Below are 111,734 nucleotides of genomic sequence, written 5' to 3' on the forward strand. Positions count from 1 at the left end.
GCGGCGCGCCAACGGACATCTCGCCGGCATCATCAAGATGGTCGAAGAGGGCGGCGACGGCCTTAAGATCGCGCAGCAGATGCAGGCGGTTGTCTCCGCGCTCGACAAGGCAAAGACCCTCATAGTGACCGATCACATCGAGCACCATCTCGAGGAGCTGATCGGCCCGCTGCCCGGGCCTGTCCGCGCCGATCTCGCGAAGCTCAGCGAGTTCGCCAAGTATCTTTGATCCGGCACCTGCTGGAACGGGCTGGAGGCCCGGGAAAGACCCGATGAAGTCGCCCTGTATCGACATATGCGCCTTTGATCGGCGCACAGGCTGGTGTCGCGGTTGCGGCCGCACCGTGCCAGAGATCCGTGCTTGGAAGAAGGCTCAACCTCATCAACTGCGCAAAATCTCGGCTGACCTCCCGCGCCGCCTTTCCAAGCTCGAAAAATCGAACGCAAGCCACGAGCAGAATGAAGCACGGGATTAGAACGACAGCTATGGAAGGCACCGCTTGATGCTTCGGATGACAGGGTCCTGTCGTGAAGCACCCGCCCATCACGCGTGATGATGAATCGTCCGAGGTGCGAAATCGGATGAACGCATTCCGCCGACAAATAGCGGGGGCATGCTGATAGCTGATCCTGCGGAGGCGCTCATGGCCAGATTTCAATACGATCCATGAACCTACGATATAAGATCAACCCGATTATGCACCCTAATCTGACATAGATCCTGTTGCTATCTCCCGGCCTGCGTTCACGAGAACAAGGACCGTAACATGGAAAAGCGATTGCTAGGACAGAGTGGCCTCGAGGTATCCGCCCTCGGCTTCGGCTGCATGGGCCTCAACTTCAGCTACGGCCACGCCCTTGCCGATGCCGACAGCGTGACGCTGATCCGCGAGGCGGTCGATCGTGGCGTCACGTTCTTCGACACGGCCGAGGTATACGGCCCGTACACCAACGAGAAGATCGTGGGTGAAGCGCTGGCCCCGGTGCGCGACAAGGTGGTGATCGCCACCAAGTTCGGCTTCAACATCGAGGATGGCAAGATGGCTGGCCTTAACAGCCGCCCCGAGCAGATCCGCAAGGTCTGCGAAGCGTCGCTCAAGAGCCTGAAGACCGACGTCATCGACCTGTTCTACCAGCATCGCGTCGACACCAACGTGCCGATCGAGGATGTCGCCGGCACGGTCCGCGACCTCATCTCCGAGGGCAAGGTCAAACATTTCGGCCTTTCCGAGCCGGGCGCCACGACTGTCCGCAAGGCGCACGCCGTGCAGCCGGTAGCCGCGCTCCAGAACGAATATTCGCTGTGGAGCCGGGGCGTCGAGACGAACGGCATTCTCGCAGCCTGCGAGGAACTGGGCATCGGACTGGTGCCGTACAGCCCGCTCGGCAAGGGATTCCTGACCGGAGCGATGGGCAAGGACAGCAAGCTCGAGGAGACTGACTTCCGCAAGCTGCTGCCGCGCTTCACGCCCGAGGCGATGGAGAAGAATCAGGCGCTGCTCGATCGGATCAAGGAGATCGCGGACGGCAAGGGCGCAACCATGGCACAGATCGCGCTCGCCTGGCTGCTCGCACAGCGCCCTTGGATCGTGCCGATCCCCGGTACCACGAAGCTGCATCGCCTCGAGGAAAATCTCGGCGCGGTCAATGTGGCCCTGACCGCCGACGATCTCGCCAGCATCGCCAAGGCGCTTGGCGAGATCGACGTCGAGGGCAATCGCTATCCGGCGCATCTCGAAGCCACCACTGGCAACTGAGATCCCGGTGCCCCGCGCATCCGCCGCCCCCTCCCCGAGGTGGATGCGCGGGGCAATTTTCACGCACCCATGAACGCCGCTCGGCTGCCGCCGGCGCAAGGGGCTCGATCATGTCCGAACAAGCCCTGATCGAGGTCGGCGCAGAAGAAATGATCACGACGAAGTCCACGGACCTCCAAGACGCGCGTCGTCACGGCTGGCGCACGCTCGCCATTCTTTCCGCCCTGATGGGCTTCGCCTCGATCTCCACCGATCTTTACCTGCCGGCGATGCCCGCTATGGCCCGCACGCTCGGCGCCGATACGGGGCAGGTCGAGTGGACGGTCTCGGGCTACCTCATCGGCTTCAGTCTGGGCCAGTTGCTCTGGGGGCCGATCGGTGATCGGTTCGGGCGTCGTCTTCCCGTTGCCATTGGCCTGGTGCTCTTCGTCATCGGCTCGACCGGGTGCGCGGCCTCGGGCGGCATCGGTGCAATGATCGCCTGGCGTATCGTCCAAGCGACCGGGGCGTGCGCCAGCGTCGTGCTGGCGCGCGCGATGGTCCGCGATCTCTATTCCGGCGATCAGGCCGCCCGGATGCTGTCCACGCTCATCATGGTGATGGCCGTCGCGCCCCTGCTCGGGCCGGTGGTGGGCGGCGAGATCCTCGCGGTCGCCGGGTGGCGGGCGATCTTCTGGGCGCTGGTCGGGTTTGGCATTCTCACGCTCGGCGCCCTGATGACCTTGCCGGAAACGCTGCCGCCCGCCGCCCGCAACCGGCAGCCAATGGGGCAGGCTTTTCAGGTCTATGGTCGTCTCCTGCGCGACAGCCGGCTGCTCGCCTTCGCCGGTGCCAGTGCGTTCCTCTATGGCGGCATGTACGCCTATGTCGCCGGCACGCCTTTCGCCTACATCAGCTATCATCATGTTCCGGCTCGCCTTTACGGCCTTCTGTTCGCGATCGGGGTTGTCGGGCTCGTCGGCGCCAACATGGTCAATGTCCGCCTCGTGGGCCGGGTCGGCGGCACGCGGCTGCTGATGGGTGGTTGTACCGCGAGCGCCGTGGCCGGCCTTGCGACCCTGCTCGCCGCCTGGAACGACTGGGGGGGTGTCTGGGGTCTGGTCGTGCCGCTATTCGTGGTCTGGGCGACGGCTGGCTTCATCGTGGCGAACTCGATTTCGGGCGCGATGGCCGATCATCCCAAAACGGCAGGAGCTGTCTCGGCGCTCGTAGGCGCCATGCAATATGGTACCGGCATCGTCGGATCGGGCCTGGTCGGCGCGCTTGCCGACGGAACGCCAAGGCCCATGGCGGCGGTGATTGCCATCTGCGGCATCGGCTGTCTGATCAGCGCTCGGCTGATCAGGCGCTGAGCGCCCTCTCAGCGCGGCGGCAGCACCCGGTAAATCAAGCGAACGACTCCCTTGTCCAGGGTCTCGGCCGACAGGAAGCTGAGCTCGACCTTTCCGGCGAGGCCGCCGTCCGTCGTCGCCACGCCCCGCGCCCCTTTGCCACCGTCCAGCGCTGGCGCGATCAGCACACTCAGAAGGTCCACGACCCCGGCGGCGAGCAGCCGTCCGTTGATTTCGCCGCCACCTTCCAGAAGCAGGCGCTGGATGCCGAAATGCTCCGACAGGGCCTCCAGCAGCGGGGCAATCGCCATGTCTTCATCCTGAGCGACGAGGTAGGAGATGCCGTCCGCCACCAACTCGGCCAGATGGGCATCGGAAACTTCGCTCCCGAGCAGAACGATCACGTGATCGCCGCCGATATTATCCGCCGAGAAATGCAGCTTGCCTGAACGGTCGAGGGCGACAGCATAGCTGTCCGCCGTGCGGGCGATATGGACGGGGCGCTCGGCGGCCCGAGACTGTGCCGGCGGATGCGGCTCCGCCTTGCTCATCTCCGACATCGTGACGCGCCCGACCAGCCACGCGTCGCCGGCGAGCTCGGCATGGATGTGCTCGTACAGCGCCGACCAGTCCTTGCGCTCGCCATCGGGGCTGCTCGTGTATCGGCTGGGATGCAGCCCGCCATCGATCGAGCCCATCATGTGACAGATGACTTCCGGCTTCATGCTCATGTCCTTCAAACGCCAAGACGACCTCTGCGCCTCCAAAGGGAGGCGCAGAGGCCGCATTTCTTCACACGGAGACGATCAGGGTTTCACCATGACCTTGATGGCTTCGCGTGCATCCATCGCCCGGTAGCCGTCCGGCACCGCGTCGAGCCCGATCGTGCGATCGAAAACTCGGCCCGGTTCGATCCGGCCCTCCATGATGTCGGGCAGGAGCTCGTCGATATAGGCACGCACCGGGGCCGGACCGCCGGCGATGCCGACATTATGATAGAAGAACGGACCCGCGACCTCGACCGGCCCATAATGGGGTACGCCGACCCGGCCGATCCTGCCGCCCGGACGAACGATGCCGAGGCTGGTCGTGATCGACCCCTCATTGCCGACGCATTCGAGCACCGACTGGACGCCGAAGCCGCCGGTCAGCGCCTTGACGCGCTCGATCGCCTCGTCGCCGCGTTCGGCGACGACATCCGTGGCACCGAACGCCCTGGCGAGATCGGTACGGACCGCATGACGGCCCATGATGATGATCTGCTCGGCACCGAGACGCTTGGCGGCAATCACGCCGCACAGGCCGACCGCACCGTCACCGAGCACGGCAACCGTGTGACCCTGCTTCACGCCTGCCGTCACGGCGGCATGATGACCGGTGCCCATCACGTCCGAGAGCGTGAGGAGCGACGGCATCAGCGCGTCGTCCTCACCGACTTCGAGCGGATAGAGCGTGCCGTCCGCCTGCGGCACCCGCAACGCCTCGGCCTGCGCGCCGCCGGCATCGCCACCGACCCCGAAGAACCCGCCATGGACGCACGAGGTGTTGAGCCCCTCGTCGCAGAACAGGCAGCTCCCGTCGGAGAAGGCGAAAGGCATGATGACGACCTGGCCTGGCTTGATCTTGCGGACCTCGCTGCCGACCGCGACGACGACGCCGATCGCTTCGTGACCCATCTTCCGGCCACCAGGTACGGCGTCGGGCTCCATGTCATTATAGGGCCACAGGTCGCTGCCGCAGATGCACGCGCGCGTGACGCGGATCAGCGCATCGGTTGGCTTTTGGATGGTGGCATCGGGGATATTCTCGACCCGCACGTCGCGGGCCTTGTGCATGATTGTCGCAAGCATCGGGTGTGTCCTGATGATGGGAGGAAGGGTTCAGGCGTCCGTGCCGAACCAGAATGTCGCGGTCGTACCGCCGTCCATGAGGAAGTCGCTCCCGGTGATGAAGGCGCCATCGCGTCCCATCAGGAGGGCGCCAACCGTGCCGATCTCGTCCGGTGTTCCGGCGCGCTTGGCGACGGAGCTTTCGATCATGCGCCGATAGCCTTCGCCACGCGGGCCGTTCAGCTCGTCATTGGCAAGCGGTGTGATGATGATACCGGGGCTGATCGAATTGATCCGGCCGCCGCGCTTGCCCCAGCGTACCGCTTCGGCGGCGACGCGCAGCACATTGCCGCGCTTGGAGAGCTGGTAAGCGTGGAGCGTATCCTTCACCTCACCCGGTTGCAGGAAGGGCAGATTCAGCAGTTCGTCGACCGGGGTGACGGCCAGCGCCTTATTCTGCTCGACCGAAAGCGGGGGAAGCCGATACCCGGACTGCGAGGAGATGACGACGCCCGACCCGCCCGGCGCAATCACCGCGCCGAAGGTCTCAAGCAGAAGCGCCGTGCCGTAGAGATCGACCTTGAGGATCGTTTCGATCGGCGCCTGGGACGGTGACACGCCTGCGGCTTGGATCAGCCCCGTGACCGGCCCCAGCCCGGCGGCTGTCGCGACCAGCGACTCGACCGAGGTGCGTTGCGAGACATCGACGCTGGCGGTTTCCACATCGAACCCGGCATCGCTAAGTGTCTTGGCGGCAGCCTGGGCATTATCTTCCCGCAGGTCGGCAAGAAGGATCTTCTTGCCGGCACTCACCCGGCGGGCAATCGCTTGCCCAATCGAGCCGGAACCCACGATCACGATCACGTCACTCATGGTCTGTCCTTTCAATTTTGGTTAGGCGTCCGCATCGACGAATGCTTTGCGCAGCACGGGAATGGCCGTGTTGGCGGTGGGCCAGCCGCTGTAGAAGGCAAGGTGCGTGACCAGTTCGACCAGTTCCTCGCGCGTCACGCCATTGGCAAGTGCACGGGCGACATGGCCGGGAAGCTCATTGTGACGATAGCCCGAGACAAGGGCTGCCACGGTGACGAGGCTACGGTCTCGCGGGCTGAGACCCGGACGCTCCCACACCTCGCCGAACAGCACGCGATCCGAAAGATCGGCAAGGCCGGGCGCGATGTCGCCATAGGCCTTCTGTGCAGGGCTCTGCGCGTCGGCCATCAGGCGGCGCTCCCCTGATATTGGTCGTCCGACACCTTCTCCATCCAGTCGACGGCCTTGCCGTCGAGCATCTCGCAGATGGCGACGTGCGTCATCGAGCGGTCGGGCGAGGCACCGTGCCAGTGCTTCTCGCCGGGCTCGATCCAGACCTTGTCGCCGGTGCGGATCTCCTGGACCTCACCGCCCCAGCGGCCGACACGCCCGATCCCATCGGTGACGAGCAGGGTCTGCCCGAGCGGATGGGTATGCCATGCGGTTCGCGCGCCCGGCTGGAAGGTCACGGTGGCGCCGCTTAGATTGCCACTGCCGCAGAAGGGGCATTCGATCTGTACGTCGCCGGTGAAATAGTCGGCAGGACCGGCTGCGGGCGCCTGGCTGCCATTGCGGGTGATGTCCATCTGAGGCTCCTTTGATAGGAACCATGTAATCCAGCGATCTATGCCGGATTAGTAGCATATGGCGGCTTGTTACTATATCGGTGGTTCATAGATGAAACGGGAACATTTGACCGAGCTCGCTGCGTTCGCAGTCCTCGCAGAGGAGTGCAATTTCACGCGCGCCGCCGCAAAACTCGGCACCTCTCAATCGGCGCTGAGCCATACGATAAAGCGTTTGGAAGAACGACTGGGCGTCCGCCTATTAACCCGTACGACGCGGAAGGTTGCGCCCACCGATGCCGGCGAAAGGCTGCTGGGCACTTTGCGCCCGGCCCTCGACAGTATCGAGGTGCAACTCGCCGATCTGAGCGAGTTTCGCGAAAAGCCTGCAGGAACCGTCCGAATCACTACATCTCGGCATGCGGCCAATCTCGTGCTTTGGCCGGCGATCCAACGTCTTATCCCCGAATATCCCGACGTCCATGTCGAGCTGAGCATCGATTCTGCGCTTGCCGACATCGTGGGAGACCGTTTCGACGCGGGCGTCAGACTGGGCGAAGCGATCGCCAAGGACATGATCGCGCTGCGAATCGGTCCCGACCTGCGCATGTTGATCGTGGGCTCGCCCGATTATCTAGCCGCGCACGGAATTCCCAAAACGCCACAAGATCTTGCAGCACACCAATGCATCAACCTGCGGCTCAACACGGCCGGCGGCCTCTACGCCTGGGAGCTCGAGCGGAAGGGACGGGAGGTCAAGGTTCGGGTCGAGGGCCAACTGGCGTTCAACGACACCGACATGATCATGAAGGCGGCGGAGGCCGGAATGGGCCTCGGCTTTCTGATGGAGGACCAAGTGCGTTGCGCCGTCGCTGCGGGGCGGCTCGTGGCGGTCATGGAAGATTGGTGTCCGAGCTTCCCTGGCTATCATCTCTATTATCCGAGCCGTCGCCAGGCATCACCAGCCTTTCGGATCTTCGTCGATGCCCTCCGTAGTTCGTCTGGACCCCGACATCACGATCGCTCGTGAGCAATGTCGGGTTCGAGGTGATCTGGTACGGCTCTAGGAGTCTGGCCTCCCAAAAGACTTTTAGTCCGCTTTCAGGCTCTCCAAGAATGCTGACGAACGACCAGGACTGGTCGGAAGCCGCCGCGAACGCGACGACCCAGATTCGCGATTCAAAGCGCTCCCCGCCGCCCCCTACTTCAGCCATCCATTCATCTTTGGCGCGACGAGAGAAAGAGGTCACCACTACCAAAATGCCGGACGGCACAAGATCCGTCCCTTCCGAATATTCGCTTGAGGTATACAAGCTATCGAAAGCCGACATTCGCGCCCGCCTACTTGCGCTACACGGACGAAGCAGTGAAGTTGCAGATCGTGGTAAGTCTCTACGTCGCCATCACCGATCGCAGCTGGTTCGAGCTGCTCAGCCGGGAACGGCCCGACGAGGTCAATTTCTGGCAACCGAGCGGCAAGCGCAATTTCGGAGCAATCTCGGTTGGCGAAATGTTCCTTTTCAAGCTTCACGCACCAGACGACCACATCGTCGGCGGGGGCGTCTTCAGTCACGCCTCTAACGTTCCCCTGTCGCTTGCCTGGGAAGCCTTCGGCATCAAGAACGGCGTTACCTCGCTCCCTGACATGCGCCGGCGTATCGCCCGCTACCGTCGCGATGACTCATTGCTCGATCCTCGCACAGATCCGCCAGTCGGCTGCCGCATCCTGACCCAACCGTTCTTCTGGCCGCGCGAACAATGGCTGCCGGTGCCTCAGAGCTTCGCGCGCAACATCGTCACCGGCAAACGCTATGCGACCGGGGAGGTCGAAGGCCGCTATCTCTGGGATGCGGTCGCCGATCGGGCCGGGCTGCCGGTCATCGACCGTCAATCAACCGAGCGCTACGGCACACCACAGATAATGCGGCCGCGGTTGGGTCAAGGGGCGTTCCGCCTTGCCGTCACCGATGCCTATGAACGACGCTGCGCCGTCTCGGGCGAAAAGACGCTCCCTATTCTCGATGCGGCGCACATCCGCAGCTATGGTGAAGGCGGCGACCATGATCCCGCCAACGGCCTCTTGCTGCGCACCGACATCCACCGCCTGTTCGATCTCGGCTATGTCACCGTCTCAGGCGATCATCGCTTCGAGGTGAGCCACCGGCTCAAAGCCGACTTCGATAATGGTCGGCATTACTACGACCTGCATGGGGCCGAAGTACGCGGTCCGCAACGCGGCTATGCGCCGCCCGCCGCCGACATGCTCGCCTGGCACCGCGAGCATCGCTATCTCGGATGAGCATGGCCGACCCCATCGACGCCGCGATGCGACAGGCCGCGATCGCCGAGCTCGAGCGGCGCGCAGCCGGGCGACCGCTCGACTCCGACGACCTAGCCGCGGGCTTCCGATTCCAGGGCGAGCGCATCCCGTTCGTCAATCCGCAGCGCGGCATCTTCAAGCCAAGGGTGATGCGCTACCTGCTGAGTGTCCGCACTGTGTTTCCGCGCACCGGCGCGCGGGTCTGGTACGACGATCAGCGCCGCGTCCATGAGCAGATCCATGCTGGCGAGGAGCTGGTCGACTATGCCTTCATGGGCAGCAATCCCGACGCCGCCGACAATCGCTGGCTGAAAGAGGCGATGGAAGCGCAGGTGCCGATTATCTATTTTCTCGGTATCGCGCCTGGCCGCTATGCTGCCATTCATCCCAGCTTCATCGCCGATTGGTCGGCCTCTGGGTTAGTCGCCCGGATCGGGTTCGGCATGCCGCTGACATCTTCTAGCAAGGATGCCATCCCGTCCGCGCCCGAGCGCCGTTACGCGCTGCGCCTCGTCAGCCAGCGCCTGCATCAGGCCACCTTCCGTGAAGCCGTGCTCGCCGCTTATGACGGCCGCTGCGCGATCTCGCGCCTGCCCGAACGGCGGTTGCTCGACGCCGCCCATATCATCGCCGATGGCGACGAACTTCTCGGTCAGCCTCTGGTTGCCAATGGTCTGCCTCTGTCCAAGGTCCATCACGCCGCGTTCGACGCCAACCTCATTGGCATCGACCCCGACTATCGCATCCATGTCTCCGACGAGCTTTTCGCGATGAATGACGGACCCATGCTTGAACAGGGCATCAAGGCGATGCGCGGCAAGACGCTGTTGATGCCAGATCGCCTGATCGACCGGCCCGATCGCGACCGGCTGGCGGCACGGTTCGAGCTTTATCGGGCGGCGAACTGAGGCGGGATGGCGATCGCGCCGATCTTCGTGTCGTCCTGCGATCTTGCCGAACGCCTGCCGGTGATGATCGCGGAATTTCTCGACATCGAGCAGAAGCTCAAGCGCCGCTTTCGCGAAGACAGCGTCACCGACATTCTCGTTGCTTCGCTGCTGTCGCTGCCCGGCAATAACGTCGTTGTTCTGACCCCGCCGGAATCGAAGACAGGCGGAGATTTCGATCTGGTGGTGGTCGACCCGCTATTAGGTGATGCGGTCCAGTTTCGCATCCAGGCCAAGCGGCTCACACCACACAAGCACGACTGGGAGATCGGCTGCTATGCCGAACTTGCCCATCCGCATAACAGTGGTGCGCAATCGCAGACCCTGTTGCGCGGTCTGGGCAAGGAAGCGATCACCACCTTTCCACTCTACGCCTTCTACAATCCGGCGCATGTCTGCACCGCGTCGGGCGGCACGGTATCTGGTATCGAGCTCGCTAGTGGCTGGGAAATCCGCGAGCGGATCAAGGCGATCGTCAAGGTGAAACCCAAGCGCCTCCCGTACAAGCGCATCGGCTCGCTCCAGCCCCTGTTCTTTCCGCTCTCGACTATACTGTGCGCGCCTGCCACTACGCCGCGTGCCTCCGATATTCCGACCCCGGCCGACGCCCGCCAAGCGGTGGTGGACGCGATCGAAGCGCGATCGGGCCTTGCCGTCTTCGGACAGACGTTGGCGCTCCCCGAAATGACGGTGGAAGCGTTTCCACGCCCGGTCGCTACGACAGACTCGGTGGGGCCGCACAGACGGCAGCCGGCGTTACGCAGTAAACACCGGCACGATGGACTGCCGACCATCATACGCAACGCCGTCGAACGGCGCGGCGAACGCATCATCACCGTACGGGTCAAACGGCCGAAGGTGGTGCTGATTGCCGACTGATCGCGCGTCAGCTTAAGGTTTGGGCGGCCGAATGCCGTGAGGGAGGCTGCTGACCTATTCCCAGCCACGCCGTCGCGTTTCAGAGCTCCCGGAAACCGGACGCTCGTCAATCGCCTCACTCCAACGTTGCCAACGTTTTCGATGCGCGTTTGGCCTCCCACTTCTCGAACATCTCGGTCTGATGGGGTTTCAGGCCCAGATGGATCGCTTGCGTCGCATCGGCGAAGGCCCTCAGGTTGTCGCGATGGCGGTAATCTTCAAATTTGGCATACTCTCCGCCGAGCTGCTTCCAGGTCATGCCGATATCGAAGTGGCAGAAGGTTTCATGTCCGGTGAGCAAAATCACGGGATTGCGCATCCCGCCGCGCTTGTCGGGCTGCCGACACCATTTCACGAACGGGCCGAGCAGCTTAAGTTCCTCCGGGTGAAAGCGATCGCGCAGTACCGAAATCACGATCACCGCGCCTTCGATCTTCTTGGCGATCGCGCGCAGTTTGGCGAGATCCTTCGCCGCGATGAGCTGTCCCGTACCGAAAGACTTCGCTTCGCAGATGATGAGTTCCGGATCGCTTTGTGATCCGTGGCGCTCTGGCGATCGAAGCGCAACGAAATCCGCCTCGGCGTCGATCCCGTCGAAGCTCAGCGAGAGCGCGGTCGAATAGGACATCGAGTCGTGTCCCATATCCATAGTGCTAATTGCCCTGAGCGCCAGAAGAGCACCGTAGGACCCGCGTGCGTAGTCGGGCACGGCGAACGGGCCGATCACACGGAATGACCAATTGCCGTTATTCTTCTGCAATCCCGCCTGGGGAAAAGGGTATGAGCGCTGGCAACGCTCGCAGATGACGTCATAGTCAACGGCAGTGAGCGTATGCCAATTTAGGTTGGCGCAGGTCGGGCATCGTGACTGCAGGCCGAGCCGGATGACGCCGGATCCTGTGAAATCCTCGAGTCCTGAAATGCCGAACCCTTGCGCTTTGCGGCGTTCGACGAGCGAATGCCAATCCCGGACCGGCTTAGACCGGCGATCGAACAACTCCTCGGTTTCTGTCTCCCCACTGCCCTTGCGACGGATTCCGCCGGCCATCGTGTTGAGCATGTCGAGGGTTTCGGGGTCCGCCAGTAGTTGGACGCCGCGCAGTCCCTTCAGGTGACCGAGGATCTGCTTGGCGATATGGCCGGGTTCGGAGAGGCGCGCTTCGATCCCGTGGCGCTTCAGCGCCGAGATAACCGCGGCTTCGGGCGTCGGGATCGTCAATCGCGCGGACAGATCCTTGTATCGCTGGCCGAGCGTCCAGCCTTCACGGCCGATCAGAACCGGATCGCCAAAACCTTGGATCATCGTGAAATAGGGATCGAACGTGTTGAACGGCAACGTCGTGCCGACGTAGTCGCCGTAGAAGTTCAACGGCTGGATCGTATTGACCCAGCGCAGGTCGTTCGACCCGTACTTATCCGCGAATTCGGGCGACAGAGTTTCGAACGAGGCGGCGAGCGACGCTTTGTCGAGCGACAGGTTGATCCGTTTCTCGGCAGCCTTGAACACCTGCGGACTATTATCCCTCGGACGTTGGTCATGATCGCCGACCCGCCAGACCGGTCTCGGCCAGTGCCGCACCGACATCGACCCTTTGTCGAGATCGCCGGCCATCTCGCTGGCCATGGCGGTCGCACGATCAGGATCGATCGACCGCGCGAACTCGAGGGTTCCGCGGTGCATCGACCCGAACGGATTTCCTTTGATCGGGCGATGTTCGCGCCGAAGGGCATTGCGCAACTCGGACAAGATTGGCGACCACCAGTCGAGCGGTACTGGCAGCACAGATCCAGGCTGAGACCGCATGTTCCAGAGATCGATGCAGTCGAGCGGGCTGGATGGATCGAAGACGAAGAGCGTGAGGGTGTCGCGCCATCCGAGCTCCGGTTCGATCTTGTAGCGCGTGAACCGCAAAGGCGTCAGATCGCCCTTCTGGAAGACAGCAAGCCAAGCGTCGGGGGTCGCGACCAGCTGCTCGGCCTCGAAGGCCGAGCAGTAATTCTTCCGAAAATAGTCGACCAGCTTGCCGCCGGGGTAACAGCCGAACATCACCTCGGTCAGCAAAGAGCCGCTTTGAGGCTTCACGATGATGGCCTTGCGAGCCTGCTTCATCTCGAAGCGGAGCTCGCGTGAATGGATGTCGCGCATGGCGTCGAGGACGCTGAGTCCGAAGGAGGGTTCGGCCCAGTCTTGATTGTCACGTTTGGCCATCAGTCTGCCGAGCGACAGCACCCGCGGATGGATGGCATGTTGTCGGCGAAAGGCCGCGAGCCCCGCGGCCTCCAGCAGTCCTTCTTCGGCTTCGACATAGGCGTCCGGCTCGAAATAGCGGATATAGCCGCGGGTCATGTTGCGTGCGTTGAGCCTAAGACCGTGGCGATCGCGCCATGTGGCCGGCACGCTGTTCATGACCGGGATGATGGGGTTGTAGGCGCCGCCCCACAGGCAGGCTGAAATGCGCATGAACTTGCGGATCGCGCTCATGTCGTTCGGACGCGTGAGCAGCGCGATCCGCGCCGGTCGCAGCTTCAGCGTAGCGGAGAGTTCATACATCAAGCGAGATTGCCGTCAGAGACGTCCGCGCTCAAGCTCGACGACAGATAACATGGGAAGTGGAACGCGGACGTACGGTCGCTCTATACCGGCCACCGGTTGCAATGCCTGCTCAGTCGTCGGCTTCGAATCCCCCGTCCTTGGGCGGCTCGAGCCTAAAGCGACCGAAGGTCAGCACGTCGGCCCAGCCCGGGGACGCTCGGGCAGTCCGACGCGCGTGGGCGAGTTGGTGCTGCACTATCTCGACGGCGTTGCGCAGAGCCTGCAAGTGCGGGGCGTCACCTTCGATGCGAAACGATTGGAGCGCGGCGAAATCCTGCGACCAATGGTCGTTGCGCGCGTAGCGCAGAATGGTGCCGGGATAGACCGAGCCGTCGAGCAGCTGATCGAAAGCAGGGCTGTCGAGATGCATGCCGATGGTCAGAATATGCGGCTCTTCGCCGAAGGCCGATTCGAGACGGCGAATGAGGCGGCACAGGTCGAACAGCTGGCGCGCGCCGCCGCTCCCGACTTGATCGCACGCGGCGAGCGTAGCCGGGAGAATGCGCCATCGGATTGGATCCTTCTTGATCGCGATCAGCGCGTCATGATGACCGTGGCCGCCCTCGCGCTGCCGTACGAACAGGATACGCTCGGGCCGCAGCGACAGGATCGTCGCGTGGATCTCTTCGACGTCGAGGCTATAGCCGTCTTGATCCGGCGCGAACGGGGTCGACTTGCCTTGGAACAGCCAATCAAAGCAGATCCCGACATCCTCGGCCAGCGTGCGTAGTTCGGCGAGGTCGATCGGAGCGGAGCCATCCGCGATCTGCTCAAGTCGCTGCCAGCTGGCATGGCCGGCATTCTGCGCGAGCTCCTGCAGAGTGAAGCGGTCTTCATCCTCGCGGCCGACGTTCATCAGCCGCAGGGCCTCCAAAAGCCGCTCGCCGATCGCGACGGCGATCGGCGACTTGACCGGCGACGATGCCGCGATGACGGCGGTCAGATTGTAGCCGACCGCCAAGTCGATATGCTGGTCGAGATAGGTTTCCACCCAATCCCAGGCCAGCACGTCGATCGAGAAGAGGCCGTCCGCGCGATGTGCATCGCTCAGGACGCGGGCGACACGCTTGAGATGTGCATCGTTTGGTCCAGTCGTCAGCAAGATGAAACGATCGAGCGGGGGAACGAACGTCCTGGCCTTGGCCACTTCGGTCAGCAGTTCGGGTTCGGACAGAGCCGCCTGTTGGGCAAAGTCCGGATCGCTTCGACCCTTGCACTGGATGCCGACGCGCTGACCCGTGCGCCAATCGACACCGACCACATCGATCCCCGCCTGCTTCTGGCCTGAACGACCATTGAGATCGGCGCCGACATCTCCGAGCAGGCGGGAGAACAGGTCACGCGTCAGGCGCTCGAAGGCCTGCCAGTCTCGAGGCCGATTGAAAGTCCCACCGCGACCGGCCTTCATCCATATCGGTTCTGGCTGCGTCATCTTGCGACTATGGCGGATGGTGGACGCGAAGGGAAAGTGCCTGAAACGGGCTCCGTCAGACCAAGTTGCCCCGGCTCGCGGAGGCCTGCCAGCGGCGTGTGATGCGCACTACCGACGGATAACCTGACAGCCGTTATGAGCGCTTACCGGGGCTAGTCGGCGTCGAGCGACGCAAGAAGAGATAGAATCGCTGCCAGCATGTCGAGACCGTGCGCGCGATCGGAGCGACCTTCATAAGGAATTAGGCAGGGCTGGCCGCCATTCGATCAGCGACGCTGTTCCAGCACCTTGCGCACATAGTCTGGACCGATCTCCCAGCCACCGAACAATCGGGTGATCGGGCCGACGAGCGATGCGGTAACCTGGGCGAGGTCCGCCGTGAGGGAGGCAATGCCGACCTCGATCGCGACGCGCCGGGTGTTTTCACGACTGGACCGGCTCACGCTGAAGTAAGAGCCGGGCGCGACTTCGTCGATCTGTCGATCAGACAATCCGAGATAGTCGATGATCAACTCGCACCGTGTCGCCGATGGGAAACGTTGGGCGAGCGCACCAACGAACGCGAGGCGCTCTGCGGTCATATCGATCTCGAACGAGGGAGCGAGACGACCACCGGCCGGCCACTCGCGGGATCTGCGCCGCTGCAGCCATTCGCTGATCGACGGATTGTCCTCCGCGAACCCCGCGATCTCGATCCCGATACCGTCGTCGCGGACAAGCCAAGACACCGGCAGAGTACCTGCCGAACCCTCCGCCGGCTCTCGTGCCGCGTAGGCTTCCCGCCCGTCAACAAGCAGGATACCCGGCCGGGCTTCTCCCACATTCGCCCGCGCGAAAGCGCTCGTGCCTCTGTTCAGTAACTGCTCGGATGCCCAGGCGGCCTCTCTTATCGCGCGATCCAACGCCCCGAGGTCCAAGGGCGCCGGCGGATTGCCATCGTCATCTGTGAGGCGGAACGCGAAGACGACACGATTGCCGACCAGATCAACCGGCCAGTCTCGCTCTGCCGAGGCCGTGCCATTCCAGCGTTCTATCGCCCAGTCAGTCAGTCGTGGGAGTGGACTTCCTTCTGGCGCTGCAACCTGCGGCCCGTCGAACAATTGGCCGATGGAAGCCAGCAACGAAGTTCGCTCGCTGAGGACGCATCGGCGCAACACGTCACGCCACAGCTCCGGCGTGTTGATCGGGACCGACTTGGGGCCTGGCGCGCGCACATAATGCACGCCGCGGACTATCCCCTGCGGACGCCCCTTCTCCTGCGGGCCATCCGCTTTCGCACAAACGGGTACGGAGCCGTGGGCCGGCACGCGAATCACCGGGTAGACCAGCCCGGACGAGGCGGTGACCAGGTGCACCTCGCAATGGGGTTGGGGCTCGAGATACTTTTCGCCGATCCCGTTGATCTGGTCCTGATCGTAGGCCGCAAGATCGCCGGGCCGGGGCATTGATACTCCACCGTCATCGTCGAAGCCGAACACCAGCCAGCCGCCACCGCCATTGGCAAGCGCACAGATATGACGCGCGATCTTGGCGCGCTCGACCGCTTCGGTCAGCGGCATCCAGTTCTTATACTCGACGTCAGGCGCCTCGAGACGCCGCTCGACGAGGTCGGCAAGCAGGTTGCGATCCAGAGGCGCACGGGAGGCCATGTCCTGGTCGTTAGCCGAGCCTGGATCGCTTGGGGAGAGTGGCATGGCCGGTCCAACCGCCCCCAACGGGACAGTGATCCGCCAACAAAGAACATAACTTGAACGTGGACCGGCTCACGTTACCATAGGAGCGTGCACGCACTTCCCGTCCGCAGCTCCCAGATCCCCGACTTCCATGCTCTTGGTTGGCAGGACTTCGAGCGGATGACGGTTGAGCTGTTCCATCACGAACAAGGCATCGACTCCGCCCATCAGCATGGAACCCCTGGCCCGACTTCAGATCGGGGCGCGGATGTCATTGGATATCGCCAGGATGACGACGGTATCGAGCTCGGATCATGCAAATGTTATCCCAGCACGACGCCCGCGCAGATCGCAGCATGGTCGAACGAGTTCCTCACGCACTGGAGTGAGTACTGGCAGGGTCGCCGGGTCCGCAAATTCACGCTGGTAACTGCTGCATCCAACACGGCCTCGATGGCGATCCTCGAGCAGATCGAGACGGAGAAGGCGCGCTTCCGCGCGCATGGAATCACCTATTCGCTGTGGGGTCCGGCCCAGATTACGTCTCGGTTACGCGGTCAGCGCGCGATCGTTGCGACCTATCTTCTCCCGCACTGGATCGAACCGCTCTGCGGCCCGGCACAGACGGTCGCCCCGACCTCCCCGCCGCGCCTTGCGCTCGATGCCGCGATCGTGGGGCAAATTGCCGACCTTCAGGTGCTCCTGTCGGATCAGTCGGCAAGGGAAGTCGACACCGCCGTCGATGATCTCCGCGCAGGTCGGACCGAGCGGGTCCGCACGCTTCTCCAGAAGTTCTACAACCCTGAATTTTGGTCTCAGATCACCGCTCCCACCCGCGCCCAGATCCTGCGCCTTGAGGGCTCGCTCGTCCTTCACCTGGGCGATCTTGATCGGGCAGACGAACTGGATCGACAGGCTGAAGCAGAGGCGCCCGGCAACGAGCCAAGGCTGCGCGCGCGCATTGCTGCAGAGCGGAGCGGATCGACACCCGGCCTCCAAATCCTCGGTCAACCGATCTCGATCGCAGGACGACAACTGCAATTGTCACTCCTGCTGGCGTCTGGAGACATCGCCGCCGCGCGCGCCTGCCTCGATCGTCTCGACGCCGAAGCCGCGGAGGACCCGGAAACGATACGGCTCGGCGCCCTGCTCAGCGTAGCGGAGAACGATAGGCCTCGGGCGCTCAATCGGATCAATGTGGCGGAGCGGGCCGCTGGCCACTGGACCGCTGTCCAGCGATCGGGCGTCGTCATCCGTTACGCGCTGGCCGCCTCCCCGCACCTGCGCAGTTCGTTCCTGCTCGCGCCGAATCCATACAGCGAAAGCCTCGTCTGCGTAGACGATGAGGCGCAGGCGTATCTACGCGACGCACTTGCCATGCTGGATCGTCTGACCGAGGTGGAGCCTGGCGATTTCGAGGACCAGCTCTGGCGCCTCGCTATCCTCTGCAATCTGCTCGACGGCCATGGCCAGGCCAGCACTCTGGCGGGCGCCATTCTGGACCAGGCGCCGGCGGAGCCGACCGTGGTGGCTTGGTGCGTCCAGCGCAATCTCGACGTCGATCTGGCTCCATCCATTGCGGCGTTACGCTCGCTCTATGAAGCCGGGACCGACCTTCCCCACGTCCGTGCACTCGGTCTGGCCATGCTGTCGACGGACGATCGTGCTGGAGCGGCGAACTTTCTCGAAGCCCATCTAGGACTGCAGGACGGCGCGCTGCACGAGGAACTGCAGGAGTGGATCGACCGATATCGTGAGATATCCGGGGATCCCGACACGATCGCCTTCGAAACTGCACGCAGGCAGGACGACTGGGGGCCTTTCGCAGAGAGACTGGATGCGCGGCTTGGCGCACATCCACCCGAGCCCTTCGGTCTCGTCATGGCGGAGCAGGCGGCCAGCTTCGGACGCTGGACCATCCTCGCGCCGTGGGCAGAGGCATTGCTTAGCTATCGCACCGCCACGGCGGCGCGGATCGCGATCATCGCCTTGTACAATATTGGCAGGATCGACGACGCTCTCGGTGCACTGGAGAGATCCCGCGCCTTGTTCGGAAGCGACCTTCCATCCGAACTGCGACGTCTGCGCATCGAGGCTCTGACCCGGTCAGGCGGCGCCCGCGAAGCGCTGCGCGAGGCGAGTGTGCTGACCGAACGATCCTCCGACCCATTCGACCAGTTGGTCTTTGCCGAGGTGAGCGCCTTTACCGGCAACCTGAGAGCCGCCACTCCTACCCTGCGCAAGGCGCTCCTGACCGATACCTTGCGGCCCGAAAACGCGCTGCGCTGGTCACGCCGGATGGCGACGGTCGACCGCCCCTTGTCCGAGGACCTCCTGCGTCATGCGATTGCCCGCGGGATCGATCCGAGCCAGCTTGCCGCAGCCGCCGATCAGGCGGCCCGCCTCGGGCTCTCCGCAGAATATTCGAAACTCCTGCCCCTTCTGGAAGCGCGCGCCGGGGAGCCAGGCAGCGATCTGACGATCATCTCAGACGAACAGCGGGCACAGATGGAGGCTGCCGACCGCGAGGATGTCGAGGCGCGCTGGCGGCATTACCTGGTGGGTGCGATACCGATCCACCTGCTCTTTGATGACGATCCAGCCAGCCTGCTGCGGCTGCTCTCGACCAACCTAGAGCCTCCAGCCGATAGCGAGCTGCTGATGCCGCGCCTTATCCGGCATGGCGGCCGCCCCGCCCGAATGGGCGGTCTTCCGCCATGGCCCGACATGCGGATCCACCTTGATGTGACGGGCCTGTTCGAGGTCGAACGTCTGGGGCTTCTCGACCGGTTGGAAGGCCACCCCCACCCGATCATCGTCTCGGCGCGGCTGCCGGATCTCCTCCATGCGATGGCCACCGCCGCAGCACCGGCGGGACATCAGCCCGGCCTGGTCCGCGACGTCATCGCGTTGATCGACGCGAGGCGGTTACGCATCACCGATCCTGGAGAGCGGGTCGACGCGTCGTGGCCCCCCTGGACCGGAATGGAGATTGACGTCGACTGCGCGGCTGCCCGGCTCGCTGCTACGGCCCGCGCCGCAGGACTGCTGGGCGAGCCTGTGCCGAGCGATTTTCCGCTTGAGGACAGGTTGCCCGAAACCTCGCTCGATCTCTCGCAAGACCTGCTGGTCCCGGCGTCGATCCTGCTGCGCTTGGCGCTGTCGGGAGACCTAGCTGCGCTCGCCCGGTCATGCAGGCTGGTCATTCCCGAAGAGGATGCCGGCATCCTCCGCCGGGCGTCCGCGCTGGTCGGCACCAACGAGAACATGACAGCTCGCGCGATCAGGCTCGCCGAGCGGATCGCTGCCGGCGTTGCCGCCGGGACTTACCGCTTCCTGCCGAGAGCCACCGATCCGGAGGAGCAAGGCGGAAAGGCTTCGGCCTTGCTGGGCGAGATGCTTTCTATCGCCCCGGTCGACGGCGGCGTGGCGTGGTTCGATGATCGCAACCTGTCGGGCTATGTTCATGCCGAGACGTTGCCGATCGTCGGGACGCCGGAGATGATCGGTGTGATGCAGGATGCCGGTCTGCTGACAGCGGCCGAGATCGCGGACCTTCAATTTCGACTCGTGGCAAGCGCGGCGACCTTCCTTCCCGCCGACGCGAGCCTCATCGCGACCGCGCTCGATGCAGCACCAATCCATGATGGACGAGTGATCGAGACCGAGGATCTGGCACGCCTGCGTCGGGCATTTGCGGCAACGACAAGTCAGGCGCGTCATCTCAAGCTTGGGCCCGCCGGCGGTCTGCTGGCGGATCGTCCGGATGAGGATGTCGCCATCCGTTCGAGCATGGGCCTGCTTGGCGACATGATGGATCATATCTGGATCGGAAGTGTGGCCTCCATCGAGCAATGCATCGCACGGTCTGACTGGGCATGGAGCGCGTTGCGCATATTGCGGGCGCCACCCAATCTGCCAGCCGCCGACAGGAAGGCGCGCGGCCGGTTTCTTGCGATGCAGATTGCCCGCTGCCTCGACAAGGCAGTCGAGGTCGGCGGCTACGCAAACGAGCGTGAGAATTTGCGCGACAACTATATCGGCTGGTGGTGGCAGCGCGCGATCCAGCCCCGTCTGGCTGTCGAGCCGGACCTGACTGACCGCATTGGCGACTGTCTGGTCGAGCTCTATCGCGCCCTCCTGAACGATCGCGACCTGTCACCCGAAGCCAGGCCACGCGAACGCGAGTATGTTTTCCTCAGGCGTGCCCAATGCCTCCCACCGCCCATTGCCGAGCGGATCAAGCAGAGCGGCCTCTTCGCGCGGTTCGTGACGACGGTCCGCAACGTCACGATCGGCGAAGTACATTTCACCCCGGCGATGTTCTGGACCGGGATGCGCAAGGCGCTTCGCTCGGGATCAGCGCAGATAGTCTCAACGCGCGGTCGCAAGCTGACCCTGCGCCGATCGGGCGCCATGGTCGTCGCCAGCGGGGTGGCGGACTCGCAGATCCAGGACGACCTTAACGAGATCCTGGTCGCTCGACCGCGAGAGCGGTCCGCAGCCCTTCGCCTCTTCATTGCGCGGTATCGCCTGGACCAGCCCGGCGAGGCACCGTTCGATGAAGCCGTTTTGCGGTCGGTGCCTGACGAGAAATTGATGGAGATCCTGTCCGATGCGCGGTCCGCCTCCACCGAGGGCCGTTACCGTAATGCCGAGAGATCGTTGCAGACCCAGCGTGGCGCGCCCACCGACTCGCTTCGACCGACAGGCCTCACGGCATTCGCCAGCTATTTCGGCGTAGCGCTTGACGAGCAGGATCCGGACAATCTGGCCGATCGGCAGTTCGCAACGTTGCAAGAGCGGCATGGAACCGCGGAGGCTCTGCGGAGGATCTCTCGGCTACCCTTGGTGCCCAGACCTGCGTGGTCGGCCCAACTCACCGATGATGAGGCCACGCGCCTCTGGACGGGGGCTCGCACACCCACCGCGATGATCGCCGCTATTGGCATGGCAGCGCAACGCGCTGTGGGCGCCGACGCGGATCGCGAAATCCTCGATCGGCTGATCGAGACAAGCCGCCTGTGGAGTGCAGCAATTTCCACGGTCCTCCGATGGACGCAAGCCTGCCTGATCGCCGATCCCGAATGGACGTGTGCATCACCGGCGGCCCGGCTCAATCTGATCTGGATGCATGCCGGCTGGTTGCTGGAGCAGTTCATCGGTGGTGGCTTCGAACCCCACATCCTGGTCGACGGGCTGAAGGAAGGTCTTGAGCAAGGTGCCGCGATCGATCGCATCGCGACCGGCTGGCTCGGTCCGATCGACCAGGCAAACCCGGTCGGCATCAGTGGTCGCGTCCTGCTCTATCACGGGCTCGCCGCGATTTGCGACGAGAAGCCCGTTTCGACGGTCCTGCCTGGGCCGATCGTCGAAGCGGCGCGGAGCTGGCTCAACTTGCCTGACAGCCAGGTCGGCATGCCCCATGTCGTTCTTCTGACTCGCAGGCCTGATGGCGCATGTAGCCTTCCGGGCTATCTCCGGATGCACCCGACAGGTTTGTATGACGAGACAGCACCTGCGATCCGCGACCTGCTCATCGACAACGCGCTCCAGGAGCTGGAAGCCGATCCGATGCAGGTGGCAAGTTGGACAGCCTTCGCCGCACTCGCCCACCGCGGGATCAGTCAGGCACAAGTCGGACGGCTGGAGGAATTGTTGTCGCGGGTGGCACTGTTCGACATCGCCTTCTTGCCGGATCCGGCCGCGCCCAATTTCCATCTTTGGCGTGGTGTTCTCGCCGCGTTGCTCGCGTCTCGGCAGGGCGACATTGCGAACGAGATCCTCGAGCTTGCCCGGCGATGCCAGCATCATTTCCGCGGTCGGCTCACCGAAGGGTCTTCCGGCAGTGACGCGCTGTGCGAACTTGCGGAAATTTCGGTAACCACCGGGATGATCGGTGCCGACACATTCGCGGACGCACGCTTTGCGAGCAATATGGTCGGCATCGCCAATCACTGGACCGATGCGATCCCGGCACTTCGCCAGATTGTCGACAACCTGCTCGCGACGGCATCTCCCGACCGCTACCCGGCGCTTTGGGAACTGGACTTCGACCTGCGCAGACGTGGCTGAGAGGATCTCGGCATGAGCGCCGCGGCCCGCGCCAGCGCGAAATTGCTCCCTTTCCCGTCCGATCTCTGCCCGATGTCGCGGCAGATATCGGAATGATCACGACAGGATCAGGCGCCAGCCCTAGTAGCGCAGAACGAAAATCGCGGGGGACAAGCGCGATCAGACCCAGCTGCCATTGCCGGACGGCCAGCACATCATAGCCGATGACGCTTCCAAGGCTGTCTCCAACGACGATCACGCGGTCGTAGCGCCCTGACGACACGACCCGATCGAAGAGTTCGAGGCCCGACGCGCGGATCTTCTGAGCCGCTCCAACAAATATCGAGCCTGATCGCCACTGATGGGGGCTGGAAAGGCCATATTCCTTTGGCGCGAGCAGCACAGACAAGCATGAACGGATGACCGGTTATTTCGTTTAGCGCTCCAAAGCCGCCAGTCCGTTTTCCACCCGAATTGCCTTCAAAGCAGTCGACGCGACGGCTTGCGGTCGGGACAACCAGGGCATGTTAAAGGTGGGCGGCTCACCAGTCACAGCCTTGATGCCGCTATCGGTGAGGCTCCTCATAGAAGATCGGGTTCTGCATCCACGCGTCGATGGCGGATTCGCGCCAGCCGACACAGCGGATGCTGATCCGGACGCTGGGTGGGAACGCGCCGCTCTGCATCTTGCGATACAAGCTTGAGCGGCTGAGCCCGGTCCGCTTGAGGACGGTCCTGATCCGGAAGATACAGTCTGGACGATCGGTCATGGCATGATCCTGTTCGTGTTGATCTGATCTGGCGCGCCCAGCTTTGCTGTGGTGGCGGTGGGCGCAAGGGCGACTAATACGTTGCCGGCCGCTTGCGGCTTTTCAGCGCCCATTGGCCTCCCCCAGGCTGGGTGGTTACGAGCAAGAACAAGCGAGCAGGGGCGTCTCCCGCCTGCGGCAGGACCGCGCTCTACGCCGCTTTCGCTCTGCCGAGTCGCTCTGCTGGCGTCTCGGTCCCTCCGGATTACGATCGCTGACGCGGGGCCGGGCATGGCTCCGGCCCTGCGGTCATCGCGCGGGCGCGATGGCGCTTGAGCCTCCAGCATCGATCTGGCGGGTGGGCGTCGCTGCCCTGTAGTCCCGCCGCGGCAGGCCACAACCGGGCTACGCCCGTGTCTTCCACTCCGTTCCAGCCCTTGATCCACCCCGTCACGCGCGCGTGACGGGGACCCCGGAGGGTGCAGCCTGCCTTCGTCGTCGGGACTGTCGGTCCGCTCCTGCCGCCCACCCGCCATTCCGGCGCCGGTTGCGGTGTTTGGAGTGAAGGACATGGGAAAGACCGACCAGACGAACCGCCAGAGCCTCTATGCAGACGTTACCGACACGATCATCGCCGAGCTGGAGGAGGGCAGGGTGCCCTGGGTGCAGCCATGGGACAGCGCCCCTTGTGCCTGCGCGATGCCACACAATGCGGGAACCGGACGTCGCTATTCAGGCATCAATATCCTGATCCTGTGGGCCGCGGCTATCGAAAGAGGCTTCAGCTCCCAGCGTTGGCTGACCTACGCGCAGGCGCAAGCCGTGGGCGGGAATGTCCGGCGCGGGGAACAGGGCACGACCGTCTGCTATGCGGACCGCTTCACTCCGAAGGACGAGCGCTTGCGCGCCCGCGAGGAGGAGCGGGACGCCCGGCAGATTGCCTTCCTGAAGCGCTTCACCCTCTTCCATATCGATCAATGCGACGGCCTGCCCGAGGCGATGACGGCCGCGCCCGAGCCTCTTTCCGAAGGTGACATCATTCCAAGCGTAGGGACGCTGATCGCGCAAAGCGGGGCAGCTGTTCGGATCGGGGGCCCGGAAGCCTTCTATTCCCCGGGAGCGGACATCGTCGCGGTGCCGCCGATGTCGGCCTTTCATGAGCCGATCAACTGGTATCGGACCGTCCTGCACGAGCTGGGGCACTGGACCGGGCATCGCAGCCGCCTGGACCGTGATCAGCGCGATACGTTCGGCAAAGCCGATTATGCCCGCGAGGAATTGGTAGCCGAGATGGCGAGCGCTTTCACATGCGCGTCGCTTTCGACCCGGCCGACGGTTCGCCACGCGGATTATATCGGCAGTTGGCTGACCGTCCTGCGCGAAGACGAGAAGGCGATCTTCCGCGCCGCGAGCGCTGCAAGCAAGGCTGCCGACTATCTGCTGGCCTTCGTGCCGAAGGCTGTGTCGTGAGCGCGCCTCAGAGTTCGACGGCTGATCGCCTGGAAGAGGCGCTGGCCCGGATGACGCCGCGACAGCGGGCGACCTTCCTCGCCATCCGCATCGATGGTCTGACCTATCCGGAGATCGCGGCCCGAACGGGGCTGAGCATCCGGCGAGTCGAGCGGGAGTTCACCGCGGGCCTGCTGATCCTGTTTCGAACGATGGACGAGCTGGCCTCTGCACACTGCAAACCGCCTCTTCGGCGACGGATGGTCGCGTGGCTTCGACGATGACGACAGCAGCCTCGTCGGATCTTCGGCGAGGCTGTTGCACGGCCTTTCCTCCGGTTAGGGTGCGGAACGATGCGGAGCGACCTCGACCATCTTCCCGAGCGGCAACAGACCGAGCTCGATCATATCCGCGCGATTCTGCTGGAGGAGTTCGACAAAGCGATCGCGACGGCAACCCAGCCGCACAAACGCGGCGGCCGGATCTACAAGATCATACTGTTCGGATCCTATGCCCGCACCGACTGGGTCGACGAGCCCGACAATGGCTACCAGTCTGATTTCGATCTGCTCGTGGTCGTCAGCCATGAGGATCTGACCGACATCGCAGATTACTGGTATCTCGCGGAAGACCGCATCGCGCGCGATGCGGCGGTCGGACGGCCGGTCAATTTGATCGTCCACTCGCTGGACGAGGTGAATGCGGCGCTCCGGCGTGGCGAATATTTCTGGGCCGATATCGCTCGCGACGGGATCGCACTCTACGAATTACCCTGTCATCCGCTGGCGACGCCCATGCTCCTTACCCAGGCCGATGCCTATCAAATGGCGAAGGGGTATTTCGATCAATGGCTACACGCTTTGGATGTGTGGATCGAGAAGGCGCAAATCTCGATCGAGAGATCAGCTGACGTTGAGTGGCGTAAAGCCGCCGCCTTTGACCTCCACCAATCCGCCGAGCGCGGCTACATCTGCTACCTTCTTGTTCACACGCTCTATTTTCCACGCTCTCACAATATCAAGTTCCTGCGTTCGCTTGCCGAGGATAAGGAGTCGCGTCTGGTTAAAGCCTGGCCGCGCGCGGAACGGCGGGACCGTGCTCGCTTCGAACGGCTGAAGCGCGCTTATGTGGAGGCTCGCTATTCGGCAAATTACGAGATCACCGCCGACGATCTCGACGCGCTAGCCGCATCGATCGCAACCTTGCGCGATATCGTGGCGGCGCTGTGCGCCGAGCGTCTCGAGCAGCTTCAAGGTGCGAGCCACCGAGCTTGATTCGTCGAAAGCGTTTCTTTTTTCTATTATTTGCAACGTCATCCCCTCTCACATCGTTTGATGGGCAGGGGTGCAACTTCGGTACTTCGAGCGTTTCACTCGACAGAGATCGCGGGCGCCATAGATCGATTGGTTGAAACGGAGATCATTTTGGCAGACGACGCGCTTCTGACGCTGACCGCTGATATCGTGGCTGCTCACGTAGCAAACAATCAGGTGACGACCCATGCCGTGCCCGAGCTGATCGCGGCGGTGCACGGCGCGCTGAGCAGCCTGGGCAAACCTGCCGAAGAATCCGCCGCGCTGACACCGGCTGTTTCCATCCGGTCCTCGGTGAAGCCGGACTATATTGTCTGCCTCGAGGACGGTGCGAAGGTGAAGGTGCTGAAGCGCTATCTGAAGACGCACTTCGATATGACGCCCGAGCAATATCGCGTGAAATGGGGCCTGCCGGGCGACTATCCGATGGTAGCACCCAGCTATACTCAGAAACGCAGCGCGCTGGCCAAATCCTTCGGCCTTGGCGGCAAATCGAAGCAGGTTGTCGAAGACGATGCAGCGCCCGTTGCGAAGGTAGCGAAAAGCGCGAGCAAGACACTTGGCATGGTTGCCGCAAAAGCAGCGGCCGCCGCTCATCTGGGCACCTCGACCGAAGTAGATACCGAGACGGGATCCGCGCCGGAAGCGAACGAGGCTGAAGCTTGATTTAGAGCGGCGGCGCCTCTGCATCTGCCGGATTTCATCGCCGCTTCGGACGTTACGGTAACGTCATCGATGCTAGCGTGCCCATCGCACGCTTGCGACCGCGCCGTCTGCGCTCCCGCAGATTCTCCTCGCGTTACAGCCGCAGCACAGCCTCTTGTGGTTCATGACCGGCCCCTCGCGTGCCGGCATGATCCCCAGCCGCCGGTAGCCGAAGCGCCGACGTTCAAGCGCGATCTCGCGGAGACGCGACCGCAGGTCGCCATTGTCACTACCCCGACGCACATAGCGCATCGACGTCCGATGGGAACGAGTAGGGGAGGAAGGCTACTTATGGTCTCACAGCACAAGTAGTCCGGATAACAAACGCTGCGGCGTCACGAGCTGCACGAGCATCCCACGCCCGGCTGAGAGATGCGAGGGTGAGCGTGAGGCTGGTTCAGCCAGCATCCCCCACACTATAGAACTTTGGGTTTCGCATCCATTCTTCGACGGCGGATTCTCGCCACCCCACGCAGCGTTCGCTCAGCGCGATCTGCTTGGGAAACGCGCCTGCCTCGACCTTTCGGTAAAGCGTCGACCGAGATAGCCCGGTGCGCTCGAGAACGCGCCCAATTCTCAGGAACCGATCGGAATGGTCTGACATGCAGGTCTCCACGACTTGAGATCTCGATCGGGCTGCACCCGATCCAGCCAATGCTCCCACCGACATCCCGCCAACACCATTACGGCGGTCCACCGCGTTTTACGGCTCTGTATGGTGGTGCACGCACATCATTGGTGCGATCTGATTATGTGCAAGGCCGTCGGGCTCGAGAGACCCCAGACAGTTATCTCAAGACCCTAGAAAGACCCCATTTTTACGATTGGGCGCGCGCTGCCTCCGTTACAGCAAAGCGCAGCACCAGGCCGGGTGGCTTGCCTCACGCCTACGCGAGGCATATCCTTTGTGTGCGCTGCAAAAAGGGCGGCGCCGGGACTGGTAATCCCGCTCGCAACGACACTTCGGTGAGAGAGCTTCTCGCCGGGGTGCCTGTGCATATGTCCAGGTCGCTTGCGGCTAAAAGCGCAGGCGCATGTGCGAGCATGTTACCAGCCCCGGCTCCCGCGCTTCAGCGCGCGGGAGCGTTGGGATAGTGCCGCATCCTCCATCGCCACCCCGCTCACCGCTGGATGCGAACCGGAGGCGATCATGGCCCATGCAAGCCGTTCATTCTCGCACCCTTCCGATACCGACGATGCCTGGACGAAAGCGCTCGCTCATCTGCACGCGGCAGAAGCGCGCTTCGATCCAATCCAGAAGGCGCTCAATAAAGCAGAGCAAGTTTGGTTTGCGATCCGAAAAGACGAAGAGCGCGCATCGACATTCGCTGAGACTGAGGCGAAAGCGATTGTCGACAAAGCCTATGAGGATGAACGCATTTTCGGCGGCCAGCTCGCCGATGCCGCGACGGCTTTCTACCATACGCCGGCACCAAATGTTGCTGCTGTTATTCAGAAGCTCGAGCTCATTACGCGGATCGGCTATGAGGGCGTGGTGGAGCAATTGATCCTTGCCGATCTGCGAAGGCTACAGCAACACATCTAGGCGATCATTGGTCTCGATCTGCTGTGCAGGTCTTGATGACTGGCGGGCCATACGCTGTGCTCTCGCGCGACTGCTCGACAGCACCTTGCTGCGCGCTAAGGTGGGTTCATCCGAAATGGAGGAAGATTTGGCAGACGACGCGCTTCTTACGCTGACCGCCGACATCGTGGCTGCTCATGTCGCGAACAATCATGTGGCGACCACCGCCGTGCCAGAGCTCATCGCCGCCGTGCACGACGCGCTCAGTAATCTGGGGAAGCCCATCGACGAACCCGCTGCTGCCAAGGCGCCGGCCGTGTCGATCCGGTCCTCGGTGAAGCCTAATTATATCGTCTGCCTCGAGGATGGCGCGAAGCTGAAGACGATGAAGCGTTATTTGCGGACCAAGTTCGATATGACACCCGAGCAGTATCGCGAGAAGTGGGGCCTGCCGCGCGACTATCCGATGGTCGCACCGAGCTATACCGAGCAGCGCAGCGCGCTGGCCAAATCCTTTGGCCTTGGCCGCAAGCCGAAGGAAATCGTCGAGGAGGTTGCCGCGCCCGTCGTGAAGGCGGTGAAGACCGCTCGCAAGACGATCGGGATTGCCGCCGCAAAAGCTGCTGCCGTTGCGCACCTCAGCACGACCCCTAAGGAAACTGCCAAGCCTGCACGCAAGCCGCGCGCGCAGAAGGCCAAGACCTGATCAGGGCGGCGGATCCTTTGGATCCGCCGCATCTCGTGCCTCGAACGCGCGCTTCCCGCGCCGGCGCCAGAGCAGGATCTGTTGCTGGCTTTCTTCGGTCCGCAACTTTGCTGCGGCCTCGACCAGCAGACCGAGCAATACCGCGCGATCGTCGTCGGCTAGTTCGACCAAGCCGGCCTTGGTGACGAGGCCGCCCAGTTCGATCAGCAGGCGGGTGCGCTCGCGCCGCTTCACGATCCACGCGCGACGATCATCACGCGCCCGGCTCGCTTCCAGACGATAGCGCATCGCGATTGTCCGGCGCAGGCTTCGGGTGACTTGAACGATCGCCGCCCGCATCTCTGCGCGCGCCTTGAAAGAAGGCCTCGCCCTTCGCGTGCCAGCCCTCCTTTACGCCCGCATCCTTGGCCGCGGCGGCGCCGATCAGCGCGCCGGCCAGAACCTCGACCGGGAGCGCATCGGCGCCGGTCGCGATCACCAGTTCGCCCAGCTGCTGCACCTTGCGGGCGTGCAGCTTGCGCGCTTTGTCCGCGAGCGCTTTTAGGTCGTCGTCATAGTTGCGGGGTTTTCGCATGATCTGTCCTTCCGTGCAGGTGAAGGACAGATCAGTTATCGTCGCTGTCGATCAGCGGCAATGGTGTGAAATAGAGTGGGACGATATCGTCCCGAAGAAGATGAAATCTTTTGAGGGCGCGCTTATACGTCGTGCCGACGTGCTGCTTGAAGTGTAGATGGACGATCGCGATGGCGATCTACCATTTCTCGGCGAAGATGATCTCGAGGGGCTCTGGCTCGTCTGCGCTGGCGGCGGCTGCCTATCGCTCGGCATCGCGATTGCACAACCAGCGCCTCGACCGCCATCACGATTTCTCGAATAAGGCCGGCGTGATCCACTCCGAGGTGATGCTCCCGGACGGGGCGCCGGAGGAATGGCACGACCGCGAAAAGCTCTGGAATGCCGCCGAAGCTGCGGAGTTACGGAAGGACGCGCAGCTCGCCCGCGAGGTAGAGTTCGCGATCCCGCGCGAGATGGATCAGTCAGAAGGCATCCGGCTTGCCCGCGACTATGTCGAGCGGGAGTTTGTGGCGCGCGGGATGGTCGCCGATCTCAACGTGCATTGGGATGTAGGCGCTGATGGTGAAGCCCGGCCGCATGCGCATGTGATGGTGGCCACCCGCAGCGTTAGCGAGGACGGGTTCGGCGCCAAGGTTCGCGATTGGAACCGCACCGATCTGCTCGAGCATTGGCGGGAGGCTTGGGCCGATCATGTGAACGCCCGGCTCGCTGAACTCGATATCGAGGCGCGCATCGATCATCGTAGCCTGGAAGCTCAGGGGATCGATCTCGAGCCACAGCACAAGATCGGGCCGGCCGCGTCACGGATGGCAGGGCAGGGGCTCGCCTCTGAACGGCTCGACGAGCATGCCGCGATCGCGCGCGCCAATGGCGAGAAGATCCTCGCCAGCCCGAGCCTGGCGATCGACGCGATCACGCACGGGCAAGCCACGTTCACGACGCGGGATTTGGCTCGGATCGTCCATCGTCATAGCGAAGGAAGAGAGCAGTTCGACAAGGTGATGGCGGCGGTAAAGGCGTCGCCGCAGATCGTGAGGATTGGTCGCGACGGGCGCGGGGAGGATCGGTTCACCAGTCGGGATATGCTGCAGACCGAGCAGCGGCTCGAGGCCGCGACGGTCCGGCTGGATGCGCGTCGCCATTACGGTGTGGAGGAGCGTCATCGTGAGGCGGCCCTTGCGCGTGCTGCGACAAGAGGTTTGGTGCTTTCGTCGGAACAGAGCGCGGCATTCGAGCGCATGACGGATGCACGCGGGCTTAGCGTTGTCGTCGGCTATGCCGGTACCGGCAAGTCGGCGATGCTCGGCGTTGCCCGTGAGGCCTGGGAGGCATCCGGCTATCGCGTACAGGGAGCGGCTTTGTCTGGCATCGCTGCGGAAAATCTCGAGAGCGGATCGGGCATTTCCTCGCGCACGATCGCGAGCCTCGAGCGCCAGTGGGAGCAGGGATGGGAGTTGCTCGGCTCGCGCGATGTCCTTGTGCTCGACGAGGCCGGGATGATCGGCACCCGCCAGATGGAGCGGGTGATCGCTGAGGTTGAAAGGCGCGGTGCCAAGGTTGTGCTGGTTGGCGACCCCGAGCAGCTCCAGGCGATCGAAGCGGGGGCTGCGTTTCGGTCGATCCATGAGCGGCATGGTGGTGTCGAGATCATGGAGGTTCGGCGTCAGCGCGAGGACTGGCAGCGGCAGGCCACGCGCCAGCTGGCGACGGGGCGGACAGCGGAGGCGATCCAGGCTTACGACACAGCTGGCCACGTCCACGCAGCAGAAACCCGCGAGGCAACGCGCGTCGATCTGATCGACCGCTGGGATCGTGATCGGCGCGCGGCTCCGGGCGAAAGCCACATGATCCTGACCCACACCAATGACGAAGTCCGGACGCTTAACCTGGCAGCCCGGGATCGGCTGAGGAAGGCCGGGGAGCTTGGCAAGGAGGTGGTCGTCCGTACCGAGCGGGGCGAGCGGTCATTTGCGCCTGCGGACCGGATCATGTTTCTGCGCAACGAGCGAAGTCTCGGCGTGAAGAATGGATCGCTTGGGACCGTCGAGAGCGTGAGCCAGCTACGGATGGCGGTTCTGCTCGACGATGGGCGTTCCGTGGCCTTCGATATGAAGGATTATGCCGATCTTGATCATGGCTATGCCGCCACGATCCATAAGTCGCAGGGCGTCACGGTTGACCGCGTGCATGTGTTGGCGACGCCCGGGCTCGATCGTCATGCTGCCTATGTCGCGCTGTCGCGACATCGTGATGTCGTCGAGCTTCATTATGGTCGCGATGACTTCTCAGATCGGAGTGAGCTTGCCCGTACGCTGGGGCGGGAGCGGGCCAAGGACATGGCGTCGGATTACACCCGCGACTTTGCCGACCATCGGCAGATACGCCTTCCAGCTTCGGAGCAAGCGAAGCCCGCGCTCGTGCGTGACCCGTTTGCCGGCCTTGATTTGCGGCCGGTTTCGTCCGCGCCCACACGCGGCATGTTCGACGACGTGCTGCTCCCAGCGCTTGGGCCGGTGTCGCTCTCGCAGCCGGTCGGTCTGGAAAGCGCGGTCCAGCGCTTCGCGCGTGCCACCGAGGATATCGTTCGGATGCGGAAGGGAGGCCACGCAGAGCTGGCCCATCAGCGCATTGCTTTCGAGAAAGCGCGTGATGCGCTGAATGCGGTGCGCCCCCATGGGGCGCATGATCTTCGCGAAGCTTTCGTGCGAGATGGCGAGCTGATCGGCGAAGCGGCGCGGGGCCGGACGACCGCAGCCTTGCGCGCGATGGTGCTGGAGGCGGAAATGCGCGTCAGCCCGGAGCGTCGAGCCGACCGCTTTGTGGGTGACTGGCAAAAGCTGGCGAAGGCTTACAATAGGATCCGCAACGCCGGTGATGAAGCCGGCATTCGGGCGATCGGCCAACAGATGAACGCGCTGGGCAAGAGTCTGGAGCGGGATGCCCAGGCCGAGTCGTTGGTCAAAAAGCGGCTTCCGAGCCTCGGAATCCACGCCCGCGAGGGGGCCTCGTTATCCCACTCGATCCAAGATTGGATCACCCTCTCGCGTGATCGCGGGATTGGGCGGTAGCTATCGAAATATGGACCAGGACAGCACGCCCAGACCCGATGCCAGCCTCGCCGAGCATGCGTTCGGTGAGCTGCGTGGAGAGATCAGTCTGCTGCGTCGCGCGATCGAGCGATTGACGGACGAGCGCATTTCGCAGTCTGATTACACGCCCAGCCTCGAGGAGCTGTCCAAGCGATTGGATGTCCTGACGGACTGGGCACGATCGATAGCCAAGCAGCCCGCGCTGCAATTGACGCCAGAGAAGGTCGGTCGTGGCATCGCGGACGCGGGGATGACCCATCGGGAAGCGGATCGACAGCTGCTTCAGCGCGCAGTCAACGGCATGGATGCCAGCGTCAGCCATATCGATGGGCTGATCGCGCGGGCTCGAAACGCCGACGCGCAGGATCGCGAACTGCGGCGCAACCGGATCGCATTCGGCGTCTCCGGCATGCTACTGTTTTCGATCCTGCCGGGTGCGATCGCGCGGTCGCTTCCGGTCAGTTGGGCAATACCCGAACGGATCGCGGCCCGCATGCTCGGCACCGATATGTGGCACGCGGGTCAGGACATGATGGTGAAAGCGGACCCGGACAGCTGGCGAAGGATAGTGGGCCGCGATCTCAACCGTCCCGGGCACAGCGCAAAATAGCGGCTGCTGAGTGTTCTCCGGAGCTTCGAGGCGATCGAATATGCCACACTCGGATGGGTCGAATGGTTCAGGCATCGCCGCCTGCTGGAACCCATCGGCAACATCTCGCCTGTCAAAGCCGAAGAGCAATATTCTGCTGCCGCAGAAACCTTGATACGGCAGCGTAACTCACATCCCACAAACTCCGAAAAACCCGGGGCTATTCAGATTGTTAAGATGTTTTCGCTACGCAGCGGGAATGCTTACTTCGCTCGCCACTGTTTCAAGATGCATATTCACTATGCACGATCTACGGCTGATGGCCCTCGCGGCTGCTATCTGCGCGATCGGCGTCTATGCCTCTTTCGCTATTTCCCATCATGCGGCGAGGGCGAAAGGTGGCAACCGGACGCTTTGGAGCTTGGTGAGCATCATCTCGAGCGGCTGCACGGCATGGGCGACCCATTTCATCATATTGCTCGCCTTCAATCCAGGAATGCCATCGGCATTCGAGCCTGTCTTAACAGCGGCTTCGCTGGCATCCGCTATCGTCGGCATCGGTGCGGGGGTATTGATGTCGATCAATGCACGCCAGATTTGGGCCCATTTTCTAGCTGGCTTGGTACTAGGTCTTGGCATCACCACTCTGCACTATGTGGGGCAAGCCGCCTACCTCGTCGAAGGATATGTTAGCTGGAATCTTCGACTGGTAATCCCGTCGATCATAATCAGTTTGCCACTGTCGGGCCTCGGGATGGTGGCTGCAGCAAGCAGATCTCAGGCCTTGAGGCGCTGCGCTGCGCCGCTGTTGCTGGCTTCGATCGCCATACTGCATTTTTGTGGGATGGCGGCCATGAGCCTGCATTTCGACCCATCCAGGTCTTTTCCGTCAACAGCTGTTTCGCCGGCGGCTATAACACCAGTAGTGGCGGGTATATCGCTTGCTCTTATCGCGCTGGCTTTGCTCGGATGGCGGTTCGATTTAGCAGCGATCGCTCGTCTCCGCCAAGATCGGCGTCGGCTCCGCGAACTGGCTGACGTCGCGCTGGAGGGTTTGCTTATCTGCCAGTCGGACGTGATTGTCGCCGCCAACAGCAGTATCGAGCAACTGGCCGGCTACGACCCGGGAATGCTCGCTGGCGTCGCCTTAAACGCACTTTTCCCCACTATGGATTTTTCGAAGCTCCCCGAACGCGAAGAACGCGAAATCGACTTGGTGATGCGAACGTCGCGGCCCGTACCGGTCCGTGTCCTGCGCTGCGAGCTTGCACTTGGGCATAAAATGCAGACGGTGATCGCGGTCCGAGATCAGCGGGAACGACTGCGGACGGAAGCAAAAATTCGCCAGCTTGCGTTCAATGACTCACTCACTGGGTTATCCAACCGCAGTAGCTATGTCGATCGCTTGCGCCAGCTCAGTTGCGAGCAAATTCCCTTCGCTCTGCTGAGTATCGACCTGGATCGCTTCAAAGCCGTCAACGACCAGTTCGGGCATCTTGTAGGCGATCAGGTTCTAGCGCAGGTGGGAGACCGACTTCGGTCGTTAGTCGGGCCCAAGGATCTCGTAGCTCGAGTGGGAGGTGACGAGTTTGCGATTATATTGATCGGGGATGCTTCTGCAACGCGGTCGTGCGAGGTCGGGCGGCAAATCAATCGGAAGCTCGCCGAGCCTTTCACGGCCGGTTCGGTTATCGCCTATTGTGGCGCCAGCGTTGGGATCGTTTTGCCATCCGTTGAGGCCGCGACGGTCGGCGAATTGCGGCAACGTGCCGACCTTGCATTGTACCGAGCCAAGATCGAGGGGCGGGGAACAATATGCTTGTTCGATCCCGAGATGGACACAGCGTCGCGCGATCGCCGCGCTCTCGAAGGGGATCTTCGAAAGGCGATCTTTGACGGGCAAATCACCCTCGCGTACCAACCGGTAGTATCGGCGGTCACTGGCGCGATCACAAGTGTTGAAGCGCTGGCGCGGTGGACGCATCCTGTAAAAGGCCCGATACCTCCCGACATATTCATTTCTCTGGCAGAAGAATGCGGGTTGATCGAGACGCTCGGTACTGGGCTGTTGCGCGTGGCTTGCCGCGATGCCACCCGCTGGCCGGAAAATCTGCGCGTGGCTGTCAACTTGTCGCCGTTGCAATTTCAAGCCGGCAATCTTTCCGAAACTGTAGAACGAGTGCTAACGGAAACTGGTTTGGTACCCAACCGGCTTCAGCTCGAAGTCACAGAAGGTCTCGTGATTCGCGACGTCGACCGGACATTCGCAGAACTCGAGCGCTTGCGGGCGTTGGGAATTCAGATACTGATGGATGACTTTGGGGTCGGCTATTCATCACTAAGCTACTTCGAGCGTTTCCCCTTTGATAAGGTGAAGATCGACAAATCCTTCGTCGATAAAATTGTGACGTCTCGCGCTTCCCGAGCGATCGTCCAGGCCGTTGTCGGCCTGGGAGGAAGTCTCGGCATGGGTGTCGTCGCGGAAGGCGTAGAGACAGAAGAGCAGATGCGCGCGTTGGTCGGAGCTGGATGCACCTATCTTCAGGGTTTCCTTTTTAGCAAGCCGGTGAACGCGAATGATATCGATAGCATTGTCTCGCTTGGTCAAAAATATTGCGATAGCAACGTTGATCGAGCTGCTTAGCAAAACGCTGTCAGAACAAGGTCGCGAGCAGATCTTGGGCTGATCATTTTGGGACGTGAGAGGGGTTCGTCCTAACCTTCAAGCGCGACGACGTCCGCGCGAACCTTAGGCCTGATGCCAAGACCGTCATCGCGCAGCTGCCAGCGTGGCTCGCCCACTATGACAAGGTGCATCCATACCGCGCCCTCGGCTACAGATCACCTCGCGAGTTCATCGCGACAACCCGCGAGGCCCTGTCAGCTATTTAGGGGGGAAACAACAGCGGCTGGCACCGCGCCCTTATGCCGAAAATTCCTACATTGCGTGGGCAGCGCGCAGAGGAGCCCACATTCGCGACGCTCTATGGGGCTAGACCGGCGCGATGATCGTCATAAGATATTGAAGATGCCTGATTCGCCGCTCGCCGAGCCCACCACCGTCGTGATCGGTTCGACGCGGCCGGTCAGCGCGTCTTTAAGCAGAAGCTGTTGGCTGTTAGCGACGGTATCGACTAAATGATCATCCGCCCGATACCTGCCGATGACATTCTGCGGCGCCTTCCAGCAATCATGGAGGCCAAGCAGCGGCTGCGGATCGACGTTCATGTCCACTGCCACGACATCATGGTTCACGCGCTCGGGCGCCTTCGTGCGCTCTGCATGGCGGTTGACCCCCACGATGTCTCACCTTCGATGGCCGCCATGATCTTTGCGGACGCATGGTCGATTGTGGACCAGGTAGATCTGGTCCGTCACGCAATGGCCGCGATGCCAGGGCCGGATAGTCCGGCTACGGCGGCGTTCCTGGAACTTGCGACGCAGGCTCGGCTGATGCGCACTGCGATGGATCACATCAGCCAGCGTATACCTGCCATCGCCAATCGCAGCGGGGCATCCGAGGCTTTGTTTGGCTCGCTGATGTTCGTTCGCTGTGACGAAGATCAGTTTACAACGATCGAGCCAGGTGACGATCTCGAATGCGAGCTAGTGATTCTGGCGCGAGGGACCGTCCCCGGCTTCGAGGTAGCGCCCCCGGCTGTCGATGAGCAGGCGATCGACAGTGCCATCTCAAACCTGTGGCTCGGTGTTGCCGGCTCGTCCGTCCCGCTGGATCTCGCGTGCGCGCAATTTTCCCAGATTCTGAAAGCGCTGTCTAAGAACGTACGAGCGTCCATCGATGCTGAGGTCGCTGAGGCCGTGACGAAGAGCGGCGCTTCAGAGGAAGAGTTGCGTGCACCTGCGCCGGTAATTGTTGCCGCCGGCGCTCCGTTCAAAGTCGTTTTTGGATGAGCGAGAGAGGCGGACGCCAACAAGGGCCGTAGGTCGTGCTATCGCAACCATAATCGCAAACGGGCGACTTCGCGCGTCGCTTTTGGGAGTGCCCATCGCATTTTCCTCATTGCCCTGATGGCAACCTGATCGGCTCCGACTGGAGAAAAGAGCAGAAGCCTGCCGCTTCGCCCCTCAAGGCCGCGACTCGCGCTTCGTTCACGTGGATGACGCGGAGATTTGATGGGGACGTGTTTACAAACCGACCGGCCTATGTGGCCCGACCGGACGGCGAAGCGCTGACGATGGACAGCCTGCCTGATCCTGCAACGCCCCGCTGGACGCCACGCCGAAAGGCGCAAGTGATCGCAGCGGTGCACATCAGGCAGCTTGCTGTCGGCCGACGAGGCGTGCGCTCGCTACGACATCAGTGTGGACGAGTGATTATGCTGGCAGATGGCGGTCGATCGATCTGGATTGCTCGGTCTGCGTGTTACCCGCGGTCATGATTATCGTGCCCGTTATGCTCGTGAGCGGCGCTTTGCGTGACCGGTTAAGGCTTCAATAAACACGGTTAGTAAGTCGCTAATCGAAGGTTCTCGTTAACCATTGCGGCTTAGAGCAGCACTGTCCTTCTCTGCTCGGAGGTATGGCCGTGTTCGTAAATATGTTCGCGGGGGGCGAGGCCCCATATGCTGCTGCGTCGCTTTATTATGATCGTGGTCTAGCCTGTTCTGTAGGCGAAACGGCCGATCTGATCGAGGCTCATAAGTGGTTCAATCTCGCTGTTCTCGGCGGCGACAGATCCGCTGTGGCAGCGCGGTCCGATGTGGCGGACCTGCTCACGTCATCGGAGATCCTCGAAGCACAACGCCGCGCTCGCCGCTATTATCGCGCGTAAGCGTCCTAGCTATGGCAGGTAGCGCCGATGTCGGGAAAGGGGGCTGAAGTGGACCGAGAGCAAGATCTAATGCAGGTTCGCGCCACTTTCCAGGCAGGCCGGCAAACCGCGCTCGAAAACAAATCTGCCGAATGTAAGCTCGATTTAGCAGAGCCAACTTTACGATCTGCTTGGATGGACGGATATATGATAGGTCAGATCGAAGGGTGTGTCGCCGAGCGCGGCGGCTACCGTCACTTCGGCTAAACCTCGGTGCGCTAGAACACCCATAAAACTTGATCGCTGCACCGCACAAATGTGATTGCGTATCTTTGACGTATACGTCATCCATAGTGTGCCTTTCAGGCATCCTCTCCTAGACTTCCGAGCTGGCTTTCGAGCTGGCTCTTTTTTTTGGCCCGCGCCGGGGCTATCGGCGCCGCAAGACCGGGTTGGGAGGGGATGCCGTCCGGTCCCAGGCGTCTCGCAGCAGCCAAGCGCGCTGCGGGGCGCCGCCTTTGAATGCCATACGGTTCGCTTCGGCGTTCAGCTTGGCAATACGAAGAAGCTACGCCATGCCCGTCGGGCGGCGCGACTCCGGAAGGCCTATTAGAGCCGCAGGCCCCTGTATAATGCATGCCGGAGCCGATCGGCGGGCAGCAGGCTTATTCAAGAGCAGAAGCGTCACTATGACCGCATCCTCGGTGTTTCAAAGCTGCGTGTCGCGCTGGCGCGCAAGTTAGCGATCCGGCTTTTCCACATGTGGTCCGATGGGACGACCTATCGTCCGGAAGGCTCGCCGCGCCATCGACGTGAACCTGCAATGTTCGCTGGCTAGCTCGGTCAGGCGGCGAGACCCCCGGTGGGCTATATTGGACGCTCCGGCAATCTAAGATCAGATCGCCGCACCAGCCGCACCGCCAGCGTACGAAACTTCCCGCCGAGCCAACTTAATTTCACCCCCACCAGCAACATCGAATTATCAAGCCGCACCATCATCCTTTTCCGGCTCAGCCGCTGGACGCGATGGCGCTTTCTGATCTTCGTGCAGCCGGCTGTCATCGCCACCGCGATTGGTGCTGCTTTCGTCCTCGCCGCCCTGCCCGTCCGCGGGCTTCTGAGTTTGGTCGGCGTCTAGCCCGTTGTTTGGATACTCGCCGCACCTTCCCTTTCGTGAAATCGTCGTCGCCGGTGGTGATGCTTCTCACTCCTTTGCGCGATTGTAGGAGACCTTTCCTGCACATCGTAAAAGGCCTCAGCTCCGTCCTGATCGGTGGGGCCGCCATCGGTTCCGACGCTCTCGTCAAGTTGACTATCGTTGCGATCACCATTCGACTTTGCATTCGGATAAGGACCGCAGGCATAAAACATTCCTTATCACAGGATGTTAGAACACCCGACCGAGGCGCATGGGACCTGATCGCTTATCGAGGTGAGTGGGGCCGCGAGCGGTCAAGAGAGTCCTTTTCCGCAGGGACGCGTTCGATGCTTTCTAGATAGGAGTGCTCAATGGCCGATAATCTGAAAAACCGAGGTGCCCAGGATCGTAGCCGGATCGCCATGGGCGAGGAGCATGAGGTTGCCTATTGGACGAAGAAATTCCGAGTTAGCCGTGAGCGATTGGCTGAGGCAGTCGATGCGGCCGGGAGCAGTGCTCAGGCGGTCGCCGATTTTCTCAATAAACGGATCTAACTTGCGGGTTCGCGGGGCCATTGCTTCGGCGGTCACACCGCGGAAATCCATTGCTGAGAATTGCCCCAAATTATTGTTGCCGATCAGGGCCTTGGTGCCGCGTTCGTTCGTTTGGATAGTCCCCAGGAAAGGAACTGCCATGATTCCCAATTCCGAACTCGAAGAGCAGGCGGCTGATGGCATCGCGGTTGAGGGCGCCAACGACGGCGGTCAGCCGTCGACCAATCCAGAAAGCGCCGACGACGCGGACGACGACAATGCTGACCCCGCAGGTAACAACGAATCCGCCGAGATGGAGGAAGTTCAGGAGGAAGCCGCCGAGGAGCGCAAGGGCGGCGGATACCAATAACCAGCCAATGCCCGCTCGTAGTGGCAGGCACCAGCGGATCGCCCATCAAGGCGGTTCAGACGATAAGAGAGGAAGTCACCATGCCAGATGACGCATTTGCTAACCGCGCCTCCGAAGCGGGCGCTGCCGCCGGAGGTCCCAGTGAGAACGGAGTTAATGACGCGACGCTGACGGAGGAGCAGAGGGTCGAGCTTCGCCGTCGTCAGGCAATGGCGAGCGCTGTCGACGATGCTGACGCTAGCCATCAAGGCGGAATGGGAGCGCAAGGCGGGGCTGCCGATTTTGGCAAACCCAAAAACTTCGGATTGCCTGAGTAACCGAGTTGGGTCGGGCGTTTCCATCGCTCGACCCGCCTCAATCTACCTGTGTGAAGTGGTCGCTTTCGAATCCGTTGTCGGCTTCGATCCGACAAGCCTCATGAAACGCTTGGCGAGCTGGAACCATTTTTTTCGTAAAACGAGTAAAGAGTTCTTAGCTATGTGGCGACTGCCGGTCAGTACGCCAAATATTTCGCGCAGCTGAAAGTCGACGAATAGGCAGCGTTAAAGCGCAGGCTTTACTTTTTGCATCAAAATAGCGGTCGCGAGGCGCTGGTACTTAAGTCATGCCTCCGGAACAAATTATTATCTCGTTTCCATATGAAATAGCTAATGAATTAAATAGCGACATTCTATAAATTAAATTTTATGCATGAATGTTGCATGGGTATCTGTTGAGCGAATCAGGCAGAAATTTGGGGGTGCTGTATAGTTTATATCGAGCGCGGTGCCTTAGTCGCTTGTTCATCAGCCGCTCCGTGCTCACCATGATCTTCTTCCGTCGTGCCTTGGCGGTTAGCCTCATCGTCGGTTGACGGAGCAGTTTTCTTGGGTTTGAGCGCCGTGTCGTTTTCGTCCGCCATCGCATTGGAATAAGCGCCGGTATCTGTCGAAGGCGGGGTGGATTGGTGTCCCGTCGTCATCGCTGCTTCCTGTCAATTTCTGAACCTGATACCAACGCAGCTGTTGGCCTTGCGGGTCCGACGGCCGATGATGAGAGCATCTGAAGGCCGAATGCTTCCGACATATGCGACGCGGGAGCTGCGTTAGCGTGGCAGCAAAATGGAGATCGTGTAGGCGCGTATCGACCGTCAAAAAGAAAGAAGGCGTATCATTGATTTGGACATGGTCGCCGTTTCGACTGGGAAAAGTTACTATTTGTCGCAACGACCCAATTGGAGGCCTCTTTTAGGGGTACGCTGGCCTCTTGATTGATAATCCGGCATCATATCAGATGCTAGGTTACCCTCTTCACCGCTTAAGGCTCCTGTGCCCGTCAATGGCGGTCACTCGAATGCTTTTGCTTCCGATCAAGGCCCAGCAGCGGCAGCTAGGAGCGGTCTTTTCAAGGCGCGAGAAGCTGAGAAAAATGCATTTTGTACTCATAAGGCGATGACATCAATATACCCTGGCGCCGCGCCATGCTTGGAACCCACGAGGCCCAGCGACGCGCCGCCTCTCGGGGGGCGGTTCGTCGTGACCGTCAATCTTCTCCACGCCTGGGTCCGCGATAATGTCGTTGCGCTCCATCAGCCTGTCAGCCGGCCTTCGGCCCGGCGTATTGATCGCATGGCGCCAGATGAGCCCCTTTTTCAAGCCGATCGTTCTTGCAACACCCCTGACCGACTTTCCGGTTTCGGCGACCGGTTAGAAGTATTCATGACGACAAGGTTGCTGAGACTCGACTACGAACAGCTTGCAGCTCGGGAACTCGAGCGAGCAGCAGGCTGCCGAACGAATGATCGCCGCTCCCGTCATCTGAATCGCGCCGCAGCCTATGCTAGCCTAGGTGAGAAAGCCGGCCCCGGGTCTGCACGGTCGGAGGAGGTGCTATCCCTCATCGGCGACCTGTCGGTGACGCTCGACAATGCCGACGCGCTGGGCGAGATGAAGGCGGCGCTCTACATTGATCAGGCCATCATCGATCTGGGCGGGATTAGTACACCTCCGCCGGAATGGTCCGCGGGCCACGATGAGCCTATCTCAACCCCGAACAGATCAACACGACAGCCGTAACAGGCGGGCCAGTTTACCTGGTATTTGACCTCCTGTCAGAATGACTCGTCGTCGGTACATTCATGGTTGGAACCGTCACAGCCGCCGTGCTGAATCTTCAAGCCCCGGGCATCATCGCCCGCTACGTCACTGCCTACTCCAAAACCGAGACTGTCAAGACGCCTGCTGCCGATAGGCTCCCGCGTCTCGAAGACTTCTGGGCCGGCTTGGTAAAGCCAATCGCGTTCGTCCGGATCGCGCGCTCTCGTGCGAGGCCGATGGTGCGATCGCTCAATGCAATGGGGTCGAAGGTAGCCGGACCTCCTATGCGGAAGCCGTCTATATGCCGGCCCTCCACATGACCGGACGGACGCCGAAGTTTCTCGCGGCCATCCACACGAGGCCTTGCGTTGCACTTTCGGGTGACGATCGGTCTCGAACGTAGCGGTGAACCGGGAGGCGGTAAGCCGATCCGTAACTCTCGGCGCCAATCGGGAGTGTCGGCATGTTTTAAGCGTTGGCTTTAGCCGAAGGTTCGCGCTCATGAGCACCGCCGTCTCTCGGCTCGCCCTCGCCGGCGCCATCTCTTGCAAGGTTGCCGGAACGGCTCTGTAGGCCATTCCGGAACACATCACTCGGCTCGTGCCGCGCTCCCTGCCTGCCGTTTTCTACGCGAAAATCTTTTCACTTGCTGGCTCAGAATCTCGGCATGGTTCCGTTTGGTGTGGCCTGCGCGATTTGAGGGGAATTCGGCATCATCACTTGGAAAGCCGTTTAAATCCGACCGGTGGCTGCTCCAATCGGCAAACCAGCCGAACGCGAGGCAGGTGACAAGATGGACCGACAAGGCTTTATCGAATGACTGGGAAAAGCTGTTTTCGTATAAGAAACATATGCCAATCGGCTTCCTCGCAGTCCGGTTAACTCAATCTACACCAAGCCGCGATAGCGCCGAGGGATGCCGGTTTATCACAACCCACTTCTTGAAGAACTGAAGTCGCATCATTGCCGTCTACTCGAATGCTTGACTGAGATGGCCGAAGTCACAAGCAAGCCTTGTCCTGATATGACAATCTTGGCGATGGCTCGCCTACGAATCAGCAAAGCTAGCTCGGAACGATCACGGTTCATTACTGAAAAGGTGTATCCACACCTCAAAATGACAGCCGATCAAGATCTGCTGGAGAAAATCAATCTGCTATCAAGAGAAATGCTGGCAAAGCGGGAAACTTCAAGCGAACATGTGGTAGTTTGGAATTCTACTTCTATCGTCGCCGACTGGCAGGGCTATCAAGCGGCCTCCCTGCGCATCCGACGAATGATGCACCGTAGGATCGAGCAGGAGGCCGACAGCCTCTATGGCCCTCTTGCTTCATTCCCAACCGGATATGGTTAACGGAAACCGTGATTGCTTGCGGAAATCAACATCTCCAAAATGCCATGAGGCTATTTTTGGAATAAACGATGCGTCGATGGCCTATGACCAAAGCGCCCAAAGATGGAAGGGTCATTACCGTGTGCACCCGGGTCGAGGGTGTAGAGCATCTTGTGAGGTGGACACCAACAGCTGGCGGAGCTTGGGTTGATGAGACAACCGGCGCGCACTTACCCACGGACATATTCGTGGAATGGCGTCGGCACAACGAGTCCTAGCAGTTTACCGTCGAGCCCTGCAGCGATACGATCGGCTTCCCGCTCGGCACGCTCAGCCTCCCCTAAGACGATGCCCGCGTCCCGACGCGACGAAAGCGTAATCGCCATAGTCCGATGGCGGGCTGCACGCTCTCTCAGCCGATCGACAAGAAACTTCCCGTCAGGTGCGCCTTGACGTGCCATGAGCGTCGTTTCCTCCGTTAACGGAAGCCGTCATTTTGTTCACCATGGTTAAGACTTTCCTAACGGACGCGATCGATCTGTGAGCAAGTCGGCATCTTGAGACGGAACGAATCTGACGCGCGATCAATGGAGCCCGGGCGAGTGATTTTTTCAGAATACGGGCACCAGCGATTGACGTTAATGATTGGCCAGCGCGGCCCAAATGTCGAAAAGTAGCATCAGCATCGGACGCCGGTGCGGCGTTCGATCGGGGCGAATCGCATGATTTCAGAGATGCCGAATTCGGAGCTCGGAGCCGAGATTTTTAAGGACTCGAATCTGAGGAAAGGTGGACCACTTGGGGACCACATCGAAATCGACGGAAATTATCCATTTATATCCAGTAGCTTAGATAGGTGCTTCGAGTCCTCTTCTGGGCACCATTTTTTCCCGGCTTTGTCCGGGAAAAATTCCTTCCCCGATCGAGAGTGAAACATCCCTTCGGGGAGCCGCGCGGCTGTGGGCCGATCGGGCGCGTCCCGAGCCCGCCGATTGACACCGTCCGTCCCCGGAGCTTGTGAGGGTTTGCAGGTTTCGGGCGGAGGAATGCGTGGCGCAGGCATATGATGTGGTGATCGTGGGCGCCGGCCATGGCGGCGCGCAGGCGGCGATCGCGCTGCGCCAGACCAAGTTCGAGGGCACGATCGCGATGATCGGCGACGAGCCCGAACTGCCTTACGAACGGCCGCCGCTCTCCAAGGATTATCTCGCCGGCGACAAGGCGTTCGAGCGCATCCTGATCCGCCAGCCCGCTTTCTGGGAGGAGCGCGGGATCGCGATGCTGCTGGGGCAGCGCGTGACGGCGGTGGACCCGGCCGCGCACACGGTGACGACCGAGGAGGGCGCCGTGATCGGCTATGGCACGCTGATCTGGGCGACCGGCGGCGCGCCGCGCACGCTGAGCTGCGGCGGGCATGATCTGGCCGGCGTCCACACCGTCCGCACGCGCGCCGACGCGGATCGGATGATGGAGGAACTGGACGGCGTGACGCGCGCCGTGGTGATCGGTGGCGGCTATATCGGGCTGGAGGCGGCGGCCGTGCTCGCCAAGTTCGGCAAGCAGGTGATTCTGCTGGAGGCGCTGGACCGCGTGCTGGCGCGCGTGGCGGGCGAGGAACTCTCGCGCTTCTACGAGGCCGAGCATCGCGCGCACGGCGTGGACGTGCGGCTGGGCGCGAAGGTCGATTGCCTCGAAGGTGCGGACGACAAGGTGACGGGCGTGCGGCTGCACGACGGCACGGTTCTGCCGTGCGAGATGGTGATCGTCGGCATCGGCATCATCCCGGCGGTCGCACCGTTGCTGGCGGTGGGGGCCGAGGGCGGCAATGGCGTGAAGGTGGATGCGCAGTGCCGCACCAGCCTGCCGGATGTCTTCGCGATCGGCGATTGCTCGCTCCATGGCAACGGCTTCGCCGACGGGGCGATGATCCGCGTGGAATCGGTGCAGAATGCGAACGATCAGGCCAATGTCGTCGCCAAGACGATCATGGGCGCCGACGTGGCCTATGATGCGGTGCCGTGGTTCTGGTCCAACCAATATGATCTGCGGCTGCAGACGGTGGGCCTGTCGATGGGCTATGATCAGGTCATCGAGCGCGGCGATCCGGCGAGCCGCAGCTTCAGCCTGATCTATCTGAAGGACGGCAAGGTGATCGCGCTCGACTGCGTGAACGCCACCAAGGATTATGTGCAGGGCCGCGCTCTGGTGGTGAGCGGCGCGGTACTCGATCCGGCGAAGCTGGCGGATGCCTCCGTGCCGCTCAAGGAGATTGCGGCGGGATTTTAGTTCGCAGCGTGCCGGTGCCGCCATCCGCGTGAGCGGATCCGTCTCTAATGCAGCCCGCCGAAGCTGCGCACCAATGAACCCGCCACCAGCGACCAGCCATCCACCAGCACGAAGAAGATGATCTTCATCGGCATGGAGATGGTGACGGGGGGCAGCATCATCATGCCCATCGCCATCAGCACCGCCGCCACCGCCAGATCGATGATCAGAAAGGGCAGAAGCAGCAGGAAGCCGATCTCGAACGCGCGGCGCAGTTCGGAGATCATGAAGGCGGGCATCAGGGTGGTGAGTGGTACGTCTACGTTCTGGGGGGGCGCGCGCGGGGTGGCGGGCTTGCCTGACAGCTTCACGAACAAGGCGACGTCGGCCGGGCGGACATTCTTGCGCATGAATTGCTTGAAGGGTCTGGACGTCTCCTCCATCGCCTGCGCCTCGGTGATCTTGCCCTCATTATAGGGCACCACGCCCTGCTTCCACGCGGTGTCGAACGTGGCCGACATCACGAAGAAGGACAGGAATAGCGCGAGGCTGATCAGCACCGGATTGGGTGGCACGCCGGGCGCCCCGATGCCGGTCCGCAGCAGCGACAGGGCGACGACGATCCGGGTGAAGGACGTGACCGTCATCAAGATGCCGGGCGCGAGGCTGAGGACGGTGAGCGCCAGCACGAGCTGGATCGCGCGGCCGGAGACGGATCCGGCCGCGGCGGCGGCGGCGCCTGCCGCCGCGTTCTGCGCGAAAGCGGGTTCGGCGAAAAGGAAGAGGGCCAGCGCCACGCCGAGTAAGCGGGAGAGGCGCGCGATGTGAACTATCGACATTCAGCGGGCTCCCCCACAACCGTTCGTGCTGAGCCTGTCGAAGCACCGTCCTGCCTTTGGCTCCGCGCGAAGGAGAAGAAGAACGGCACCCTTCGACTGCCTGCCAAGGCAGGCGCTCAGGACAGGCTTCGACAGGCTCAGCACGAGCGGGGAGATATGTTGATCGTCCTCAGGCATCGGGCGTCTCCCCCGTGTCCGGCAGGAAAGCGGGCGCGGCATTGCTCTCCAGCAGCAGCGCGTGATCCGCGCTCAGCAGCACCAGATGTTCGGTGCTGTCGCGGCGGATCAGCAGGATCGAGCGACGCGCATCGATGGCGAGGCGATCGACCAGTTGCAGGCGCCGCGCGGGGCCGCCGCCCGTTCGTCCCGGCAGGCGCAGATCGTAGCGGCGTACCGCCCACAAGGCGCCCCACAGCGCCCCCAGAAGGAGCGCGAGCGTCCCCAGCATGCGCAGCAGCGGCAGGATCTCCATCGATCAGGACAGCCGCGTCACGACCCGCGTGATCTCCAGCGCCATCTGCTCGCCGTTGATCAGCAGGCGCCCTTCGGCGACCAGATCGTTGCCGACATAGAGCTGGGAGGGATCGTTATGCCCGCAATCCAGCGGGATCATCGCGCCCCGGCTCATCTTGAGCAGCTGGCGGATGGGGATGTCGGTGGATCCGACAACCACTGACAGTTCGACGGGAATACCCTCGATCATGGCCATGAATGTTCCTTCCACGTCGATTATAGGATAATTGTCGTCACTTCGGCGTGGGGCGGAAAAAAATTCCTATAATGAAGCCATGTCAGCCTAGCCGGGGCGGGGGAAATGGATCTCAAATCGTCTGTCGACGTGTCCGCATCGGGGCTGCGCGCCCAATCGCTGCGGATGCGCGTGATCGCGGAAAATCTGGCTAACAGCGATTCCATCGCCACCACGGCGGGCGGCGCGCCCTATCGGCGGCGCGTGGCGACGTTCAAGTCGCAGGTGGATCGCGCGACGGGCGCCACCAACGTGAAGGTGGATGCGATCGTGGGCGACAAGGCCGCCTTCACCCGCACCTATGAGCCGGGCAATCCGGCGGCCGACACGTCCGGCTACGTCCAGCGCTCGAACGTGAACGGGCTCGTCGAGGCGGCCGACATGAAGGCCGCGCAGCGCTCCTACGAAGCCAATCTCAACGCGATCGAAGCGGCGCGCGGCATGACGATGCGCACGATCGATCTGCTCCGCTAAACCAAGGGGGTTTTCCATGACGATCAAGGCTCTGGATGCGGCCGCCGCTTATGGCCGGGCGATCAAGGCCAGCGATGCGGCCTCGTCGCTCGGCGCGGCCGAGGCGCCTGCCGGTGCGGATTTCGGCGGCATGGTGCAGACGATGGTGAGCGATACCGCCACCGCGCTGCGCGGCGCGGAAAACGCATCGGCCAAGCAGGTGGCGGGCAAGGGTGACATGATCGATGTCGTCACCGCCATCGGCGCGGCGGAGAGCGCGCTGCACACGGTGGTCGCGGTGCGCGATCGCGTGATCGGCGCCTATAACGATATCATGCGCATGCAGATCTGACGCGCGATGGACGCCTTCCAGGCGATGGAGATCGCGCGGGCGGCGCTGCTGCTGCTCGTGACGTTGATCGGTCCGCTGCTGCTGGTGTCGCTGGTGATCGGCGTCGCCATCGGCCTGCTGCAGGCGCTGACGCAGGTGCAGGAAATGACGCTCACCTTCGTGCCCAAGATCGTGGGGATGGGAATCGTGCTGCTCCTGTCGCTGCCGATGATCGGGCAGGCGCTGTCGGGCTTCATGGCGCGGATCGCCGACATGATCATCTCGGGGTAAGGCGCCCATGTCCGGGTCCGCTTTCGCACTGATCGGTCTTTTGCCGGTGGATGCGGCCACGTTCCTGATTCTGTTCGCGCGGATCGGGGCGGTGGCGATGCTGCTGCCGGCTTTCTCCGAAGAGGCGATCCCACCGCAGATCAGGCTGCTGCTCGGGCTGGGCTTCGCGCTCGGCCTCTATGGGCTGCTGCACGGCAAGGTGGCGGGCGTGGTCGCGCCCCATGCCGGTGCCGGCCTTATCGCGATCACGGTGGCGGAGATCATGACCGGGCTCGCCATCGGCATGCTCGTGCGCATCTTCTTTCAGGCGGCGGCGATGGCGGGATCGATCGCGTCGATGCAGATCGGCCTGTCTTCCGCGCTCGTGTTCGATCCGGCGATGGGCGGCCAATTGCCGCTGCTGGCGCGCTTCACGAACGTGGCGGCGGCGGTCGTCTGCCTCTCGCTCGGCCTGCATCATCTGTGGATCGCGGCGATCGTCCATTCCTATGCGAGCTTTCCGGTGGGAGGCCTGCCGCCCGCCGCCGATTTCGCGCAGCTGGCGGTGATGACGACGGGACGGGCGATGGCGCTCGCCGTCAGCATGGCGGCACCGCTTCTGCTCTACGGCATCGTCTTCAACGTCGCGCTGGGCCTCGCCGCGCGCATCGCGCCCGCGATCCAGATCTTCTTCATCACCCAGCCGCTCAACATCCTGCTGGGCCTGTCGCTGTTCGCGGCCGTGATCGGCACGGCGCTGTATGGTTTCGCGACCGCGATGGGCGCCTTCCTTCAGTCGAGCGGGCTCGTCTGATCCGTGGCGGACGACAATCAGGATCAGAAGACCGAAGAGCCGACCGCCCGCCGCCTGAAACAGGCGCGCGACCGGGGCGAGACGCCGAATGTGCCCGAGGTGCGCCATGCGCTGATGTTCGTGGCGATGACGGTGGCGGTCGGCGGGGTGGGCGCGTGGAGCCTCGCGCGCCTGTCCCGGTTCTTCACGATCGTGTGGGGGAGCGCGGACGATTATGCGCTGACGCAGGACGGCTTTCAGGCCTTCATGACCGGGGTGATGTTTCGCAGCGGCATGGCGCTGCTGCCGCTGATCGGCCTGTTCTTCGGCGCGGCGTTCCTGATCGTGTTCCTGCAGGGTTCGCCCAGCCTCTCCTGGTCCCGCGTGGCGCCCAAATGGTCGAAAGTGTCGCCGATGAGCGGGCTGGGCCGCATCTATGGGCGGCGTGCCTTCGTGGAATTCGCGAAGACGCTCGTGAAGTTCGCCGTCGTCGTCTCGATCGGGCTGCTGATCGCGTGGCCCCATGCGGTGGCATTCGATCAGCTGATCGGCGCCTCGCCCGATCGGCTGGTGACGGCGGCGGGCACAATCGTGTTCGGGATGGTGAAGGCGGTGGCGATCCTCGTCGTCGCGCTCGCCGCGTTCGATTATGTCTATCAGCACCGCGCCTTCCTGAAGCGGATGCGGATGACGCTTCAGGAATTGCGCGACGAGATCAAGGAGAGCGACGGCGATCCCAAGATCAAGGCGCGCATCCGCGCGATCGGCCTGCAGCGCGCCAAGCGGCGCATGATGGCGGCGGTGCCGGAGGCGAGCGTCGTCATCACCAACCCGACCCATTATGCGGTCGCGCTCCAATATACGCATGGCGAGATGGCGGCGCCGGTGGTGGTGGCCAAGGGTGTGGACGAGGTGGCGCTGAAGATCCGCGAGGTGGCGACGGCCGCCAGGGTGCCGATCGTGGAAAGCCCGCCGCTGGCGCGCGCTCTGTTCGCGGGCGCGGACATCGATCGGCCGATCCCGGTGGAGCATTATGCCGCCGTGGCGGAGATCATCGGGTACGTGCTGCGGCTCGCCCGGCAGCGCGACTGATTGTTTTTTTGGATGCGCGTTCGGCGCATGGCCGTGCCAGCCGCTCCCCCAATCCGGCCTCCCCATCGGATTCTCGGTGTGATCGTTGCGTAATGGGTCAGAACCGGAATTCCGTTCGTGCTGAGCTTGTCGAAGCACCGTCCTTCTTCCTGAAAAGGCGAGAGAAAGGAGAGCGGCACTTCGACAAGCTCAGTGCAAACGGAGGTGGGAACGAATTGCTCACCGATCCCATATGGGTGCTCGGGTGGTAAAGGAGTCGGCGCCCCCGAAATGCGCTCTTCCTCGCATCCCGCAAACCGGCACGGACATGGAGATATTTGCCGTCCGTGACGCGATGTGCCGCCGCGCTCATCCTATAAGAAAAGCAATGTCCCGGCACCTCACCATCCTGCGCCTCACCGCCGCGATGATCGCGGCCGCGGCGCCCCTCGGCGGCGCGCCCGCTTTCGCCTCGTCGCGCATCAAGGACATCGTGGATGTCGAGAATGTGCGCGCGAACCAGCTGGTCGGCTACGGTCTGGTCGTCGGCCTCGCCGGCACCGGCGATCGCATCCGCAACACGCCCTTCACCGAAGAGACGATGCAGGCGATGCTGGAGCGGATGGGCGTGAACATTCGCGGCGCGCAGATGCGCACGCAGAATGTCGCCGCCGTCTCCGTCACGGCTTCCATGCCGGCCTTCGCGCGGATGGGATCGAAGATCGACGTGCAGGTGTCGTCGCTGGGCGATGCCACCAGCCTGCAGGGCGGCGTGCTGATCGTCACCTCGATGCGCGCGCTGGATGGCGAGATCTATGCGGTGGCGCAGGGGCCGGTCGCGGTTTCCGGCTTCAAGGCGCAGGGGCAGGCGGCGAGCATCACGCGCGGCGTGGCGACCTCGGCCCGGATATCGGGCGGCGCCACGGTGGAGCGCGAGGTGCCGTTCGCGCTGAAATCCGCCGACGGGCTGAAGCTGGCGCTGAAGAACCCCGATTTCACCACCGCCTATCGGATCGCCGAGACGATCAACAAGGGCAATCCCGGCGCGGCCGAGGTGCTGGATCCGGCGACGGTGCAGATCCATCCGCCAGGCGGCCCGGGTGCCGCGATGGCGATGGTCGCGCGGATCGAGAATCTGCCGGTCGAGGTGGATCAGCCGGCGCGCATCGTGATCAACGAAGCCTCGGGCACGGTCGTGATGGGCGCGGATACGCGGATCAGCCCTGTCGCCATCGCACAGGGCGGGCTCACCATCGGCGTCACCGAGGCGCCGATCGCCTCGCAGCCCGACGCTTTCTCGAATGGGCAGACGACGGTCCTGCCGCGCACGCGGATCGACGTCGACGACGGCAGCGGCGCGTCGCTCGCCATGGTCGAGGGCGCCTCGCTCAAGACCCTGGTGACGGGGCTCAACGCCTTGGGCGTGAGTCCGCGCGATCTCATCACGATCCTCCAGGCCTTGCGGGGGGCGGGGGCCCTCCAGGCCGAGATCGAGGTCCAGTGATGGATCCGGTCGCGCGCGCCGCTGCCGCTCTCCCACCCTCTCCCGCCTCGCCGCCCCGCCTCGCACCGTCGATGCGCGGCGTGCCCGTCGATGTCGCCCGCACGGCGCGCGATTTCGAATCGGTCTTCATCGGGCAGGTGACGAAGATCATGATGGAAAGCGCCACGGGCGGCGGCGATCTGCCGGGCGGGCACGGCGAGGAGATGTTCCGCGACATCATGGCCGAGGAGATGGGCAAATCGATCGCGCAGCGCGGCGGGCTGGGGCTCGCGCCGTCGGTCGCCGCGCAGATCATCCGCATGCAGGGAGGCTCGGCCGATGGCCGCTGACATCATCGATCTGATCCTTTCGCTGACCATGATCATGACGGAAGAGACGGCGCGGCTGCAGGCGAGCCACCGCGACGGTGCGCTGGGCGAACTGGTGACGGTGAAGCTGCGGCTGACCGGGCTGCTGGAACAGGAGATGGTGACGCTCAATCGCCGCCAGCCGGACTGGGCCGATACGCTGGACGAGGAGCAGCGCACGCGTCTGTCCGACGCGCTGGTCGGGCTCGGCAAGGCGGCGGCGGACAATGCGGCTCTGCTGGAGCGCCAGCTGGAATTGTCGTCCGAGATGATGGAGGCTTTCGCCCGCGAGGCCCGCCGCCTCGCCGGCAAGCGCGCCTCCACCTATCGCGCAGCGGGCGATCTGACCCCGATGGATCTGGCCACGCCGATCTCGATCAACTCGCATTATTGAGGTGCGGCGCCGGCCCGCTCCCCCACCCGGCCTCCCATCCAGGATATTCTGTGGGAGACCGGGTGGGGGAGCGGGCCGGCGTCGCCTCGAAATGCGCTCTTCCGCGCATTTCGGAGACAAGCCGCCTACAGGATCGCGGCGATCACCATCGCGATGCGGCCGGGCGCGATCGTGTCGATCGCCACTTCGTGATTGGGGCTTTCGCTATAGCCCATCATCCGGCCATGCCGATCGAAGGTGATGGCGAGCAGGCGTAGGCCCGTTTCTTCTTCCACCACCGCGATGCCCCCGCCGGACGGGAAGCGCGCGGGATCGACGATCACCGTGGCGCTGGCGGGCAGGCCCAGGCCGAGCGTCGGGCGGCAGACGCGCAGGCCATAGGCATCCGGGCCGGCGCTGCGCGGCGCCTCGACAGTGCCGCCGACCGACGTGCGCGCGATCAATCCGTCCGCCAGAGGCAGGCCGTAAACGGGAAGCAGGCGCACGATCGCCTGATCGGGCGCGAGCGCGGTGGCGGAGGGCGCGGTCGCTACCGGAGCCGAGCCTGGCTGTGCGACCGTCGCTGCCGGCGCCGGATCGCTTCGGAGCGTCCGGGCGACGCGCGCGGGCCTGCCCCGACGCTGCGGTGCGGCGGGTGCGGCCGGATTGGCCAGCGCGGTGCGCAATTCGGCGATGCGCTTGCGCGATTTCGCGATCCGGGCCTCGGGGTCCGCGAGAAGACGGACATAGGCGTCCAGCGCACCTTCGCGCGCCATCTCCAGCACCGTTTTGCGGAGCGCGGCTGCATCGCGCACGCCGAACAGCTGGCAGAGTGCGGCCACCGTCTGCCCGTTCCACCGCTCGAACGGCTTGAAGGCATTCTCGATGCGGGACAGGATCACCGGCGCGATCCGGTACGTCTGCTCGATCGCGGCGATCGTCAGGCCATCATCCTGCGCGCGGCGGGCGCGGACGGCGGCACCCAGCATCAAGGCGAAACGGTCCTGCTCGGGATCGACGGGCTCCCAATCCCCGAGATCGGTCGCCCAGCGGCCGATCTCGAAATCAGGGGTGTCGATGTCGATCAGCAGGCTTTCGGGTGGGACGCCGAGGACCCCGGCGACCGCGATCATCTCGTCGGGCTTGGCGAAGACCTCGCCGCGCTCGATCTTCGAGAGGCGGACATAGGGGATGTCGGGGAGGCGGCCGGACAATGCGAGCAGGCGGGGTAGGCCATGCTCCTTGCGCGCGCGGCGCACCTCGTTCGGAAACACCAGGGAGCGATAGGGATCGATCGTTACGGTGTCGCAGGCCATCCGGGCTTGGGTGCGCTTATTGGCCGGCATCACGTCCTCGTCTTGCAGCCGCTATCCTGCAGCCAGAGCTTTCTGCGAGGAGCGTGTATCCGAATAATTTCAACGACCTCTTACCAAGCTCCTATACTCGATAACTTCCTATAAGCCGGGCTCATCCAGCCGGTCGAGGCGGAAAACATTCATTTCCGTGGGATTTTCTCGCCGGATGCACCGCCGGCGCGGAGACGAAAAATGTCCGATATGGGCCAATCCAACCCGCCGAAACGGCGCGCCCGCCGCCGGTTCTGCATGCCGGCGGCGGGTGGGCGTCTTTTTCCGATCGGTGAGTCGCGTGTGTCCGGTGGATCGCCGGACGTTTCGGATCAGTGGATCGATCGGCCGGGCATGATGGAGCGGGCCGGCATGTCCCGCATGATCCCGCGCTCGTGCAGCGGATAATTTTGCGGGCCGACCGGGCGCCGCTGCGCCGTCGGCCGGCTCGGCGGCAGGATGATGATCGGGCAGGGCTGATCGGCCTGCCGCTCGGCCTTGGCCGGTTTGGCGGCCCTGGCGCGCGGGGTGAGCGCCGGGCTGCGCGACGCCTCCGCCATGATCAGGAATTTCGGCTCGCTGCCGGTGATCTCGGCGATGGTCTTGGCCGCGCGCTTGGTGATCTGGCGCATGCGCTCCTTCGTGATGTCCTGATCGTCGGGCGTGATCGCATCGGCGATCTCGAACAGGCGCTGCTCCACCAGCGCGCGGTTGCGCGTCAGGCGCTGCTCCAGCTTCTCCAGCTCTTCGGGATCGATCGCGTGGATCTTGAGGCGCGGGCGGTTCTCGCCGTCGCGCGGGGCTTCCCCGGCCTTGCGCGGGCGGGTGCGGCGGCTGAGCTGGCTCAGGCCGATCTTGCGGAGATGATCGACATAGGAGTCCGTCATCGATCGCATCGCCGAGCCGGCGAGATAGTCGGAGGCGCCCGCCTCGGTCAGCGACAGCGCATTCTCGTCCTCGATCAGCACTTCGGCGCCGCCATCCTCGCCATCCTCGCCGACGCTGAGCGCCTGGAGCGAGACGGTCGTCGCCTCCACCTTGCGGGCGGAGGGGCGCTGGTCGGTCATCAGGCGGAAGCGCAGGCTTTGCAGCTCGCCCCGGATCAGCCAGTTCACGAAGGTGGTGAACTGCGCCTTCTCCTGATCATAGGTCTGGATCGCGCGGTGCACGGCGATGGCGCAGCATTGTTCGGCATCGTCCCAATGCGCACTCAGCCCATATTGGCGGATGAAGTGGCGCACGCGCGGCGCGATCAAGCGCATGATCTGCGTGAACGCCTTGTCGATGGCGGCGCGCTGGCGCGCGGTCGGTGCGCCCCCGTCTCCGGCCGGAACCTGCGCGAGTATCATCTGAACCGCTGCTTCGATCGCCGTGGTAGTTTTCGACATGGCTCTCATCCCGTTCAAGGATATGGGAAGATATGTCCCCAGATCTCCTTTGCCCGAGGACAAATTTGGCCGCGAAACCTTACTAACCGGTAAATCCCATAATGGGATTAGGAAAATAGTCCCTCGTTTCTGCAATTTTTGCCGATATAGGATAACCGTCCGGCGCTCCAAAAAAGTGGGCGGGCGGCCCGCAGGGCATCGCTATCCGCAGCCAATCGCGAAGGATTCCAAGGAGAAGGCGCCTGGGAACGCGCGGTCGCGCGCTCAGGCGTGGAAGGCGGCGGCGAAACGGCCGGGTCGGAATTGCCGCGTGGTATAATCGATCAGCCAGGAACGATGCGCCTGCGCGGCATCCCCGCATTGGGCGATTCGCGCGCTGGCCGCGGCCGATCCGATCTGGGCGGCGAGCAGAGTTTCGGCGCGTGCCGGATCCAGCCCACGCTTCACGAATCGAATCGCGTCGCTCACGCCCAGATGATGGGCAAGATAGGCCGCCTGGCCGACGCTCTCCGCAGACGCGCCGATGGCGAGTCCCGCCGCGCGCATCGTCGCGACATTGTCGTGCGCATAATCGGCGATCGTCTCGATCGAGGCGCGCGCATCGTAGCGCAGCGCCAGCAGGTCGGACTTCGCCTCGCCTCGCACATGGCCGCGCGGATCGAGCCAGCCTTGCGCTTCGGCAAAGGCGTTGAGCCAGGAGCCGCGCCGCTCGGCCATGCCCTTCCAGGTGCCGCTCAGGAACTGGCCGAGCCCGGCGGCACTGGAGCGGGTGTTGCGTGAATGGCTGATCCAGCTGCCGTCGGCATTCTGCGCCGCCTCGGCGTTGATGATCGCCGCCAGCGCCTCGGCCGGAAAGCCGGTGCGCGCTGCGGCCGCAGAGAGCGTGTCGCGATAGCCCGCATTGGGGCCCAGCCCGGCCACGGGCGCGGAGGGGCGCGGTTGCCGCTGCGGCGGCGGATCGTCGGACCGCTCGGGCCATGCGGCGGGAGGCTGGGGCATAAGCAGGGCCCGCGCATCGGGGGCGGGGACTCGCGCCGCATCGGCCGCCGCCTGCGGCTGGGTCAGGATCGCCAGCATCGTGTTCAGATCCATGTCGCGCGCGCGCGGGACGGGGGCGGCAGCGGCCTTGCCGTCGCCGGAGGGCCCGCCGCCGATCGTGGCGGACCACAGGCTCTGCGCCATGTCGTCGCGCGCCTGCCGGTAGAGCAGGTCCGCGCGCTGCGCCGGCGGCAGGGAGCGGAAGGCGGCGGTATAGACCATCAGCGTCGCCGCTGCGGCCTGCGGCTGCCCCGTCCGCCGACGAGATCGTCGATGAAGGCCTGGTCGGCCTGCGCGGCGCTTCTTTCCACGTCCGAACGATAGTCGTCCGCCGCCGAATGGATCGCGCGCAGCGCGCCATAGGCCTCCACGGCATTGTCGCGCAGCTGGGAGAGGCGCGCGCCCGCCATCTTGCGATTGTTCGTCACCGCATCGCGCTCGGCGCGCAGGCGCGCCATATAGGATTGGGTATTGAGCAGCACCTCGCTCGCCGTCACGTCCTGCGCCTGCGCGAGCGCGGCATTGATCACGGTATGGCGATTCTCGATCGAGACGAGCTGATCGATCTGGACGCTGATAGCGATGCGCAGATCGTCCACCTCGCGCTGGCGCAGGCGCATCAGCGCATCATAGGGCGTCGGCATCGTTCGCCCCCGCATGCTCGCCCGCCACGATCTGTGCGAGCAGCGCGAACGCCTCCGCCGCCGTGCCGCGATCCTCCTTGCCCTGGCTCAGCATCGCCTCGATGCGGGGCGCGATCGATACGGCGCGATCGACGGCGTCGTTGGCGCCAGTCTTGTAGGCGCCGAGCCGGATCATCTCCTCCATTTCGCTGTAGATGGAGAGTTCGCGCCGCGCTGCGATCCGCAGGTCATTCTCCTCGATCGAATGGGCATGCGGCAGCGTGCGCGAGAGCGACTTGAGCAGGTCGATCGCCGGATAGCGCCCGCGCTCGGCGATGCGGCGGCTGATCACGATATGGCCGTCGAGAATGCCGCGCACGGCATCGGCGACGGGCTCGTTATGATCGTCGCCGTCCACCAGCACGGTGAAGACGCCCGTGATCGATCCCGATCCGCGCACGCCGGGTCCCGCGCGCTCCAGCAGACGCGGCAGTTCGGCGAAGACGGTGGGGGTATAGCCCTTGGTGGCGGGCGGCTCGCCCCCGGCCAGCCCGATCTCGCGCTGCGCCATCGCGAAGCGCGTGACCGAATCCATCAGGCACAGCACGCGCAGGCCCTGGTCGCGGAAATGCTCGGCCACGGCGAGCGTGGTCCACGCCGCCTGCCGCCGCATGAGCGCGGGCTCGTCCGACGTCGCGACCACGACGACGCTGCGTTCCAGCGCGCCGTCGCCCAGATCGTCCTCCACGAATTCCTGCACTTCGCGGCCGCGCTCGCCGATCAGGCCGATCACGGCGACATCGCAGTCCGTCCAGCGCGCGAGCATCGAGAGCAGAGTGGATTTGCCGACGCCCGATCCGGCGAACAGGCCGAGCCGCTGGCCCAGGCAAAGCGGCGCGAAGATATCGAGCGCACGCACGCCGGTCTCGATCTTGTGGCCCACGCGCGCGCGGGTGGAGGCGTGGGGCGGCATGCCCCGGATCAGGCGTGCCTCGGACCCGGCCATCATCGGGCCCTTGCGATCGACCGGGCGACCCAGCCCGTCGATCACGCGGCCGAGCCAGGCCGACGAGGGGCGCAGCGTGAACTGGCCCGCCGCCAGCTCCACGCGCGTGCCGGAGGCGATGCCCTGCGGATCGTTGAACGGCAGGCAATGCGCGATGCCGTGATCCAGCCCGGTCACTTCGGCCTCGATCGGGCCGCCGAGAGCGGCGATGGTGACGCGCGATCCGATCGAGGCCGCGCCGATCAGCCCTTCCACTTCGATCAGCGCGCCGCGCACCGCGACCACGCGGCCATAGCGGCGATCGGGCGAGAGGCCGCGCAACGCGGCGGTCACGGACGAGAGGCTCTGCACGGCAGATTATGCCGCCGTCGAAGCCGGACGCGCCATCGCCTCGGCCTCATAGAGGATCAGCACGCGGCATTCGACCAGCGCCTTGTAGAAATCCCCGCCGCTGCAATGATCGACGATCTTCAGGCAGAGCGCGCGGGCGCGCGGCAACGCGAGAACGGCGGCCAGCTCGCCCGCCAGCTCGGCCACGCTGTGGCGGTGGCGATCCACGTCGGCCGGATCGATATAGGCGAGCATGCAGGCGAAATAGAGACGTTTGGCGGGCGTATTGGCCTCTTCGGGCCGCATCACGTCGCGTCCGCGCAGGATGGCGCTGTCATTCTCCACGCAGATCATCGAGCGGCCGACCGACTGCACCACCGATCCGTTGATGATGATCCGCTCGCCATTCCGCAGGGAAATCTTCAGCATGTCCGTCCTTCCGCATGACCGTGCGAGCCTCATTATAGAGGGGGCGGCAGCCTCTTCGGGCGGCTAGGCAAGTTATTCCTATATTTGGTGCCTCATCCTTCGATCCTATAATGATCCCGAAGGCGGAAGGTCGCGGTGGCGGCTTCGCCCGGATCCTTCGTGGGAGATTAAGATGAGCCTCTACTCCGCCCTTTATGCCGGCGTTTCGGGCCTCAGCGCCCAGGCCGCCGCGATGGCGACCGTTGCGGACAACATCACCAACGTGAACACGGTGGGCTACAAGGGCGTGGCCGCCGAATTCAGCACGCTCGTCACCGATGGCCGGCTGAAGTCCAGCTATTCGGCGGGTGGCGTGAATGCCGCGCCGCAGGCGCTGATCTCAAAGCAGGGGCTGCTGCAGGCCGCCGCGCAGAGCACGGACATCGGCATCGAGGGCGCGGGCTTCTTCGTCGTCCGCACCTCCGCCGATGACGATCAGGTCGCCTATACGCGCGCCGGCTCGTTCCGGCCGGATGCGAACGGCTATCTGAAGAATGCGGCGGGCTATTATCTGCAGGGTTGGCCGGTCGATGCGAACGGCAATTATGTGAACAATGGCGATATCGGCTCGCTCCAGTCGATCAAGACGAACGCGCTGACCGGCACCGCCGCGCCGACCACCGCCGTCACGCTGCGCGCCAATCTGCAGTCGACGCAGGATCCGATCGCGGGTCCCTATGTGGCGGGCAACATGGCCAGCGGCACCGTCACGCCGCAATTCTCGCGCCCGATCACCGTCTATGATGCGCAGGGCGGCGCGCACCAGCTGACCTTCGGTTTCGTGAAGACCGCCGCCAACACCTGGCAGGCCGAAATCTACGCCCAGCCCGCCAGCGACGTGACGGCGGCGGGCGGCCTGCTCGCCAGCGGCACCGTGGCGTTCAATCCGGATGGATCGCTGGATCTGGCCGGATCCAGCCCCGCGCTCTTCGCCAATCTCACCCCCGGCTGGACCAACGGTGCGGGATCGAGCCCCATTTCGCTCGCGATGGGCTCGCAGGACGGGCTCGACGGCCTCACCCAGTCCGGCCAGCCCTCGGCGCTGTTGAACTCGTCGGTCAATGGCGGCCTGCTCGGCACGGTCGCCTCGGTGGAGATTTCGGACAGCGGCCGTGTGACCGCCGTGTTCGAGGATGGCACGACGCGCGACATCTATCAGCTGCCGCTCGCTACCTTCCAGAATCCGGACGGCCTTACCCGCCTGAGCGGCAATGCCTATGTCGGCTCGGGCCTGTCCGGCACGGTCGCGATCAACGAGCCGGGCACGCTTGGCTCGGGCTCGATCTCCAGCAATGCGCTGGAAGCGTCGAACGTCGATCTGGCGCAGGAATTCAGCAACATGATCCGCTTCCAGCGCGCCTACAGCGCCTCGTCCAAGATCATCACCACGGTGGACGAGATGCTGCAGGAAGTCAGCAATCTGAAGCGCTGATCCCGGCCTTCCTCGCGAACGCAGCCCCGGCCAACGAAGGACCACGCCCGTGTCTTTGAACGAGATCCTCAGCACGGCCCTCACCGGCCTGTCCGCCTCGCAGGCCGGGCTGCGTTCGGTTTCGAACAACATCGCCAATGTGAACACGCCCGGTTACGCCCGCGAGATCGCCACGCAGAGTACGGCGGTCACGGCCGGGCGGATCGGCGGCGTCGCGGTGGGGGAGCCCACGCGCGTCGCGGATCGCTTCCTCGAAGGCACCGTCTATTCCCGCGCCGGGGAGGCGGGGCGGAGCGACGTGTCGCTGTCTTATTATGATCAGCTGCAGGCCTTGCTCGGCAAGCCGGGCGACACGTTCGGCCTGCCGGCGCGGCTGAATGCGATCATGGCCTCTGCCGCCGAGATGACGGGCTCCGCCGATGCCACCTCGGCCACGGCGACGTTCCTCGGCAATGCCCAGGATGCGATCACCTCGCTCCACCAGACCGCCGATTCCATCGCCGCGATGCGCGCCGATATCGACACGGGCATCAGCAACACTGTCGGCCGCATCAACGATCTGCTCAAGCAGATCGACGGGCTGAACGACGATGTCGCGCGCCTTTCCGCCTTCGGCAAGAGCACGAGCGGCGTCGACGATCAGCGGCTGACCGCGCTGCAGGAGCTGAGCGGCCTGATGAGCGTCACCGTCCGCCAGCAGACGGATGGGCGCGTCACGATCGAGACGACCTCGGGCCAGGTGCTGCTCGACCAGCGCCTGCGCCAGCTGGACTATCCGAAGGGCAATGGCAGCGCGACCACGCTTTACTCGGACATCACGATCCGTTTCGCCAATGCGGATGGCACGCCGGGGGCGGCGACCGGCGACACGATCGCGTCGTCGGCGGTGGGCGGCAAGCTCGGCGGGCTGATCGACATGCGCGACAAGGTTCTGCCGCAGGCGACCAGCGATCTGAACGCGCTGTTCACAGGGCTGGCGCAGACGCTCAACGCGGTGTCGAATGCGGGCGCGCAACTGCCGGCGCCGGCCAGCCTGCAGGGGCGCAACACCGGCCTCGTCGCGACCGACCGGCTGGGCTTCACCGGCAAGGCCACGTTCGCGGTGGTGAAGGCGGACGGCACGCTGGTGGCCAAGGCCAATGTCGATTTCGACACGCTCGGGCCGACGGCGACCGTGCAGGATGCGGTCGATGCGATCAACGCCGGGCTGGGGGGCGCGGGCACCGCGAGCTTCGCGAACGGCGCGCTCACGATCATCGCCACCGACGCCACCAACGGCATCGCCACCGGCCAGGATCCCACCACGCCCAGCAGCCGCAGCGGTATCGGTTTCGCCCAGTATTTCGGGCTGAACGATGTCGTGAAGAGCGGCTCGGGCTCGCTCGTCCCCTCGGGCTTCACCGCCGCCGATCCACACGGCTTCGGCACGGGCGAGACGGCGAACATCCTGCTGCGCGATGCCAATGGCAAGGTGCTGGGCAGCTATGCCGTCACCGGCAGCGTCGGCCCGACGGTGGGCGACATCATCACCGAGCTGAATGCCAGCCCGCTCTCCGCCCATGGCAGCTTCTCGCTCGACGGGCTCGGCCGCATCCGCTTCCAGCCGAACACGGCCTCGCAGGGCGCCACGCTCTCCGTCTCCTCGGATTCCACCAACAGGCTGGGTACGGGGCTGACCTTTTCGGAATGGTCCGGTCTTTCGCTCACCAGCAGCGGGCTGGATACGGCGGCGGTCTCGTCCGCCTTGCTCGCCAAGCCCGAGGGTTTTCCGCTCGCCTTGCTGGATACGAATGCGGCGCCGGGCGCGAAGGCGATCGGCCCCGGCGACAAGCGCGGCGCGACCGCCCTGGTCAACGCGCTCAGCAGTCCGATCGATCTGGGCAGGGACGGCGTCACCACGCTCGATGCCTTCTCCAACGCCCTGTTCGGCCGCATCGGCACGGAGTCCGCGCGCGCCAAGACCGCACAGGCGGGGGCCGAGGCGCGGATGACGGATGCCGTGGCCCGCCGCGACAATTTCTCGGGCGTGAACGTGGAGGAGGAACTCTCCCAGATGGTCGTGCTGCAGAACAGCTATTCGGCCGCCGCCCGCGTCGTGACCACCGCGTCCGACATGTACGATACCCTGATCAAGATGATCGGCTGAGGGAGACTGTCATGACCAGAATCGCCACCGTGCCCATGCAGACTCTGATGCAGAGTGCGATGCTGCGGACGCAGCGGAGCCTGGCCGACGCGCAGGAGCAGCTCAGCACCACCAAGAAGGTGCAGAGCTATGCCGATCTCGGGACGGATTCGGGGCGCGTCCTGTCGGCGCGATCGATGCTCGCGCAATATGACGCGCAATCGCGCGTCGCCAGCCGCGTGGATACGACCCTGTCTTTCTATCAGTCGCGGCTGGGGCAGGTCGACACGACGGTGAGCGCGCTGCGCAAGACGCTGCTCGACGTGATCGGCACGGGCAACGCCTCCGATCTGGTGGGCGAGGCGAGCGCGGCCTTCGATCAGTTCAAGGCGGCGATGAACGCGGCCGATGGCGGCAAGTATCTGTTCGCCGGCGGCCAGACCGGCGCGGCCCCGCTCGTGCCGCAGACGCTGGCCGATACGGTCGGCCTCGATCGCGACGCGGCCTTCACGAACGACCAGACCCGCCTCTCCGCGCGGATCGCGCCGGGGGAGGATATGAGCTTCGGCATCGTCGCCTCCGATTTCGGCAAGAATTTCGTCGCCGCCTTCCGCACGCTGGCGGAGATGGGGCCGGTCGGCGAGCGGCCCACCCAGGCGCAGATCGACGCGATGACGCAGGCGGTCAGCCAGATGGACGCGGGCCTTGCCGATCTGCGCGTCGCGGACGCGGGCAATGGCCGCGCCCAGAATCGCGTGGACGATATGGTCAAGCGTGCCGACGATCGCACGCTGCTGCTGACGAGCGCGGTGGGCGATGTCGAGGATGCCGACATGGGGCAGGTCGCGATCGACATCTCGCTCCGGAAGACGCTGCTGGAATCCTCCTATTCGGCCTTCGCGCAGATCAACGGCCTGTCGCTGGCCAATTATCTGCGCTGATGGCGGGGCCGATCCGGCGGCCGGCGCGCCGGATCGGTATTTGTAGGACAAGATGGTAAGAATTTCTTAACTCATTGCCTCATAGCGGACAGTCTGTTTTCAGGATTATCCATCCTATGTGGTGCGCTCATCCATGAATGTAACGAGCCCGAGGCGCTTCGCGCTGCTGCTGGGGTTCCTGGCGCTGTGCATCCTGAGCCTCGGGCTGTTCGGAATGACGGCGTTCGAGCGCCATGCCCATAACGACATAGAGGCGGCGCTGCGGACGCAGCAGACGCTGGCGGCGCTGCTCGCGCGGCAGCGTTCGGCCGAGGCGGGGCGGCGCGGCTATCTGCTGACCGAGGAGCCGGCGCTGCTCGCCACGATGTTCGACGCTCGGGACGGCGTGGGCCAGGATCTCGCCGTCCTGGAGCAGGATTTTGCCGACGATCCCGTCAGCCTCGCCGCGATCCGGCGCGTGCGCTCTTTGTCCGTCGCGCACGATGCCTTGCTCGCGCGGATTCTGGAGCGGCGGCGCGCCGGCCAGCCTGTGCCGGCCTCGGCCATGGACCACCCGAAGCGGCTGACCGACGAGATGCGCGCCATCATTGTCGCGCGGACGGCGGCGCAGGAAAGGCAACTGGCAGCGCAGGCCGGAAAGCTCGAGCGGCGGTCGCGCGGTCTCTCTGTCGCGCTGTTCCTCGTCAATCTCTGGATCGTCGGCCTGTTCATCTTCGTCTTCCGCGACATGCAGCAGCGGCTGGCGGAGGCGATCGGCATGCAGAACGCCCTGAAATCGGCCAATGAAGGAATACGGACCGAGGCGAATCGTCGGCAGGAGCTGGAGGCGCGGCTGCATCATCTCCAGAAGATGGAGGCGATCGGACATCTCAGCGACGTGATCGCGCACGATTTCAAGAATATGATCGGGGCGGTCGTGATGTCGCTCGAAAATGCCAGGGCGCGGCTGAGCCCCGGCGAGATCGGTGTGCAGGACGATCTCGATCTCGCGCTGACCGGCACGTCGCGCGCGACCGATCTCGCCAACCGCCTGATGACGCTGAGCCGCAAGCAGGCGCTCCGGTCCGAACCCACCAGCATCAACGCCGCGATCATCGGGATTTCGGATCTGCTTTATCGCACGATCGGCCGGGATCGGCCGGTCGATGTCGTGCTGGGTGAGGATCTGCCGCTGGTGATGGTCGATCGCGAGCAGCTGGAAACCGCGATCATCAATCTGTGCCTGAATGCGCGCGATGCCATGCCCAGGAGCGGTCACATCACCATCGCCACGCGCCGCGTGACGCTGCACGACGCCTGGACGCCGCGCTATCCCGAGGCGACGCCCGGCGATTATGTCGCGCTGCTCGTCAGCGATACGGGCGGCGGGATGAGCCCCGATGTCGTCGCGCGCGCCTTCGATCCCTTCTATTCCACCAAGAGCGATGCGGACGGGCTCGGCCTCAGCCAGGTCCACGGCTTCGTCAGCCAGTCGGGCGGCCATATCGCGATCTTCAGCGCCGAAGGGCGCGGCACGACGATGAAGATCATCCTGCCCGCGCTGCCGGAGAGCGCGGGATAGTGCGCGCTCATCCTCCCCCGCCAGGGGGAGGTGTCAGGCTTTAGCCTGACGGAAGGACCGGAAGCGGGATGCTCGCCGACCTCTCCCTCCGTCGCCTTCGGCGCCACCTCCCCTTGGCGGGGGAGGATAAGAGAAGGGGGCACGCCTGCGTGGGCGGGTCGGAAACCACCCATCCTATAAAAATCCGCCCGATCATTTGGGCGGCCTCGCATTCCTTCCCAGAATGAGGGGCGGACCATCCGATCCGCCGCGGGCCAGCGCTTCTGGCCCATGGTCGAAGAAATCGGCCGTTCCATCCAAGAAGGATTCATCATGGCACTTTCGATCAATACCAATGTCGGCGCGATGGCCGCTCTGCAGAACCTGACGGCGACGAACAACGCCCTCAACGTCAGCCAGAGCCACATCAACACAGGCCTCAAGGTCGGTTCGACCAAGGACGACTCGGCGGCCTACGGCATCGCGCAGAAGCTGCGCGGCGACCTTGGCGGCCTGACGGCCGTCGGCAATTCGCTGAGCCGCGCCAAGAGCGTTCTGGACGTCGCCGTGACCGGCGCCGAGCAGATCTCCGACATCGTCAACATCATGTCGTCGAAGGCCAAGGAAGCCGCCGACGCCATCGACCAGACGAGCCGCGACGCGATCAACCGCGACTTCACCGCTTATCGTGACCAGATCGGCACGATCGTGAAGTCCTCGGACTTCAACGGCACGAACCTGCTGAAGAATGCCGGCGGCTCGCTCACCGCGCTGCTGACCATCCAGGACGGTGACACGGCCTCGACGACCTGGGATCCGGATTCGCTGACCGTCGACAACCAGGACTTCAGCTATGGTGGCGCGGTCATCACCGTGGCCGAAACCGGCGTGATCGACACGCAGGCGGCGGCGCAGGCGATGGTCGACACGCTCGACGCGACGAAGACGGCGCTGGCCACCAGCGTCAGCACGCTCGGCTCGGCCTCGCGCCGCATCGACGCGCAGATCACGTTCAACAGCAAGCTGACCGACGTGATCACGTCCGGCATCGGCAACCTGGTCGACGCCGACATGGCCAAGGAATCCGCGCAGCTGCAGGCCCTCCAGGTCAAGCAGCAGCTCGGCGTCCAGGCGCTGTCGATCGCCAACCAGTCGCCGCAGACGATCCTGTCGCTCTTCCGTTAAGGTCGATCGGCATCGCCGTCCTCTCCTTGGGAACGGCGTCGGGAGGGCCGGGGCGAGCGATCGCCCCGGCCCTTTCGGTATGGGATCCGCCCACGGCGAACGGGCACGGCGCGGGCCGGAGTGTCCCTCCGGTAAGGGGAAGCCCTTAGTTGGAGACTCGGGGGGAAGCCGCCACAGTGCCATCGGGGTGGGAATGGAGGGGAGGGGTGCGGCACGTCATCGGCCGCGTCATCCATTCGTGAAGTCCTGATCGCGGAGCCGGCGGCACGTTCGCCGGTCGTTCGCGTGAAGGGCTTCGTTCGCGTCCCGCGTAAATCGCAAGAACCTGTGCCTGCCATAGCCAGCAAGACGAGGTTTCGATGAGTTTCATGATCGCGCCTAATCGGGATATGGGTATCGAGATCGGCGACATCGCCGGGCTGCACGATATTCGCATCACGCTGACCGTCCAGAACCACGAAGCCTTGTGGGATGCGGCCTCGGCCAAGCTGAACAGCGTGGGTCTCACGGATGAGGACATTGCCGATTGTATCGGCACGCGCGCCGATATCTCGCTCGGCGATTGCCTGACGACGTTGGTCATGCCGCTGGCATTGCCGGGCTGCGCGTTGACGGACGTTTCGGTCCGCGCGCTGGTGCCCGATCTGGATCGCCTGCTGATGGCCGCGACCGAGGCCTTCCGCCTCTCCGAGGAGGCGAGTCTTCCGGCGTGCGCGGATATGCCGATCGATCGCGCATCCGCCATCGCCCCGGTGTCGCGCCATATCATGTGATAAATCGGCCGCGTTGTAACGTTATGGTTACGAAATCGCGGGAAGATCGGCCCGTTCCGGACCGTGTGGACTGTCCTGTCCGGGACGAGTGGGCCCCGTATGATATCGAACCAGCTCGACCGTGACACCATCGCGTCCGGCATGATCTATCTCGTCGACGACGAGGCCGCGATGATGCGCGGGCTGGAGATCAGCCTGTCGCGGGTGACGGCCGCCGGCATCCGCACCTTCCCTTCGGGCGATGCCTTTCTGGATGCGCTGCCGGATCTGGCGGGGGGCTGCGTGCTGCTGGATCTCGATATGCCGGGCGCATCGGGGCTGGATGTGCTGCGCGCGAGCCAGGATCGCCTGCAGGATCTGGCCTTCGTCATTCTCAGCGGACAGGGGCTGATCGCGTCCGCGGTGGAGGCATTGAAGCTCGGCGCGATCGACTATCTCGAAAAGCCGTGCCCGCTCGATCGGCTCGACACGGTCGTGACGCGCGCGCTGGCGCATATCGAGGTGGAGGCCGGCCGTGGCCGCGCGCGGGAGGAAGCGCGCGCGCTGGTGGCCAGCCTGTCCCCGCGCGAGCATGATGTGTTGCAGGGCCTGATCGAGGGCAAGCCGCACAAGGTCATCGCGCACGATCTGCAGCTCAGCTTCCGCACGATCGAAATCTATCGGCACAAATTGATGAAGAAGCTCGGCGTCCGCAGCCTGTCCGACGCGCTCGGCATCGCCTTCAAGGCCGGCCTGCGCGATCAGGGTAACTGGGGTGGCGAACTGGCGCGGTCCTGATGGCGGGCCGCTGAAGCGCGTCAGCCGCTTCGCCCCAGCGCGCTTTCGATCAGGCCCATCTGCTTGCGATAGAGATTGGTGAGCGCCGAGAAATCGGTCTGGATCTGGCCCATCTTCAACAGCTGATCCTCCAGCCCGACATTGTTGCCGTCGGGCTTGGTCTCGCTCGTGTCCTTGTCGTCGATCACGCGCGGATCGCGCGGGCGGGAGGCGCCCAGCGCCACCATCGCATCGCTGATCGCGACGAGCGGCCGATGGACATGCGCGGCCCGGCCGCGCGCCTGCTGCTGGCTGGCGAGCAGGGCCGAGAAATCCGCCGGCGCCACGTCGCGCGCCTTGTAATGCGGCGTCTCGCTGTTCGCGATATTCTCGGCGACCACGCGCTGGCGCTGGTCGAGCTGGTGCATCGATCGCGCGATCGCGTCCAGCAGCGGCGGGGTGGGGGAGAGGGCCATGGCGCGGCTCAGGCCGTGAGCCGCAGCAGGGCGGCCTGATAATTGGCGATCTGCGCCTGCATGTAGGCGTTGGGCGTGGCCGAGGAGAAACCCGTCGAGCCGTTGACCAGATTTTCCTTGGTCGTATCCCAATACAGCGATCGATAGGCGGTCTGCACGATCGACACCGCATTCTTGATCGCGGTGAGCGCGAGGCCCGCACCCGCCTTCGTCCCCAGCGTCAGCGTGTCCGAAAGCCCGAGGCCGAAGCTGCCGCCGGGGCTCACGATTGGCGCGTTGGTCGCGCGGATCGGTGCGGCATAGAGGCGCATCGGATCGAGCCCGAGCTTGGACAGCGCATCCTTGCCGTCCGGGCCGGCCAGCATGTTCAGCGAATGGCCGCTCTGCAGGCTGATCTTCAGCGTGGTCTTGCCGTCCACGGTCGGCGTGGTGACGGTGGCCGTCTTGCCGAGCAATTTCTGGATGCGCGAGGAGAGCGTCGCCATCGTGTCGGTCGCGCCGATCGTGACGGTCACGGGCTTGGCCCCGTCCAGCTCGATCTGGAAGCTGTCGCCCACGTTGAGACCCGTCTGCGAGACGAGCAACGTGGAGTCGACGGCGGCCAGGCTCCCGCGATGGAGGCCCAGCGCGCCCAGCACGTCGCCGCCGCCGCTCGCCGCCGCGATCTGCACCGCTTCGGCGCGTTGGGAGGCGCGGCCGAATTGCGAGACGCTTTCCACCGTGCCGGTGCCCGCGCCGATCCGCGCGACGAACCCGTCGACACTGCCGCGCAGCGGCGCGCCCAGAGCGCCGGCCGTGCGCCCGCCCACGTAAAGCGCGCCATTCAGATAGGCGACGCTGTCCGCCTGATCCTCCGCGCCCGTGCCGAGATAGGTGGTGGTGGCGGAGCTGAGCCCGCTGTCGATCTGGGTGACGAAGCCGTCGCGGCCGCCGCTGATCGCATTGGCCTGCGTGCCGCTGACGGCGCTGGTGGTGGCGCCGACGACGGCGATCGCGCCCGTATCGGACACGGCGATCGCGCGCGCCTCGACCGTGCCGAGCGAGAGGCTGCCGAGATCGGTGGAGAGCGCGCCGCCATCGAGGCGGCGCAGCGTGGAGACGCCGCTCTCCTGCGTCAGCGCCAGCAATGCGCCGCTGCCGTCGATCGCGAGTGCCGTCACCGTGCCGCTGCCCGGCGCCGCGATCGAGCGCCGCTCCTGCAGCCTGCCGCTCGCATCCAGCCGCGCGACGAAGGCGTCGCCGCCATTGGTGGCGGATTGGCCGCCGACATAGATCGCGCCGGCCGCATCGATCGTGACCGCCGTGGCCTTGTCGTCGCCCAGCGCCGGAATGGCGGTGAGGAAGTTCTGGTCGCCGGCGGCGGTGAAGCGCGCGACGAGCATGTCGCTGTCCACGCCCGGCGAATTGTCATGCGGGCCCTTGATCGTGCCCGCGACGACGACATTGCCGGACTCATCGATGCTGATCGCGGCGCCCTGCGCCTCGCCCGCCACGCCCAGCGTGCGCTGCCAGACGATATTGCCCGCGCTGTCGAACTTGGAGAGGAACAGATCGTCCCCGCCATCGGACAGGTTCGATCCCAGATCGCCGGCGGTGGTGCCGACCACGTAGGTATAGCCCTGCGTGTCGGTGGCGATGGCGCGCACGTCCATCGCCGCATTCACGGTCGGGTCGATCGTGGGGAGTGTGACGCCGGCGGGGACGGGCGGCTTGGGGGCGGCCGCCGCTGCGGCCTGGGCCTGCGCGGTCGCGGTGCGATCGATCGCGCCGACCGTGTTGAGCGACGTGGGCTGGGAAAGGCCCGTCGCCGGATCCACGATGCGCCCGACCCCCATCAGCGTGGAGGCGTTGAGCGTGGTCTGCCCGCCCACCACCATCAGCGCGTCGGGCGCGGCGACCTGATCGATCACGACCTGCTCGGATCCGGAAACCTCGTAAGACAGGCCCCATTGGTCGCCGGTCTTGGTCACCGTGAACTTGGTCTGCCAGCGCGGGATCACATTGCCATTGGAATCCAGGATCGGATCGCCGTTCGCGTCGACCGACGGGATCGAGGTCAACGCGGCGTTGAACGCGGCCGCCATGCCATCCAGCGTGGGCGGCTGGGGAATGGTCGAGAGATCGACCGTGAGCGTATCGGACAGGTTGAACTTGTTGAGCTTGAGCGTGAATACCTCGCTGCCCGTCAGCCCCGGAATCGTGGCGTCGCGCGCGGAGACGACGGGCTTGGCGGCGACCGGCCCGGTGGTGGTCGTGGGTTTCACGCCGATCGTCTGCGCGCTGCGCGTCGCTTCGCCAAAGGCGAGGTTCAGCGCATCGACCTGCGCCGTCGAGAGATAGGATTGGATGTCGGCCAGACCCTTCTGGAAGCTCTTTTCCAGCGTGGCCCGCTCGGTGGCGGTTATGGTGCTCTTGCCGGCGGCGTCCGCCAGCACCTGCAGGCGATCCAGCGCCTTGTAGATCACGAACGCGTTCTGCACGTCGACAGCCTTGCCGGTGTCGGTGATGCCCTTCGGATCGATGATCGAGGCCATCTTCTTGATCGCCGCGAGCTGCGAGGAGTCCGCCGCGACCGCGCCTTTCTCCTGCCAGGGCGCGGTGATGACGGGCGTGTCGAAGGCGGCTTTCGCCGCGCGCACGGCCGCGGTCTCGATCGTCGTCCCGTCCGCGCCCACCGATCCGCCCGCATAAAGCTGGCTGAGATAATCGGTGGTGCCGGTCAGGATGCTGAGCCCGATCATCTGGCCGTACAAATTTGTCATCGCCATGGTCTCCGACAGCCGCCGCGCAGCTTCTTTTCCTATAAGATAGAAGGAAGCGCCCGCGTGCAGGCGGGCCTGATCCGAATAATTTGGGGAATGTGCATGGGCATGATGGCACCGATCGCAGAGCCTGCTGAATTGAAACGATATTCCGGCCTGCAGCGCGCCGCCACCCTGATGCTCGCTCTGGGCCAGGAGCATGGCGCGCCGATCTGGGAATTGCTGTCCATGGAGGAAATAAAGGAATTATCCTCCTGTATTTCTTACCTCGGCCGTGTGCCCGCCGCCGTGGTCGAGCATCTTCTCCTGCTCTTCTCGTCCGAAGTCTCCAGCATGGCGACGCTGCATGGCTCGTTCGACAGCGCGGAACGGCTGCTGGTCGGCGTGCTGCCGCCCGATCGCGTGCGCGAGATCATGGAGGATATTCGCGGCCCGTCCGGCCGGACGATGTGGGACAAGCTCTCCAACGTCAGCGAGACCGTCCTCGCCGGCTATCTGAAGAACGAATATCCGCAGACGATCGCCGTGATCCTGCAGAAGCTGCGCGCCGATCATGCCGCGCGCGTGCTTTCGGAGCTGCCCGGCGATCTCGGCACCGACGTGATCATGCGCATGCTGCGGATGGATACCGTGCAGAAGGACGTGATCCAGGAGGTGGAGCAGACGCTGAAGAGCGAGTTCATGGGCAATCTCGCCCGCTCGCAGCGGCGCGATCCGCACGAGGCGATCGCGGAAGTGTTCAACGCGCTGGACCGCACCACCGAGGAGCAGATGCTGGCCGCGCTCGACGATCGCGCGCCGGAATCGGCCGATCGCATCCGCGCCCTGATGTTCACCTTCGAGGATCTCGGCAAGCTGCTGCCCGCCGCCGTCCAGGTCGTGGTGCGCAATTCGAACAAGCGCGAGCTGGCCTTGGCGCTCAAGGGCGCGCCGGACGACATCAAGCAATTGTTCCTGGGCGCGATGAGCCAGCGCGCGGGCAAGCTGATGCAGGACGATATGGCCGCGATGGGCCCGGTGCGCGCGCGCGATTGCGAGGAAGCGCAGGCCAATCTGGTGCGCCTCACCAAGAATCTCGGCGATCGCGGCGAGATCCTGCTCGTCGATTCCAAGAGCGACGATGCGATGATCTATTGATCAGTCGCCATCGCAGAACAGGAAAAGACAGATGGAAATCAAGCCTTTCGGGTTCAGTCGTTCGTTCGAGATCCCGGGTTCGCAGGTCGCGGCCGAGCTGGGCGAAGATCTGCTGGCGGAGATGACGACGCTGCGTGCCACGATCGTGCAGATGCGCGCGCGCCACGGCGAGGCGCTGCTGGAGGCGCGGCGCGAAGGCTTCGAAGTCGGCCGCACCCATGCCAGCGGCGAACAGTCGGGAGCGTTGCTCGCCGCGACCGACGCGCTGCACGCCGCGCTGGACAATGTGGACCTGCGCCTGTCCGATCAGATCCGCGCCATCCATCGCGACGCTGTGGATCTCGCGCTGGCGGCCGCCGCGACCCTCGCCGGCCATGCGATCGATTTCGCGCCCGGCCGCGCGGTGGACGAGGCGCTGGATCGCGCGCTGGAGCAGGTGGAGCGGGGCACCGGCCTCGTCATCCGGGTCCATCCGAAGCTGACGGAGGTGATGGAGGAAAGGCTCGCCACGCGCATCGCGCGCGAACGGCGCAAGCTCAACCTCACCCTGATGGCGGATGAGACGATCCAGCCGGGCGACGGGCAGATCAGCTGGAAGGAAGGCGCGCTCGGCGTGGACGCGGCGGCGCGGCGCGCGGCGCTGGTGGCCGAGCTGGCACCGCTGCTGGATCCCGCCGCACCCGGCACAAAAGAATCGGACACGGCAAATATTGCCGATCAAATCATCCTATAATGGGATGAATGAAGGCAGCGGCCTTCGATGCAATCCAAGGGGCCGGCCTTGAAGGAATTACGCACTCTCGCGGCGCAGCTCGGGCCTCGCCGGCTGATGATCATGGGCGGCGTCGTGCTGGCCCTGCTCATCGGCATCGCGGCGCTGGCGATGCGCGGATCCTCCTCCGAAATGGGGTATCTCTATACGGATCTCGATCCGTCGGCCGCCCAGGCGATCACGGAGAAGCTGAAGACGCAGGGCGTCCCCTTCCAGCTGTCGGCGGACGGCACGGCGGTGATGGCGCCGGTCGATCGGATGCCGGAACTCCGCATGAGTCTGGCGTCCGAACGGCTGGGCGGCAAGATCGGCTATGAGGTGCTGGATAGCGAGGAGGCGTTCGGCGTCTCCTCGTCCCGCGCCAAGATCAACGAGACGCGCGCGATCGAGGGCGAACTCTCCAAATCGATCGAGAGCCTCGACCGGATCAGCAAGGCCCGCGTCCATATCGTGATGCCGGAGCGGGAAATCTTTGCCGCCGAGCCCCGCAAGGCCAGCGCCGCCGTTACGGTGAAGACCAACGGTCGCCTGCCCAAGGAGGCGGTGCAGTCGATCCGCTACCTCGTCGCCTCCTCCGTGCCCGAGCTGTCGCCCGCCGCCGTCTCGGTGGTCGATCAGACGGGCGCGCTGCTGGCGCGGGCCGGCGAGGAGGGAAGCGGGGCGAGCGGCGATCTCGACGATCAGCAGACCGCGATCGAGGGGCGCCTGCGCAGCCAGCTGGAATCGATGATCGAGCCGATCGTGGGCGCGGGCAAGGTGCGCGCCGAAATCGCCGTCTCGCTGGATCGGGATCAGACACGCGAGGAAGCCGATGTGTTCGATCCCGATACGCAGGTGATCGCGCATCAGGTGACGGTCGACTCCAACGATCAGAACCAGGCCAACAATGCCGGCTCCGAAGGCGTCACCGTCGGCGCGCAGCTGCCCGATGCGAACGGCCCGATCACCGGCACCGGCGGCGAAAGCCAGCGCTCGGCGCGCAACGAATCCTCGGAGGAAACCAGCTTCCAGAACAGCCACAAGCAGACGGTCAGCGTCCGTGCGCCGGGCAAGATCAATCGCCTGTCGGTGGCGGTGATGGTCGATGGCGGGCCGCAGGGCCTGCCCCCGGCACAGGTGCAGCGCCTGACCCGGCTAGTGGAAAATGCGGTCGGCTTCGATGCGGAGCGTGGCGACAGCGTGGTGGTCGAGAGCATGGCCTTCTCCGCGCCGCCGGCGGACGGCTTCGGTGGCAATCTGCCCTTCGGCCTGACGGGCGGCCAACTGCTCGATTTCCTGAAGTGGGTGGTGCTGGCCGGTGGCCTGATCGGTGGCGCGGTGGTGTTGCGCCGCCGCCTGAAGCCCGACGCTGCCGCCGCGCCGGTCGCGCTCACGGCCGACGCGGAGGCGCTGCTCGCGCTGCCCGACGGCAGCGCGCCGGCGGACGCCGCCGCCGCCCAACTGGAGGATCAGACCGATCACGCGACCACGATGGAACTGCTCGATCAGGAGATCGCGCTGGCCCAGGTCGATGGCCGCATCCGTCTCTCCGCGCTGCGTCGCATCGGTGACGCGATTTCGAAGAGCCCGGCCGAATCGGCCTCGGTCATTCGCCAATGGATGAACGCTTGAAGGACGCCCTGATCATGGACACGCATTCCACGCCTCATCCCCTTCCGCTTCCTTCGGCCGAACTGCGCGACGATGCCGGCATGGCCGCCGCGCCGGAGCCTGCGGCCTCCACCACGGCACCGGGCGATCTGCAGCCGGTGATGGACATTCCCGTCCGGATGCGGGCCATCCTCGGCCGCGCGCGGATGGATCTGAACCAGCTGCTCCGCCTGAAGGCGGGCGAGGTGGTGGAGCTGGATCGCCGCGCGGGCGAGCCGGTCGATATCTTCGTCAACAATCGCTTCATCGCGCGCGGCGAAGTGGTGCTGATCGACAATGATCTGGGCGTCACGCTGACGGAAATCGTCCGGCAGGATCGTTGATGCGCGAGCCGCCTTATCCTTTCGCCGTGTCGGAGGACGACGCGGCCGAGCGCCTGCTGCTGATCGGCTATCGCCATCATGTGCTGGAGGTCGCCTTCGATGTGGCGCGCAAGAATGCCGCCACCCTTTCGGTGCGCGCTTTCAGTCGCGAGATGCTCGCTGCTCTGGCGGAGGGTGAAGGCGATCTGCTGGGGATCGAAATGCATTTCGGCCGCGTCGCCGAAAGCCTGCCGCAGGCCGCGCCTCCGCCCACGGACGGCCTGATGCCCGCCGTCGACACGCTCGTCGGCCGCAACCTCGCCGATGTGGAGCAGGCGTTGATCCTCACCACGCTCACGCATTGCAACGGCAACCGCACGTCGGCCGCCGCCATGCTCGGCATCTCGGTGCGGACGATGCGCAACAAGCTGCGCGCCTTCCTGGATGACGGCGTTGCCGTCACCCCCGCCGGGCCATGTGCCGGCGGCCCCTTCTTTTCCGGACCGCACTGATGCCCCCGATCCTCGACATGCTGGTGCGGCGCGTGGGATCGGGCCGCGATCTCGCGCTCGCCACGGGCATCATCGCCATCATCGCGATGCTCATCCTGCCGATGCCCGGTTGGCTGCTGGATTTCGGTCTGGCCTTGTCGATCACGGTCTCGGTGCTGATCCTGATGACGGCGCTCTTCATCGAAAAGCCGCTCCAGCTTTCCAGTTTCCCCACGATCCTGCTGATCGTCACGATGCTGCGGCTGGGCCTGAACCTCGCCTCCACGCGCCTGATCCTGGGGCATGGGCATGAGGGGCATCAGTCGGCGGGCGGGGTGATCGGCGCGTTCGGCGAATTCCTGATGGGCGGCGAGACGATCATCGGCCTCACGATGTTCCTGATTCTCGTGGTCATCAATTTCGTCGTGATCACGAAGGGCGCGAGCCGCATCGCGGAGGTGGGCGCGCGCTTCAGCCTGGATTCGATGCCCGGCAAGCAGATGGCGATCGATGCCGATCTGTCGTCGGGCATGATCTCGGAAGCGGACGCGCGCCTGCGCCGGGATGAGCTGGAGGCGGAGAGCGGCTTCTACGGCGCGATGGATGGTGCCTCCAAATTCGTGAAGGGCGATGCGATCGCCAGCCTCGTCATCACGGGCATCAACATCCTCGTCGGCCTCACGATCGGCGTGCTGATCCACGGCCTGCCCTTCGGCGATGCCTTCCGCAGCTATACCGTGCTCACGGCGGGCGAAGGGCTCGTCAGCCAGATCCCGGCGCTGATCGTCTCGATCGCGGCGGGCCTGCTCGTCTCCAAGGGCAGCGTGAAGGGCAAGACCGGCGCGGCCCTGGTCGATCAGCTCGGCCGCTATCCCAAGGCGTTCGGCATGGTCGCGGCGCTGATGGCCGGCCTCGCGCTCATGCCGGGCTTGCCGCTTTTGCCCTTCGCCTGCTTCGCCGGCCTCGCCGGCTGGGCCGCCTGGCACATGATGCGCAAGGAGGAGGGGCGCGTCGCCGAGGAGTGCGTGCAGGCGATGCTGCAGGAGCGCGAGGCGAACAATGTGGAGGAGCCGATCGCGCGCACGCTCGCGATCGACGCGGTCCGCATCGAGCTGGGCTATGCGCTGCTGCCGCTCATCAACGACAGCAATGCCGAGCCCCGTCTGGACGATCAGGTGCGCGCGCTGCGCCGCCAGATGGCGACCGATTACGGCTTCGTGCTGCCCTCGGTCCGTATCCTCGACAATATGGCGCTGGGACCGAACGACTATATCATCTTCATCAAGGAGACGGAGGCGGCGCGCGGCCAGATCCGCATCGACAAATTGCTCGTCATCAATCCCGACGGCGCGGACATCGGCCTGCCGGGCGAACCGACGCACGAGCCCGTCTTCAACCTGCCCGCCATCTGGATCGATCGCGGCATGCGCGACGAGGCGGGGCTGCGCGGCCTCACCACTGTCAACAGCGGCACCGTCATCACCACGCACCTGACCGAGATCGTGAAGAGCAACCTGCCGGATCTGCTCTCCTATGCGGAGACGCAGAAACTGCTGATGGACGTCCACAAGGACTCCGAGCGGCTGGTGGCGGATATCGTGCCCGCCAAGATCTCGATTTCGGGCGTGCAGCGTCTGCTGCAGAACCTCCTGTCGGAAGAGGTCTCGATCCGCGACATTCCCTCGATCCTCGAAGGGATTGCGGAGGCGGTGGCCTTCACCAACAATATCGGGCTGATGACGGAGCATGTGCGCGGCCGCCTCGCACGCCAGATTTCCGCGCAGCATATGCGCGACGGCGCGATCCCGATCCTCACGCTCGGGCCTTTGTGGGACGAGCGTTTCCATGCCGACATCATCGGCGAGGGTGATGATCGCCACCTCGCCATGGCGCCCACCTATCTCCAGGAATTCATCACGGCGCTGCGCGACAGCCACGATCGGCTGGCCGCGCAGGGCGAGATGCCCTGTTTGCTGACGAGCCCCGCCATCCGCCCCTTCGTCCGCTCGGTGGTGGAGCGCGTGCGGCCCAGCACGGTCGTCCTCTCGCAGAACGAGATCCACGCGCGTGCCCGCATCCGCACGCTGGGCACCCTGGGCGGCGTGCTGGCCCCGGAAATGGACGCGATCGCCGCGTAAGGGCGATCGACAGGGTGCGATCCGCCTCGACCAGTACATTCGTCATTGCGAGCGCAGCGAAGCAATCCAGTCCCGAACGCGACGGGCCGGATTGCTTCGCTGCGCTCGCAACGACGATGCCGGAAGATCGCGGCGGGCAGGGGGCATCAAAACACGCCGCGCGGATTTTCATCCTATAATGGAATGTAAGTTCTCAGCAGAAGGGGTCGGGCTTTTGCCGCTTGCCACGATCAGCGCACCGTCTTCCTCGCGCGCCGCCGCCGCGCTCGCGGCCGGGGGCCATGCTCCCGCGGGCACTGCCCAGCCCGGAGCCTCCGCCCCGGCACAGGGCTTTGCCGATCTGGTCGATGTCGTCGTGGCCGAGCCGGTGGTGACGGCCGGCGGGCCGGCCGGCGGGGCGGTCGTGCCCGATCTGGCGACCGCACCGATTCCCGCACCCGCCAGCAATGAGCCGCGCGCCAGCCTGCCCGTCCCTTTGCCTGTCACCCCGCAGGCCCTGCCCTCCGGCGCCGTGCTGGCCGATGCCATGACATCGGAGGCGGCGATCGCGCCGCCCGAACTGCCGCCACAGCCGGCCGCCGCGTCCAAGCCGACCCCGGAGACGCCCGCGCCCGCAGAACCCGTCCGACCCATCGAGGTCCGCACGGTCGCGGATGCGCAGAGTCCGGCCATCCCGGTCTTGGTGGTCGACGCCGCGGCGACGCCGCTCACTCCCAAGCTCAAGGCCTCCGCCGATCCCATCGCCAAGGACGGCGACGAAGCGGGCGGCAAGGATACGGGCTCGGCGCTCGCGCTCGCCACGCCGCTTGCGGATCCGGCCCCGCTCGTGCCACCCGCTGCTGCCGCCACGCCCCAGCCGCAGGTCGCGCCCGTAGCGGTGCAGGTCGCGGCGGCCATCCCGTCGCAGCCGGCCGAGGAATTCGCAGCCTCCGCGCCGCAGGTCGATCCGTCCCAGCCGCTCGCCGGCGATACCGCGCCGGCCGCGTCCCACGCGGGGCTCCGCACCACCGCGCTGGCGGAGATTCCGACCCCGGTTTCCGCCGACGCCGACGGCCTCACCGCGCCATTGTTCAGCCAGGCGCTCGGCCAGCAGGTGCAGCCCGGCCCGATTCTCGCGGGCATGGCCTACGCGCCCGGCAAGGCCGCTCCCGCCTCCGCCATGGTCCGCGCGCGCGCCGGCCAGATGGGGCGCGACATGGGCGCGGTCATCTCGCGTCACGTGGTCGAGGGGCGCGATCAGGTGACGGTGCGCCTCACGCCGCCCGAAATGGGCCGCGTCGATGTCCGCCTGTCGTTCGATCATGCGAAGGGCCTGCGCGCGATCGTCGCCACCGAAAGCCCGGCGGCGATGGACCTGCTCCGCCGCGACATGGGCGATCTGAACCGCGCGCTGGCCGATGCCGGCATCCGCACCGATGCGGATTCGTTCCGCTTTGACAGCCGTTCGTCGGGCGGCGGTTTCGCCCAGCCCGATCATTCGCGCCAGAACCCGCAGGGCCAGTCCTCCGCGCCGTTCCGCACCGCGCGCGGAGACCTTTCCGCCGATCCCTCCGCCGAGCGCGCCTGGCGCCCGCTCCGCGCGAGCGGCGGCATCGACATGATCGCTTGAGGAGCCTTCCATGACCGACGTCAGCAGCACCAGCGGCACGCAGAATAACGCCGCCACCCAGTCGACTACGAACCAGAGCCTGATCAATCCGGATTTCAACATGTTCCTGTCGCTGCTCACCACGCAGCTGCAGAATCAGGATCCGCTCGATCCGATGGATACGGCGCAATATACGCAGCAGCTCGTCCAGTTCTCGCAGGTCGAGCAGTCGATCCAGCAGTCGGGCACGCTGAAGGACATCCTCGCCAAGCTCTCGACGCAGGATATGACGCAGGCGGCCTCGTTCATCGGCCGCGAGGTGCGCTTCGACACGCCCGTCGCGGGGCTCGGGGAGGGGCCGGCCACCTGGTCCTACACGCTGGAATCCAAGCCCGCCTCGCTCACCGCCACGGTGAAGGATGCGTCCGGCAAGATCGTGCACACCGAAACGCTGACGCCCACCGAAGCCGCGCGCTTCAGCTGGGACGGCAAGCTTGCGGACGGGAGCAAGGCGGCCGAGGGCGTCTATACGCTGTCGCTCGATGCGAAGGACGCGTCGGGCACGGCCGTCGCCTCGGTGATCAACTCGATCGGCACGGTGAAGGATGTGGTGTCGACCGACGGCACGAACGTGATGCTCGGCGTCAACGGCGCCCGCTTCCCGCTGGCCAGCCTGGTGGCGATCTCGTCCGTCGACAGCGCGGAATGATCGGCGGCCCGTATCGCTGATCGGCGAAGGCCGGGGCGGGGAAGGCCCCGGCCTCCGCCGTGCCTTAGCCCTCTCCCGCTTTCGCGGGAGAGGGCTAAGAAAACGTCCGCTATGGGTGGAAAGCGGTCATGAGGCCATCGAAGAAGCGCGGTGAGTAGCAGAGGCCGGAGTTGCTGAAGCTCTACTAGTGCCATTTCCTGATCAGCCGCGAATCAGGCCGAGCAAAAGTAAGATGGCCCCGATCACTGCGGCGGCGGTCCATCCGCGAATATAAAGGCGAAACGCCTTCGGATGCTCTTCCCGGCTCTTCGGCTCAAACGGCCAATTCGCGGGTATGGCGTCTGTCGCTATTCCTGTGATGAGGGAGAAAGCAGCAGCGGCAAGAACCAGACCTCCTAGCAACATCATCGCAACTTTCCCGTCCCGACCTCATCTGGCCTTACAACGAGACGCGAGGGGCAGCCATCAAGATCGGATTGGCGCAACCAGAACGTCCGCTTATGGGGCGAAAGCCGCTGTTGGTTATCCCGTCATCCCGGACTTGATCCGGGATCCCGCTCTTCTTCTATCCGGCGCTCAAGGAAGCGGGACCCCGGACCAAGTCCGGGGTGACGAGGTTTGGAGCGAAAGCCGACGTTGGTGGGCTACCCCCGTCCGCTGCTCTTGTAGAACCGTCTTCCCTCTGCACCATACCTCGCCGATCAGGCCGTGCCTCGCGCGCTGGCGCGTAGAGGTGCGACTTTCGTGTGACTTTCGGGCGGACCCGGCCCTGCCGCCCACGCCCGCCCCATGAAAAAGCCGGCCACCTCTCCCGAGGCGACCGGCCCTTTCCTCACCCCATGCCCCAACCGATCAGAACGGCATCACCGCCTCGTAGACCTGCTGGCCCCAGCGCGGCTGCTGCATGTCGGTGATCTGGCCGCGGCCGCCATAGCTGATGCGCGCGTCGGCGATCTGGCTGTTGCGGATGCTGTTGTCGCGGGCGATGTCCTGCGGGCGGACGATGCCGGAGATCAGCATCTCGCGCAGTTCGTAATTCACGCGCACCTCCTGCCGCCCCCGGATCACGAGATTGCCGTTGGGCAGCACGTCGACGACGATCGCGGCGACGGTGGTGTTGATCTGTTCGCTGCGCGACGTGTTGCCCGCGCCCGTCGAATTGGAGTTGGAATTGGCGTCCACCAGCTTGGCCGGATCGGGCGTGCCGGGCAGGATCTTGGGGATCTTGCTCTCCAGGCCGAACAGGCCGGGTATGCCCATCTTCTCCGCCCCGCTGCGCGAACGGGTCGAGCTGTTGTCGAGCACGGCATTGTCGGCGATGTTGATCCGCACGGTCAGGATATCGCCCACGCTGGCGGCGCGCTGATCGTGGAGGAAGGCGCCGGCGCCGATCCGGAACAGCGAGGTGCCGCCGGGCGTGACGGGCGGGGCCGCACCCATCGCATAGCGCCCGGCCGAGGATTTCTCGCCCAGCGACGGCTGCACCATCGGCGAGGTTGCGGGCTCGCTCGCCGTCATCTTCGGCGCCTTGCCCACGGCGGACAGGCGCCCCACCGCGCCGCAGCCGCCGAGCGTGGCGGACAGAGCGGTGATCGCGAGCAAGGCAGGCAGGGTCCTGGCGGTCATGCGAAGCTCCTATTCGGTCAGGATTTTGACGCGGGCCGGGCCCTCGACCACGGCCTGCAGCGTGCGGCGGGTGGCGTCGTTGGTGACGCGCACCCGATCGCCCATGGCTCCGTCCGACAGCGCCTTGCCGTGCGCGGTGATCAGCAGCGCGCCGGAGCGCACCGCGATCACGATCGCGTCGCCGCGCTTCACCAGCGGCGTCGGCCGCTCGGTGGCGCGGGTGGCCGCCGAGATGACGGGCGGCGGTGCGGTCGGCGCGGGGACGATGCCTCCCGCCGGGGCCGCCTGCAGCAGGCCGGTGAGGAGGATCGAGAGGCGGTTCATTTCAGCTGCGTGCTGGTGGCCAGCATCTCGTCCGACGCCTTCACGACGCGGCTGTTCATCTCATAGGCGCGCTGGGCGCTGATGAGCGAGGTGATCTCGGACACCGGATTGACGTTCGAGGCCTCGAGGAAATTCTGGTTGAGCGATCCGAAGCCGGGCTGGCCGGGCGCCGCCACGGTGGGCGTGCCGGAGGCGGGCGTTTCCATCAGCAGGTTCGATCCGATCGCCTCCAGCCCCGCTTCGTTGACGAAGGTGGCCAGCTCGATCTGGCCGACATCCTGCAGATCGGTCTGGTCGGCCATCTTCACCTGCACCTGGCCGGTCTTGGATACGATCACATCCACGGCGCCCTGCGGGATCGTGATGTTCGGCTGCACCAGATAGCCGTCGTTGGTCACCAGCTCTCCCTGGTCGGAGAGCTGGAAGGATCCGGCGCGCGTATAAGCGGTGTCGCCGTTCGGCAGCGTGATCTGGAAATAGCCCTCGCCGTTGATCGCCATGTCATAGCGATTGCCGGTGTTGGTGAGCGCGCCCTGTTCGGCGATGCGATAGATGCCGGCGGTCTTCACGCCGGCACCCAGCTGGATGCCCGAGGGCACGCGCGTGCCGTCCAGGCTGGTGGAGGCGCCGGGGCGCGACACCTGCTGGTAGAGCAGGTCCTGGAATTCCGCACGCTGCCGCTTGAAGGCGGTCGTGTTCATGTTGGCGATGTTGTTCGAGATGACGTCGACATTGGTCTGCTGGGCCAGCATGCCCGTGGCCGCGATGGAGAGAGAGCGCATGATCGTGCCTTTCACCGAGAAGAAGAGGAGGGCTTGGAAGGTCGCGCCGCCGATCAGTTGTTGATCTTGCTGAGGCGGCTGATGGCGGAGGAGCGCATCGCATTGATGCTGGAGGACATTTCCATGCTGCTCTGGTAGGAGCGCAGGATCTCCACCATCGATGTCGTCTCCACGATCGGCTCGACGTTGGAGGCTTCGACGCCCCCCGTCTTCAGCCGCGTCGCGGTGGCCGGGAGCAGGGTGCCGCCAGCGCCCGTCATCACGCCGTCGCCGCGCGCCGAGACGCGCAGCTCGTCGAACTGGAACACGCCGATGCGGCCGATCGGGCCGGTGCGGGTGGAGACGGTGCCGTCCGATGCGATGGCGAGGCTCGCCAACTCCTCGCGCGGCACGTTGATCTTGCGACCGTCCTCGCCCAGCAGCAATTGCCCGCCGGAGACGGCGAGATCGCCCGTATCCAGCACCTTCACGAACCCTGCGCGCGTATAGCCGGTCGTGCCGTCCGCGCCCTGGATCGAGAGATAGCCGGGCCCGTCGATCATGATGTCGAGCGGATTGCCGGTCGGCTGGAAGCTGCCGGGGCGGCTGTCGTGCACGGCGCCATAATCCAGCACGAAGCTGGTGCGCTTCGCATCGTCGATCGGGGCCGCATTCGTCTTCTCCACATATTCGTGGAACAGCGCCTGCTCGCGCTTGAAGCCCACCGTGTTGGTGTTCGCCATATTGTTGGCGGCCACGTCGAGCTGGCGCCGCAGCGCCTGCTCGTGGCTGAGCAGCACAAAGGATGACACATCCATTCCCATCCGCGCCTCCCGGGCTCCTGCAGCAATTAAGTGGGCGTCGTGCCGCACGCGGCCGTTCCATCCTATAATAGGATAGAATTCAGGGTGGCGGCTGCGGGCACCGGCTTTTCGAGCGGCCTCGTCATCCGGCGATTTCATCCCGCGATCGAACGGCCCGGTGGCCGGCGATCGCGCCACATCAGCAAGGGGGCAGACAGGTGCCGGAGATTGCGCTCGACGGTTCGATGGACGAGGATCCGATGGCGATGCCGGCGCCTGAAAGGGCGGGGCGTGCGCCGCCCAGGGCCGTGCTGATCGCGATCGTGGCGGTGCTGCTGCTGGCGGTGGCGGGGGGGGCCTTCTTCTGGCTGCGCGGCGGCGCGGCAGGCGAGGACGCCCCGGCCGCGACCGTCACGGATTCGACCGCTTATGTCGATGCGCCCGCGATGGTGGTGAACATGCGCAGCGCCGATGGCCGCACGCATTTCCTGAAGCTGCGCTTCGTGATCGTGGCGACCAGCGCCTCGCAGACGGATCGCATCACGCAGCGCATGCCCGCGATCGTCGATGGGCTGCAATCCTTCCTGCGCGAGCTTCGTCCCGAGGATCTCAGCGGCTCCGCCGCCGTCTTCCGCGTGAAGGAGGAGATGATGATCCGCACCCGCGCCGTGCTGGGCGCGGGCAGCGTCAGCGACATCCTCATCCAGGATCTGGTGGAACAATGATCGACGATATGGACGCCTCCGGCCCCGATCTGCCGGGCTTCTCGCTCGGCTCCGGCGATACGTTCGATCAGGCGGGCATCGATGCGATCTTCGGTTTCTCCAGCCAGGAGAGCCCGCAGGTGCGCAAGGGGCTGCGCGCGCTGCTCGATGCGAACGTGATCAGCCATGAGCGGCTGCCGATGCTGGAAGTGGTGTGCGAACGGATGGTGCGCACCTTCGCCACCAGCATGCGCAACCTCACCTCGGACGCGATCGACGTGCATATGGAGGAGGTCACCTCCACCCGCTTCGGCGATTTCATGAACCGTCTGCCGCTGCCGGCGATGATCGGGGTGTTCCACGTCAAGGAGTGGGACAATTATGGCGTCGTCACGGTCAATTCCAGCCTGATCTACGCCGTCGTCGATGCGCTGCTCGGCGGGCGGAAAGGCAATGGCGCCGTCCGCATCGACGGGCGCGCCTTCACCGCGATCGAGACGATGCTGGTGAGCAAGATGATCCAGCTCGCGCTCGACGATTTCTCGGCATCGTTCGAGGCGATCGAGCCCGTGACGATGAAGCTGGAGCGCGTAGAGGCCAGCCCGCGCTTCGCCGCCATCGCCGGCCCCAGCAACCTGACGGCCGTCGCCACCTTCCGCGTCGACATGGAAGGGCGCGGCGGCAAGTTCAACGTGCTGCTGCCCTATGCCACGATCGAGCCGGTGCGCGACAAATTGCTGCAGCGCTTCGTGGGCGAGAAGCTCGGCCGCGACAGGATGTGGGAAATGCACATGGAGTCCGAGATCCGGCAGACCGAAATCTGTCTGGATGTCGTGCTCGGCGAGACGGCGGTGCGCGTGCAGGATTATGTCGCGCTGAAGGTGGGGCAGACGATCAGCCTGCACACCAGCCCTGACGATCCGCTGGAGGTCACGTGCGGCGGCGTCACGCTGGGCACGGCGCAGATCGGCCGCCGGTCCGGGCGGGTCGCGATCCAGATGTTGAACGACATCGGCAAGGGAGCATCGCAATGAGCCTTACGATCATCTCCAATATCGTCGTCAGCATCCTGTGCGTCGGCGTGCTGATCCAGGTGACGCGGATGAGCCTCGCGCTCCGCACGCTCCAGCGCAGCGACATCGGCGAGACGGTGGCCGCGCTGGACCATGCCACCGCGCGCGCCACGGCGACGCTCGCCGAATTCCAGCGCGCGCTGGCGGCGGAATCGGCGGCGAACCATCGCAGCCTCTCGTCGGGCGAGGCGCTGCGCGACGAGCTTTCGGTGATGGTGGGCGTCGGCAACAATATCGCCGATCGCATCATGGAGGCCGCCGCCACCGTCGCCACGCCCCACTGGGCCGCCGTGCCCGAAGGTGCGGGGGACGAAGGCGTGGTGGAGGACAGCGCGCCTGATGAGGGCGCCGAGCCCGCCGACATCGACGAGCCGGAGCGCGAACCGGCCATGGCCGGGGGCGGACGATGACGGGCGCACCCGCTTCGAACGCTCCGGCGCCGACGCGCGCGCGCGGGCGCCTGCTGCGGCCGTCCCTGCTCTCGCTCACGATCGCGGCGGTCGGCGTGTCGGCCGTCGCGCATGCGATGACGGTGGCGGGGGCGGCGCAGGCCGGAGCCTCCGCGCCGCCGCCGACGCGCCTCGGCGTCTCGATCCAGCAAAGCATGTCCGAGCGCGATCAGGAGATCGCCAGGCGGATGCGCGCCGCGACCCTGCGCGAGCAGAGCGCGCGGGCGGTCGAGCAGAGGCTGAAGGCGGATGCGGAATCCCGTCGCGCGCAAACCGACGCGCAGGCCAAGGCCGGCGCCGACGATGCCGAGGCGCCCAAGCCGATCGAGGATCTGGCGCGCATCTATCAGACGATGAAGCCCGCGCGGGCGGCGCCGATCTTCGCGGCGCTGGATCTCGATATCCAGACGCAGATCGCCCGGCGGATGCGCGAGCGCGCCGTCGCTTTGCTGATGGCCAATATGGATCCGCTGTCGGCGGTGCGGCTCAGCATGTCGCTCGCCGGGCGCAGGCCGATCGCGCTCGCCGTTCCGGTGACGCCGGCAGCGCAGATGCAGGTGACCGAGACACGCGCGCAACCGCCAGCGCCCGCCCCGCGCGAGAAGGCGTCCACTCCCGCGCCCGCCGGCGAGCGGATCGCGAGCGCGGCCGATGCCCGCCAGACCACCCGCCCGCGCGTCCCCACCATCGCCGCGCCGCGCGTGGCGCCGGAGGCCGCGCCCGTCAGCCGGTGAGGGGGCGGCCTCGGCGCCGCCGGTCCTGAAAGGCGGAGGTTCAGTCCCGACGCCAAAAACCCGTTCGTGCTGAGCGCAGTCGAAGCATGGGCTGCAAGCGATGACCCATGAAGCCCGTGCTTCGACTTCGCTCAGCACGAACGGGGAGGGGGTGGTGGCTCGTGGCGGCGGGCGCACACCCCGCCGACCCGGTGAGCGCACCCCCTCACACGGGTGACGCGCTGAGCGCCACGATCAGCACGCGCCGCACCGTCTTGTCCCGCGCCTTCACGCGCGCGTTGAGCGTCTTGCTCAGCGCCTCCGCATCCACCGGGGCGAAGCCGGAGACGTGCAGGCTGCCATAGTCCAGCATCGTCTCCACGATCCGCATGCGCACATCGGGCATGCGGCGGGCGATCAGCCCGGCCGTCATCGGGCTCGACATCTGCAGCACCAGGCGCGCGTTGATGCGCCCCTCGATCCGGCTGTTGCCGAAGATCGGCACGTCCAGATCCGCGATCGGCACGAAGGCGCCGGCTTCGGTTTCGGCGCCGCCGCCCCCGAATGGAGAATTGGCGGAAAGCTGCGCGTCTCCGGAGATGGCGGCGATGATCGGCAGGACGCCGGCGGGCAGGAAACGCGGCAACATGGGTCCTCCTAAAAAATTGTCAGCCAATTGCGCGCATCCGAACCGTCGGCCCGCGCCTAACCCTATAATAGGAGTAATTTTCGGAGCATTGTCATGAGCCGCAGCCAACAGCCCGATCGGGTCAGGATATTGTCGTCGCGCAGGCCTGCGGTCGATTTCGGTCGTCGCCGCGCGGATCCGTCGCCCGATGGCGCCGAGGAGGATGTGGCCGCCGACATCGTCGAGCTGGTCGCGGCGGCGCCTGCCGCGCCGGCCGCAGTCACGCGGTTGCCGTTGCGCCTCGTCGGCCTGTTCCTGTGCAGCAGCGCGCTCGGCGGCGCCTGCGCGGTCGCCTCCGGGCTCTTCGGGATCGCCGGGCGATGAAGGCGCTGGGGCTCGTCCTGACGGGAACCGCGACGCTGGCGAGCGGCCTCGCCGCGCTGTCGGCGCAGGCCGGCCTGCCGCCGTCCCCCGGCCCGTCGCTTCCGGCCGCGCGCCGCGAATTTGCGGCGCGGCTCGCGCAGCGTCCGCCGCTTGTCGGGCCCGATGCGTGGACCGTCATCGGCGAGGCCTCGGCCTGGACGGCGCTCTCCGCCGATCGCGATCGGCAGGCGAAGCGCTGGGATTATGCGCGCAGCCTGATCGGGCGCGGTCGCGGCTCCGAGGCGATCGGCGTGCTGGACGTGATGCAGCAGGACGATCCCGATCTGCGGATGGTGGAGGCGTTCCGGCTCGCGCGCGGCGCCGCACTCACGCTCATTCGCCGGTATCCGGATGCGGTCGCCGAATTCGATGGCCGGGACGATGGCGCGCCGCTGGCGACGCCGGAGGCCTGCGCCTGGCGGATGCGTCTGTTCTCGGAATCGGGCGATGCGGCCGATGCGCTCGCGCACGCCGGCTGTGCGTGGCCCGCCGTCCGGGCGCGCGCCGCCGCCGATCGCAAGCCCTTCCTGATCGCCGCCGCGCGATCGGCGGTGGAGAGCGGCCAGCCGGCTTATGCGTTGCGCTGGCTGGAGGGACTGCCCGATCGCGATCCGGCCGCCAATCTCTATCGCGGGCGCGCCTTGGTCGCGCTGGGACACCCCGATCGGGCACGCCTGCGGATCGCGCGCGTGCTGGAAAGCGGCACCGGCCCCGAGCGGGCCGAGGCGCGGCTGGCCATGATCGAGGGGGGCGTGGCCGATGGCACGCTCGGCCCCCGCGCCGCTTTGCTGCGGCTGGAGCAGTTCCATTATGACTGGCGCGGCGATCCCGTCGAGGAACGTGCGCTGCGCCTCACCTATCGGCTGGCCGATAGGTCGCAGGATGCGGCGGGCGCGCTGACGGCGGGCGCCACTTTGCTGCGCTATTTCGGCCCGCAGCATCAGCCGCCGGGCTTTGCCACCGGCGTGCAGGCGAAGCTCGCCACGTTGGTCGCGCCGGGCACGCGCGTCCCGCTGGATCGCGCGGCGGGGCTGTTCTGGGATTATCGCGATCTGCTGCCGAGCGGTGTCGCCGGTGACGAGATGGTCTCGGGCCTCAGCGAGAGGCTGCAGCGTGCGGGCCTGTATCAGCGCGCGGCCGCTTTGCTGGAATATCAGCTTTTCTCGCGCGCGCAGGATCTGGCGCAGGGGCCGCTCTCGGCCCGCACCGCCAGCCTGTTCATCCTCGCCGGGCGCCCGGATCACGCGCTTACGGTGCTGAACCGCACGAACAACATCGCCTTCACGGACGACATGCTGGGCGATCGCCGGCGCGTGGAGGCGGTGGCGCTCTATCATACCGGCCGTGTGCAGAAAGCGCTGTCGCTGCTGAACGACGTGCCGGCGAGCGGTGCGCTGCGGGCGGAGCTGCTGTGGAAGCAGCGCAACTGGCAGGCGCTGGCCGCCACGCTGGGCCCGCTGCTGCCGGAGCCCGTCACTCGCGCCACCGCGCCGATCAGCGATGTCGATCAGGCGATCGTGCTGCGCCAGGCGATCGCGCTGGCGATGCTGGGGCGTGGCGCCGATCTGCAGGCGCTGCACGGCCGCTACGCGGCGACGTTCGCGGCTCTGCCTTCGGCCAGCCTGTTCAACATGCTCACCGGCCCTGTCGAGGCCCTCGATCCCGCTTTGATCAGCCGCGCCATGGCAGCGATGCCGGCGGCCAGCCCGGCGGGATCCATGGCCGATCTGATCGACGCGCCGATGGGCCGCGTCTGACCCAATTCATTGTCCGAAACCGTCCGAGCAAGGGGAAAGCAAATGATCACATGGTTCGTCCAGACTGCGCCGATCCGGCAAAAGCTGTTTGTTGCGTTCACGCTTTGCGTTCTGGTGCAGTTGGCGGGCGGCGTGGCCGGTCTGCTGATCCCGTCGAAGGACCTGATCCTCATCGTCGCGGGCTTCATCGCATCGGGCGTGCTTTCGCTCACGCTCTGCAAGATGATCGCCGATCCGTACGTCGCCACCGTCATCGAGATGGAGACGCTGGCGGGTGGCAATCTCGATGTCGAGATGACGCGCCGCAACTATAAGGACTGTGTCGGCCGGCTCTCGCGCGCCATGGCGGTGTTCCGGGATTCGACCGCGCAGGGCATCGCGCTCGCCAAGAAGGAGGAAACCCACGCCCAGCAGCAGGCGGTGATCGTCAACGCGCTGGCGAGCGGGCTGAAGGCGCTGGCGGCGGGCGATCTGCAGCATCGCATCAACGCCTCGTTCCCGAGCGAATATGAGCAGCTGCGCGCCGACTTCAACGCCGCGATGGACAACCTCGCCGATATCATGGTGCAGGTCTCCAGCTCGGCCGACAGCATCAAGACGGGCTCGGCCGAGATCAGCTCGGCGTCCGACGATCTGTCGCGCCGCACCGAGCATCAGGCGGCGTCGCTCGCGGAGAGCGCCGCCTCGATGGATCAGGTGACGGCGATGGTGCGCGAGACGGCGGCGGGGGCCGGCGCGGTCCGCTCGTCGGTCGCCGAGGCGCATGGCGATGCCACCAAGGGCGGCAAGGTCGTGCAGGATGCGATCGTCGCGATGGACGGCATCGAGCGCAGCTCGCAGGAGATCGCGCAGATCATCAGCGTGATCGACGGCATCGCCTTCCAGACCAACCTGCTCGCGCTGAACGCGGGCGTGGAGGCGGCGCGCGCCGGCGATGCCGGCAAGGGCTTTGCGGTGGTCGCCAACGAGGTGCGCGCGCTCGCCCAGCGCTCGGCCGATGCCGCCAAGGACATCAAGGCGCTGATCACCGCCAGCAGCAAGCAGGTGGAAAGCGGCGTGCAGCTGGTGGGCGAAACCGGCCGGATGCTCGCCAACATCGTCGCCAAGGTGGGCGAGATCAGCGGCGCGATCAGCGTGATCTCGGCCTCCACGGAGACGCAGGCCGCCAATCTGCAGCAGGTCAATGGCGCGGTCGGCGACATGGACAAGATGACGCAGCAGAATGCCGCGATGGTGGAGGAGTCGACCGCCGCCGCGCGCAGCCTGGCGGCCGAGGCTGATCATCTGGCCGAACTGGTGACGCAGTTCGATCTCGGCCACGGTGGCGGCTCCGCGCCGGCCCGCAACAATCGCAACGTGCGCACGATCAAGTCCGCACCGCGCGCCAAGCGGGCGTCCGCGCCGCTCGTCCACGGCAATCTGGCGCTCGCCCAGACCCAGCCCGCCGACGACAGCGACTGGACCGAATTCTGATCCTCCTGCCGCGCCCGTGCCGCAAGAACAGAAAGTACAAGCCATGAAGAATATGCGGCTGATCCAGGCCGGTGAGCCGGCAGAAGCCGGCGGCACCGGCGCGGCGACCGAATATGCGTATCGCAAGCAGGATTTCGAGGCGATCTCCGCTTTGGTCTATGACCATGCGGGGATCACCCTCGCCGATGGCAAATCGACGATGGTCTATTCGCGCCTGGCCAAAAAGCTGCGCGCCAAGGGCCTCGACAGTTTCGCGGACTATGTCGCGCTGGTCCGGCGCGATCCGGCGGAGCTGGCCGCCTGCATTGAGGCGCTCACCACCAATCACACGCGGCTCTTTCGCGAGGGCCATCATTTCGATCATTTCCATGCCCATGTCCGCAGCGGGCTGCTGGCCAAGGCGATGCGCCGCAGCAAGGTGCGCCTCTGGTCGGCGGGATGCTCCAGCGGCGAGGAAGTCTATTCGCTGACGATGACGCTGCTGGGCCGCGATCGCGAGGCGGCCTCGATGATCGGCGGCGCCGATCTGCTGCTGCTGGCGAGCGACATCAACGAGCGCGTCCTCGCGCTCGGCCGTGCCGCCCAGTATCGAGGCGGCGACGTCACCGACATTCCCGAGCCGTATCGCAGCCTCTGGACCCAGCGGACGGCCGACGGCTTCGAGATACGCGAGGAGGCGCGCCGGCTGGTGCGCTTCCGGCAGCTCAATCTGCTCCATGCCTGGCCGATTTCGGGCCAGTTCGACGTGATCTTCTGCCGCAACACGATGATCTATTTCGATGAGGAGACGAAGGCGCGCCTCCTCTCGGGCTTCGCCGATCGGCTGCTGAGTGGCGGCTATCTCTATATCGGCCATTCGGAGCGGCTGGTCGGTCCCGCCACCGCCAGGTTCAAGAGCGTCGGCCAGACCATCTATCAGAAGGTGGCGGCATGATCGTCCGCACCGTGATCGTCGACGATTCTCCCACGATGCGTCGCCTGATCGCGACGATGCTGCGCCGCGATCCCGACATCCTCGTGATCGGCGAGGCGGACGGGGTCGAGAGCGCGCGCCAGCTGATCCGCGATCTGAACCCGGACGTGGTGACGCTCGACGTGGAGATGCCGGGCATGAACGGGCTCGATTTTCTCGAGCGGATCATGCGCCTGCGGCCAATGCCCGTCGTGATGGTATCGACGCTCACCGCGCACGGCGCGGACGTGACGTTGCGCGCGCTGGAGCTGGGCGCGGTCGATTATTTCCCGAAGCCCACCGGCCCGATCGAGGATTTGTTGCGCACCGACGATGGCAGCCTCGCCAGTAAGGTGCGCGATGCGGCGCGGACCTGCGTGCAGGCGCGCGCGCGTCGCCGCGCGTCCACGATGCCGCCACAGCTCAATTTCAACGGCAACGGCTTCCTGATCGGCATCGGAGCGTCCACCGGCGGGGTCGAGGCCCTGCTGGAGGTGCTGAGCGGCTTTCCCGCCAATTGCCCGCCGACCGTGGTGGTGCAGCATATGCCGGGCACCTTCACGCAGCAATTCGCGAACCGGCTGGACCAGCAATGCCTGCCCACCGTGGAGATCGCGCGCCAGGATGCGTTCCTGCAGCCCGGCCACGTTTATATCGCGCCCGGCGGCGAGCGGCACCTGACGCTGCGGAGCCCCGAACGTCCCTTCTGCAGCCTGCGCGAAGGCGAAACGGTGAGCGGTCATCGCCCCTCGGTCGACATGCTGTTTCGCTCGATCGCGAAGATCGCCGGCGGCCGCGCCGTGGGCGTGCTGCTGACGGGCATGGGTGCGGACGGCGCCGCCGGCCTGCTGGAGATGCGGACCAGCGGCTGCGTCACGATCGCGCAGGACAAATCCACCAGCGTCGTCTTCGGCATGCCGCGCATCGCGATCGAGATGGAGGCGGCCAATCACGTCGTGCCGCTCGGCCGCATCGCCGCCAAGGCGATCGAACTGTGCAGCGCGTGATGATGCAGCATCCATCCCCCTCTCTTCTCAGCCCTGCCGGAGTTCGCATGACGGGATCCTCGACGGCCACCGCCCCGCGTCCCGCGCCGGAACAGCGCCGGATGATCACGATCGTCGAGGGCACGCAGCATGTGACGCGCGACCCCGCCGAGATACTGACGACGGTGCTGGGCAGCTGCGTCGCCGCCTGTCTGTTCGATCCCATGCTGGGGATTGGCGGGATGAACCATTTCCTGCTGGCGGAGCCTGACGGGTCCGCCGCCAGCGCCGCGCAGGAGGAGCGTTACGGCGCCTATGCGATGGAGCTTCTCGTCAACGAGATGCTGAAGCGCGGCGCGCTGCGCTCCCGTCTGCGCGCGCACCTTTATGGTGGCGGAAGTCTCCGCGCCGGCATGGCCGATATCGGCGCGCGCAACGGCGCTTTCGCCCGCGACTTCCTGGAGAAGGACGGGATCGAGATCCGGCACATGAATCTGGGCGGGCAGGTGGCGCGCCGGATCGAGTTTCGCGCCGCGCGCGGACAGGCGCGCTGCCGCGTGATGCCGATCGAATCCTGTCTCGATCAGGTGCCGGCCCGCCGGCAGGCGCCGCCGCCGAGCAGCGGCGATGTCGAGCTGTTCTAGGTGCTTATCCCAGCATGAATTCGTCCCACCAGGCTTCGCAGGAAGGAAGGCCATCATGATACGCCAGATCATCACCTTTCAGATCGGGGAACAGTTCCTCGGCGTCGACATCCTCGCCATTCGCGAGATCCGGGCCTGGTCGCCCACCACGCTGCTGCCGCAGGTGCCGGAGCATGTGCGCGGCGTCGTCAATCTGCGCGGCACGGTGCTGCCCGTGATCGATCTGTCGGCGCGGCTGGGCTGGGGCCTGATCGAGCCGACCGCGCGCCACGTGATCATCGTCGTCCAGATCGGCGATCAGCTGCACGGCCTGATCGTGGATGCGGTGAACGACATCGTCTCGCTGCCGGAAGAAGGCCTGCAGCCCGCGCCGAACGTGAACGAGGAGCGCGCGGCCGATTTCCTCGAAGGCCTCGCGCCCGTGGACGACAAGATGGTGATGGTCCTGTCGCTGGGCCAGCTCGCCACCGAGGTCGATCTGCTTCAGGCCGCGTGAGCCCCGGGATCGTCCGGGCGGTGCGGGTCCTGCCGCGCCGCCCGGATGCCGGGTCGGGATCAGGATGGAGATTGTGAACCATGACGCACGACGACATCGAGATCCTGGCGGCCGGCCATCTCAAATTCTATGGGCCGCGCGCGCAGCTGATGATCGACGAGATCATCAAGACGCATTCGCTGAACGAGGATTGGGACGAGGTCCGCAAGTGGAATCGCGTGAAGATCCGCATCGCGCGGCGTGAGCTGCGCGCGAAGGGCGAGACGCATATCTTCCCGCTGAGCGAGCTGTGATGGGCCGCCGAGAGCGCTGTCGCGCTGTTTGGAATGGTTTGCGGCGGCGCCTATAATTGCCCGTTCGCACTGAGCTTGTCGAAGTGCCGTTCTTTCTGCCGCAGCGAGAAGAAGGACGGTGCTTCGACAAGCTCAGCACAAACGGTTCTCTGGAATCGCGCAGCACAGCGACCCGTCGGGATCGCTGTGCCACCTATTGCTCATGCGCCTCAGTTGATGCGCGCCACCGGCGCGGCCGGCGGCATGGCCAGCCCCTCCATCACGGTGCGGTTGATCGCAATCAGTTCGTCCACCGTCTCGGCGCCCTTGATCACCTCGCTCGTGTGCCGTTCGACGAACAAGGCGAGCGAGACGATGCCCGAGCGCGTCTCCACCGGCAGCTCGTTCGCGTCGTGGAGACACAAAGTGGAGAAGGTGGACCACAATTCGCGATTGCGGTGGAGCGCCGGCATCAGGGCGACGCCGGCCAGGCCCGCGTCGCGCGCCCGGACCATGACGCTCGTGATCTCGCTGATCAGCCGATATTCCGTCGTGCGCGGCGTTTCGGAAAAGGTGCGGGCCTGCTGATAGGCATGCAGTGACATGGCAACCCCTGACATGATTCAGGCTCATTCTAGGATGCCGCATTCCGGAAGCGGTGACGCCGCCTTCTTTTTTCCGCTCCACGCTGATCGATAAGGAAAATCCGTCCCGCGCCGCGTCGGCCCCGGCATTCATCCTATAATCCACTTAACAGCCGGCCAACACGGAAGCGGATCAGCACATGTTCAACGGAATCGGCGTCGCCGTCATCCTCGTCTGCGTCTTCGGCAGCTTCCTGATGTCGGGCGGCAATATCGCCGTCATCCTCCATGCGCTCCCGCATGAGATGATGGCGATCGTGGGCGCCGGCATCGGCGCCTTCATGCTCAGCAATTCCAGCGCGATCATCAGGAAGGCGTGGGGCGGCACGCTGCGCGCGTTCCGCGGCCCGCGCTGGACGGAGGGCGACTATCGCGATCTGCTCGCCCTGATGTTCTCGCTGCTGCTGCTGTTCCGCAAGGGCGGCTCCGCCAAGATCGAGAACCATATCGATCAGCCGGAAAGCAGCGACATCTTCTCGCGCTATCCGCGCCTGCTGGCGGACGGCCAGCTGATCGATTTCCTCTGCGATTATCTGCGGATGATGACGGTCAGCTTCGATGATCCGCATCAGCTGTCGGAGGCGATGGAAGGCGATATCGAGCGTCACCATGCCGAGGAGCTGGCGCCACAGCATGCGATCCAGGTGATGGCCGACGGCCTGCCCGCGCTGGGCATCGTCGCCGCCGTGCTGGGCGTGATCAAGACGATGAGCTCGATCGATCAGCCGACCGACATATTGGGCGCGATGATCGGCGGCGCGCTGGTCGGCACCTTCCTCGGCGTGCTGCTCTCTTACTGCTTCGTCGGGCCGATCGCCTCGAAGTTGCACCAGATCGTGGATGCGGACGCCAAGCCCTATTCGATCATCAAGACGGCGATCACCGCGCACGCGCAAGGCTTGCCGCCGCAGGTCGCGATCGAGCTGGCACGCCGCATGACGCCGTCCGCCTACGCGCCGTCCTTCTCGCAGCTCGAAAGCTCGCTCGATCGCGCCCAGGAGCAGTTCCGCGAACCGCTCCGCGCGATCTGAGGCGCCCGTCAAAATACCATTCAACAGGGGGATCAGAGGCATGATCACGCTGCCCGCCCATTGCTCGACCAAAGTCGCGCCGGGGCTTCTCGCATCCTTTCTCGACCATGCCGATCGCGGTGCGGATCTGATCGTCGACGGATCGGCCGTCGATGTCGTCGGCCAGGCGGTGCTGCAGTTGCTGGTCTGCGCGAAGGCGGATGCCGATGCGGCCGGGCGCTCCTTCGCGATCGCGCCCGCCAGCGACGCGCTGGTCGCGCGCGCGATCGGCTGCAAACTCGGCCGCCAGCTCGGCCTGGACTCCATCGAGACGGACAAAGAGGGCCCCGCACATGGGTAAGGTCATTCTCACGGTCGACGATTCGGCCAGCATGCGGATGCTGCTGGCATCGTCCCTGACGCAGCAGGGCTATCACATCGAAGCCGCCGAGGATGGCGAGGTCGGCCTCGCCCGGATGCACGAGGTGAAGCCCGATCTGCTCATAACCGATATCAATATGCCCAAGATGGACGGGTTCGAGCTGATCGAGGCGGTGCGCGCGCTGGACGAGTTCCGCCGCGTGCCGATCCTCGTCCTCTCCACCGAATTTTCGGACGAGAAGAAGTCGCGTGCCCACAAGGCCGGCGCCACGGGCTGGATCACCAAGCCGTTCGATTCCGAAAAGCTGGGAACGGCGATCCGCCGTGTGTGCCCGTGAGCGGCGCCGACGACGAGCTGGACGCGATCCGGGCGATCTTCTTCGAGGAATGCACCGAGGGTCTGCAGGCGGCCGAGGAAGGGCTCACCGCGATCAACGAGGGTGAGCATTCGCCCGATATCGTCGCCAGCGTGTTCCGCGCGGTTCATTCGATCAAGGGCGGATCGGGCGCGTTCGGTTTCAGCGCGCTGCTGGGCTTCTCGCATCGTTTCGAAAATGTGCTGGACGAGATGCGGAGCAATCGCATCCTGCCGCGCCCGGACGTGATGCAGGTGATGCTCACCGCGTTCGACGTGCTGTTCGATCATGTCGCCGCCGCGCGCGATGGTTCGACGCCGCCGAATGACGAGGCCGCTTCGCACGCGCTGGACGCGCTTCTGGTCGCCGATGCCCCGGCGGCCGCGCCTGTCGCCGCTCCGCCGCCCGTCGCGGCCCAGGCGGCGCCCGAGCCGGAGGCCGATGAAATGGGCTTCGTGCCCGTGGTGATCGATCTCGATTTCTTCGGCGACGGCCCGGTCGCGGATGCGCCCGCCGTCGAGCAGGTGGCGCCCTGGCTGGTCCATTTCGCGCCCTCCGCCACCGCCCTCGCCCATGGCGGGGAGCCTTTGCTGCTGATCCGCGAACTGGAGGAGAAGGGCGCCACGATCGAGGAGGTCGATCTGTCGACGCTCCCGGCGCTGCGCGACTTCGATCCCGAGGAATGCTATTTCGGCTGGACGCTGCGCGTGCCGGGCACGGTGCCCGAGGCGGACATTCTCGACTGCTTCGATTTCGTCACCGCCCATTCGAAGGTGGATGTGCATCGCGATCCTGCGGGGATGACCGCTCCGGCCGCCGCGCCGCCCGCGTCCGCCCCGGCAGCCGTGGCGGAACAGCCCGTGCCCGCTGCGCCGGTCGCGGCTGTCGCGGCGGCCCTGCCGCCGCTGCCGGCGGCGGCTCCGGCGCCTGCCGCCGCCCAGTCGGGCCAGACGGTCCGTGTCGAGCTGAGCAAGCTGGACGAGCTGCTGAACTTCATCGGCGAACTCGTGATCCACGGATCGATCCTGTCCGATCGGCTGCAGCCGGCCGATCAGGAGCGGATCGAGCTGCCCGAACTCTCGCGCCTCACGCGCCAGATCCAGGACAGTGTGATGTCGTTGCGCGCGCAGCCGATCCGCCACGTCTTCTCGCGCATCCCGCGCATGCTGCGCGATCTGATGAGCGAGACGGGCAAGCAGGTCGTGCTGGAAACCAGCGGCGAGATGACCGAGGTCGACAAGGGCGTGCTGGAGAAGATCGGCGATCCGCTCACGCACATGATCCGCAACGCCGTCGATCACGGCATCGAATCGCCCGAGGAGCGGATCGCGGCGGGCAAGCCGCCGGTCGGCCGTATCCTCGTCGAGGCCGAGCAGAAGGGCACGCGCATCCTCGTCAAGGTGATCGACGACGGGCGCGGCATCGATCGCGCGCGCGTCCGTGCCAAGGCGATCGAGCGCGGCATCATCGGGCCGGACGCCGTCCTCTCCGAAGAGGAGATCGATGGCCTGATCTGCACGCCCGGCTTCTCCACCGCCAACAGCATCTCGTCCATTTCCGGGCGGGGCGTGGGCATGGATGTGGTGCGCAGCAACGTCACGGCGCTCGGTGGCCGGCTCGAAATCCATTCGGTGCCGGGCAAGGGGACGGAGATGTGCGTCGCCTTGCCGGTGACGCTCGCCATCCTCGATGGGATGATCGTGAAGCTGCGCGGCCAGCGCTTCGTGCTGCCGCTCACCAACGTGGTGGAAACGATCAAGCCCGAGCCCGGTCAGGTGACGGCGCTCACCGGCGGATCGGAGGTGATCTTCCTGCGCGGCAGCTACATTCCGGTTAAGCGGATCAGCGACATTCTCGGGCTGAAAGGCGGCGAGCCAGACGAGGCCGATCGCTCGCTGGTGATCATCGTCGAGAGCGACGATTTCGGCCATGTCGGCCTGATGATCGACTCGATCGAGAACCGCCGCGAGGTGGTGATCAAGAGCCTCGAGGAAAATCTGCATCCCATCCGGGGATTGGGTGGCGCCACGGTGCTGGGCGACGGATCGATCGCGCTCATCCTGGATATCGATGCGCTGATCGGCCAGCCGAAGGGGCAGGCCAAATCGGCCTATCGCGGGCTTGCGGCATGATGTGCGCGTCCCCGTCCGCGCCGGTCCGGCGCATCAGCCGCCCCAGGCGGTGCCCCGCTTCCCAAGGAGTGCAGAATGCCTGCCGCCTCGACAATTAAGGTGATGGTGGTCGACGATCAGACCAGCATGCGCGCGATGATCCGTCGCTCGCTGCAGGATCTCGGCTTCAAGGACGTGCGCGATACGTCCGGCGCCGCCGAGGCGTTGACGGCGATCAAGGCCGATCGGGTCCATCTCGTCATCTCCGATTACAACATGCCGGAGATGGACGGGCTGCAATTCCTGGAGGCCGTGCGCGGCGATCCCGCGATCAACCGGACCGCCTTCATCATGCTCACCGGCTCGGCCGATCGCAGCGTGGTGGAGAAAGCGGCGGCGCTGGGCGTGAACAATTATGTGGTGAAGCCGTTCGTGCCCGCCGCGCTGAAGCAGAAGATCGAACGGGTGTTCGGGGAGCTCACATGATCCACGCCGATCCCCTGCGCGCGATCGCGGCCGAATTGCGCGCCGCGCGTGACGGTGTCGAGGCGCTCGCCCTCGTCGTCGTGTCCGATCCCCGCTTCGTGCAGGATTATGCGGCGCACTTGCAGTCGTTCGATTTCCTCGCCCAGCATGTCGAGGAATGCGGCCGCCTGCTCGATCGGATCGCGGGGGGCGAGGATCCGGTCGCGGCGCTGGGCGGTGTCCGTCTCGCCGAAATGCAGCAGCGGCTGCACGGCCGTTTCGAGGGAGCGTGAGCGATCATGGCCAGCTTCGACTCTGATCGCGCCGAACCGAGGATCGTCGTCCGCCGTCGCCGGGGGGGGCACGTCAAGCCGCCGCATCATGGTGGCGCGTGGAAGATCGCCTATGCCGATTTCGTCACGGCGATGATGGCCTTCTTCATGCTGCTGTGGCTGATCTCCAATCCGGACAAGGGCCGCCTGAAGGGGCTGGCCGAATATTTCTCCACCGCCTCGGTCAATTCCGATCCGGCCGCCACGCTCACGTCGCAGCCCGGCTCGGATCCTGGCATCGGCGGCCGCCGCCGGCGCGCGCAATCCGATTCCAGCGATGCGCGGGGCGAGGCGAGCGCCGAGGCGGGATCGAAGGGCGCCGCGCGGGGCGGCACGGCCGATATTCCCGAAGCCTCGCAGCGCATCTTCGCGGACGAGATGATGATCGCGCTGGAGCCGCCGCCCGAAGCGTCCGCCGGGGCCAAGGCGAAGATCCGCGTCGATCCCGTGCGCGACGGCATCCGCATCAGCCTGATGGATACGGCGCGGCAGAGCATCTTCTCGGGCCCCACCGCCACGCTGAATGCCTATGGCCGCGAATTGCTGGCGCGCGTCGCGAAGAAGCTCGCCAATTCGGGCGGCCAGATCGCGATCGAGGGGCATACGGATTCGGTGGGCGGCGCGCAGAGCGATACCAACTGGCAATTGTCGTCCGCGCGCGCCATGTCGTCGCGCGCGGCGATGGTCGCCGCCGGGCTGCCCGCCGATCGCTTCTCCGAGGTCGTCGCCAAGGCCGGCACCCAGCCGATCGATGCCGAGCGTCCCGACCGGCCGGAAAACCGGCGCATCACCATCGTCGTGCTGGCCGAGCCTTCGGTCCTGCCGCGCGACGCCAGCTTTCAATTCTAGGGCCGGGGCGGGGGACATGAAGACATTGTTCGTGGTGCCTGCGGTCGCGGTGCTCGGTCTCGCGGTCGGCGGCAGCGCGGCCTATGGCACGGCGCGGCTGCTCGGCGGCAAGCCGCTGATCGCGCGGGCCAGCACGCGCATCTTCCTGCCCACCGGCCCGATCGTCTCGCCGCTGGTGTCGGCCGACGGGCATCTCGCCGGCTATGTCCAGTTCGAGGCGCAGTTGGAAGTGTCGGGCGAGAGCGCCGCCGGGATCAAGGATCGCCTGCCTTTGCTGCTGGACGCGACCACGCTCCGCACCTTCAAGGCGCCGATGGCGAGCGGGCCGGACGGCATGCTGCCCAATGTCGACATGTTCCGCCGCGTGCTGGGGGAGGCCGCCCGGCAGGTCTATGGGCCGGATCAGGTCTCGAAGATCGTGATCACCCAGGCTTCACCGATGTAGCTGTGCTGGCGAGGGTCGCTTTCCGTGCGGGCATTTCTCACCCGTCACCCCGGACTTGATCCGGGGTCCCGCTGCCTTTCTCTCGGGGGGACGAAGAAGAAGCGGGATCCCGGATCAAGTCCGGGATGACGGAGGGAGAGTTCCAAAGTGCGCCTCGCTTATCCTGCATTTCCGTTTCCCGCCGCCCCCCCTAAAGCAAGGTGTGGCCTTCCCGCTTCCCGCCCCCATGCGCCTCGCGCTCGATCTGTCCGCTGCCGCCGCCTCGGCGGGCGAGGTGCCGGTCGGCGCGGTGGTGACGCGTGCGGGGGAGGTGGTCGCTACCTCGGCCAATGCGATGCGGACCGATCATGATCCCACCGCCCATGCCGAGATCGTCGCGATCCGCCGCGCGGGGCTCGCGCTCGGCACGTCCCGGCTAGACGAGTGCGATCTGTGGGTGACGCTGGAGCCCTGCGCGATGTGCGCGGGCGCGATCGCGCTCGCCCGCTTCGCGCGGCTTTATTATGCGGCGGAGGATCCCAAGGGTGGGGCGGTCGCGCACGGCCCACGCCTGTTCGCGCAGCCGACCTGCCATCATCGGCCCGAAGTCTATGCGGGCATCGGCGCGGGCGAGGCGGCCGAACAACTTCGCGCCTTCTTCGCCACGCGGAGAGACTGAGCGGGTAAGGCGGACCAACGGAAAGTTCGGCCGACAATCACTTTTTTCCGTTCGCACTGAGCCTGTCGAAGTGCCGTTCTTCTCTCTTCCGATCGTAGAAAAAGAACGGTGCCCTTCGACTGCCTGCCAAGGCAGGCGCTCAGGACAGGCCCCGACAGGCTCAGCACGAACGATTTTAGGGCGTGGCCCGCGTCGATCGGTCGTCAGGCCAGCACGATCGACTGGTTGCCGCGCGCGATCAGGCGGCCGATCGCGTCGAACAATTTGCTCATCGCGACAGGCTTCAGGATCACCTCGTCGGCGCCCTGGTCCACGCAATTCTGGCAGATGTCGACGGCGGTGTCGGCGGTGACGACGATCACCGGCACGCTCGCCTTCGCATCCGGGCGGGCGCGCAGATGGCGGATCGCGGTCAGCCCGTCCATGCCCGGCATGCGCAGGTCCATCAGCACGATGTCGTAATCGCGCTCGTCGATCATCCGCAGGCCGGTCTCGGCGTCGGGCGCCTCGTCCATGTTGGCGCCCGCGACGGTGAGCATGTCGCGCACCACGCGGCGGTTCATGGCGTCGTCTTCAACGAAAAGAATGTTCATGGTCGCCTGTCCGGGCCGTTCACGCCGCGATGCCGGCGGGCGATGCGTCACCGATCATCGCGGCGGCAAGACGCGCCAGAAGATCAGCGGCATTGATGGGTTTGGCAATCAACAGGTCGACTCCGTGGGCGGCGGCGGCCTCCTCAATCGTCCTTTCGGGCGAGGGCCACAAGAGCGCAACGCGCGTCCCATGGGGATTTCCCGCCGAAACGAGTCGCCCGGCCGCCGCCATATCGGTGGCGATCGTTGCGGCATCGACCAGAATCAGATCGGCCTCGCCCGCCTCGATCGCGGGCAGCGCCTCGTCCACGCCCGCGACGGCGGTGAGCGAGGCGACATGCGGGGTCAGCACCGCGCGCATCACGCTCTGGCTGAGCGGGTTGGCCTCGATCAGCAACAGCCGGGTCGCGCCCAGGCGCTTGGGCTCGCCTTCATGAGCGGTGATGGCCGGCCGCTTGGCGACGGGCTGGAGCGGGAGATCGAGCGTGAAGGTCGCGCCCGCGCCCAGAATGCTGGTCGCGGTCACGTCGCCGCCCATCGCGCGCGCCAGATTGCGGCAGATGGCCAGGCCCAGGCCCGTGCCGCCGTGGCGCCGGGTGGTGCCCCCGTCGATCTGCCGGAAGGATTCGAACACGTCGTCCAGCCGATCGGCGGGAATGCCGATGCCGGTATCGCTGATGCTGATCCGCAGCCGCTGTTCGCCCGATTCGGCGCCGTCCGCGTCGATGGATTCGGCCACCAGGCGCACTTCGCCCCGATCGGTGAATTTCACGGCGTTCGACATCAGATTGAAGACGATCTGGCGCAGCCGAACCTCATCCTCCACGATCTCCTTCGGCGCATTGTCCGCCAGCGCGATCGTGATCCCCTTGGTCGCGGCCTGCCCTTCCCACACGCGGACGGCGTCGCGCAGCAGGGTGGCGAGGTCCATCGGCGCCTTGGCGATCTTGATCTCGCCGCTCGTCATCTTGGCCACGTCGAGAATGTCGTCGACCAGCGCCTTCATCGTCTGGCCGGCACCGTGGACGAGCTGGATCTTCTCGCGCACCGGCGGATCGATGCCGCGATCGGCCAGCAGCACCTGCGTCATGCCGAGAATGCCGTTCAGGGGCGTGCGGATTTCGTGGCTGGTCGTCGCGAGGAATTCGGTGCGCGCGGCCAGCGCCTTTTCCAGCTCCACATTCGTATGGCTCAGTTCCTCGTTCGCGGCGCGCTCGCGGTCGCGGCTGCGCCGGATCGACATGAAGCCCGCCAGCAGCAGCGAGGAAACGATGCCGAACAGAGCGAGCAGGCCGCCGAGGATGATCGCGCGGGTGCGCGCGCGGCCCTGCTCGATCGTCGCCTGCTGGCGCACTTCGTTGGCGCGCAGCTGGGCGATGCGCGATTGCTGCGTGGCGAAATCGAATCGCGCCGCCATCAGCGCGGCATTGGCGGACGCCGCGATCGAGCGCGCATGATCGTCGACGACCTTATAGGCCTCCAGATATTCCAGCGCGCGCGCGTCGTCGCCTCTGGCCTTGTAGAGGCGGTAGCCGGTGTCGAGGAACGGCCGCAGCTCGACGCTGGTGGCCTTCAGATCCTTGCCGGCGAAGATGCGCTCGACCAGCCCGATGCCCCGTTCCACCTGCCCGCGCTTCTCCGCCAGCTGGGCGGCGGCGCCGAGCAGGGTGGGCGTCCAGTCGCCTTCCGGCTGCGAGTTCAGGATTTCGAGGCCGCGACTCACGGATTGATCGGCCGCCGAGATATTGCCCGCCGCGATCTGGGACTTCGCAAGATCGCCCAGAAGGCGCGCCTCCAATATGGGGCTGCGTTCCTTGCGGGCGATGGCGATGCCCATGTTGAATTCGCGCTCCGACGCCGGATATCGGCCCAGTTCCATCAGCGCGACGCCGCGATTGCCATGCGCGGAAACGAGCAGGAACGGATCGGCCTGATAGGTTTCCGCCGCCTGCTGATAATAACGGAGCGCGTTCGGATAATCGCGGGCGATCAGATAGACCGAGCCGATGCTGGAAAGCGCGATCGCCTCGCTGCGATGCTGCCCCGTCCGCTGGAAGATCTCGAAGGCCCGGAGCGAATCCTTCAGGGATCGCTCGACGTCGCCATTGCTCGCCGCGACGGATGCTCGGACCGTCAGCAGATCGCCGGCAACGGGCGGATCGGGCGTGATTTTGGAAATGGCGCCACGCAGCGCGGTATCGACCACGCGGCCGGCTTCTGCCGGGCGATAGAGGCTGATCAGAGCCGCGCCACGCAGCCCGGACGCTGCGGCGTTGCCAAGGATGCGCTCCCTGGGGTCTGACAGCTGCGACGACAGCGCGTCGATCTTGTCGGCCTGCGCCAACGCCTGTTGGGGCGCGGACATCACAAGCGCCCGTCCGCGAACGACTTCCTTGTCGATCTGGGCAGGCGTGATTCCTGGAGCGGCCGCAACGGGTGCCGCTGCGACAAATGCGCAGAGCAACATCGCGACAAACCGCTCGAAGGCGAGATTCGGGAGGATCTTCATGTCCGCCAATCCATAACCAAGGATTGGTTAACGGAAGAAGATGGTGCGTGGGAGCCGGCCGAGGGAATTTCGGCGGCGATGTGACGACGTCCCGTTTCGAAAACGCTGCGTCGTCTCACGCAGACCAAGTCACGGATTCGGCGGTCTTGCTGCGCCGATCGAGACTTATCGAGGCTAGAGAAAAGAGGGTCTGCGAAGAGGAACATTCTATCCCTCCCGCTCGTGGCGCGTGTTCGCGGGATTAGTACGGACGGTACATCGTGGCCTCCTGCGAGGACACGACGATGCCCTCGCCACCGCACATAACGGAGGCGTGATCAATGGTAAAGCGAAAAAGTTAAATAGATCTTAAGCCTGTTTTTTAGCCGCTCCCTCCTCGGCGATCGTCTCCTGTCCCGCCGCCGCCAGGGGCTTGGCCCATGGGAAGGCGACGGGGATTGCGGGCTCTCCCGCTGCGTCACGTGTGTCGAGAAATGCCCTTAGCTCGCCCAGCGGCATCGGCTTGGCGATGAGGTAACCTTGCATGAGATCGCAGCCCATGACGCGCAGTAGCGCCATCGTGGCCGCCGAATCGACGCCCTCGGCCGTCACTTCCATCTCCAGCGCGTGCGCCAGATCGATCGTCGAGCGGACGAGCAGCGGATCGCGGTGGCTGGTGGACAGGCCGGAAATGAACATCCGGTCGATCTTCAGTTCGTGCGCCGGAAGCTGCTTCAGATAAGCGAGGCTCGAAAGGCCGGCGCCATAATCGTCGATCGCGATGCGGATGCCGGCGTCGGCGAACAGGTGGAGATTGCGGAGCGCGCCCGCCGGATCGGCGATCATCGCCGTCTCGGTGATCTCGATGCCGATCGGCGCGCTGGCGCTGCGGATCGTCTCCAGCACCCACTGCGCGAAATCGCGATCGGCCAGAAGATAGGCCGAAACGTTGACGTTGAAGGCGAGGCTGTGGCCGCAGGCGGACAGGCTGCGCTGTTCGTTGATCGTCTGGCGCAGCACCCATTCGGTGATGCGGCGGATCTCGCCGCGCTGCTCGGCCACGCCGATGAAATCGCTGGGCGACACCAGCCCCTGCTCGGGATGGCGCCAGCGCACCAGCGTCTCGATCGCCTCGATCTTGCCGTCGCGCCCGCGCATCTTCGGCTGGTGGACCAGAAAGAGCTGGCCGCGCACGATCGCCGCATCCAGATCGTCGGCCAGTTGCGGAGGACGGGGCGGGCTGTCCGCGCTCTCGATCGCCGGGGCGGTGGGGGGCGCTGCCCCGGCGGGGATCCGTCGCGCCAGTCGCATGCCGAGCGCGCAAGCCGCCATCATCGCCGCAAGAATGACAGCCAGCAGTGCCGTGGCGGCGGGCAGGTTAAGCGAAATCACCAAGCGACTTTGTCCACAGCTTATGAAGAAAGCCTTAATCCGGCGGAAACCATGCTCCTACCGGCAAGATTAACAATGGTTAATGCCTTTTGGACTGCAAATCAATCGGTTCTGAAGTCGCGATTGGAGTGGTGCGAGGGAGTGGTGCAAAAAGGTGACGCGTCGCTCAGCGACGCGCCACGAAGAAGGCCAGGGCGGCGATCAGATAGACGCCGATCGTCATCTCGAACGACAGGCCCAGGATCGCGAACACGAAGGCGATGCGGAAGACGAGCGGATCGATCCGGCTGATCTCGCCCAGCGTCGCGCAGACGCCGAGCAGATTGTCGCGATGGGGGCGATCGGCCCGGCTGTCCGCACTCTGGTTCGGCAAGGTTGCCATGATGGGTCTCCCTCTCCGGAAGGGTCAGGCGGCGAGGTGCGCGAAGGGCGCGGCGGCGGCGAGCAGGTAGGTCGCGCTGGCGGCGAAGCCGAGGACGGCGACGACGAGGTCGGACGCGAAGCTCTTGGTCGAAAACATGGGACATTCCTTCATCTGTGATCCGGTCGGACCGTTCCGATCGGGGATGCCTTCCCATCAGCAGGGATCGTGCCAATTGCTTCCAAGGGGCGAAAAGCGGCCCGCGTGCGATGCTGCATCGCAACCGGCGCCAGTTTTCGGCGGCCGATGCCAATCACGGGTGAAACTTTCAGGCGCCCAAGAAAAAGCGCCTGCTAGGCTCCGTTCGCGCGCGTGCTAGAGACGGTGATCATGACTGACGCGCTTCCCATCGATGCAGCCGCCCTCGTCCAGGACATGGCGGCGTGCGCCCGCGCCGCCTCCGTGGTGCTGGCGCGCAGCCCATCGGCGAAGAAAGCGGAGGCGCTGGTCCACGCGGCCCGCATCCTGCGCGCGCGGGCGCCCGCCATCCTCGCCGCCAATGCGGACGATGTGGCGCGCGCCCGCGCCGCCGGCCTGTCCTCGGCGATGCTCGATCGGCTGCTGCTCGATGAGACGCGCCTTGCCGGCGTTGCCGGGGCGCTGGAGGATGTGGCGGCGCTGCCCGATCCGGTCGGCGCGGTGATCGATCGGGTCGATCGGCCGAACGGCCTTCGTCTCAGCCGCGTGCGCGTGCCCTTGGGGGTGGTCGGCATCATCTATGAAAGCCGCCCGAACGTCACCGCCGATGCCGGCGCGCTCGCTTTGATGGCGGGCAATGCCGTGATCCTGCGCGGCGGATCGGAAGCGCGCGCCAGCAATCGCGCGATCCACGAATGTCTGGTCGCGGGGCTGGAGGCGGCGGGGCTGCCTGCGGATGCGATCCAGCTCGTCCCCGTCACCGATCGCGCGGCGGTCGGCGCGATGCTGACGGCGCAGGGGCTGATCGACGTGATCATTCCGCGTGGCGGCAAGGGCCTCGTCGCGCGCGTGCAGGAGGAGGCGCGCGTGCCGGTGCTCGCGCATCTCGACGGGATCAACCATCTCTATATCGATCGCGCGGCCGATCCGGCCAAGGCGCTCGCGCTCGCGGTCAACGCCAAGCTGCGCCGCACCGGCGTCTGCGGCGCGACCGAGACGCTTCTGATCGATCGCGCTTATCCCGATCCCGCGCCGATCCTCGCCGCGCTCGCCGATGCCGGCTGCGAACTGCGCGGCACGGACGAGATCCGCGCGATCGAGCCGCGCGCCATTCCCGCCACCGACGCGGATTGGGACACCGAATATCTGGAGGCCATTCTCGCCGTCACCTTCGTCACCGGCGTCACCGGCGCCACCGCGCACATCGCCGCGCACGGATCGCACCATACCGACGCGATCGTCACCGAGGACGAAGCGACTGCCGAGTCCTTTCTGGCCGAGGTCGATTCGGCGATCGTGATGTGGAACGCGTCCACCCAGTTCGCCGACGGCGGCGAATTCGGGCTGGGCGCGGAGATCGGCATCTCCACCGGCCGGCTGCATGCGCGCGGCCCGGTCGCGCTGGAAGGGCTGACGACCTACAAATGGCTCGTGCGCGGGGAAGGACAGATCCGGCCTTGAGCGGGTCCCGTCGGCCGACTGGCCTCTTCGGCGGATCGTTCAATCCTGCGCATGGCGGGCATCGCGCGATCAGCCTCGCGGCGCTGGAGGCGCTGGGGCTGGACGAAGTGTGGTGGATGGTCTCGCCCGGCAATCCGCTGAAGGATGGCGCCAGCGACATGGCGCCGATGGCGGCGCGCTTCGCCTCGGCCGAGCGGATGGCGCGCGGCGCGCGAATCATCCCCACCGCGATCGAGGCGCGGCTCGGCACGCGCTACACGGTCGATACGCTCGTCCGGCTCGTCCGCCTCTATCCGCGCCGGCGCTTCATCTGGATCATGGGCGCGGACAATCTGGCGCAGTTTCACCGCTGGAAAGACTGGCGCCGGATCGCGCGCACCATGCCGATTGCGGTGATCGCCCGTCCGGGTTATGATCACGTCGCCCTCACCGCACCTGCGATGGGGTGGCTGCGGCGCTTCGTCCGGCCCGCAGGCCAGGAGTTTTACTGGACGAAGTGGAGTACGCCGGCGCTTGTGCTGCTGCGATTCCGTCCTGACCCACGATCCGCGACGCAGGCGCGCGCCATGAGGCCCGCCTGGTTCGCATCTTCCCCACACCCGACGCCGCGCGACAGGTTGACGCGCCGCGTGCTTCCCTAGGAGGTTCCTTGCCTGCTGCCGCCCAACCGCTGACTCCGTCCGAACCGGACGACAGTAGCGACACTCTCCACGACATGGTCCTCGCCTCCTTGGACGACGACCAGGCTGTCGAGACGGTCTCGATCCCGCTGTCGGGCAAGTCGAGCATCGCCGATTATATGGTGGTCGCGTCCGGCCGTTCGAGCCGCCAGGTCGGGTCCATGGCCGCCAAGCTCGTCGACAAGATCAAGGCGTCGACCGGCCGCAGCCCCCGCGTGGAGGGTATGCCGACGGCAGACTGGGTGCTGATCGATGCGGGCGACGTGATCGTCCACCTGTTCCGCCCCGAAGTCCGCAGCTTCTACAATCTGGAGCGGATGTGGGCGTTCGGCGATGCGCCCGGCCGCGCCGAGCCGGGCCTGGGCACCGCCTGATTTTGACGATCTAGACCCGCGTGCTGCTTCATATCGTCGCCCGCGGGCGCATCGGCCGTGGGCCCGAGGCGGAGCTGGTCGCGCGCTATCTCGATCGCGTGTCCTGGCCCACGAAAATCACCGAACTGCCCGATCGCGGCGGCCGCGTGCCGCCGCTGGCCACGTCTTCCGTCACCATCATGCTGGATGAGAAGGGGCCGCCGCTCGGCTCGCTCGCTTTCGCCACGCGTCTCGGCCGCTGGCGGGACGATGGCGTGCGCGAGGCGCGCTTCCTGATCGGCGCCGCCGACGGCTTCGACGATGCCGAGCGCGCGGGGGCGGACCTGCTCATCAGCTTCGGCGCGATGACCTGGCCGCACATGATGGCGCGCGCGATGCTGGCCGAGCAGCTCTGGCGCGCGACGAGCATCCTCGCCGGCCATCCCTATCATCGCGAGGGATGAGGGCGCTCCTGCCCGTCTGGCTGCTGGCGACGGCGGCGATCGCCGCGCCCGCCGTGGAGAGCGATACCGCGCGCGCCCTGCAGCGGGCGCGGGAGGCGGAAGCCATTTCGGCCGAGCGCGCCGCCTCGCTTTCGTCGCAGGCCGATCGCAGCGCCGCCGCCGTCGCGCACGCGGACGAGCAGGCGGCCGATCTCGCGCGCGAACTGGCGGAGGCGGAGGCCGGCATGCGCGAAGCCCGCACCCGCGCGCAGGAGGCGATTGCTGCCGAGAAAGCGCAGGCGGTCCGCGTCGCGGACACGCGTGCGCCGCTGGTGGGGATGACGGCGGCGCTCGCCCGGATCGCGCGCCGTCCGCCGGCCGTGGCGCTGGCGAGCGGGGCGAGCGTCTCCGATGCCGCGCATCTGACGATCCTGATCCGCCACATGCGCGCGCGCATCGCCGCGCAGAATGCGGCGCTGGCCGAGGAACTCATCCGGCGGAAGGCGTTGCGCGAGGACAGCATCCGGGCCGTCGCGGCCCTGGAGGCATCGCGCCGCCTGCTCGATCAGCGGCGCCTGCTGCTGGCCCGCTCCCGCCTCGATCTGGTCGAGCGCAACGCGATCCTCGCCGATGCGGCCGAGCAGGAGCGGGAGCGGCTGCGCGGGCTGGCCGAGGAACGTGCGTCCCTGGGCGAAGCTCTCGGCGAATCGCAGCGCAGTCAGGAGGTGTCGGCCCGGCTGGCCGCGTTGCCCGGCCCGATGCTTCCGCCCGGTGCGCCGTCCGCTCCAGCGAGCCGTGGGGCGGGCGCCTATGCGCTGCCCCGCTTCGGCCGCGTCGTCGCGGGGACGGACGAGCGCGATCATGACGGCGTCCGCTCGCGCGGCCTCGCGCTCGCCACCTCGCCGGGCCTGTCGGTCGTGGCGCCGGCGGCGGGGCACGTTCTCTATGCCGGGCCATTCCGCAATTATGGCGATATCGTCATCCTCGATCACGGCCATGGCTGGACCAGCCTGATCGCAGGCCTGTCGCGCGCGTCCACGGATCTGGGCACGGATCTGCTGCAGGGCGCCGCGATCGGCCGGTCCGGGCGGCGGCTGCTGATCGAACTGCGCCACGATGGCCGGCCGGTCGATATCGTCGCGATGGCGGATCGGTTGCAGCGGTAAGGGCTCTCCTCTTTCCACCGTTTGCCCTGAGCCCGTCGAAGGGCTGTCCTTCTCTTCTGTCGGGAGAAGAAGGTCGGTGCTTCGACAAGCTCAGCACGAACGGGACTGAGGGGAGGGCGGTGCGCTCCGCCGCGGATCTGAAGGCCCAATCCACCCCCATGTTTCTTGTGATCCATAAAGCCGCTAGAAAGGTTGGATGTTCGAGAAGGATGGCGATGCGTAGATCCCTGTTGCTGAAGAGCGCCGGCCTTGTCGCGGCGATGGCGCTGATCCCGGCTTTCACGGCCGGCACGGCTGCGAACGAAGTCGAGACTTACAAGGAGCTCGACCAGTTCATGTCGATCTTCGAGCGGGTGAAGGCCGAATATGTCGACAAGGTCGATGACAAGACGCTGATCAAGGGCGCGATCGACGGCATGCTCGCCAGCCTCGATCCCCACAGCTCCTACCTCGACGCGCGCGACTTCAAGAATATGAAGACGACGACCGAGGGCAATTATGGCGGCGTCGGCCTGACGGTGCAGGGCGAGGATGGCGTGATCAAGGTGGTCACCCCCACCGAGGATACGCCCGCCTATCGCGCCGGCATCAAGAGCGGCGACTATATCACGCATGTCGACGGCAAGCTGATCTATGGCGAGCAGCTGGACGAAGCGGTCGACAAGATGAAGGGCCCGGCGGGCACGGATGTCCGCCTCACCATCGTCCGCCCCGGCCGCGACAAGCCGTTCGACGTCACGCTGAAGCGCGAGATCATCGAAATCAAGGCGGTGAAGTGGGAGGTGAAGGGTGATGTCGGCATCATCAACATCAACAGCTTCTCCAAGGTGACCGGCCCCGGCGTGCGCGCCGCCTTCGTCTCGATCGACAAGGCGCTCGGCCATCGCCCGCTCGGCTATGTCGTCGATCTGCGCGCCGATCCGGGCGGCCTGCTGGATCAGGCGATCGAGGTGTCGGACAGCTTCCTCGATCATGGCGAGATCGTCTCGCAGCGCGGCCGCGAAAAGACGGATATCCAGCGTTATTATGCGCGGCCGGGCGACGATGCGCACGGCCTGCCCGTGGTGGTGCTGGTGGATGCGGGCACGGCGTCGGCGGCCGAGATCGTCGCCGGTGCGCTGCAGGATCACAAGCGCGCGCTGATCCTGGGCGAGCGCAGCTTCGGCAAGGGTTCGGTGCAGACGGTGATGCCGCTCACCGACGATACCGCGCTGCGCCTCACGATCGCGCGATATTACACGCCGTCGGGTCGGTCGGTGCAGGAAGGCGGGATCGATCCCGACATCGTCGTGCCGCAGATCACCGATCCGGATCGGCGCGGTCGCCCGCGGATGCGCGAATCGGATCTGCGCCATCACCTGATCAACGAGGTGAAGGCCGACGACAAATTGCTGGAGGCGGACGACAAGACCGATCCCCGCTTCGAGCAGACGGCCGAGCAGCTGAAGAAGGCGAACATCACCGATTTCCAGCTGGATTATGCGGTGAAGACGATCGCCCGTCTGGCGACGCCGACCGTGCAGACGGCGCTGGCGGACGCGGTGCCGGCGCCCGGCGCGGCGAAGACGCGCAAGCGCTGATGGCGGCGATGGTGGGCGTGGGGAATTCCGGCGGCCGCGCGGGCATGCTGGCGCCGGCCCGCGCGCTGGCCTTGCTCGTGCCTGCGGCCCTGCTGGCGGGTGCCTGGGGCTTCCAGCTGATCGGCGGCTATCCGCCGTGCGAGATGTGCCACTGGCAGCGCTGGGCGCATTATACCGCGCTGCCGCTCGCCATCCTCGCGATCCTGCTGCGCGGCACGCCCGGCATTTCGCGCGCGCTCACCCTGCTGGCGGGGCTCGCCATCCTCGCCTCGGGCGCGATCGGCGTGTTTCACGCGGGCGTCGAATATCATTGGTGGTCGGGCTTCACCCGCTGCACCAG

The 111,734-nt window shown here is 65.2% G+C and carries 113 protein-coding genes and 3 pseudogenes (2 of these 116 running past the window's edge); 79 read left to right on the forward strand and 37 right to left on the reverse strand.

Annotation, left to right across the window (positions count from 1 at the left end; genetic code table 11):
* The 4 genes from HL653_RS05820 to HL653_RS05835 form a co-directional block, all read left to right on the forward strand.
* Positions 1 to 229: the 3' portion of a metal-sensing transcriptional repressor gene (locus HL653_RS05820; protein ID WP_171743682.1), read on the forward strand. Its footprint begins 38 nt before the window's first position; only the last 229 of its 267 coding nucleotides appear in the window; its start codon lies beyond the left edge, outside the window; its stop codon occupies positions 227 to 229.
* A gap of 43 nt (positions 230 to 272) precedes the next feature.
* Complete coding sequence (locus tag HL653_RS05825) at positions 273 to 476, forward strand: DUF1289 domain-containing protein (RefSeq protein ID WP_171743683.1); 204 nt, start codon at positions 273 to 275, stop codon at positions 474 to 476.
* A 291-nt stretch (positions 477 to 767) separates the two neighbouring features.
* The gene (locus HL653_RS05830) at positions 768 to 1,757 is read left to right on the forward strand and encodes an aldo/keto reductase (protein ID WP_171743684.1); all 990 of its coding nucleotides are present in this window, start codon (positions 768 to 770) and stop codon (positions 1,755 to 1,757) included.
* Between the two features lie 110 nt (positions 1,758 to 1,867).
* The gene (locus tag HL653_RS05835; protein WP_253717580.1) at positions 1,868 to 3,109 is read left to right on the forward strand and encodes a multidrug effflux MFS transporter; all 1,242 of its coding nucleotides are present in this window, start codon (positions 1,868 to 1,870) and stop codon (positions 3,107 to 3,109) included.
* A gap of 8 nt (positions 3,110 to 3,117) precedes the next feature.
* On the opposite strand, the gene HL653_RS05840 is transcribed toward HL653_RS05835, so the two are convergent.
* From HL653_RS05840 to HL653_RS05860, 5 genes are all read right to left on the reverse strand, one after another.
* Positions 3,118 to 3,813 carry a dihydrofolate reductase family protein gene (locus HL653_RS05840; protein ID WP_171743685.1) on the reverse strand — a complete coding sequence of 232 codons (696 nt, stop codon included), beginning with the start codon at positions 3,811 to 3,813 and terminating at the stop codon, positions 3,118 to 3,120.
* Between the two features lie 81 nt (positions 3,814 to 3,894).
* Complete coding sequence (locus HL653_RS05845; RefSeq protein WP_171743686.1) at positions 3,895 to 4,938, reverse strand: zinc-dependent alcohol dehydrogenase family protein; 1,044 nt, start codon at positions 4,936 to 4,938, stop codon at positions 3,895 to 3,897.
* A 30-nt stretch (positions 4,939 to 4,968) separates the two neighbouring features.
* Positions 4,969 to 5,790, reverse strand: a complete 822-nt coding sequence (locus tag HL653_RS05850; protein ID WP_171743687.1) for an SDR family oxidoreductase — start codon at positions 5,788 to 5,790, stop codon at positions 4,969 to 4,971.
* Between the two features lie 21 nt (positions 5,791 to 5,811).
* Positions 5,812 to 6,138 (reverse strand): carboxymuconolactone decarboxylase family protein, encoded by a 327-nt coding sequence (locus tag HL653_RS05855; protein ID WP_171743688.1) that lies wholly within the window; start codon positions 6,136 to 6,138, stop codon positions 5,812 to 5,814.
* A complete protein-coding gene (locus HL653_RS05860) occupies positions 6,138 to 6,536 on the reverse strand; it encodes a cupin domain-containing protein (RefSeq protein ID WP_171743689.1) in 399 nt (132 codons plus the stop codon). Before HL653_RS05860 ends, HL653_RS05855 begins: the two co-directional genes overlap by 1 nt.
* A gap of 91 nt (positions 6,537 to 6,627) precedes the next feature.
* Between HL653_RS05860 and HL653_RS05865 the strand changes: the two genes are divergently transcribed.
* From HL653_RS05865 to HL653_RS05880, 4 genes are all read left to right on the forward strand, one after another.
* Entirely contained in the window at positions 6,628 to 7,545 is a 918-nt protein-coding gene (locus HL653_RS05865) for a LysR family transcriptional regulator (protein ID WP_171743690.1), read from the forward strand.
* 336 nt (positions 7,546 to 7,881) lie between these two features.
* Entirely contained in the window at positions 7,882 to 8,814 is a 933-nt protein-coding gene (locus HL653_RS05870; RefSeq protein ID WP_216599956.1) for an HNH endonuclease, read from the forward strand.
* Positions 8,815 to 8,816: 2 nt separating this feature from the next.
* A complete protein-coding gene (locus tag HL653_RS05875; RefSeq protein ID WP_253717583.1) occupies positions 8,817 to 9,743 on the forward strand; it encodes an HNH endonuclease in 927 nt (308 codons plus the stop codon).
* A 6-nt stretch (positions 9,744 to 9,749) separates the two neighbouring features.
* Positions 9,750 to 10,661 (forward strand): DUF6615 family protein, encoded by a 912-nt coding sequence (locus tag HL653_RS05880; RefSeq protein WP_171743692.1) that lies wholly within the window; start codon positions 9,750 to 9,752, stop codon positions 10,659 to 10,661.
* Between the two features lie 115 nt (positions 10,662 to 10,776).
* Here HL653_RS05880 and HL653_RS05885 read toward each other — a convergent pair whose 3' ends face one another.
* The 3 genes from HL653_RS05885 to HL653_RS05895 form a co-directional block, all read right to left on the reverse strand.
* Positions 10,777 to 13,254 (reverse strand): hypothetical protein, encoded by a 2,478-nt coding sequence (locus tag HL653_RS05885; RefSeq protein WP_171743693.1) that lies wholly within the window; start codon positions 13,252 to 13,254, stop codon positions 10,777 to 10,779.
* Between the two features lie 109 nt (positions 13,255 to 13,363).
* Entirely contained in the window at positions 13,364 to 14,701 is a 1,338-nt protein-coding gene (locus HL653_RS05890; RefSeq protein ID WP_171743694.1) for a hypothetical protein, read from the reverse strand.
* 290 nt (positions 14,702 to 14,991) lie between these two features.
* Complete coding sequence (locus HL653_RS05895; RefSeq protein ID WP_171743695.1) at positions 14,992 to 16,374, reverse strand: helix-turn-helix domain-containing protein; 1,383 nt, start codon at positions 16,372 to 16,374, stop codon at positions 14,992 to 14,994.
* Between the two features lie 204 nt (positions 16,375 to 16,578).
* On the opposite strand from HL653_RS05895, the gene HL653_RS05900 reads away from it, so the two are divergent.
* On the forward strand, positions 16,579 to 22,473 hold the full coding sequence (locus HL653_RS05900) for a hypothetical protein (RefSeq protein ID WP_171743696.1): 5,895 nt from the start codon (positions 16,579 to 16,581) through the stop codon (positions 22,471 to 22,473).
* A 545-nt stretch (positions 22,474 to 23,018) separates the two neighbouring features.
* On the opposite strand, the gene HL653_RS05905 is transcribed toward HL653_RS05900, so the two are convergent.
* The gene (locus tag HL653_RS05905) at positions 23,019 to 23,222 is read right to left on the reverse strand and encodes an AlpA family transcriptional regulator (protein ID WP_171743697.1); all 204 of its coding nucleotides are present in this window, start codon (positions 23,220 to 23,222) and stop codon (positions 23,019 to 23,021) included.
* 549 nt (positions 23,223 to 23,771) lie between these two features.
* Here HL653_RS05905 and HL653_RS05910 point away from each other — a divergent pair.
* The 4 genes from HL653_RS05910 to HL653_RS05925 all read left to right on the forward strand — a co-directional run bounded on the left by HL653_RS05910 (position 23,772) and on the right by HL653_RS05925 (position 26,629).
* Positions 23,772 to 24,671 carry an ArdC family protein gene (locus HL653_RS05910; RefSeq protein ID WP_171743698.1) on the forward strand — a complete coding sequence of 300 codons (900 nt, stop codon included), beginning with the start codon at positions 23,772 to 23,774 and terminating at the stop codon, positions 24,669 to 24,671.
* Positions 24,668 to 24,934, forward strand: a complete 267-nt coding sequence (locus HL653_RS05915; protein ID WP_171742658.1) for a sigma factor-like helix-turn-helix DNA-binding protein — start codon at positions 24,668 to 24,670, stop codon at positions 24,932 to 24,934. The genes HL653_RS05910 and HL653_RS05915 overlap by 4 nt, the downstream gene beginning before the upstream one ends.
* A 69-nt stretch (positions 24,935 to 25,003) precedes the next feature.
* The gene (locus HL653_RS05920) at positions 25,004 to 25,924 is read left to right on the forward strand and encodes a HEPN domain-containing protein (protein WP_171743699.1); all 921 of its coding nucleotides are present in this window, start codon (positions 25,004 to 25,006) and stop codon (positions 25,922 to 25,924) included.
* Positions 25,925 to 26,074: 150 nt separating this feature from the next.
* On the forward strand, positions 26,075 to 26,629 hold the full coding sequence (locus tag HL653_RS05925; RefSeq protein ID WP_253717591.1) for a MucR family transcriptional regulator: 555 nt from the start codon (positions 26,075 to 26,077) through the stop codon (positions 26,627 to 26,629).
* Between the two features lie 55 nt (positions 26,630 to 26,684).
* Here HL653_RS05925 and HL653_RS24105 read toward each other — a convergent pair.
* Together HL653_RS24105 and HL653_RS05930 are read right to left on the reverse strand one after the other, a co-directional pair.
* Positions 26,685 to 26,881: pseudogene (locus tag HL653_RS24105) on the reverse strand (IS3 family transposase); the annotation flags it as partial.
* Between the two features lie 184 nt (positions 26,882 to 27,065).
* Positions 27,066 to 27,338 carry a helix-turn-helix transcriptional regulator gene (locus HL653_RS05930; protein ID WP_367613604.1) on the reverse strand — a complete coding sequence of 91 codons (273 nt, stop codon included), beginning with the start codon at positions 27,336 to 27,338 and terminating at the stop codon, positions 27,066 to 27,068.
* A gap of 480 nt (positions 27,339 to 27,818) precedes the next feature.
* Between HL653_RS05930 and HL653_RS05935 the strand changes: the two genes are divergently transcribed.
* Together HL653_RS05935 and HL653_RS05940 are read left to right on the forward strand one after the other, a co-directional pair.
* Positions 27,819 to 28,214 (forward strand): hypothetical protein, encoded by a 396-nt coding sequence (locus HL653_RS05935; protein ID WP_171743702.1) that lies wholly within the window; start codon positions 27,819 to 27,821, stop codon positions 28,212 to 28,214.
* Positions 28,215 to 28,329: 115 nt separating this feature from the next.
* A complete protein-coding gene (locus tag HL653_RS05940) occupies positions 28,330 to 28,899 on the forward strand; it encodes a MucR family transcriptional regulator (RefSeq protein ID WP_171743703.1) in 570 nt (189 codons plus the stop codon).
* Here the strand turns inward: HL653_RS05940 and HL653_RS05945 are convergent, their stop codons facing one another.
* Together HL653_RS05945 and HL653_RS05950 are read right to left on the reverse strand one after the other, a co-directional pair.
* Complete coding sequence (locus HL653_RS05945) at positions 28,900 to 29,187, reverse strand: conjugal transfer protein TraD (protein ID WP_253717593.1); 288 nt, start codon at positions 29,185 to 29,187, stop codon at positions 28,900 to 28,902.
* Positions 29,153 to 29,473 carry a conjugal transfer protein TraD gene (locus HL653_RS05950; protein WP_171743705.1) on the reverse strand — a complete coding sequence of 107 codons (321 nt, stop codon included), beginning with the start codon at positions 29,471 to 29,473 and terminating at the stop codon, positions 29,153 to 29,155. The genes HL653_RS05945 and HL653_RS05950 overlap by 35 nt, the downstream gene beginning before the upstream one ends.
* A 170-nt stretch (positions 29,474 to 29,643) precedes the next feature.
* Between HL653_RS05950 and traA the strand changes: the two genes are divergently transcribed.
* From traA to HL653_RS24110, 4 genes and pseudogenes are all read left to right on the forward strand, one after another.
* Positions 29,644 to 32,544, forward strand: coding sequence for a Ti-type conjugative transfer relaxase TraA (gene traA, locus HL653_RS05955; protein WP_171743706.1), 2,901 nt, complete (start codon positions 29,644 to 29,646; stop codon positions 32,542 to 32,544).
* On the forward strand, positions 32,522 to 33,175 hold the full coding sequence (locus HL653_RS05960) for a DUF6118 family protein (RefSeq protein WP_171743707.1): 654 nt from the start codon (positions 32,522 to 32,524) through the stop codon (positions 33,173 to 33,175). The genes traA and HL653_RS05960 overlap by 23 nt, the downstream gene beginning before the upstream one ends.
* Before the next feature lie 298 nt (positions 33,176 to 33,473).
* On the forward strand, positions 33,474 to 35,798 hold the full coding sequence (locus HL653_RS05970) for an EAL domain-containing protein (protein WP_171743708.1): 2,325 nt from the start codon (positions 33,474 to 33,476) through the stop codon (positions 35,796 to 35,798).
* Between the two features lie 59 nt (positions 35,799 to 35,857).
* Positions 35,858 to 36,046: pseudogene (locus HL653_RS24110) on the forward strand (integrase core domain-containing protein); the annotation flags it as partial.
* A 120-nt stretch (positions 36,047 to 36,166) separates the two neighbouring features.
* Here HL653_RS24110 and HL653_RS05975 read toward each other — a convergent pair.
* Entirely contained in the window at positions 36,167 to 36,454 is a 288-nt protein-coding gene (locus HL653_RS05975; protein ID WP_171743709.1) for a hypothetical protein, read from the reverse strand.
* A 15-nt stretch (positions 36,455 to 36,469) separates the two neighbouring features.
* Between HL653_RS05975 and HL653_RS05980 the strand changes: the two genes are divergently transcribed.
* The 6 genes and pseudogenes from HL653_RS05980 (at position 36,470) to HL653_RS06005 (ending at position 40,488) form a co-directional block, all read left to right on the forward strand.
* A complete protein-coding gene (locus HL653_RS05980) occupies positions 36,470 to 37,066 on the forward strand; it encodes a hypothetical protein (RefSeq protein WP_171743710.1) in 597 nt (198 codons plus the stop codon).
* 206 nt (positions 37,067 to 37,272) lie between these two features.
* A pseudogene (locus HL653_RS23945) lies at positions 37,273 to 37,594 on the forward strand (DUF1153 domain-containing protein).
* A 1,193-nt stretch (positions 37,595 to 38,787) separates the two neighbouring features.
* Complete coding sequence (locus tag HL653_RS05990) at positions 38,788 to 39,063, forward strand: hypothetical protein (RefSeq protein WP_171743711.1); 276 nt, start codon at positions 38,788 to 38,790, stop codon at positions 39,061 to 39,063.
* A gap of 422 nt (positions 39,064 to 39,485) precedes the next feature.
* The gene (locus HL653_RS05995; protein WP_253717992.1) at positions 39,486 to 39,617 is read left to right on the forward strand and encodes a DUF3606 domain-containing protein; all 132 of its coding nucleotides are present in this window, start codon (positions 39,486 to 39,488) and stop codon (positions 39,615 to 39,617) included.
* A 139-nt stretch (positions 39,618 to 39,756) separates the two neighbouring features.
* Positions 39,757 to 39,966: a hypothetical protein gene (locus HL653_RS06000; protein ID WP_171743713.1), complete on the forward strand. Its 210-nt coding sequence runs from the start codon at positions 39,757 to 39,759 to the stop codon at positions 39,964 to 39,966.
* Between the two features lie 228 nt (positions 39,967 to 40,194).
* Positions 40,195 to 40,488 carry a hypothetical protein gene (locus tag HL653_RS06005; protein ID WP_171743714.1) on the forward strand — a complete coding sequence of 98 codons (294 nt, stop codon included), beginning with the start codon at positions 40,195 to 40,197 and terminating at the stop codon, positions 40,486 to 40,488.
* Between the two features lie 229 nt (positions 40,489 to 40,717).
* Here HL653_RS06005 and HL653_RS06010 read toward each other — a convergent pair whose 3' ends face one another.
* Positions 40,718 to 40,927: a hypothetical protein gene (locus tag HL653_RS06010; protein ID WP_171743715.1), complete on the reverse strand. Its 210-nt coding sequence runs from the start codon at positions 40,925 to 40,927 to the stop codon at positions 40,718 to 40,720.
* Positions 40,928 to 41,480: 553 nt separating this feature from the next.
* Here HL653_RS06010 and HL653_RS06015 point away from each other — a divergent pair.
* From HL653_RS06015 to HL653_RS06025, 3 genes are all read left to right on the forward strand, one after another.
* Positions 41,481 to 42,020: a hypothetical protein gene (locus HL653_RS06015; protein ID WP_171743716.1), complete on the forward strand. Its 540-nt coding sequence runs from the start codon at positions 41,481 to 41,483 to the stop codon at positions 42,018 to 42,020.
* Positions 42,021 to 42,957: 937 nt separating this feature from the next.
* Positions 42,958 to 43,395: a hypothetical protein gene (locus tag HL653_RS06020; RefSeq protein WP_171743717.1), complete on the forward strand. Its 438-nt coding sequence runs from the start codon at positions 42,958 to 42,960 to the stop codon at positions 43,393 to 43,395.
* A 1,029-nt stretch (positions 43,396 to 44,424) separates the two neighbouring features.
* Positions 44,425 to 45,660, forward strand: coding sequence for an NAD(P)/FAD-dependent oxidoreductase (locus HL653_RS06025; protein WP_171743718.1), 1,236 nt, complete (start codon positions 44,425 to 44,427; stop codon positions 45,658 to 45,660).
* A gap of 44 nt (positions 45,661 to 45,704) precedes the next feature.
* Here HL653_RS06025 and fliP read toward each other — a convergent pair whose 3' ends face one another.
* The 3 genes from fliP to HL653_RS06040 form a co-directional block, all read right to left on the reverse strand.
* Positions 45,705 to 46,478, reverse strand: a complete 774-nt coding sequence (fliP, locus tag HL653_RS06030) for a flagellar type III secretion system pore protein FliP (protein ID WP_171743719.1) — start codon at positions 46,476 to 46,478, stop codon at positions 45,705 to 45,707.
* Positions 46,479 to 46,647: 169 nt separating this feature from the next.
* Positions 46,648 to 46,950 carry a flagellar biosynthetic protein FliO gene (locus tag HL653_RS06035; RefSeq protein ID WP_171743720.1) on the reverse strand — a complete coding sequence of 101 codons (303 nt, stop codon included), beginning with the start codon at positions 46,948 to 46,950 and terminating at the stop codon, positions 46,648 to 46,650.
* 3 nt (positions 46,951 to 46,953) lie between these two features.
* Complete coding sequence (locus HL653_RS06040) at positions 46,954 to 47,187, reverse strand: FliM/FliN family flagellar motor switch protein (RefSeq protein ID WP_171743721.1); 234 nt, start codon at positions 47,185 to 47,187, stop codon at positions 46,954 to 46,956.
* 105 nt (positions 47,188 to 47,292) lie between these two features.
* Between HL653_RS06040 and flgC the strand changes: the two genes are divergently transcribed.
* From flgC to HL653_RS06080, 8 genes are all read left to right on the forward strand, one after another.
* Positions 47,293 to 47,700 carry a flagellar basal body rod protein FlgC gene (flgC, locus tag HL653_RS06045; protein ID WP_171743722.1) on the forward strand — a complete coding sequence of 136 codons (408 nt, stop codon included), beginning with the start codon at positions 47,293 to 47,295 and terminating at the stop codon, positions 47,698 to 47,700.
* Positions 47,701 to 47,716: 16 nt separating this feature from the next.
* Positions 47,717 to 48,031 carry a flagellar hook-basal body complex protein FliE gene (locus tag HL653_RS06050; RefSeq protein WP_171743723.1) on the forward strand — a complete coding sequence of 105 codons (315 nt, stop codon included), beginning with the start codon at positions 47,717 to 47,719 and terminating at the stop codon, positions 48,029 to 48,031.
* Between the two features lie 6 nt (positions 48,032 to 48,037).
* The gene (locus tag HL653_RS06055; protein WP_171743724.1) at positions 48,038 to 48,301 is read left to right on the forward strand and encodes a flagellar biosynthetic protein FliQ; all 264 of its coding nucleotides are present in this window, start codon (positions 48,038 to 48,040) and stop codon (positions 48,299 to 48,301) included.
* Between the two features lie 7 nt (positions 48,302 to 48,308).
* A complete protein-coding gene (locus HL653_RS06060; RefSeq protein ID WP_171743725.1) occupies positions 48,309 to 49,094 on the forward strand; it encodes a flagellar biosynthetic protein FliR in 786 nt (261 codons plus the stop codon).
* Positions 49,095 to 49,097: 3 nt separating this feature from the next.
* Positions 49,098 to 50,165, forward strand: a complete 1,068-nt coding sequence (gene flhB / locus HL653_RS06065) for a flagellar biosynthesis protein FlhB (protein WP_171743726.1) — start codon at positions 49,098 to 49,100, stop codon at positions 50,163 to 50,165.
* A gap of 367 nt (positions 50,166 to 50,532) precedes the next feature.
* Positions 50,533 to 51,648, forward strand: a complete 1,116-nt coding sequence (locus HL653_RS06070; protein ID WP_171743727.1) for a flagellar basal body P-ring protein FlgI — start codon at positions 50,533 to 50,535, stop codon at positions 51,646 to 51,648.
* Entirely contained in the window at positions 51,648 to 51,977 is a 330-nt protein-coding gene (locus tag HL653_RS06075) for a rod-binding protein (RefSeq protein ID WP_171743728.1), read from the forward strand. The genes HL653_RS06070 and HL653_RS06075 overlap by 1 nt, the downstream gene beginning before the upstream one ends.
* On the forward strand, positions 51,967 to 52,389 hold the full coding sequence (locus tag HL653_RS06080) for a flagellar biosynthesis protein FlgN (RefSeq protein WP_171743729.1): 423 nt from the start codon (positions 51,967 to 51,969) through the stop codon (positions 52,387 to 52,389). The genes HL653_RS06075 and HL653_RS06080 overlap by 11 nt, the downstream gene beginning before the upstream one ends.
* A gap of 125 nt (positions 52,390 to 52,514) precedes the next feature.
* Here the strand turns inward: HL653_RS06080 and HL653_RS06085 are convergent, their stop codons facing one another.
* The 6 genes from HL653_RS06085 to HL653_RS06110 all read right to left on the reverse strand — a co-directional run bounded on the left by HL653_RS06085 (position 52,515) and on the right by HL653_RS06110 (position 58,528).
* Positions 52,515 to 53,714 (reverse strand): helix-turn-helix domain-containing protein, encoded by a 1,200-nt coding sequence (locus HL653_RS06085; RefSeq protein ID WP_253717596.1) that lies wholly within the window; start codon positions 53,712 to 53,714, stop codon positions 52,515 to 52,517.
* Between the two features lie 332 nt (positions 53,715 to 54,046).
* On the reverse strand, positions 54,047 to 55,102 hold the full coding sequence (locus tag HL653_RS06090) for a sigma factor (RefSeq protein ID WP_171743730.1): 1,056 nt from the start codon (positions 55,100 to 55,102) through the stop codon (positions 54,047 to 54,049).
* A 264-nt stretch (positions 55,103 to 55,366) separates the two neighbouring features.
* Positions 55,367 to 56,362 carry a peptidoglycan-binding protein gene (locus HL653_RS06095; protein ID WP_171743731.1) on the reverse strand — a complete coding sequence of 332 codons (996 nt, stop codon included), beginning with the start codon at positions 56,360 to 56,362 and terminating at the stop codon, positions 55,367 to 55,369.
* Entirely contained in the window at positions 56,362 to 56,784 is a 423-nt protein-coding gene (locus tag HL653_RS06100; RefSeq protein ID WP_171743732.1) for a hypothetical protein, read from the reverse strand. The genes HL653_RS06095 and HL653_RS06100 overlap by 1 nt, the downstream gene beginning before the upstream one ends.
* Entirely contained in the window at positions 56,768 to 58,120 is a 1,353-nt protein-coding gene (gene fliI / locus HL653_RS06105) for a flagellar protein export ATPase FliI (RefSeq protein ID WP_171743733.1), read from the reverse strand. The genes HL653_RS06100 and fliI overlap by 17 nt, the downstream gene beginning before the upstream one ends.
* Before the next feature lie 6 nt (positions 58,121 to 58,126).
* Positions 58,127 to 58,528 (reverse strand): flagellar biosynthesis repressor FlbT, encoded by a 402-nt coding sequence (locus HL653_RS06110; RefSeq protein WP_171743734.1) that lies wholly within the window; start codon positions 58,526 to 58,528, stop codon positions 58,127 to 58,129.
* 172 nt (positions 58,529 to 58,700) lie between these two features.
* Here HL653_RS06110 and flgE point away from each other — a divergent pair, with 172 nt between their 5' ends.
* The 7 genes from flgE (at position 58,701) to HL653_RS06145 (ending at position 67,340) form a co-directional block, all read left to right on the forward strand.
* Positions 58,701 to 59,999 carry a flagellar hook protein FlgE gene (gene flgE / locus HL653_RS06115; protein ID WP_171743735.1) on the forward strand — a complete coding sequence of 433 codons (1,299 nt, stop codon included), beginning with the start codon at positions 58,701 to 58,703 and terminating at the stop codon, positions 59,997 to 59,999.
* Positions 60,000 to 60,048: 49 nt separating this feature from the next.
* Positions 60,049 to 62,145, forward strand: coding sequence for a flagellar hook-associated protein FlgK (gene flgK / locus HL653_RS06120; protein WP_171743736.1), 2,097 nt, complete (start codon positions 60,049 to 60,051; stop codon positions 62,143 to 62,145).
* Positions 62,146 to 62,156: 11 nt separating this feature from the next.
* A complete protein-coding gene (locus HL653_RS06125; RefSeq protein ID WP_253717604.1) occupies positions 62,157 to 63,065 on the forward strand; it encodes a flagellin in 909 nt (302 codons plus the stop codon).
* A gap of 133 nt (positions 63,066 to 63,198) precedes the next feature.
* On the forward strand, positions 63,199 to 64,626 hold the full coding sequence (locus tag HL653_RS06130) for an ATP-binding protein (RefSeq protein ID WP_171743737.1): 1,428 nt from the start codon (positions 63,199 to 63,201) through the stop codon (positions 64,624 to 64,626).
* 312 nt (positions 64,627 to 64,938) lie between these two features.
* The gene (locus HL653_RS06135; RefSeq protein WP_171743738.1) at positions 64,939 to 65,790 is read left to right on the forward strand and encodes a flagellin; all 852 of its coding nucleotides are present in this window, start codon (positions 64,939 to 64,941) and stop codon (positions 65,788 to 65,790) included.
* 359 nt (positions 65,791 to 66,149) lie between these two features.
* A complete protein-coding gene (locus HL653_RS06140) occupies positions 66,150 to 66,563 on the forward strand; it encodes a hypothetical protein (protein ID WP_171743739.1) in 414 nt (137 codons plus the stop codon).
* Between the two features lie 141 nt (positions 66,564 to 66,704).
* Positions 66,705 to 67,340, forward strand: a complete 636-nt coding sequence (locus tag HL653_RS06145) for a response regulator transcription factor (protein WP_253717607.1) — start codon at positions 66,705 to 66,707, stop codon at positions 67,338 to 67,340.
* A gap of 20 nt (positions 67,341 to 67,360) precedes the next feature.
* On the opposite strand, the gene flgB is transcribed toward HL653_RS06145, so the two are convergent.
* Both flgB and HL653_RS06155 read right to left on the reverse strand, forming a co-directional pair.
* Entirely contained in the window at positions 67,361 to 67,795 is a 435-nt protein-coding gene (gene flgB / locus HL653_RS06150) for a flagellar basal body rod protein FlgB (RefSeq protein WP_171743741.1), read from the reverse strand.
* An 8-nt stretch (positions 67,796 to 67,803) separates the two neighbouring features.
* Entirely contained in the window at positions 67,804 to 70,563 is a 2,760-nt protein-coding gene (locus HL653_RS06155; RefSeq protein WP_171743742.1) for a hypothetical protein, read from the reverse strand.
* A 96-nt stretch (positions 70,564 to 70,659) separates the two neighbouring features.
* Between HL653_RS06155 and HL653_RS06160 the strand changes: the two genes are divergently transcribed.
* From HL653_RS06160 to HL653_RS06195, 8 genes are all read left to right on the forward strand, one after another.
* Entirely contained in the window at positions 70,660 to 71,694 is a 1,035-nt protein-coding gene (locus tag HL653_RS06160) for a flagellar motor switch protein FliG (protein WP_171743743.1), read from the forward strand.
* Between the two features lie 31 nt (positions 71,695 to 71,725).
* A complete protein-coding gene (locus HL653_RS06165) occupies positions 71,726 to 72,427 on the forward strand; it encodes a FliH/SctL family protein (RefSeq protein ID WP_171743744.1) in 702 nt (233 codons plus the stop codon).
* Between the two features lie 96 nt (positions 72,428 to 72,523).
* Complete coding sequence (gene fliF, locus HL653_RS06170) at positions 72,524 to 74,077, forward strand: flagellar basal-body MS-ring/collar protein FliF (protein WP_171746806.1); 1,554 nt, start codon at positions 72,524 to 72,526, stop codon at positions 74,075 to 74,077.
* A complete protein-coding gene (gene fliN / locus HL653_RS06175; RefSeq protein WP_253717612.1) occupies positions 74,074 to 74,439 on the forward strand; it encodes a flagellar motor switch protein FliN in 366 nt (121 codons plus the stop codon). Before fliF ends, fliN begins: the two co-directional genes overlap by 4 nt.
* The gene (locus HL653_RS24450) at positions 74,439 to 74,930 is read left to right on the forward strand and encodes a helix-turn-helix domain-containing protein (RefSeq protein ID WP_171743745.1); all 492 of its coding nucleotides are present in this window, start codon (positions 74,439 to 74,441) and stop codon (positions 74,928 to 74,930) included. The genes fliN and HL653_RS24450 overlap by 1 nt, the downstream gene beginning before the upstream one ends.
* The gene (gene flhA, locus HL653_RS06185) at positions 74,930 to 77,047 is read left to right on the forward strand and encodes a flagellar biosynthesis protein FlhA (protein WP_171743746.1); all 2,118 of its coding nucleotides are present in this window, start codon (positions 74,930 to 74,932) and stop codon (positions 77,045 to 77,047) included. The genes HL653_RS24450 and flhA overlap by 1 nt, the downstream gene beginning before the upstream one ends.
* Positions 77,048 to 77,261: 214 nt before the next feature.
* On the forward strand, positions 77,262 to 78,656 hold the full coding sequence (locus HL653_RS06190) for a flagellar hook-length control protein FliK (protein ID WP_171743747.1): 1,395 nt from the start codon (positions 77,262 to 77,264) through the stop codon (positions 78,654 to 78,656).
* Between the two features lie 10 nt (positions 78,657 to 78,666).
* Positions 78,667 to 79,344: a flagellar hook assembly protein FlgD gene (locus tag HL653_RS06195; protein WP_171743748.1), complete on the forward strand. Its 678-nt coding sequence runs from the start codon at positions 78,667 to 78,669 to the stop codon at positions 79,342 to 79,344.
* A 201-nt stretch (positions 79,345 to 79,545) separates the two neighbouring features.
* On the opposite strand, the gene HL653_RS06200 is transcribed toward HL653_RS06195, so the two are convergent.
* The 5 genes from HL653_RS06200 to HL653_RS06220 form a co-directional block, all read right to left on the reverse strand.
* Positions 79,546 to 79,752: a hypothetical protein gene (locus tag HL653_RS06200; RefSeq protein WP_171743749.1), complete on the reverse strand. Its 207-nt coding sequence runs from the start codon at positions 79,750 to 79,752 to the stop codon at positions 79,546 to 79,548.
* A gap of 444 nt (positions 79,753 to 80,196) precedes the next feature.
* A complete protein-coding gene (gene flgH / locus HL653_RS06205; RefSeq protein WP_171743750.1) occupies positions 80,197 to 80,970 on the reverse strand; it encodes a flagellar basal body L-ring protein FlgH in 774 nt (257 codons plus the stop codon).
* A 9-nt stretch (positions 80,971 to 80,979) separates the two neighbouring features.
* Complete coding sequence (gene flgA, locus HL653_RS06210; protein WP_171743751.1) at positions 80,980 to 81,294, reverse strand: flagellar basal body P-ring formation chaperone FlgA; 315 nt, start codon at positions 81,292 to 81,294, stop codon at positions 80,980 to 80,982.
* Positions 81,291 to 82,076, reverse strand: a complete 786-nt coding sequence (flgG, locus tag HL653_RS06215) for a flagellar basal-body rod protein FlgG (RefSeq protein WP_171743752.1) — start codon at positions 82,074 to 82,076, stop codon at positions 81,291 to 81,293. Before flgG ends, flgA begins: the two co-directional genes overlap by 4 nt.
* Positions 82,077 to 82,129: 53 nt before the next feature.
* A complete protein-coding gene (locus HL653_RS06220; RefSeq protein WP_171743753.1) occupies positions 82,130 to 82,873 on the reverse strand; it encodes a flagellar hook-basal body complex protein in 744 nt (247 codons plus the stop codon).
* 203 nt (positions 82,874 to 83,076) lie between these two features.
* On the opposite strand from HL653_RS06220, the gene HL653_RS06225 reads away from it, so the two are divergent.
* From HL653_RS06225 to HL653_RS06240, 4 genes are read left to right on the forward strand one after another with little or no spacing between them, the layout of a single operon-like run.
* Positions 83,077 to 83,583: a flagellar basal body-associated FliL family protein gene (locus HL653_RS06225; protein ID WP_253717617.1), complete on the forward strand. Its 507-nt coding sequence runs from the start codon at positions 83,077 to 83,079 to the stop codon at positions 83,581 to 83,583.
* On the forward strand, positions 83,580 to 84,596 hold the full coding sequence (fliM, locus tag HL653_RS06230; RefSeq protein ID WP_171743754.1) for a flagellar motor switch protein FliM: 1,017 nt from the start codon (positions 83,580 to 83,582) through the stop codon (positions 84,594 to 84,596). The genes HL653_RS06225 and fliM overlap by 4 nt, the downstream gene beginning before the upstream one ends.
* Positions 84,593 to 85,045, forward strand: coding sequence for a DUF6468 domain-containing protein (locus tag HL653_RS06235; protein ID WP_171743755.1), 453 nt, complete (start codon positions 84,593 to 84,595; stop codon positions 85,043 to 85,045). Before fliM ends, HL653_RS06235 begins: the two co-directional genes overlap by 4 nt.
* The gene (locus HL653_RS06240) at positions 85,042 to 85,818 is read left to right on the forward strand and encodes a MotE family protein (RefSeq protein ID WP_216599957.1); all 777 of its coding nucleotides are present in this window, start codon (positions 85,042 to 85,044) and stop codon (positions 85,816 to 85,818) included. Before HL653_RS06235 ends, HL653_RS06240 begins: the two co-directional genes overlap by 4 nt.
* Before the next feature lie 205 nt (positions 85,819 to 86,023).
* Here HL653_RS06240 and HL653_RS06245 read toward each other — a convergent pair whose 3' ends face one another.
* A complete protein-coding gene (locus HL653_RS06245; protein WP_171743756.1) occupies positions 86,024 to 86,446 on the reverse strand; it encodes a hypothetical protein in 423 nt (140 codons plus the stop codon).
* Between the two features lie 93 nt (positions 86,447 to 86,539).
* Here HL653_RS06245 and HL653_RS06250 point away from each other — a divergent pair, with 93 nt between their 5' ends.
* From HL653_RS06250 to HL653_RS06285, 8 genes are all read left to right on the forward strand, one after another.
* Entirely contained in the window at positions 86,540 to 86,809 is a 270-nt protein-coding gene (locus tag HL653_RS06250; protein WP_171743757.1) for a hypothetical protein, read from the forward strand.
* Entirely contained in the window at positions 86,806 to 88,605 is a 1,800-nt protein-coding gene (locus HL653_RS06255; protein ID WP_171743758.1) for a hypothetical protein, read from the forward strand. The genes HL653_RS06250 and HL653_RS06255 overlap by 4 nt, the downstream gene beginning before the upstream one ends.
* A gap of 42 nt (positions 88,606 to 88,647) precedes the next feature.
* The gene (locus HL653_RS06260) at positions 88,648 to 90,078 is read left to right on the forward strand and encodes a methyl-accepting chemotaxis protein (protein ID WP_171743759.1); all 1,431 of its coding nucleotides are present in this window, start codon (positions 88,648 to 88,650) and stop codon (positions 90,076 to 90,078) included.
* A 43-nt stretch (positions 90,079 to 90,121) separates the two neighbouring features.
* Positions 90,122 to 91,012, forward strand: a complete 891-nt coding sequence (locus HL653_RS06265; RefSeq protein WP_253717620.1) for a protein-glutamate O-methyltransferase CheR — start codon at positions 90,122 to 90,124, stop codon at positions 91,010 to 91,012.
* Positions 91,009 to 92,037 carry a chemotaxis response regulator protein-glutamate methylesterase gene (locus HL653_RS06270; RefSeq protein WP_171743760.1) on the forward strand — a complete coding sequence of 343 codons (1,029 nt, stop codon included), beginning with the start codon at positions 91,009 to 91,011 and terminating at the stop codon, positions 92,035 to 92,037. Before HL653_RS06265 ends, HL653_RS06270 begins: the two co-directional genes overlap by 4 nt.
* A 47-nt stretch (positions 92,038 to 92,084) precedes the next feature.
* Positions 92,085 to 92,660, forward strand: a complete 576-nt coding sequence (locus tag HL653_RS06275) for a chemotaxis protein CheD (protein ID WP_171743761.1) — start codon at positions 92,085 to 92,087, stop codon at positions 92,658 to 92,660.
* Between the two features lie 55 nt (positions 92,661 to 92,715).
* A complete protein-coding gene (locus tag HL653_RS06280) occupies positions 92,716 to 93,156 on the forward strand; it encodes a chemotaxis protein CheW (RefSeq protein WP_171743762.1) in 441 nt (146 codons plus the stop codon).
* 80 nt (positions 93,157 to 93,236) lie between these two features.
* A complete protein-coding gene (locus tag HL653_RS06285) occupies positions 93,237 to 93,449 on the forward strand; it encodes a hypothetical protein (protein WP_171743763.1) in 213 nt (70 codons plus the stop codon).
* A gap of 209 nt (positions 93,450 to 93,658) precedes the next feature.
* Here HL653_RS06285 and flaF read toward each other — a convergent pair whose 3' ends face one another.
* Entirely contained in the window at positions 93,659 to 94,033 is a 375-nt protein-coding gene (gene flaF / locus HL653_RS06290) for a flagellar biosynthesis regulator FlaF (protein ID WP_171743764.1), read from the reverse strand.
* A 179-nt stretch (positions 94,034 to 94,212) separates the two neighbouring features.
* Between flaF and motA the strand changes: the two genes are divergently transcribed.
* From motA to HL653_RS06335, 9 genes are all read left to right on the forward strand, one after another.
* Positions 94,213 to 95,103, forward strand: a complete 891-nt coding sequence (gene motA / locus HL653_RS06295) for a flagellar motor stator protein MotA (RefSeq protein ID WP_171743765.1) — start codon at positions 94,213 to 94,215, stop codon at positions 95,101 to 95,103.
* Between the two features lie 40 nt (positions 95,104 to 95,143).
* Positions 95,144 to 95,443: an STAS domain-containing protein gene (locus HL653_RS06300; protein ID WP_171743766.1), complete on the forward strand. Its 300-nt coding sequence runs from the start codon at positions 95,144 to 95,146 to the stop codon at positions 95,441 to 95,443.
* Entirely contained in the window at positions 95,436 to 95,801 is a 366-nt protein-coding gene (locus HL653_RS06305; RefSeq protein WP_171743767.1) for a response regulator, read from the forward strand. Before HL653_RS06300 ends, HL653_RS06305 begins: the two co-directional genes overlap by 8 nt.
* A complete protein-coding gene (locus HL653_RS06310; protein WP_171743768.1) occupies positions 95,792 to 97,951 on the forward strand; it encodes a chemotaxis protein CheA in 2,160 nt (719 codons plus the stop codon). The genes HL653_RS06305 and HL653_RS06310 overlap by 10 nt, the downstream gene beginning before the upstream one ends.
* Before the next feature lie 75 nt (positions 97,952 to 98,026).
* A complete protein-coding gene (locus HL653_RS06315) occupies positions 98,027 to 98,416 on the forward strand; it encodes a response regulator (protein WP_171743769.1) in 390 nt (129 codons plus the stop codon).
* Positions 98,413 to 98,688: a hypothetical protein gene (locus HL653_RS06320; RefSeq protein WP_171743770.1), complete on the forward strand. Its 276-nt coding sequence runs from the start codon at positions 98,413 to 98,415 to the stop codon at positions 98,686 to 98,688. Before HL653_RS06315 ends, HL653_RS06320 begins: the two co-directional genes overlap by 4 nt.
* A 6-nt stretch (positions 98,689 to 98,694) precedes the next feature.
* On the forward strand, positions 98,695 to 99,576 hold the full coding sequence (locus HL653_RS06325; RefSeq protein ID WP_171743771.1) for a flagellar motor protein MotB: 882 nt from the start codon (positions 98,695 to 98,697) through the stop codon (positions 99,574 to 99,576).
* 16 nt (positions 99,577 to 99,592) lie between these two features.
* Positions 99,593 to 100,021, forward strand: a complete 429-nt coding sequence (locus HL653_RS06330; protein ID WP_171743772.1) for a flagellar basal body-associated FliL family protein — start codon at positions 99,593 to 99,595, stop codon at positions 100,019 to 100,021.
* Between the two features lie 226 nt (positions 100,022 to 100,247).
* On the forward strand, positions 100,248 to 100,679 hold the full coding sequence (locus tag HL653_RS06335; protein WP_171746810.1) for a nucleoside deaminase: 432 nt from the start codon (positions 100,248 to 100,250) through the stop codon (positions 100,677 to 100,679).
* 203 nt (positions 100,680 to 100,882) lie between these two features.
* On the opposite strand, the gene HL653_RS06340 is transcribed toward HL653_RS06335, so the two are convergent.
* The 4 genes from HL653_RS06340 to HL653_RS06355 all read right to left on the reverse strand — a co-directional run bounded on the left by HL653_RS06340 (position 100,883) and on the right by HL653_RS06355 (position 105,534).
* Positions 100,883 to 101,272 (reverse strand): response regulator, encoded by a 390-nt coding sequence (locus HL653_RS06340; protein WP_171743773.1) that lies wholly within the window; start codon positions 101,270 to 101,272, stop codon positions 100,883 to 100,885.
* Positions 101,273 to 101,291: 19 nt separating this feature from the next.
* Positions 101,292 to 103,781 carry an ATP-binding protein gene (locus tag HL653_RS06345; RefSeq protein WP_171743774.1) on the reverse strand — a complete coding sequence of 830 codons (2,490 nt, stop codon included), beginning with the start codon at positions 103,779 to 103,781 and terminating at the stop codon, positions 101,292 to 101,294.
* A 348-nt stretch (positions 103,782 to 104,129) separates the two neighbouring features.
* The gene (locus HL653_RS06350; RefSeq protein WP_253717994.1) at positions 104,130 to 105,152 is read right to left on the reverse strand and encodes an EAL domain-containing protein; all 1,023 of its coding nucleotides are present in this window, start codon (positions 105,150 to 105,152) and stop codon (positions 104,130 to 104,132) included.
* A 166-nt stretch (positions 105,153 to 105,318) separates the two neighbouring features.
* A complete protein-coding gene (locus HL653_RS06355) occupies positions 105,319 to 105,534 on the reverse strand; it encodes a PspC domain-containing protein (RefSeq protein WP_171743776.1) in 216 nt (71 codons plus the stop codon).
* A gap of 369 nt (positions 105,535 to 105,903) precedes the next feature.
* On the opposite strand from HL653_RS06355, the gene HL653_RS06360 reads away from it, so the two are divergent.
* The 7 genes from HL653_RS06360 to HL653_RS06390 all read left to right on the forward strand — a co-directional run.
* The gene (locus HL653_RS06360) at positions 105,904 to 107,172 is read left to right on the forward strand and encodes a glutamate-5-semialdehyde dehydrogenase (protein WP_171743777.1); all 1,269 of its coding nucleotides are present in this window, start codon (positions 105,904 to 105,906) and stop codon (positions 107,170 to 107,172) included.
* Positions 107,136 to 107,813 carry a nicotinate-nucleotide adenylyltransferase gene (locus tag HL653_RS06365; RefSeq protein ID WP_171743778.1) on the forward strand — a complete coding sequence of 226 codons (678 nt, stop codon included), beginning with the start codon at positions 107,136 to 107,138 and terminating at the stop codon, positions 107,811 to 107,813. The genes HL653_RS06360 and HL653_RS06365 overlap by 37 nt, the downstream gene beginning before the upstream one ends.
* Before the next feature lie 74 nt (positions 107,814 to 107,887).
* Positions 107,888 to 108,226 (forward strand): ribosome silencing factor, encoded by a 339-nt coding sequence (gene rsfS / locus HL653_RS06370; RefSeq protein WP_171746811.1) that lies wholly within the window; start codon positions 107,888 to 107,890, stop codon positions 108,224 to 108,226.
* 20 nt (positions 108,227 to 108,246) lie between these two features.
* Positions 108,247 to 108,669: a 23S rRNA (pseudouridine(1915)-N(3))-methyltransferase RlmH gene (locus tag HL653_RS06375; protein WP_171743779.1), complete on the forward strand. Its 423-nt coding sequence runs from the start codon at positions 108,247 to 108,249 to the stop codon at positions 108,667 to 108,669.
* On the forward strand, positions 108,666 to 109,814 hold the full coding sequence (locus HL653_RS06380) for a murein hydrolase activator EnvC (protein WP_171743780.1): 1,149 nt from the start codon (positions 108,666 to 108,668) through the stop codon (positions 109,812 to 109,814). The genes HL653_RS06375 and HL653_RS06380 overlap by 4 nt, the downstream gene beginning before the upstream one ends.
* Before the next feature lie 215 nt (positions 109,815 to 110,029).
* On the forward strand, positions 110,030 to 111,394 hold the full coding sequence (locus HL653_RS06385) for a S41 family peptidase (RefSeq protein ID WP_171743781.1): 1,365 nt from the start codon (positions 110,030 to 110,032) through the stop codon (positions 111,392 to 111,394).
* A gap of 8 nt (positions 111,395 to 111,402) precedes the next feature.
* Positions 111,403 to 111,734, forward strand: partial view of a disulfide bond formation protein B gene (locus HL653_RS06390; RefSeq protein WP_253718001.1) — the 5' portion only. The gene runs 175 nt beyond the window's last position; only the first 332 of its 507 coding nucleotides appear in the window; it begins with the start codon at positions 111,403 to 111,405; its stop codon lies beyond the right edge, outside the window.

It is taken from the genome of Sphingomonas sp. AP4-R1 (genome assembly GCF_013113735.1).
Lineage (GTDB): Bacteria > Pseudomonadota > Alphaproteobacteria > Sphingomonadales > Sphingomonadaceae > Sphingomonas_I.

Coding starts and splice junctions, on each gene's coding strand:
- HL653_RS05825 (WP_171743683.1), top strand. CDS start 273: ATGAAGTCGCCCTGTATCGACATATGCGCCTTTGATCGGCGCACAGGC.
- HL653_RS05830 (WP_171743684.1), top strand. CDS start 768: ATGGAAAAGCGATTGCTAGGACAGAGTGGCCTCGAGGTATCCGCCCTC.
- HL653_RS05835 (WP_253717580.1), top strand. CDS start 1,868: ATGTCCGAACAAGCCCTGATCGAGGTCGGCGCAGAAGAAATGATCACG.
- HL653_RS05840 (WP_171743685.1), bottom strand. CDS start 3,813: ATGAAGCCGGAAGTCATCTGTCACATGATGGGCTCGATCGATGGCGGG.
- HL653_RS05845 (WP_171743686.1), bottom strand. CDS start 4,938: ATGCTTGCGACAATCATGCACAAGGCCCGCGACGTGCGGGTCGAGAAT.
- HL653_RS05850 (WP_171743687.1), bottom strand. CDS start 5,790: ATGAGTGACGTGATCGTGATCGTGGGTTCCGGCTCGATTGGGCAAGCG.
- HL653_RS05855 (WP_171743688.1), bottom strand. CDS start 6,138: ATGGCCGACGCGCAGAGCCCTGCACAGAAGGCCTATGGCGACATCGCG.
- HL653_RS05860 (WP_171743689.1), bottom strand. CDS start 6,536: ATGGACATCACCCGCAATGGCAGCCAGGCGCCCGCAGCCGGTCCTGCC.
- HL653_RS05865 (WP_171743690.1), top strand. CDS start 6,628: ATGAAACGGGAACATTTGACCGAGCTCGCTGCGTTCGCAGTCCTCGCA.
- HL653_RS05875 (WP_253717583.1), top strand. CDS start 8,817: ATGGCCGACCCCATCGACGCCGCGATGCGACAGGCCGCGATCGCCGAG.
- HL653_RS05880 (WP_171743692.1), top strand. CDS start 9,750: ATGGCGATCGCGCCGATCTTCGTGTCGTCCTGCGATCTTGCCGAACGC.
- HL653_RS05890 (WP_171743694.1), bottom strand. CDS start 14,701: ATGAAGGCCGGTCGCGGTGGGACTTTCAATCGGCCTCGAGACTGGCAG.
- HL653_RS05895 (WP_171743695.1), bottom strand. CDS start 16,374: ATGGCCTCCCGTGCGCCTCTGGATCGCAACCTGCTTGCCGACCTCGTC.
- HL653_RS05900 (WP_171743696.1), top strand. CDS start 16,579: ATGACGGTTGAGCTGTTCCATCACGAACAAGGCATCGACTCCGCCCAT.
- HL653_RS05905 (WP_171743697.1), bottom strand. CDS start 23,222: ATGACCGATCGTCCAGACTGTATCTTCCGGATCAGGACCGTCCTCAAG.
- HL653_RS05910 (WP_171743698.1), top strand. CDS start 23,772: ATGGGAAAGACCGACCAGACGAACCGCCAGAGCCTCTATGCAGACGTT.
- HL653_RS05920 (WP_171743699.1), top strand. CDS start 25,004: ATGCGGAGCGACCTCGACCATCTTCCCGAGCGGCAACAGACCGAGCTC.
- HL653_RS05930 (WP_367613604.1), bottom strand. CDS start 27,338: ATGTCGGTGGGAGCATTGGCTGGATCGGGTGCAGCCCGATCGAGATCT.
- HL653_RS05935 (WP_171743702.1), top strand. CDS start 27,819: ATGGCCCATGCAAGCCGTTCATTCTCGCACCCTTCCGATACCGACGAT.
- HL653_RS05940 (WP_171743703.1), top strand. CDS start 28,330: ATGGAGGAAGATTTGGCAGACGACGCGCTTCTTACGCTGACCGCCGAC.
- HL653_RS05945 (WP_253717593.1), bottom strand. CDS start 29,187: ATGCGCTATCGTCTGGAAGCGAGCCGGGCGCGTGATGATCGTCGCGCG.
- HL653_RS05950 (WP_171743705.1), bottom strand. CDS start 29,473: ATGCGAAAACCCCGCAACTATGACGACGACCTAAAAGCGCTCGCGGAC.
- traA (WP_171743706.1), top strand. CDS start 29,644: ATGGCGATCTACCATTTCTCGGCGAAGATGATCTCGAGGGGCTCTGGC.
- HL653_RS05970 (WP_171743708.1), top strand. CDS start 33,474: ATGGCCCTCGCGGCTGCTATCTGCGCGATCGGCGTCTATGCCTCTTTC.
- HL653_RS05980 (WP_171743710.1), top strand. CDS start 36,470: ATGGCCGCCATGATCTTTGCGGACGCATGGTCGATTGTGGACCAGGTA.
- HL653_RS05995 (WP_253717992.1), top strand. CDS start 39,486: ATGGGCGAGGAGCATGAGGTTGCCTATTGGACGAAGAAATTCCGAGTT.
- HL653_RS06000 (WP_171743713.1), top strand. CDS start 39,757: ATGATTCCCAATTCCGAACTCGAAGAGCAGGCGGCTGATGGCATCGCG.
- HL653_RS06005 (WP_171743714.1), top strand. CDS start 40,195: ATGCTGACGCTAGCCATCAAGGCGGAATGGGAGCGCAAGGCGGGGCTG.
- HL653_RS06010 (WP_171743715.1), bottom strand. CDS start 40,927: ATGACGACGGGACACCAATCCACCCCGCCTTCGACAGATACCGGCGCT.
- HL653_RS06020 (WP_171743717.1), top strand. CDS start 42,958: ATGCCGGTTTATCACAACCCACTTCTTGAAGAACTGAAGTCGCATCAT.
- fliP (WP_171743719.1), bottom strand. CDS start 46,478: ATGTCGATAGTTCACATCGCGCGCCTCTCCCGCTTACTCGGCGTGGCG.
- HL653_RS06035 (WP_171743720.1), bottom strand. CDS start 46,950: ATGGAGATCCTGCCGCTGCTGCGCATGCTGGGGACGCTCGCGCTCCTT.
- HL653_RS06040 (WP_171743721.1), bottom strand. CDS start 47,187: ATGGCCATGATCGAGGGTATTCCCGTCGAACTGTCAGTGGTTGTCGGA.
- flgC (WP_171743722.1), top strand. CDS start 47,293: ATGGATCTCAAATCGTCTGTCGACGTGTCCGCATCGGGGCTGCGCGCC.
- HL653_RS06050 (WP_171743723.1), top strand. CDS start 47,717: ATGACGATCAAGGCTCTGGATGCGGCCGCCGCTTATGGCCGGGCGATC.
- HL653_RS06055 (WP_171743724.1), top strand. CDS start 48,038: ATGGACGCCTTCCAGGCGATGGAGATCGCGCGGGCGGCGCTGCTGCTG.
- HL653_RS06060 (WP_171743725.1), top strand. CDS start 48,309: ATGTCCGGGTCCGCTTTCGCACTGATCGGTCTTTTGCCGGTGGATGCG.
- HL653_RS06070 (WP_171743727.1), top strand. CDS start 50,533: ATGTCCCGGCACCTCACCATCCTGCGCCTCACCGCCGCGATGATCGCG.
- HL653_RS06075 (WP_171743728.1), top strand. CDS start 51,648: ATGGATCCGGTCGCGCGCGCCGCTGCCGCTCTCCCACCCTCTCCCGCC.
- HL653_RS06080 (WP_171743729.1), top strand. CDS start 51,967: ATGGCCGCTGACATCATCGATCTGATCCTTTCGCTGACCATGATCATG.
- HL653_RS06085 (WP_253717596.1), bottom strand. CDS start 53,714: ATGCCGGCCAATAAGCGCACCCAAGCCCGGATGGCCTGCGACACCGTA.
- HL653_RS06090 (WP_171743730.1), bottom strand. CDS start 55,102: ATGTCGAAAACTACCACGGCGATCGAAGCAGCGGTTCAGATGATACTC.
- HL653_RS06095 (WP_171743731.1), bottom strand. CDS start 56,362: ATGGTCTATACCGCCGCCTTCCGCTCCCTGCCGCCGGCGCAGCGCGCG.
- HL653_RS06100 (WP_171743732.1), bottom strand. CDS start 56,784: ATGCCGACGCCCTATGATGCGCTGATGCGCCTGCGCCAGCGCGAGGTG.
- HL653_RS06110 (WP_171743734.1), bottom strand. CDS start 58,528: ATGCTGAAGATTTCCCTGCGGAATGGCGAGCGGATCATCATCAACGGA.
- flgE (WP_171743735.1), top strand. CDS start 58,701: ATGAGCCTCTACTCCGCCCTTTATGCCGGCGTTTCGGGCCTCAGCGCC.
- HL653_RS06125 (WP_253717604.1), top strand. CDS start 62,157: ATGACCAGAATCGCCACCGTGCCCATGCAGACTCTGATGCAGAGTGCG.
- HL653_RS06130 (WP_171743737.1), top strand. CDS start 63,199: ATGAATGTAACGAGCCCGAGGCGCTTCGCGCTGCTGCTGGGGTTCCTG.
- HL653_RS06135 (WP_171743738.1), top strand. CDS start 64,939: ATGGCACTTTCGATCAATACCAATGTCGGCGCGATGGCCGCTCTGCAG.
- HL653_RS06140 (WP_171743739.1), top strand. CDS start 66,150: ATGAGTTTCATGATCGCGCCTAATCGGGATATGGGTATCGAGATCGGC.
- HL653_RS06145 (WP_253717607.1), top strand. CDS start 66,705: ATGATCTATCTCGTCGACGACGAGGCCGCGATGATGCGCGGGCTGGAG.
- flgB (WP_171743741.1), bottom strand. CDS start 67,795: ATGGCCCTCTCCCCCACCCCGCCGCTGCTGGACGCGATCGCGCGATCG.
- HL653_RS06155 (WP_171743742.1), bottom strand. CDS start 70,563: ATGGCGATGACAAATTTGTACGGCCAGATGATCGGGCTCAGCATCCTG.
- HL653_RS06160 (WP_171743743.1), top strand. CDS start 70,660: ATGGGCATGATGGCACCGATCGCAGAGCCTGCTGAATTGAAACGATAT.
- HL653_RS06165 (WP_171743744.1), top strand. CDS start 71,726: ATGGAAATCAAGCCTTTCGGGTTCAGTCGTTCGTTCGAGATCCCGGGT.
- fliF (WP_171746806.1), top strand. CDS start 72,524: ATGATCATGGGCGGCGTCGTGCTGGCCCTGCTCATCGGCATCGCGGCG.
- HL653_RS24450 (WP_171743745.1), top strand. CDS start 74,439: ATGCGCGAGCCGCCTTATCCTTTCGCCGTGTCGGAGGACGACGCGGCC.
- flhA (WP_171743746.1), top strand. CDS start 74,930: ATGCCCCCGATCCTCGACATGCTGGTGCGGCGCGTGGGATCGGGCCGC.
- HL653_RS06195 (WP_171743748.1), top strand. CDS start 78,667: ATGACCGACGTCAGCAGCACCAGCGGCACGCAGAATAACGCCGCCACC.
- HL653_RS06200 (WP_171743749.1), bottom strand. CDS start 79,752: ATGATGTTGCTAGGAGGTCTGGTTCTTGCCGCTGCTGCTTTCTCCCTC.
- flgH (WP_171743750.1), bottom strand. CDS start 80,970: ATGACCGCCAGGACCCTGCCTGCCTTGCTCGCGATCACCGCTCTGTCC.
- flgA (WP_171743751.1), bottom strand. CDS start 81,294: ATGAACCGCCTCTCGATCCTCCTCACCGGCCTGCTGCAGGCGGCCCCG.
- flgG (WP_171743752.1), bottom strand. CDS start 82,076: ATGCGCTCTCTCTCCATCGCGGCCACGGGCATGCTGGCCCAGCAGACC.
- HL653_RS06220 (WP_171743753.1), bottom strand. CDS start 82,873: ATGGATGTGTCATCCTTTGTGCTGCTCAGCCACGAGCAGGCGCTGCGG.
- fliM (WP_171743754.1), top strand. CDS start 83,580: ATGATCGACGATATGGACGCCTCCGGCCCCGATCTGCCGGGCTTCTCG.
- HL653_RS06235 (WP_171743755.1), top strand. CDS start 84,593: ATGAGCCTTACGATCATCTCCAATATCGTCGTCAGCATCCTGTGCGTC.
- HL653_RS06240 (WP_216599957.1), top strand. CDS start 85,042: ATGACGGGCGCACCCGCTTCGAACGCTCCGGCGCCGACGCGCGCGCGC.
- HL653_RS06245 (WP_171743756.1), bottom strand. CDS start 86,446: ATGTTGCCGCGTTTCCTGCCCGCCGGCGTCCTGCCGATCATCGCCGCC.
- HL653_RS06250 (WP_171743757.1), top strand. CDS start 86,540: ATGAGCCGCAGCCAACAGCCCGATCGGGTCAGGATATTGTCGTCGCGC.
- HL653_RS06255 (WP_171743758.1), top strand. CDS start 86,806: ATGAAGGCGCTGGGGCTCGTCCTGACGGGAACCGCGACGCTGGCGAGC.
- HL653_RS06260 (WP_171743759.1), top strand. CDS start 88,648: ATGATCACATGGTTCGTCCAGACTGCGCCGATCCGGCAAAAGCTGTTT.
- HL653_RS06265 (WP_253717620.1), top strand. CDS start 90,122: ATGAAGAATATGCGGCTGATCCAGGCCGGTGAGCCGGCAGAAGCCGGC.
- HL653_RS06270 (WP_171743760.1), top strand. CDS start 91,009: ATGATCGTCCGCACCGTGATCGTCGACGATTCTCCCACGATGCGTCGC.
- HL653_RS06275 (WP_171743761.1), top strand. CDS start 92,085: ATGACGGGATCCTCGACGGCCACCGCCCCGCGTCCCGCGCCGGAACAG.
- HL653_RS06280 (WP_171743762.1), top strand. CDS start 92,716: ATGATACGCCAGATCATCACCTTTCAGATCGGGGAACAGTTCCTCGGC.
- HL653_RS06285 (WP_171743763.1), top strand. CDS start 93,237: ATGACGCACGACGACATCGAGATCCTGGCGGCCGGCCATCTCAAATTC.
- flaF (WP_171743764.1), bottom strand. CDS start 94,033: ATGTCACTGCATGCCTATCAGCAGGCCCGCACCTTTTCCGAAACGCCG.
- motA (WP_171743765.1), top strand. CDS start 94,213: ATGTTCAACGGAATCGGCGTCGCCGTCATCCTCGTCTGCGTCTTCGGC.
- HL653_RS06300 (WP_171743766.1), top strand. CDS start 95,144: ATGATCACGCTGCCCGCCCATTGCTCGACCAAAGTCGCGCCGGGGCTT.
- HL653_RS06305 (WP_171743767.1), top strand. CDS start 95,436: ATGGGTAAGGTCATTCTCACGGTCGACGATTCGGCCAGCATGCGGATG.
- HL653_RS06315 (WP_171743769.1), top strand. CDS start 98,027: ATGCCTGCCGCCTCGACAATTAAGGTGATGGTGGTCGACGATCAGACC.
- HL653_RS06320 (WP_171743770.1), top strand. CDS start 98,413: ATGATCCACGCCGATCCCCTGCGCGCGATCGCGGCCGAATTGCGCGCC.
- HL653_RS06325 (WP_171743771.1), top strand. CDS start 98,695: ATGGCCAGCTTCGACTCTGATCGCGCCGAACCGAGGATCGTCGTCCGC.
- HL653_RS06330 (WP_171743772.1), top strand. CDS start 99,593: ATGAAGACATTGTTCGTGGTGCCTGCGGTCGCGGTGCTCGGTCTCGCG.
- HL653_RS06335 (WP_171746810.1), top strand. CDS start 100,248: ATGCGCCTCGCGCTCGATCTGTCCGCTGCCGCCGCCTCGGCGGGCGAG.
- HL653_RS06340 (WP_171743773.1), bottom strand. CDS start 101,272: ATGAACATTCTTTTCGTTGAAGACGACGCCATGAACCGCCGCGTGGTG.
- HL653_RS06345 (WP_171743774.1), bottom strand. CDS start 103,781: ATGAAGATCCTCCCGAATCTCGCCTTCGAGCGGTTTGTCGCGATGTTG.
- HL653_RS06355 (WP_171743776.1), bottom strand. CDS start 105,534: ATGGCAACCTTGCCGAACCAGAGTGCGGACAGCCGGGCCGATCGCCCC.
- HL653_RS06360 (WP_171743777.1), top strand. CDS start 105,904: ATGACTGACGCGCTTCCCATCGATGCAGCCGCCCTCGTCCAGGACATG.
- HL653_RS06365 (WP_171743778.1), top strand. CDS start 107,136: ATGGCTCGTGCGCGGGGAAGGACAGATCCGGCCTTGAGCGGGTCCCGT.
- rsfS (WP_171746811.1), top strand. CDS start 107,888: ATGGTCCTCGCCTCCTTGGACGACGACCAGGCTGTCGAGACGGTCTCG.
- HL653_RS06380 (WP_171743780.1), top strand. CDS start 108,666: ATGAGGGCGCTCCTGCCCGTCTGGCTGCTGGCGACGGCGGCGATCGCC.
- HL653_RS06385 (WP_171743781.1), top strand. CDS start 110,030: ATGCGTAGATCCCTGTTGCTGAAGAGCGCCGGCCTTGTCGCGGCGATG.